General features: G+C 44.9%; 117 protein-coding genes and 1 pseudogene (1 of these 118 running past the window's edge). 88 read left to right on the top strand and 30 right to left on the bottom strand.

The features are described 5' to 3' along the window. Positions 1-739: the 3' portion of an ABC transporter ATP-binding protein gene (locus G6554_RS07445; protein WP_166240299.1), read on the top strand. The gene continues 41 nt to the left of window position 1, outside the view; the window shows 739 of its 780 coding nt (coding positions 42-780); the start codon falls outside the window, past its left edge; its stop codon occupies positions 737-739. Then, the gene (locus G6554_RS07440) at positions 739-1,446 is read left to right on the top strand and encodes an ABC transporter ATP-binding protein (RefSeq protein WP_166240297.1); all 708 of its coding nucleotides are present in this window, start codon (positions 739-741) and stop codon (positions 1,444-1,446) included. The genes G6554_RS07445 and G6554_RS07440 overlap by 1 nt, the downstream gene beginning before the upstream one ends. A gap of 286 nt (positions 1,447-1,732) precedes the next feature. Here G6554_RS07440 and G6554_RS07435 read toward each other — a convergent pair whose 3' ends face one another. Beyond that, on the bottom strand, positions 1,733-3,541 hold the full coding sequence (locus G6554_RS07435) for a TIGR04190 family B12-binding domain/radical SAM domain protein (protein ID WP_166240295.1): 1,809 nt from the start codon (positions 3,539-3,541) through the stop codon (positions 1,733-1,735). A 243-nt stretch (positions 3,542-3,784) separates the two neighbouring features. On the opposite strand from G6554_RS07435, the gene ybaK reads away from it, so the two are divergent. Then, complete coding sequence (gene ybaK / locus G6554_RS07430) at positions 3,785-4,261, top strand: Cys-tRNA(Pro) deacylase (RefSeq protein WP_166240370.1); 477 nt, start codon at positions 3,785-3,787, stop codon at positions 4,259-4,261. A gap of 93 nt (positions 4,262-4,354) precedes the next feature. Continuing rightward, entirely contained in the window at positions 4,355-5,455 is a 1,101-nt protein-coding gene (locus tag G6554_RS07425) for a PRK06851 family protein (protein WP_166240293.1), read from the top strand. An 89-nt stretch (positions 5,456-5,544) separates the two neighbouring features. Here G6554_RS07425 and G6554_RS07420 read toward each other — a convergent pair whose 3' ends face one another. Next, positions 5,545-5,688: a hypothetical protein gene (locus G6554_RS07420; RefSeq protein WP_166240291.1), complete on the bottom strand. Its 144-nt coding sequence runs from the start codon at positions 5,686-5,688 to the stop codon at positions 5,545-5,547. A 141-nt stretch (positions 5,689-5,829) separates the two neighbouring features. Between G6554_RS07420 and G6554_RS07415 the strand changes: the two genes are divergently transcribed. Both G6554_RS07415 and G6554_RS07410 read left to right on the top strand, forming a co-directional pair. After that, positions 5,830-6,486, top strand: coding sequence for a DNA alkylation repair protein (locus tag G6554_RS07415; RefSeq protein WP_242637701.1), 657 nt, complete (start codon positions 5,830-5,832; stop codon positions 6,484-6,486). 115 nt (positions 6,487-6,601) lie between these two features. Next, complete coding sequence (locus G6554_RS07410) at positions 6,602-7,456, top strand: Cof-type HAD-IIB family hydrolase (RefSeq protein ID WP_166240289.1); 855 nt, start codon at positions 6,602-6,604, stop codon at positions 7,454-7,456. 96 nt (positions 7,457-7,552) lie between these two features. Here G6554_RS07410 and G6554_RS07405 read toward each other — a convergent pair whose 3' ends face one another. The 7 genes from G6554_RS07405 to G6554_RS07375 form a co-directional block, all read right to left on the bottom strand. Continuing rightward, entirely contained in the window at positions 7,553-8,455 is a 903-nt protein-coding gene (locus G6554_RS07405; protein WP_166240287.1) for a FixH family protein, read from the bottom strand. Beyond that, complete coding sequence (locus G6554_RS07400) at positions 8,452-9,129, bottom strand: ABC transporter ATP-binding protein (RefSeq protein WP_166240285.1); 678 nt, start codon at positions 9,127-9,129, stop codon at positions 8,452-8,454. The genes G6554_RS07405 and G6554_RS07400 overlap by 4 nt, the downstream gene beginning before the upstream one ends. Further along, complete coding sequence (locus G6554_RS07395) at positions 9,126-9,923, bottom strand: ABC transporter permease (protein ID WP_166240283.1); 798 nt, start codon at positions 9,921-9,923, stop codon at positions 9,126-9,128. Before G6554_RS07395 ends, G6554_RS07400 begins: the two co-directional genes overlap by 4 nt. Further along, positions 9,887-11,227: a nitrous oxide reductase family maturation protein NosD gene (gene nosD / locus G6554_RS07390; RefSeq protein WP_166240281.1), complete on the bottom strand. Its 1,341-nt coding sequence runs from the start codon at positions 11,225-11,227 to the stop codon at positions 9,887-9,889. Before nosD ends, G6554_RS07395 begins: the two co-directional genes overlap by 37 nt. Then, entirely contained in the window at positions 11,224-11,808 is a 585-nt protein-coding gene (locus tag G6554_RS07385) for a hypothetical protein (RefSeq protein WP_166240279.1), read from the bottom strand. The genes nosD and G6554_RS07385 overlap by 4 nt, the downstream gene beginning before the upstream one ends. A gap of 213 nt (positions 11,809-12,021) precedes the next feature. Then, positions 12,022-13,890, bottom strand: a complete 1,869-nt coding sequence (nosZ, locus tag G6554_RS07380) for a Sec-dependent nitrous-oxide reductase (protein WP_166240277.1) — start codon at positions 13,888-13,890, stop codon at positions 12,022-12,024. A gap of 18 nt (positions 13,891-13,908) precedes the next feature. Then, complete coding sequence (locus tag G6554_RS07375; protein WP_166240275.1) at positions 13,909-14,361, bottom strand: cytochrome C; 453 nt, start codon at positions 14,359-14,361, stop codon at positions 13,909-13,911. Positions 14,362-14,626: 265 nt separating this feature from the next. On the opposite strand from G6554_RS07375, the gene G6554_RS07370 reads away from it, so the two are divergent. Beyond that, the gene (locus tag G6554_RS07370) at positions 14,627-15,370 is read left to right on the top strand and encodes a Crp/Fnr family transcriptional regulator (RefSeq protein WP_207627545.1); all 744 of its coding nucleotides are present in this window, start codon (positions 14,627-14,629) and stop codon (positions 15,368-15,370) included. A 394-nt stretch (positions 15,371-15,764) separates the two neighbouring features. Here G6554_RS07370 and bshB2 read toward each other — a convergent pair whose 3' ends face one another. From bshB2 to pdxK, 3 genes are all read right to left on the bottom strand, one after another. Then, entirely contained in the window at positions 15,765-16,436 is a 672-nt protein-coding gene (gene bshB2 / locus G6554_RS07365) for a bacillithiol biosynthesis deacetylase BshB2 (protein ID WP_166240273.1), read from the bottom strand. A gap of 24 nt (positions 16,437-16,460) precedes the next feature. Beyond that, positions 16,461-16,808, bottom strand: a complete 348-nt coding sequence (locus tag G6554_RS07360; RefSeq protein WP_166240271.1) for a YojF family protein — start codon at positions 16,806-16,808, stop codon at positions 16,461-16,463. A 213-nt stretch (positions 16,809-17,021) separates the two neighbouring features. Further along, entirely contained in the window at positions 17,022-17,864 is an 843-nt protein-coding gene (pdxK, locus tag G6554_RS07355; protein WP_166240269.1) for a pyridoxine/pyridoxal/pyridoxamine kinase, read from the bottom strand. A gap of 465 nt (positions 17,865-18,329) precedes the next feature. On the opposite strand from pdxK, the gene fdhD reads away from it, so the two are divergent. From fdhD to G6554_RS07300, 12 genes and pseudogenes are all read left to right on the top strand, one after another. Beyond that, the gene (fdhD, locus tag G6554_RS07350; RefSeq protein WP_166240267.1) at positions 18,330-19,109 is read left to right on the top strand and encodes a formate dehydrogenase accessory sulfurtransferase FdhD; all 780 of its coding nucleotides are present in this window, start codon (positions 18,330-18,332) and stop codon (positions 19,107-19,109) included. Between the two features lie 64 nt (positions 19,110-19,173). Beyond that, positions 19,174-19,746, top strand: a complete 573-nt coding sequence (locus G6554_RS26315) for a twin-arginine translocation signal domain-containing protein (RefSeq protein WP_207342937.1) — start codon at positions 19,174-19,176, stop codon at positions 19,744-19,746. A 12-nt stretch (positions 19,747-19,758) separates the two neighbouring features. Continuing rightward, positions 19,759-22,164, top strand: a pseudogene (gene fdnG / locus G6554_RS07345) (formate dehydrogenase-N subunit alpha); the annotation flags it as partial. Continuing rightward, positions 22,161-22,988 carry a 4Fe-4S dicluster domain-containing protein gene (locus tag G6554_RS07340; protein ID WP_166240265.1) on the top strand — a complete coding sequence of 276 codons (828 nt, stop codon included), beginning with the start codon at positions 22,161-22,163 and terminating at the stop codon, positions 22,986-22,988. The pseudogene fdnG and the gene G6554_RS07340, both read left to right, overlap by 4 nt. Then, on the top strand, positions 22,981-23,694 hold the full coding sequence (locus tag G6554_RS07335; protein ID WP_166240263.1) for a formate dehydrogenase subunit gamma: 714 nt from the start codon (positions 22,981-22,983) through the stop codon (positions 23,692-23,694). Before G6554_RS07340 ends, G6554_RS07335 begins: the two co-directional genes overlap by 8 nt. 248 nt (positions 23,695-23,942) lie before the next feature. After that, positions 23,943-24,752 carry a formate dehydrogenase accessory protein FdhE gene (locus G6554_RS07330; protein ID WP_166240261.1) on the top strand — a complete coding sequence of 270 codons (810 nt, stop codon included), beginning with the start codon at positions 23,943-23,945 and terminating at the stop codon, positions 24,750-24,752. Between the two features lie 16 nt (positions 24,753-24,768). After that, a complete protein-coding gene (mobA, locus tag G6554_RS07325; protein WP_166240259.1) occupies positions 24,769-25,365 on the top strand; it encodes a molybdenum cofactor guanylyltransferase in 597 nt (198 codons plus the stop codon). A gap of 26 nt (positions 25,366-25,391) precedes the next feature. Continuing rightward, on the top strand, positions 25,392-26,624 hold the full coding sequence (locus G6554_RS07320) for a molybdopterin molybdotransferase MoeA (RefSeq protein ID WP_166240257.1): 1,233 nt from the start codon (positions 25,392-25,394) through the stop codon (positions 26,622-26,624). Positions 26,625-26,639: 15 nt separating this feature from the next. Further along, positions 26,640-28,568 carry a molybdopterin biosynthesis protein gene (locus tag G6554_RS07315; RefSeq protein ID WP_166240254.1) on the top strand — a complete coding sequence of 643 codons (1,929 nt, stop codon included), beginning with the start codon at positions 26,640-26,642 and terminating at the stop codon, positions 28,566-28,568. Beyond that, entirely contained in the window at positions 28,569-29,036 is a 468-nt protein-coding gene (locus G6554_RS07310) for a molybdenum cofactor biosynthesis protein MoaE (protein WP_207342938.1), read from the top strand. Then, positions 29,029-29,262 carry a molybdopterin converting factor subunit 1 gene (gene moaD / locus G6554_RS07305; protein WP_166240252.1) on the top strand — a complete coding sequence of 78 codons (234 nt, stop codon included), beginning with the start codon at positions 29,029-29,031 and terminating at the stop codon, positions 29,260-29,262. Before G6554_RS07310 ends, moaD begins: the two co-directional genes overlap by 8 nt. A gap of 113 nt (positions 29,263-29,375) precedes the next feature. Beyond that, the gene (locus tag G6554_RS07300; protein ID WP_166240250.1) at positions 29,376-30,395 is read left to right on the top strand and encodes a thiazole biosynthesis adenylyltransferase ThiF; all 1,020 of its coding nucleotides are present in this window, start codon (positions 29,376-29,378) and stop codon (positions 30,393-30,395) included. A gap of 31 nt (positions 30,396-30,426) precedes the next feature. Here G6554_RS07300 and modB read toward each other — a convergent pair whose 3' ends face one another. Both modB and modA read right to left on the bottom strand, forming a co-directional pair. Further along, entirely contained in the window at positions 30,427-31,089 is a 663-nt protein-coding gene (gene modB / locus G6554_RS07295; protein ID WP_166240248.1) for a molybdate ABC transporter permease subunit, read from the bottom strand. A 9-nt stretch (positions 31,090-31,098) separates the two neighbouring features. Beyond that, positions 31,099-31,884, bottom strand: coding sequence for a molybdate ABC transporter substrate-binding protein (gene modA / locus G6554_RS07290; RefSeq protein ID WP_166240246.1), 786 nt, complete (start codon positions 31,882-31,884; stop codon positions 31,099-31,101). A gap of 220 nt (positions 31,885-32,104) precedes the next feature. On the opposite strand from modA, the gene G6554_RS07285 reads away from it, so the two are divergent. Both G6554_RS07285 and G6554_RS07280 read left to right on the top strand, forming a co-directional pair. Further along, positions 32,105-32,407, top strand: a complete 303-nt coding sequence (locus G6554_RS07285) for a YwdI family protein (RefSeq protein WP_166240244.1) — start codon at positions 32,105-32,107, stop codon at positions 32,405-32,407. A gap of 15 nt (positions 32,408-32,422) precedes the next feature. Then, positions 32,423-32,794, top strand: a complete 372-nt coding sequence (locus G6554_RS07280; RefSeq protein WP_166240242.1) for a DUF423 domain-containing protein — start codon at positions 32,423-32,425, stop codon at positions 32,792-32,794. Between the two features lie 107 nt (positions 32,795-32,901). On the opposite strand, the gene gerQ is transcribed toward G6554_RS07280, so the two are convergent. Together gerQ and hemQ are read right to left on the bottom strand one after the other, a co-directional pair. Next, positions 32,902-33,375 carry a spore coat protein GerQ gene (gene gerQ, locus G6554_RS07275; protein WP_166240360.1) on the bottom strand — a complete coding sequence of 158 codons (474 nt, stop codon included), beginning with the start codon at positions 33,373-33,375 and terminating at the stop codon, positions 32,902-32,904. A gap of 259 nt (positions 33,376-33,634) precedes the next feature. Further along, the gene (gene hemQ, locus G6554_RS07270; RefSeq protein ID WP_166240240.1) at positions 33,635-34,378 is read right to left on the bottom strand and encodes a hydrogen peroxide-dependent heme synthase; all 744 of its coding nucleotides are present in this window, start codon (positions 34,376-34,378) and stop codon (positions 33,635-33,637) included. A gap of 247 nt (positions 34,379-34,625) precedes the next feature. Here hemQ and pta point away from each other — a divergent pair, with 247 nt between their 5' ends. Both pta and lipL read left to right on the top strand, forming a co-directional pair. Beyond that, a complete protein-coding gene (gene pta / locus G6554_RS07265) occupies positions 34,626-35,597 on the top strand; it encodes a phosphate acetyltransferase (protein WP_166240358.1) in 972 nt (323 codons plus the stop codon). An 85-nt stretch (positions 35,598-35,682) separates the two neighbouring features. Continuing rightward, positions 35,683-36,516, top strand: a complete 834-nt coding sequence (lipL, locus tag G6554_RS07260; RefSeq protein WP_166240238.1) for an octanoyl-[GcvH]:protein N-octanoyltransferase — start codon at positions 35,683-35,685, stop codon at positions 36,514-36,516. A gap of 195 nt (positions 36,517-36,711) precedes the next feature. Here the strand turns inward: lipL and G6554_RS07255 are convergent, their stop codons facing one another. Continuing rightward, positions 36,712-37,512 (bottom strand): RsfA family transcriptional regulator, encoded by an 801-nt coding sequence (locus G6554_RS07255; protein ID WP_166240236.1) that lies wholly within the window; start codon positions 37,510-37,512, stop codon positions 36,712-36,714. Positions 37,513-37,847: 335 nt separating this feature from the next. Here G6554_RS07255 and G6554_RS07250 point away from each other — a divergent pair, with 335 nt between their 5' ends. The 4 genes from G6554_RS07250 (at position 37,848) to G6554_RS07235 (ending at position 40,615) form a co-directional block, all read left to right on the top strand. Continuing rightward, entirely contained in the window at positions 37,848-38,069 is a 222-nt protein-coding gene (locus tag G6554_RS07250) for a YuzB family protein (RefSeq protein WP_007087472.1), read from the top strand. A gap of 267 nt (positions 38,070-38,336) precedes the next feature. Then, entirely contained in the window at positions 38,337-39,635 is a 1,299-nt protein-coding gene (locus G6554_RS07245; RefSeq protein WP_166240234.1) for an HD domain-containing protein, read from the top strand. 109 nt (positions 39,636-39,744) lie between these two features. Further along, positions 39,745-40,248 (top strand): YwgA family protein, encoded by a 504-nt coding sequence (locus G6554_RS07240; protein WP_166240232.1) that lies wholly within the window; start codon positions 39,745-39,747, stop codon positions 40,246-40,248. A gap of 142 nt (positions 40,249-40,390) precedes the next feature. Continuing rightward, complete coding sequence (locus G6554_RS07235; RefSeq protein ID WP_166240230.1) at positions 40,391-40,615, top strand: hypothetical protein; 225 nt, start codon at positions 40,391-40,393, stop codon at positions 40,613-40,615. A 111-nt stretch (positions 40,616-40,726) separates the two neighbouring features. Here the strand turns inward: G6554_RS07235 and G6554_RS07230 are convergent, their stop codons facing one another. Beyond that, positions 40,727-40,912, bottom strand: coding sequence for a 2-hydroxymuconate tautomerase (locus G6554_RS07230; RefSeq protein ID WP_166240228.1), 186 nt, complete (start codon positions 40,910-40,912; stop codon positions 40,727-40,729). A gap of 166 nt (positions 40,913-41,078) precedes the next feature. Between G6554_RS07230 and G6554_RS07225 the strand changes: the two genes are divergently transcribed. Then, complete coding sequence (locus G6554_RS07225; protein ID WP_166240226.1) at positions 41,079-41,729, top strand: site-2 protease family protein; 651 nt, start codon at positions 41,079-41,081, stop codon at positions 41,727-41,729. 18 nt (positions 41,730-41,747) lie between these two features. Then, entirely contained in the window at positions 41,748-42,257 is a 510-nt protein-coding gene (locus G6554_RS07220) for a YwhD family protein (protein ID WP_166240224.1), read from the top strand. Between the two features lie 208 nt (positions 42,258-42,465). Here G6554_RS07220 and G6554_RS07215 read toward each other — a convergent pair whose 3' ends face one another. Next, a complete protein-coding gene (locus tag G6554_RS07215; RefSeq protein ID WP_166240356.1) occupies positions 42,466-44,532 on the bottom strand; it encodes a PBP1A family penicillin-binding protein in 2,067 nt (688 codons plus the stop codon). A 345-nt stretch (positions 44,533-44,877) separates the two neighbouring features. On the opposite strand from G6554_RS07215, the gene speE reads away from it, so the two are divergent. The 5 genes from speE to G6554_RS07190 all read left to right on the top strand — a co-directional run bounded on the left by speE (position 44,878) and on the right by G6554_RS07190 (position 49,274). Further along, the gene (gene speE / locus G6554_RS07210) at positions 44,878-45,705 is read left to right on the top strand and encodes a spermidine synthase (protein WP_166240222.1); all 828 of its coding nucleotides are present in this window, start codon (positions 44,878-44,880) and stop codon (positions 45,703-45,705) included. A gap of 110 nt (positions 45,706-45,815) precedes the next feature. Beyond that, positions 45,816-46,688, top strand: a complete 873-nt coding sequence (gene speB / locus G6554_RS07205; RefSeq protein WP_166240354.1) for an agmatinase — start codon at positions 45,816-45,818, stop codon at positions 46,686-46,688. Between the two features lie 183 nt (positions 46,689-46,871). Continuing rightward, positions 46,872-47,279, top strand: a complete 408-nt coding sequence (locus G6554_RS07200; RefSeq protein ID WP_207627543.1) for a YwiB family protein — start codon at positions 46,872-46,874, stop codon at positions 47,277-47,279. Continuing rightward, positions 47,276-48,949: an arginine--tRNA ligase gene (gene argS / locus G6554_RS07195; protein ID WP_166240220.1), complete on the top strand. Its 1,674-nt coding sequence runs from the start codon at positions 47,276-47,278 to the stop codon at positions 48,947-48,949. Before G6554_RS07200 ends, argS begins: the two co-directional genes overlap by 4 nt. A gap of 145 nt (positions 48,950-49,094) precedes the next feature. After that, positions 49,095-49,274 carry an H-type small acid-soluble spore protein gene (locus tag G6554_RS07190; RefSeq protein WP_166240218.1) on the top strand — a complete coding sequence of 60 codons (180 nt, stop codon included), beginning with the start codon at positions 49,095-49,097 and terminating at the stop codon, positions 49,272-49,274. A 123-nt stretch (positions 49,275-49,397) separates the two neighbouring features. Here G6554_RS07190 and cls read toward each other — a convergent pair whose 3' ends face one another. After that, positions 49,398-50,600 (bottom strand): cardiolipin synthase, encoded by a 1,203-nt coding sequence (gene cls, locus G6554_RS07185; RefSeq protein WP_166240216.1) that lies wholly within the window; start codon positions 50,598-50,600, stop codon positions 49,398-49,400. 197 nt (positions 50,601-50,797) lie between these two features. Between cls and G6554_RS07180 the strand changes: the two genes are divergently transcribed. From G6554_RS07180 to G6554_RS07135, 10 genes are all read left to right on the top strand, one after another. Continuing rightward, positions 50,798-52,912 carry a (Fe-S)-binding protein gene (locus tag G6554_RS07180; protein ID WP_166240214.1) on the top strand — a complete coding sequence of 705 codons (2,115 nt, stop codon included), beginning with the start codon at positions 50,798-50,800 and terminating at the stop codon, positions 52,910-52,912. A gap of 268 nt (positions 52,913-53,180) precedes the next feature. Further along, positions 53,181-54,368, top strand: a complete 1,188-nt coding sequence (locus G6554_RS07175) for an acetyl-CoA C-acetyltransferase (RefSeq protein WP_166240212.1) — start codon at positions 53,181-53,183, stop codon at positions 54,366-54,368. A gap of 96 nt (positions 54,369-54,464) precedes the next feature. Next, the gene (locus G6554_RS07170; protein ID WP_166240210.1) at positions 54,465-55,316 is read left to right on the top strand and encodes a 3-hydroxybutyryl-CoA dehydrogenase; all 852 of its coding nucleotides are present in this window, start codon (positions 54,465-54,467) and stop codon (positions 55,314-55,316) included. Between the two features lie 38 nt (positions 55,317-55,354). Beyond that, positions 55,355-56,485 (top strand): acyl-CoA dehydrogenase, encoded by a 1,131-nt coding sequence (locus G6554_RS07165; protein WP_166240208.1) that lies wholly within the window; start codon positions 55,355-55,357, stop codon positions 56,483-56,485. Positions 56,486-56,562: 77 nt separating this feature from the next. Beyond that, positions 56,563-57,702, top strand: coding sequence for an acyl-CoA dehydrogenase (locus G6554_RS07160; RefSeq protein WP_166240206.1), 1,140 nt, complete (start codon positions 56,563-56,565; stop codon positions 57,700-57,702). A 53-nt stretch (positions 57,703-57,755) separates the two neighbouring features. Further along, positions 57,756-58,412, top strand: a complete 657-nt coding sequence (locus G6554_RS07155) for a TetR/AcrR family transcriptional regulator (protein WP_166240204.1) — start codon at positions 57,756-57,758, stop codon at positions 58,410-58,412. Positions 58,413-58,460: 48 nt separating this feature from the next. Continuing rightward, entirely contained in the window at positions 58,461-61,712 is a 3,252-nt protein-coding gene (gene icmF, locus G6554_RS07150) for a fused isobutyryl-CoA mutase/GTPase IcmF (RefSeq protein WP_166240201.1), read from the top strand. Positions 61,713-61,905: 193 nt separating this feature from the next. Continuing rightward, positions 61,906-62,094, top strand: a complete 189-nt coding sequence (locus tag G6554_RS07145) for a hypothetical protein (protein WP_166240199.1) — start codon at positions 61,906-61,908, stop codon at positions 62,092-62,094. Positions 62,095-62,259: 165 nt separating this feature from the next. Beyond that, positions 62,260-62,838, top strand: coding sequence for a DNA-directed RNA polymerase subunit delta (gene rpoE, locus G6554_RS07140; protein WP_166240197.1), 579 nt, complete (start codon positions 62,260-62,262; stop codon positions 62,836-62,838). A gap of 267 nt (positions 62,839-63,105) precedes the next feature. Continuing rightward, complete coding sequence (locus G6554_RS07135) at positions 63,106-64,701, top strand: CTP synthase (RefSeq protein WP_166240195.1); 1,596 nt, start codon at positions 63,106-63,108, stop codon at positions 64,699-64,701. 78 nt (positions 64,702-64,779) lie between these two features. Here G6554_RS07135 and G6554_RS07130 read toward each other — a convergent pair whose 3' ends face one another. Beyond that, positions 64,780-65,313: a DUF2529 domain-containing protein gene (locus G6554_RS07130; RefSeq protein WP_166240193.1), complete on the bottom strand. Its 534-nt coding sequence runs from the start codon at positions 65,311-65,313 to the stop codon at positions 64,780-64,782. 184 nt (positions 65,314-65,497) lie between these two features. On the opposite strand from G6554_RS07130, the gene G6554_RS07125 reads away from it, so the two are divergent. From G6554_RS07125 to nuoN, 41 genes are all read left to right on the top strand, one after another. Continuing rightward, positions 65,498-65,869, top strand: coding sequence for a response regulator (locus G6554_RS07125; RefSeq protein ID WP_166240191.1), 372 nt, complete (start codon positions 65,498-65,500; stop codon positions 65,867-65,869). A gap of 257 nt (positions 65,870-66,126) precedes the next feature. Beyond that, positions 66,127-66,981 (top strand): class II fructose-bisphosphate aldolase, encoded by an 855-nt coding sequence (locus tag G6554_RS07120; protein WP_166240189.1) that lies wholly within the window; start codon positions 66,127-66,129, stop codon positions 66,979-66,981. A 99-nt stretch (positions 66,982-67,080) separates the two neighbouring features. After that, on the top strand, positions 67,081-67,749 hold the full coding sequence (fsa, locus tag G6554_RS07115) for a fructose-6-phosphate aldolase (RefSeq protein WP_166240187.1): 669 nt from the start codon (positions 67,081-67,083) through the stop codon (positions 67,747-67,749). Between the two features lie 259 nt (positions 67,750-68,008). Continuing rightward, on the top strand, positions 68,009-69,295 hold the full coding sequence (locus tag G6554_RS07110; RefSeq protein WP_166240185.1) for a UDP-N-acetylglucosamine 1-carboxyvinyltransferase: 1,287 nt from the start codon (positions 68,009-68,011) through the stop codon (positions 69,293-69,295). Positions 69,296-69,407: 112 nt separating this feature from the next. Then, on the top strand, positions 69,408-70,370 hold the full coding sequence (gene glpX / locus G6554_RS07105; RefSeq protein ID WP_166240183.1) for a class II fructose-bisphosphatase: 963 nt from the start codon (positions 69,408-69,410) through the stop codon (positions 70,368-70,370). A gap of 307 nt (positions 70,371-70,677) precedes the next feature. Continuing rightward, positions 70,678-71,940, top strand: a complete 1,263-nt coding sequence (gene rho, locus G6554_RS07100; RefSeq protein WP_166240181.1) for a transcription termination factor Rho — start codon at positions 70,678-70,680, stop codon at positions 71,938-71,940. A 206-nt stretch (positions 71,941-72,146) separates the two neighbouring features. Further along, positions 72,147-72,362: a 50S ribosomal protein L31 gene (rpmE, locus tag G6554_RS07095; protein WP_166240179.1), complete on the top strand. Its 216-nt coding sequence runs from the start codon at positions 72,147-72,149 to the stop codon at positions 72,360-72,362. 109 nt (positions 72,363-72,471) lie between these two features. Continuing rightward, positions 72,472-73,068 carry a thymidine kinase gene (locus tag G6554_RS07090; protein WP_166240177.1) on the top strand — a complete coding sequence of 199 codons (597 nt, stop codon included), beginning with the start codon at positions 72,472-72,474 and terminating at the stop codon, positions 73,066-73,068. Positions 73,069-73,358: 290 nt separating this feature from the next. After that, positions 73,359-73,877, top strand: a complete 519-nt coding sequence (locus G6554_RS07085) for a hypothetical protein (protein WP_166240175.1) — start codon at positions 73,359-73,361, stop codon at positions 73,875-73,877. A 167-nt stretch (positions 73,878-74,044) separates the two neighbouring features. Continuing rightward, on the top strand, positions 74,045-75,118 hold the full coding sequence (gene prfA / locus G6554_RS07080) for a peptide chain release factor 1 (protein WP_166240173.1): 1,074 nt from the start codon (positions 74,045-74,047) through the stop codon (positions 75,116-75,118). Then, a complete protein-coding gene (prmC, locus tag G6554_RS07075; RefSeq protein ID WP_166240171.1) occupies positions 75,111-76,040 on the top strand; it encodes a peptide chain release factor N(5)-glutamine methyltransferase in 930 nt (309 codons plus the stop codon). The genes prfA and prmC overlap by 8 nt, the downstream gene beginning before the upstream one ends. Before the next feature lie 148 nt (positions 76,041-76,188). Next, the gene (gene spoIIR, locus G6554_RS07070; protein WP_481747913.1) at positions 76,189-77,055 is read left to right on the top strand and encodes a stage II sporulation protein R; all 867 of its coding nucleotides are present in this window, start codon (positions 76,189-76,191) and stop codon (positions 77,053-77,055) included. A 196-nt stretch (positions 77,056-77,251) separates the two neighbouring features. Beyond that, complete coding sequence (locus G6554_RS07065; RefSeq protein WP_166240167.1) at positions 77,252-77,704, top strand: GNAT family N-acetyltransferase; 453 nt, start codon at positions 77,252-77,254, stop codon at positions 77,702-77,704. A 185-nt stretch (positions 77,705-77,889) separates the two neighbouring features. Then, positions 77,890-78,933, top strand: a complete 1,044-nt coding sequence (locus tag G6554_RS07060) for an L-threonylcarbamoyladenylate synthase (RefSeq protein ID WP_166240165.1) — start codon at positions 77,890-77,892, stop codon at positions 78,931-78,933. Between the two features lie 205 nt (positions 78,934-79,138). Then, positions 79,139-79,696, top strand: a complete 558-nt coding sequence (locus G6554_RS07055) for a manganese efflux pump MntP (protein WP_166240163.1) — start codon at positions 79,139-79,141, stop codon at positions 79,694-79,696. Positions 79,697-79,883: 187 nt separating this feature from the next. Then, complete coding sequence (locus G6554_RS07050) at positions 79,884-80,324, top strand: low molecular weight protein arginine phosphatase (protein WP_166240162.1); 441 nt, start codon at positions 79,884-79,886, stop codon at positions 80,322-80,324. Positions 80,325-80,448: 124 nt separating this feature from the next. Next, on the top strand, positions 80,449-80,895 hold the full coding sequence (gene rpiB / locus G6554_RS07045; protein WP_166240161.1) for a ribose 5-phosphate isomerase B: 447 nt from the start codon (positions 80,449-80,451) through the stop codon (positions 80,893-80,895). Positions 80,896-80,923: 28 nt separating this feature from the next. Next, a complete protein-coding gene (locus tag G6554_RS07040; RefSeq protein WP_166240350.1) occupies positions 80,924-81,490 on the top strand; it encodes a TIGR01440 family protein in 567 nt (188 codons plus the stop codon). Positions 81,491-81,644: 154 nt separating this feature from the next. After that, the gene (gene glyA, locus G6554_RS07035; RefSeq protein ID WP_166240160.1) at positions 81,645-82,886 is read left to right on the top strand and encodes a serine hydroxymethyltransferase; all 1,242 of its coding nucleotides are present in this window, start codon (positions 81,645-81,647) and stop codon (positions 82,884-82,886) included. Between the two features lie 299 nt (positions 82,887-83,185). Further along, positions 83,186-83,815 carry a uracil phosphoribosyltransferase gene (gene upp / locus G6554_RS07030; protein WP_166240159.1) on the top strand — a complete coding sequence of 210 codons (630 nt, stop codon included), beginning with the start codon at positions 83,186-83,188 and terminating at the stop codon, positions 83,813-83,815. Positions 83,816-83,956: 141 nt separating this feature from the next. Next, positions 83,957-86,176, top strand: coding sequence for a S8 family serine peptidase (locus G6554_RS07025; RefSeq protein ID WP_207342939.1), 2,220 nt, complete (start codon positions 83,957-83,959; stop codon positions 86,174-86,176). Positions 86,177-86,590: 414 nt separating this feature from the next. After that, the gene (locus G6554_RS07020; protein WP_166240157.1) at positions 86,591-86,965 is read left to right on the top strand and encodes an ATP synthase subunit I; all 375 of its coding nucleotides are present in this window, start codon (positions 86,591-86,593) and stop codon (positions 86,963-86,965) included. Positions 86,966-86,987: 22 nt separating this feature from the next. Beyond that, entirely contained in the window at positions 86,988-87,701 is a 714-nt protein-coding gene (gene atpB, locus G6554_RS07015; protein WP_166240155.1) for a F0F1 ATP synthase subunit A, read from the top strand. 69 nt (positions 87,702-87,770) lie between these two features. Beyond that, positions 87,771-87,983 carry a F0F1 ATP synthase subunit C gene (gene atpE / locus G6554_RS07010; protein ID WP_007086158.1) on the top strand — a complete coding sequence of 71 codons (213 nt, stop codon included), beginning with the start codon at positions 87,771-87,773 and terminating at the stop codon, positions 87,981-87,983. A gap of 161 nt (positions 87,984-88,144) precedes the next feature. Beyond that, positions 88,145-88,672, top strand: a complete 528-nt coding sequence (gene atpF, locus G6554_RS07005; RefSeq protein ID WP_166240153.1) for a F0F1 ATP synthase subunit B — start codon at positions 88,145-88,147, stop codon at positions 88,670-88,672. Next, positions 88,669-89,205 (top strand): F0F1 ATP synthase subunit delta, encoded by a 537-nt coding sequence (locus G6554_RS07000; RefSeq protein WP_166240151.1) that lies wholly within the window; start codon positions 88,669-88,671, stop codon positions 89,203-89,205. Before atpF ends, G6554_RS07000 begins: the two co-directional genes overlap by 4 nt. 106 nt (positions 89,206-89,311) lie before the next feature. Continuing rightward, positions 89,312-90,820 (top strand): F0F1 ATP synthase subunit alpha, encoded by a 1,509-nt coding sequence (gene atpA, locus G6554_RS06995; RefSeq protein ID WP_166240149.1) that lies wholly within the window; start codon positions 89,312-89,314, stop codon positions 90,818-90,820. Between the two features lie 120 nt (positions 90,821-90,940). Further along, a complete protein-coding gene (gene atpG, locus G6554_RS06990; RefSeq protein WP_166240147.1) occupies positions 90,941-91,798 on the top strand; it encodes an ATP synthase F1 subunit gamma in 858 nt (285 codons plus the stop codon). Between the two features lie 29 nt (positions 91,799-91,827). Next, positions 91,828-93,249 carry a F0F1 ATP synthase subunit beta gene (gene atpD / locus G6554_RS06985; RefSeq protein WP_166240346.1) on the top strand — a complete coding sequence of 474 codons (1,422 nt, stop codon included), beginning with the start codon at positions 91,828-91,830 and terminating at the stop codon, positions 93,247-93,249. Between the two features lie 21 nt (positions 93,250-93,270). Beyond that, positions 93,271-93,678, top strand: a complete 408-nt coding sequence (locus G6554_RS06980; protein ID WP_166240145.1) for a F0F1 ATP synthase subunit epsilon — start codon at positions 93,271-93,273, stop codon at positions 93,676-93,678. Positions 93,679-94,344: 666 nt separating this feature from the next. Beyond that, positions 94,345-94,719 carry an NADH-quinone oxidoreductase subunit A gene (locus G6554_RS06975; RefSeq protein WP_166240143.1) on the top strand — a complete coding sequence of 125 codons (375 nt, stop codon included), beginning with the start codon at positions 94,345-94,347 and terminating at the stop codon, positions 94,717-94,719. Continuing rightward, on the top strand, positions 94,710-95,222 hold the full coding sequence (locus G6554_RS06970) for a NuoB/complex I 20 kDa subunit family protein (protein ID WP_166240141.1): 513 nt from the start codon (positions 94,710-94,712) through the stop codon (positions 95,220-95,222). The genes G6554_RS06975 and G6554_RS06970 overlap by 10 nt, the downstream gene beginning before the upstream one ends. Positions 95,223-95,225: 3 nt before the next feature. Beyond that, positions 95,226-96,602: an NADH-quinone oxidoreductase subunit C gene (locus G6554_RS06965; RefSeq protein ID WP_166240138.1), complete on the top strand. Its 1,377-nt coding sequence runs from the start codon at positions 95,226-95,228 to the stop codon at positions 96,600-96,602. A 3-nt stretch (positions 96,603-96,605) separates the two neighbouring features. After that, positions 96,606-97,706, top strand: coding sequence for an NADH-quinone oxidoreductase subunit D (locus tag G6554_RS06960; RefSeq protein WP_166240136.1), 1,101 nt, complete (start codon positions 96,606-96,608; stop codon positions 97,704-97,706). Next, on the top strand, positions 97,706-98,710 hold the full coding sequence (nuoH, locus tag G6554_RS06955) for an NADH-quinone oxidoreductase subunit NuoH (protein WP_166240133.1): 1,005 nt from the start codon (positions 97,706-97,708) through the stop codon (positions 98,708-98,710). The genes G6554_RS06960 and nuoH overlap by 1 nt, the downstream gene beginning before the upstream one ends. Positions 98,711-98,812: 102 nt before the next feature. Next, entirely contained in the window at positions 98,813-99,232 is a 420-nt protein-coding gene (nuoI, locus tag G6554_RS06950; protein WP_007086146.1) for an NADH-quinone oxidoreductase subunit NuoI, read from the top strand. Then, positions 99,229-99,747 (top strand): NADH-quinone oxidoreductase subunit J, encoded by a 519-nt coding sequence (locus tag G6554_RS06945; protein WP_166240131.1) that lies wholly within the window; start codon positions 99,229-99,231, stop codon positions 99,745-99,747. The genes nuoI and G6554_RS06945 overlap by 4 nt, the downstream gene beginning before the upstream one ends. Continuing rightward, entirely contained in the window at positions 99,744-100,058 is a 315-nt protein-coding gene (gene nuoK, locus G6554_RS06940; RefSeq protein ID WP_166240129.1) for an NADH-quinone oxidoreductase subunit NuoK, read from the top strand. The genes G6554_RS06945 and nuoK overlap by 4 nt, the downstream gene beginning before the upstream one ends. A gap of 133 nt (positions 100,059-100,191) precedes the next feature. Next, complete coding sequence (gene nuoL / locus G6554_RS06935; RefSeq protein WP_166240344.1) at positions 100,192-102,060, top strand: NADH-quinone oxidoreductase subunit L; 1,869 nt, start codon at positions 100,192-100,194, stop codon at positions 102,058-102,060. Next, on the top strand, positions 102,057-103,565 hold the full coding sequence (locus G6554_RS06930; protein WP_166240127.1) for a complex I subunit 4 family protein: 1,509 nt from the start codon (positions 102,057-102,059) through the stop codon (positions 103,563-103,565). Before nuoL ends, G6554_RS06930 begins: the two co-directional genes overlap by 4 nt. 6 nt (positions 103,566-103,571) lie before the next feature. Next, positions 103,572-105,059, top strand: a complete 1,488-nt coding sequence (gene nuoN, locus G6554_RS06925; protein ID WP_166240125.1) for an NADH-quinone oxidoreductase subunit NuoN — start codon at positions 103,572-103,574, stop codon at positions 105,057-105,059. Between the two features lie 195 nt (positions 105,060-105,254). On the opposite strand, the gene G6554_RS06920 is transcribed toward nuoN, so the two are convergent. Then, a complete protein-coding gene (locus G6554_RS06920; RefSeq protein WP_166240123.1) occupies positions 105,255-105,422 on the bottom strand; it encodes a CsbD family protein in 168 nt (55 codons plus the stop codon). 325 nt (positions 105,423-105,747) lie between these two features. Then, on the bottom strand, positions 105,748-106,047 hold the full coding sequence (locus G6554_RS06915) for a hypothetical protein (RefSeq protein ID WP_166240103.1): 300 nt from the start codon (positions 106,045-106,047) through the stop codon (positions 105,748-105,750). A 136-nt stretch (positions 106,048-106,183) separates the two neighbouring features. On the opposite strand from G6554_RS06915, the gene G6554_RS06910 reads away from it, so the two are divergent. Both G6554_RS06910 and G6554_RS06905 read left to right on the top strand, forming a co-directional pair. After that, complete coding sequence (locus tag G6554_RS06910) at positions 106,184-107,674, top strand: mechanosensitive ion channel (RefSeq protein ID WP_166240121.1); 1,491 nt, start codon at positions 106,184-106,186, stop codon at positions 107,672-107,674. 105 nt (positions 107,675-107,779) lie between these two features. Then, positions 107,780-109,102, top strand: a complete 1,323-nt coding sequence (locus tag G6554_RS06905) for a hemolysin family protein (protein WP_166240119.1) — start codon at positions 107,780-107,782, stop codon at positions 109,100-109,102. Between the two features lie 184 nt (positions 109,103-109,286). Here the strand turns inward: G6554_RS06905 and G6554_RS06900 are convergent, their stop codons facing one another. The 3 genes from G6554_RS06900 to G6554_RS06895 all read right to left on the bottom strand — a co-directional run bounded on the left by G6554_RS06900 (position 109,287) and on the right by G6554_RS06895 (position 110,323). Then, on the bottom strand, positions 109,287-109,658 hold the full coding sequence (locus G6554_RS06900) for an iron chaperone (RefSeq protein ID WP_166240117.1): 372 nt from the start codon (positions 109,656-109,658) through the stop codon (positions 109,287-109,289). 179 nt (positions 109,659-109,837) lie between these two features. Continuing rightward, positions 109,838-109,972 carry a hypothetical protein gene (locus G6554_RS25965; RefSeq protein WP_278187229.1) on the bottom strand — a complete coding sequence of 45 codons (135 nt, stop codon included), beginning with the start codon at positions 109,970-109,972 and terminating at the stop codon, positions 109,838-109,840. An 81-nt stretch (positions 109,973-110,053) separates the two neighbouring features. Then, the gene (locus G6554_RS06895; RefSeq protein ID WP_166240115.1) at positions 110,054-110,323 is read right to left on the bottom strand and encodes a hypothetical protein; all 270 of its coding nucleotides are present in this window, start codon (positions 110,321-110,323) and stop codon (positions 110,054-110,056) included. A 114-nt stretch (positions 110,324-110,437) separates the two neighbouring features. On the opposite strand from G6554_RS06895, the gene G6554_RS06890 reads away from it, so the two are divergent. Continuing rightward, a complete protein-coding gene (locus tag G6554_RS06890) occupies positions 110,438-111,361 on the top strand; it encodes a magnesium transporter CorA family protein (protein WP_166240113.1) in 924 nt (307 codons plus the stop codon). 69 nt (positions 111,362-111,430) lie between these two features. Here G6554_RS06890 and G6554_RS06885 read toward each other — a convergent pair whose 3' ends face one another. The 4 genes from G6554_RS06885 to G6554_RS06870 all read right to left on the bottom strand — a co-directional run bounded on the left by G6554_RS06885 (position 111,431) and on the right by G6554_RS06870 (position 115,094). Further along, on the bottom strand, positions 111,431-111,808 hold the full coding sequence (locus tag G6554_RS06885) for a PH domain-containing protein (protein WP_166240111.1): 378 nt from the start codon (positions 111,806-111,808) through the stop codon (positions 111,431-111,433). Positions 111,809-111,813: 5 nt separating this feature from the next. After that, positions 111,814-113,247, bottom strand: coding sequence for a hypothetical protein (locus G6554_RS06880; RefSeq protein ID WP_166240109.1), 1,434 nt, complete (start codon positions 113,245-113,247; stop codon positions 111,814-111,816). Continuing rightward, complete coding sequence (locus G6554_RS06875) at positions 113,231-113,974, bottom strand: ABC transporter ATP-binding protein (protein WP_166240107.1); 744 nt, start codon at positions 113,972-113,974, stop codon at positions 113,231-113,233. Before G6554_RS06875 ends, G6554_RS06880 begins: the two co-directional genes overlap by 17 nt. Positions 113,975-114,035: 61 nt before the next feature. Beyond that, a complete protein-coding gene (locus tag G6554_RS06870; RefSeq protein WP_166240105.1) occupies positions 114,036-115,094 on the bottom strand; it encodes a site-2 protease family protein in 1,059 nt (352 codons plus the stop codon). Positions 115,095-115,343: the final 249 nt, after the last annotated feature.

Here is a 115,343-nt window from a genome sequence, read left to right as displayed (position 1 = left end):
TATCCGTTTCGGGGGATTAAAAGCCGTTTCAGATGTGAATGTCGAACTAAAACAAGGTGAACTTGTCGGTTTAATCGGTCCAAACGGCGCGGGAAAGACGACCTTTTTTAATCTGTTAACGGGTGTATATGTTCCTACTGAGGGCAGTATTTCCTTAGCCGGTGAAAAATTAAATGGTCAGGCCCCTTATAAGATTACCAAAAAGGGAATTAGCCGAACGTTTCAAAACATTCGCTTGTTCAGCGATTTATCGGTCCTGGATAATGTAAAGGTTGCCTATCATTCCCTTTCCAAGCATTCGATCCTAAGCTCAATTTTTCGTCTCCCTTCCCACTTTTCTGGTGAGAAGGAAATGGAAGAAAAGGCAATTGAGTTTTTAAAAATCTTTAAGCTTGATGATGTCATGCACGAGATGGCGAAGAATCTGCCGTATGGTCAGCAACGCCGCCTCGAAATTGCCCGGGCATTAGCGGCGGGTCCAAAACTGCTCTTGCTCGATGAACCGGCAGCAGGGATGAATCCGCAGGAAACGGAAGAATTAATGAATTTAATTTCTTTAATTCGCGAAAAATTTGATTTGACGATTCTTCTGATTGAACATGACATGCTCCTCGTTATGGGTGTGTGTGAACGTATTTATGTGCTTGACCATGGTCAATTAATTGCCGAAGGCACTCCGGAGCAAATCAGAAATAACCCGAAAGTCATCGAAGCGTACTTAGGCGAGGAGGTCTCGTAATGCTAAAAATAAATGATATCAACGTCTACTATGGAAACATTCATGCCTTGAAGGGCGTTTCCCTCGACATTCATCAAGGGGAAATTGTGACCCTGATTGGCGCGAACGGTGCCGGAAAAAGTACGCTATTAAAAACGATCTCCGGGTTGCTAAAGCCGAAAAACGGCGAAATTGTCTTCGAAAATGAACATGTTGCCGGTAAGGTAGCGCAGGCCATTGTAAAAAGGGGAATTTCCCAGGTTCCTGAAGGCCGCCGGGTATTTTCAAACATGTCGGTGGAGGAAAACCTCGAGTTAGGTGCGTACCTAAGGAAGGATAAAAAAGGGATTAAGGAAGACTTTGAAAAGGTATATCAGCTCTTCCCACGCCTTTATGAGCGGCGCAAGCAGTTGTCAGGAACGCTTTCGGGCGGTGAACAGCAGATGCTGGCAATGGGCCGGGCATTGATGGCGAGACCACGGTTATTGCTGCTAGACGAGCCTTCGATGGGTCTTGCTCCGTTATTAGTCAAAACCATCTTTAATATTATTGTAGAAATTAATAAAACGGGGACGACCATTCTGTTAGTCGAGCAAAATGCGAATATGGCGCTTTCCATTGCCGACCGTGCCTATGTTATTGAGACCGGCAAAATCGTCGCTGCCGGTACAGCGGAAGAATTGAGCCAAAGTGATCAAATACGAGCAGCCTACTTAGGTGGGCACTAAAAAGGTGTTGGGGAGCCCCCAATACCTTTCAATTTGACCCGTTTTAAGAAGTGAAATTTACCGATACGGTTGGAATTCTACACAATATTGAAGGAATTCTTCAATTGGGAAGATTTTTCTTCGAAATTTAAACTTATTCTACAAATTCCAGCATTAATTCAACAAAAATTGGAAATAAGCTTCCAATAATAGCGGAAAGGCGGGCTACGGCGGAAGAATTGACTCCGAGCCCTAGGCACTGTAACTAGACAAAAAAGGTGTTAGGATCGCCCCAACACCTTTCCTATTATATTTTCAATTTCCTTCGTTCAGGGTCAAGCTGGAATTGCTGCCGTTTTTGCGGGCTTAGGCGATGCTTGATTGTAATCATATAATCCTCATAAAGCTGCTCGATGCCAACTAAGGCAAGCGAAAAGAAGTTGGCATAATTCTTTTGGACCTCCCACTTTAATTCATTTTTACCGCAGATACTATATTCATTTACTTCCTTTATTTCCTTTTGGATCTTTGCGAGTTCGACCACTTGTTTATCCTTGGGTAAAGCAAGGACGTGATCAATTTTTTCAATATAGTCCCGCGATTTCACAATCTTTTCCTTAATTTCTTGATAACCCTCTTGGTCAATCAGATTATATTTTTGTTTAAAATCATTCAGTTTTTCAGCTGCTTCATAGGTAGAATTGACAATATCATCGCGCGTCATATCCTTCGTTTCATAGCTGAGCATATGCTTCCAAGACGGCTGGGTAATCGCTTTGCGGTGATCCTCAAGTGTATGGCAGTATTTTTTATAGCCATGGATCTCCGGATGTTCAAAGGCTGGACTAGCCGGGTCAAGGAACGGTGCCAGCGGTGCAACGAAGTAAAAGATTCTTGGGTCCTTGTTACAGGCAAGATGGATCGTTTCGCAAAAATCTATGTTTTCAACGGCGCTTTTATACGTCTGCCCCGGAATCCCGACCATGAAGAACAGGTCAATCTTTTTGCAGCCATTTTTCAAGGCGTAGCTGAGTGTATCGATTACCTTTTGGTTTGTACAGCTAAATTTTCCGTTGTAACGTCTAATATTCTCGTCATGGGTTTCAAGGGTAATTTCAATGCTGTATTTAGGGACACTGTCATTCATTTGTTTGAAAAATTCCTCGTCTGCATATTGAAATAATTCAAAGACTATTTCATTCTTAAGATTCAATTTTTTAAGCCGGCTGAAAAATTCACTCACATATTCACGCCCGCCCTGGCGAAGGTCATGGAGAATGAAAATCGGCGCCCGGCTGAAGCGGGATATGAATTGAATGTCTTCGACAAGTTTTTTGGGTGACCGCAATGCCAGTGAATGACGGTTGCAGTTCTGGTCATAGGCCTCTCTTGAACCGCCGCAGATCAGGCAGTTTTGTGTACAGCCGCGTGCGGTTAAAAGGGCCGTGTTCGGATAGTGCAACCAGCCGTTATATGGCAGCGGGTCAAGGAAGTTACGATATTTAAACACGGAGCGGATGGTGTACCGATACCCCGGCACATCAATATCATCCAAATCCTTTGGTACATACGTAAGCGGATTGTATCCTACTTCGCTGCCCTTTTTCCAAGTAAGGTTGGGAATATCGGCATAATGGGTGTTGCCCGCCTCAATTTTGTTCATCAGCAGGAGCATCAATTTTTCTGTGGAGTCGCCGCGCATGACGAAATCAATAAATGGGTATTCAATGAGTTCTTTATGATAATAGGTGGCGGACAGCCCACCGAAGATGATCGGTGTTTCCGAATGAAGTCTTTTTACGATTTTGGCAAGCTCAATACTGCCATGGGCATGCGGCAGCCAATGAAGATCAATCCCAAAGGCCTTCGTTTTGATTTTCTTTAATTTTTTTTCAACATCAAATTTCTCACTCATCAGCATACGGTTGGCGATATTGATAATTTTCACCCGCAGCCCATATCGCTCCAAATAGTCGGCGATACTTGTCAGCCCAATCGGATACATTTCAAACACGGGCGACGACGGGACAACATCGCTTATCGGCCCGGCGAGCAAGGAATTTTGTCGAAAGTCATATACACTTGGTGCATGCAACAGTACTAGGTCGTATTTCATTAACAATCACCTCAGGGAAATTGGATTATGGACTTTGTGATGCCTTTCACATTGTAGGATAGTTTGATAAAAGTACAGCCTTTATGTTTGTAAGTAGTTTAAGATAATTTTAGTTTACTATAATCATGGACTAAGAGAGTGACAAACGGGTGACAAATTTTGGGTGATTTTGTGTATGACCTTGGATCATCTGCTATGATAGTACTATCGAAGGATCATGTTGAAGATGGAGGGTTTGGAAAAGTGGCACAGGCGAAAACAAATGCAATGCGCATTCTTGATGCAAAAAAAGTCAGCTATGACATGCTTACATACGATAATAAAGATGGGAAAATTGATGGAGTTTCCGTTGCGGAGAAAATTGGCCGGGATCCGAAAGTGGTTTATAAAACGCTTGTTGCGCAGGGACACAGTAAGGCGATTTATGTCTTCGTTATTCCTGTGGCTGAAGAATTGGATTTGAAAAAGGCAGCTAAGGCAGCGGCTGAAAAGAATGTGGAAATGATTCCGGTGAAGGATATTCAAAAATGGACGGGATACATACGCGGCGGTTGCTCACCGATTGGCATGAAAAAGGAATATAAGACCTTCCTCGATGAAAGCTGTCGGCAAATTGATTCGATCATTGTCAGTGCCGGTAAAATTGGTGTACAAATCGTGCTCACCCCTGAGAACTTAAAGGAACTAACCAAAGCGGAAATGATCGATCTGGTGAAGTAAGAAATTTCAATAGGCACTCACCCATAAACAGCAAAAGCATACAATAAGGTGAAATGAACTTAGCGATTGTCATGTTAAAGGGAGTGTTGATAAGTGGCAGGGAAAGTGAAAAATTATTTTGCCGGCGGGAATACAGCAAGGGGCTTCCATAGTCTTTATGACTCCAATCTTCAAGGGTTAGACCGGTTATTTATTCTAAAGGGCGGCCCTGGAACAGGCAAATCATCACTGATGAAGAAAATTGGCCATGAGTGGATTGAACAAGGATACGATGTTGAGTTTCTTCATTGTGCCTCAGATAATAATTCAATAGATGGTGTTCTAATCCCAAGCCTGAAGGTGGGCATTGTCGATGGGACGGCACCGCATGTGATTGAACCGAAGGCCCCCGGAGCGGTTGAGGAATATATAAACCTTGGGGAGGCCTGGAATGCCCGTGCCCTGAGTGTTCAGAAAAAGGTAATTCAGAAGCTGACTGAACAGATTGGCGCCTCATTTCAAAAGGCGTATGCCACGTTTAAGGAAGCGCTAGAAATCCATGATGATTGGGAAAAAATTTATATTAATAGCATGGACTTTAAAAAGGCGGACCAATTGACGAACAAGTTAATTGAAACCTTTTTTGGAAAAATGAAATTGCATAAGACTTCGGATGTGCGCCATCGCTTCTTAGGAGCGGCGACGCCGATGGGAGCCGTTGACTTCGTTCCGAATTTGACCGAGGAGATTCCGAAACGCTATTTCGTAAAAGGGCGTCCAGGATCTGGGAAATCGACCATGTTGAAAAAACTGGCTGCGGCTGCTGAAGAGCGCGGCGTCGATATTGAAATCTATCATTGCGGCTTTGACCCGCATAGCCTTGATATGTTGATCTTACGGGAGCTCGGGATCGCCATTTTTGACAGTACAGCACCGCATGAGTATTTCCCGAGCCGTGATGGCGATGAGATCATTGATATGTATGAGATTTTGATTGAGCCCGGCACAGATGATCTGTTTGCTGAGATCATTAGTAAAATTGCCGCAAAATATAAAAGTAAAATGACCGAGGCGACTAGCTATCTTGCAAAGGCAAAGGATCTGCATGATGAGCTGGAAGAGATTTATGTGGCCGCAATGGACTTTACTGTAGTGGAAAAAATTCAAGGGCGGATAGCCGAGGAAATAAAAGAATGGGCGAGTACGAAGAGCTAATAAATGGGTGCCTTTTACAGGGCCTGACCCCTCAGATAAATGGTATGTACAGTAAATTACCATAAAGGGGCCAGACCCTTTTCGCTAATCTATTTCTTCCTTTTCTGTGTATGATTGGCTTTTTTTCCCTTGCTGTTATCGCCACTGACAAACTCCGTTGCAAATTCTGCCTCAGCATGTCCAGCTTGCGGGGAATTTTGATTGCGGCTTCCTTTATTCAATTTTTTCGTCATGTCTATCCCTCCTTTTTAAGCTATTGTTAGTGTGGCGTCGAGGCGCTCGTTTATGCGGCATAAATAAAGGAGAAAATGGAGGATAGTGGAACGAATAAATAAGGAACCAATTTGAAAGGATGAATGATGGTGACATCAAATATGGCGATAGTAACAAGACTGTTTACGGAAAACCGTAATGAATTATTGGCCGAACCGATGATGAATTATATGAAAGGCCATTTTCTATTTTTAGGAATCAAGTCGCCTTTACGTAAGGAATTAGAAAAGCAATTTTTTAAGGAAACCGGGGTTCTACGGGAGCCATTTAACAAGGAATTAGTAGAAGAGCTTTGGAGTGAAAAGGAAAGAGAATATCAATATACAGCCTTGACTTATTTGGAAAAAATAATGAACAAGCTGCAGAAGGACGATTTGTCTTTCATGGAGCAGCTTATTACGACGAAATCGTGGTGGGATACAGTTGACGCGCTTGCCCCAAAGCCTGTTGGAAAAATTGCCGAAATGTTTCCAGAAGTGGTGGAAGAAATGATTGATGGCTGGGCCATTCACGACAATATGTGGCTCAGGCGGGCAGCGATTCTTTTTCAATTAAAGTATAAACAAAAGACAAATGAAAAGAAGCTCTATCAATACATACGGCAAAATGCTGATAGTAAGGAATTTTTTATCCAAAAAGCAATTGGCTGGGCATTAAGGGAATACTCAAAAACAAATCCTCTTTCCGTGCAGAGGTTTATTGAGGGGCAGTCATTAGCACCATTAAGCATTCGTGAAGGCAGTAAGTACTTGGCCTAAGCGTCAAACTGATACTGTTAACCAGTTCCGTGTTAGAATGGCACTAACATGAAAGGCGGAGGCGCCCAGGCGCTTCTGTTTGACAGTTATCAAATTACATAAAAGGTGGATCAGCATGATTAAAATGATAGCATCAGATATGGATGGAACCTTATTAAATTCGGTTCAACAAATTAGTGAGGAAAATAGGCAGGCCATTTTAAAGGCGCAGGCCCAAGGGGTTGAATTTGTCGTTGCGACGGGCAGGTCGTATCAGGAGGCCACATATGTCTTAGGGGAGGCCGGCCTAAAATGCCCGATGATTTGTACGAATGGCGCAGAGGTTCGTTCGATAGAAGGAGAGATTCTTTCAGCCACCCCGATTCCGAAACAATTGGCACGTGAGATGGCAGCAAGGCTTACCGAACTTGATATGTATTTTGAGGTATACACGGACAAGGCTGCCTGCACGATCGATGCGGATAAAGCAGTATCGACGCTTGCCGATATTATCCTTAGCGCCAATCCTGAGGCTGACCGTGACGAGATTATGTATGCGGCCGGGGCAAGATTGCGTGATGGTTTGGTCATGGTTGTGGAGGATTATGAATCTCTTTTCGCCGACGAATCCGTGCAAATCTATAAGATGTTGGTATTTTCATTTGATGGTGGTAAACTAGCGGCCGCGGGAAATGCACTGGCTGAATTTCCGGAAATTGCTGTTTCTGCATCAGGTGATGAAAATCTGGAGGTTACCAACAAACAGGCTCAGAAAGGGATTGCACTTGAGACTTTTGCGAAGGTTAGCGGAATTGATATTTCAGAGACCATGGCGATTGGCGATAACTATAATGACGTGTCGATGTTTGAACGTGCCGGCAGATCGGTAGCGATGGGGAATGCCAACTATGAGATTCAGGCATTATGCGATGTGATTACGGATACGAATAACGAACACGGCGTGGCGAAGGCCATTTTAGAAGTGTTATAGGTTTTTGTTTAAGGTCGGTGAAGGACTAATCGAGGAGAAGAGGCAAAGGATTAGTCCATCACGAACGCGGATGTACCTGGAAAGCCAAGAGACTCCCTAAAGAATTTCTATCTTTAAGGAGTTTACTTGGGAGACGAGGAGTTCCTCGTATTTTTTTTGCGCCTGGAAGTAGACCTCCTGTTCAGCCATTGTTGGATTTTCCTTTTTTACTTGAGCAACTAAATCCTGTTGCACCTTTTGTGCGAGAACAATCATCTCGTATTGCTGTTTTTCCGTTGACCAGAACTTCTCTTCGCCATAGTCACGAATCAACTTTCCAGCGGATTCATACCCATTATATTGGTCGCGTACTTTCCCCAAGGCTGTATCCACTTCTCCAGCATCCGCTTTGTGACCCTTCTCCTCTGCCAGCATCGCCATCGAGCGCAGGCGGATAATCTGCGTGACTAATTGATTTTTATCATCGATGAGCTTTTCCTGGGACTCTAAATAGGCTAGTTCTTCCTCTAATTGCACACCACTGTATTTTTTCTGAGCCGTTTCCCGAGAAATTGCAAACTGCAGCTGATTAATCAACTTATAAAAAGAAACATCCTCATTCGTAATCCATTCACCGTTCAATTTGGCGACACCCTTGGCCTTCACGACGTTGATGTCAATGACTTCCTCGGATTTCTTCCCGTCCTTTTCCAATGTAAAGGCTACCTCATATTTACCGCTCATCGGCAGCGCCACCTCACCGGAGTAGGTCCCGCCAGCTCCTTCAGTTAATGTCAAATCGGTTGTACCGTGGTCCATATTGGCCATGGAGAATGCTGCGGAAACCTCAAGCCCTTTTACAGCCTTTTTCCCCTCGGTTACTTTTATTTCAAACGGCGCTGCAGCATCCTTTTGGTAAAAAAGTTCCTTCGTCACTTTCACTGTATAGTCAGGCCCGGACCCACAGCCGGCAAGCATTGCGATTACCAGCAGCAAGGTGAACATCAGTCGTTTCTTCATGATTCAATTCCCCCTAAATGATGTGTTTCTAAAAAGTCTTTCACTGTGAATTTTTCCATTTTCCCCTCATCTAAAAAGACAACGTGTGTGCAAATCTGCCGAATTTCATCGAGGTGGTGCGAGGAAAGCAGGATCGTTTTATCATGGAGCGACCGTAATACCTCAAGGATTTCCTTCCTTCCCAGCGGGTCAATCCCGCTTGTCGGTTCATCCAAAATCAAAATACTGGAATCCTGATATAGAGTAATGGCAAGCCCCAAACGCTGCAGCATCCCCTTTGAATACGACTTCACCTGCACACCGCGATCATCCCAGAGGCTGACCGACCTCAATACCTGTTCAATCCGCGCTAAATCTGACGTACCAGAAACAGCCTCCGCAAAAAAAGTCATATTCTCTAAGCCGGTGAGCATCGGATAAAGCATAAATTTTTCCGGCAAATAGGCAATCGCCTTTTTCCATTCATTATTTTTCTTGGAAACTTCTATGCCGTTAATGGCAATTGCTCCTTGCTTCACTGGCAATAAGCCTAAGAGACTATTAATAAATGTCGATTTACCGGCACCATTGCGGCCGACAAGTGCGCAAATTTCATGGCGCCCAATTTCAACCGTGACCCCGTCCAGGACTGTTTTTTTCCCAAAGGATTGGTTTAAGCCCGTCACTTTAATCATTCGTATCCCTCCTTACGGTTGAAGACAATCGCTGTGCCAAAGGAAACCGCAAGCCAGATCAACAGATTTCCCAGTAAAAAGAATACAGGCTTCGTCCACATGAACTTTTCTAGCAGTCTAGACATATGACCGAAGGAATACACGCCCATGCCGGTTTCTAAAAACATTCGGACGGCCTGGAGCGGGTTTAAAAAGTAGGCTGATGAAAAGAACCTAACATTTTCGTGGGTGATGTCCGGTAAAAAGGATAGCAAAATAAAATCATGTAAAAAGAAAAAGTAAAACCAGACAAAAATCGTGTAGCCAATAATCTGCATCCGTGAGCGGCTAAAGCTGCCAATCGCGGCCCCCATTTGCAGGAAGACCATGCTCAAACAAACAATCGCTGCTACAAAGATCATATAACCTTTGAAATCTATCCCAAAATTGAATTTTAACAATAATAGATACAAGAAGAACCAAATCAGCAGCGGAATGAGAACGACGATATAGAGCCCAGCACTTTTTCGCACTAAAAAACTAGCATAATTGTCCTTTTTCGTTAACAGCATAATGAGTGTCTTTTGTTCTTTTTCCTGAAAGATGGAGAAGGCGCCGATAAACAGGCACAGGATCGGGATAAAATAAATAATCGTATCAAATAAATTGATTAAGAGCACATAAAAGCCTTTATCAAATGAAAGGACAGAGGAACGAAACAAAATGCTGATTGAAATCAGAACAATGATGCTTAACGACAGCCAAAGTCCTTTTCCTCTTATGTTTTCCTTCCATTCCTTCCAAATGTAATGCATAGTTGATGTCTCCCTTTTAGTAAAATCAAGCCCGCGATGAGCCCAAGGACCGCGAGTAGAATCCCAGTGTGTCTCTTTTTGGCCGCTGCCAGCGGGTGTGGGTCTTTAAACATGACTTCATCGTTTGTAAGTGTCGCATTTATTTTTTCATAGATCGTGACGGCCGGACTTTTTAAAAAAAGGCTTGTTAATTCTTGATCCTCAATCAACTGATGAAGGGAAGAATGATAGGCAACCGGGAAGTCACCGATGCCGTTTTGATTTAAGTCGGTCAGCGGGAACGAGGCGCCCCAGTCATTGCCCATGCCATCCTGGCTCCAGGCGTTGCGTTCCCCCTTACCGCCGAGGGTAACGGCTGGAATCGTATTTTCAGAAATCTTATTTAATGTAAACGTTTGGTCATTGGAGCTCGCCCACAGCTCTACGCCGATTTGGTTTTGGACAATGCGATTATCTTTAATCATGTTTCTTGTAGCCTGGTCGATGTAGAGACCGCGCTGGTTCATGTAAAACGTGTTATTCGCTATATAATTATCGTTGGCCTGCAGAAGCAGTAAGCCAAACGATTGATTTCCGTAGTTAATGATAAATTGGTTGTTCTCTAGTTTCAGATGGTTCGAGTTCATGACGGCGGCACCGCCCGTGTTCATGGTAAAGACATTTCGTTTAAAAATATTTTTGTCGGAGTACATGTAATGCAGGCCATATCTAGTATTAGTGATGTTATTATCATAGCTTTTATTCCGATTGGCATAGTCAAAGAACATGCCGTCCCGTGTGCCTTCAACGGTGTTATGGGACAATAAATTATCATTGGCGTAAAAAACATGAATCCCATTGCCTTGTGCGGCAATTTCCCCTTTTCCAAGTCCTTTAATATCGTTATAGCGAATGATATTTTTGTGAGCCTGGCTTAAATAAATACCGTGAAAGGAATGGCGGATCCTAATGTGTTCGATTGTATTGTTGTTGGTATAAATCTTGATAGCAGCATACTCCTCAGAAGAGTTCCGGTTCATGCTGCTATGCGTCACGGTCAACCGGCTTAGCTTCACATTTGGCGCTTTAACAGAAATTACGTTTCCGCTGCCGTCCCCTTTAATCACGGTTTTATCTGAGCCAATAATCGTCAGTGGTTTGGTAATGACGATATTGCCCTCGTACGTTTTATTCTCAAGCTTTATTACCGCTCCCTCTTTCATGGAGTCGATCATCGCTTGCAGGTTTTCGGCTGCCATCATTTTTTCAGGTATTATCAGAATAAGAAGTGAAAAAATCAAAGATAGGAGCGTTAATTTTTTCATTTTACTTTTCGATCCTTCCATAACGGAATAAATAGGAGAATAAAGGCGGCAATCACGAAATAGATACCTGTGCCAAGTAAACTATGGGTGATAAAGTTAGCCACTGTATTTTCCCCAACAATCGGTGGAACAAATGGGTCAATTTTAATGGGTGCCTTTGGGTCTAAATTAGAGCCGTATTTTTGCAGGGCAAAATGTAAATCTAGTATTCCTGCTAAACCACCAAGGGCAATCACGCTAATTAAGCCATAAAGCACTTTCTTATTGCGGAGGATGGCTGTTACGAGTGCCAAAACAGCTAATCCAGCGATTAGGTAAACAAGGTAGGCTAATTCAGGAAAATTTTCTTCACCGAAGTTAGACATCCCGATATAGTGATTAAGTCCATTAATAATATCGATTTCCCCGGCAAGCTTGTTTGGATAAACAATGATATTCAATCCTTCCGGATATTGCGGGGCATAAAAGACCATTTTCCACCAAGGGAAGAAGATGGAGGCGCCAATGAGTATGGCCGCAAGCCCGATCAGCACGGAAGAGGTAATCGATAATTTATTCTTTTTCCTACTACTATCATTCAAGTTAACCACTCCTTTTATAGTGTAAACTGAGGGTAATAGAGAGGGGTACCAATTATTTTTAATTGATACCCACCACAGATAGGTCCTGTCTAGCTGCAGCGCCTAGGGGCTCGGGGTCATAAGCAAATCCGTCAAGAAGGTTAAAAAGAGCAACCTTCTCGCCGGCTCGTCTTATGCCTGTCGCCCCTGAGCAAGGCGCTTCCGCTTTTCTTATTAATTCTTCGGTTTTACTAGGAAGTAGCCATTCATTTCCTGATGCAGCGCAGAGCAGAAGTTTGTGCAATAGAGCGGGAAGGTTCCGGCTTTATCGGCGATAAACTCCATTGTATTTGTTTGCCCCGGCTGTACTTCCATGTTTAAGTCATAGCTATTGATGGCAAAACCGTGGGTAATATCCTCGTCGAAGTCAATATTGGTTAAATGGATAAAGACATGATCGCCTTGGTTAACCTCAATCTCGTCCGGACGTTTTGCTTTTGAATCAAAGATGAATCTTGAGCGCATCGCAATTCCGTAAACGTGAACCTCGTTGCCTTTACGGACAATTTTTGTATCACCTTGTTTGTAAACAGCGTCTTTATTCTCTGGATCCTTAGGATATACTTCAATTGTTTTAATCTTATCGGCCTTGATCATTTGTGCGTAGTGCGGTTCCGGATCAACTGGTGCCGATTGAACGACCTTCATCTTTTTGCCGCTAAGATCAATTAATTGCATGGACTCTGGGTGTGATGGCCCAACAGATAAGTAGCTGTCTTTGGCAATTTTGTTCAGCGCAATAATCCATTTTCCATCAGGTGCTACCGTATCGCCTTCAGCAGCAACAGAGTGACCTGGTGAATATTGAACAGGAACACGGTCTAATGTTTTACCAGTCTTAGGATCCCATTTCACAATTTCCGAAGAAATGAACATCGTTGTGTAGGCCATGCCTTTGTCGTCAAATTGGGTATGAAGCGGTCCAAGGGCATTTTCAGGGTTTACTTCTCTTTCCATGACGGACTTGTATTTAAGAATAGGAATCCCGTTGCGTTCGCCGGCAAATTCCTTGTTTTCAACAGCTTTAAATGCCTTCTCAAATGAGAATACGGTCATCGCTGGGGCCAATTTACCAGAAGCAATAAAGTACTTACCATCCGGTGTAACGTCGACACCATGCGGCGATTTCGCTACAGGCACTAAATAAATACCGCCTTTTTGTTTTTCAGGATAAATGACTTTTTGGCCATCCACTTCTTCGTATTTGCCTTCTTTGACCATTTTCTCAAGCTCTTTCCAGTTAAACAGAACAATGTAGTCGCGGTCCGCCTGTGAGGCATTGACTTCCATTGTGGTTGTGGCTTCTTCTGTATTATAGGTCGTCATGACAGCCCAATCGGCAGAGCCTTTTTTACCGGCATCGGAAAGGTCATAGGACCATGGTGGAAGAGCAACCTGGTAAGCGATATTTAATTTCACGTTCTTCTCGTCAAAGGTAACGGCTGACATAACACCGCGGTATTTTTGACTGTAGTCATCAAGTGATTCATATTTTTGTCCAAGCGGCACGGCGAAACGAGTCGGCAGGAACATATACTCGGTATTTTCGGTTACGAATGCGGCACAGTGCGGGCCTGCTGTGTTTGGAACCTTGATAATGTCTTTTGTGGTAAAGGTTTTTAGATCAACGACGGCAGCGCGGCTGTTGCCGACATCAGTCGCAAACATCCATTTTCCGTCATAATCACCTTTTGTTTCTGAGAAGGCTGGATGGTGAAGATCACCCCATGTATAGCCGCCCATTAATTTTTTTGAATGCTCATCAAAACCATAACCTGTTGCTGAATCCTGTGAGAAGACCGGAATGGTTCGAATTTTACGCATCGATGGCACACCATAGATAAACATTTGACCAGAGTGGCCGCCGGATGCGAATAAATAGTAATCATCTTTTTGTCCAAAAGGAACATATACCTTTTCAGCATCGCTCTTTGTGCTTGCTGCCGCTTCCGTATTCGTCTTTGCGGAAAAATCAGCGAATGTAATTGTTGCCGCAACGAAGCCGGCAAGCAAACCGGTAGCGATCGGAATCCATTTTTTCATTCAATTTACACCACCTTTTTATTTTGCTTCAGATGCTTGCTTCAACAGGTCTAGAACTTGCTGACGCTGGTCATCTGTTAATGGGTTGCCGCCAATGACGCCTGACATAACAGCCGATGTAGGTTGTTTTAGGAATTCCTCAATCGGTTTGCCGTGCTTTCCTTCTACATTTTCATATGCTTTGGAAAGATCAGGACCTGTTACCCCGCCTTTTAGGTTAAGCGCTTCAACACTATGGCAGCCAAGGCATCCGCGTTTATTAAGGATATTGTCATCACTGACAGAAGCTGTTGTTGCTGCTGTCTCTTTAGAATCCGTGCTTTCTTCCTTAGCCTGATTGGTATCTGTGTTTTCGGTTTGTGCCACTTGGGGCTCGTTACCGGAATCCCCCATTACAACGTCAAACACGAGATAGCCTATACCAAAGCCAAGTAAGGCGCTGATCACAAAGCTAATAATGATCTTTTGCAATTTTGTCCCCCTCCTTTTTATCTGATGAACAATCTCATCCTAAACTCTCCTAAGTGTTAAAAATGTGATGTTTGGCACACTTTAATTTCAGTTTTTGAACGTTCTGTGAAGGGGGTTGCCGAAGGCAGGAAACTAGAGGACTTTTAAAAAATGAACGTTTTGTGAATCTCATCACTTCATCAACGAAAGAGGTTGTTTACAATAGATGGTAACGATCATGCAAGGTTCGACGGTGGAATGAAAATTTGGGATTGAGGTGGGGAATATGAATCCGGCAGATTGTCTAAATGATCCGCACTTTTCTGTCTATAAAGGGGGAAAGCATGCGGATTTACTAAGAAAGATTGTTATATTCAAGGATTTATCAGATAAGTCGCTGCGAGTGATTGAAAAGCGCATTAAAACATTTACATTCAAAAAAGGGAAGCAAATGATTGCAGAGGATGAGGCAGCTAATGGGGTTTACTTCGTTGTTTCCGGGGCAGTCAAACTGACCAAACAGGATGAAAATGGGAATGAAATCATTGTCTGCATCAAGCAAAAAGGGGATATCTTTGCGGAGGCATGCTTGTTTACCCGAAAGACAGAGTTCTATCCGGCAACAGCGACGATGCTCGAAGACGGAGAAATTCTCTTTTTGGATAAGCATGAATTGGAACAGGATTTATACAATTATCCGGAACTCGCCATGCAATTGATCAGCTATATGAGTGATACCCTAAGGGAAATGACCTCACAGCTGCGGGATGTCGCCTTGCTGGATGTCTATGCAAAAACGGTGAAAACGCTCGAACGGCTGGGGAATAAATTTAATACAGGCCAAAACAGATGGGAAATTGAGATTCCGTTGACGGTGCAGGAATTTGCCACGGTTGTCGGCACAACCCGGGAAAGTGTCAGCCGCGTTTTTTCGAAATTGAAAAAGGACGGAATCATTGATATGAAGTCGAGAAAGATCATCATCCGCGACTGGTGCAGTTTGTGCACGCTGCTGCATAAGGAATACTAATGTAAAAAGAGGTTCAAATGGCCCTTAAGACGGGAAGCCGTTCATGAGGACAGCGAGGTTAGGGGCGATTAGAGATTCATTAGGAAGTAAAATAAACGGAGATTTTTCGGTTAAATGCAGAATGGGGCTCGTTTCGGGGTAAATAAGGGGAGGTTTTCCGACTATACAAAGTAAAATCTCCCATTTTCGCATTTTTCGAGTAAATAGGCGGAATCTCTCCGCCTATTTAGGCCCTTTTTAATAAAAATAACCTATTAGGCGGAATTTTTCCGTCTATTGATCAGCTCGAGTGCTTAACCTGAGAAAATTTAATAAAAAAAGAATAAGACGTATGCCAATTCATACGTCAATTCTTGCGTCTTTTAATAAGAATGCACCCAAAAGTGGGGGGCTTTTAATTTGTAAACTTATACGTCCAAAAACGTTCGTTATTGATCCACACCATTGTTTGCGGGTCTTGATTTTTCAACTTCTCTTCCATGCCTGCTAGCATTTGCTCGGTCTGCGAGCGGTGGGCACGCATGGCGGCGAGCTTTTTATCAGCAACAGGGGTGATATCGTTGATAATATCTGCTTCTCCAAGCTCCTCGATACAATTATTCGAGAAAGCGACACAGTGTAAGGTTGGCCGTGCGGCGGCAGGAAGCTTCCCGACAGCCCTTACGACTGCCGCACCGGTGGCGTCATGGTCAGGGTGAACTGAATAGCCCGGATAAAAGGTTATCACGAGGGAAGGGTTTACCTCCTCAAGGATTGCGAGCATGGTGTTCGTCATATAATCCTCATCTTCAAATTCAATCGTTTTATCACGGAAACCAAGCATGCGCAGATCCTGAATTCCTATAGCACTAGCGGCCGCCTTTAATTCTTCCTTTCTAATCTTCGGCAGGTTTTCCCGATTGGTAAACGGGGGATTCCCCATATTGCGGCCCATTTCTCCTAAGGTTAAACAAGCATAGGTGACGGGAGTTCCGTTCTGTACATGGGTCGCAAGGGTTCCGGAGACACCAAAGGCCTCGTCATCCGGATGCGGGAAAACGACTAAAACATGGCGTTCTTTTTCCATTAGGTATTCTCCTTTCTATGAACGTTATTCAAATGGAGTGGTGCTGATCTCTAAGGCAACGGCAAGCTTGCCACTATGGTCGTGACCCGCCATTAATAGATGATTTTCTTCGTCAATTTCAAAGTGGGTAATCCCCTCAGCGTAAATCCAGCCAAGATTTAGTTTAAGTCCCACGCGATGTGGTCCATTTCCGGTGATTTTCCCCAACTCATATCGAACAAGTGCATTGCGGATATAAGCCCCCGCGGAAAAGAATTCTTGATTATGGTGCGATGCATAGGCACCGTTTGTGGTTTCAAGGTGAATGTAGACATCCTTATTAGCAAAGTCATTAATCGCTTTCTGGACACGTTCCAACTCAACAATCTGCAAACCTAACAACTCCTTCCCCTAAAGGGTCTGACCCTTTTATTAAATCTATAAACTATTCTTATTTAATAATGTAACTATCATACTAAAATCACTAAAAAAATGCTAAATTCATGCTCGAAATGTGAGAAACGGTGTCAGGCACCACGAACGAGGCACCACGAATGACACCACGAAAAGAAGAGCCAATCTGGTGATTGGCTCTTCTGTTATTCTTTATTCGTTACAATCTTCGCAGTACTCAGTGATACTGCTGCCGCCGCGGTAAGCGCCATGCCATGTCGGTCCGACAAAGTCATTCAAGCGGAAGCCTTGCTGGATCGCCGCTGAAACAAACTCCTTGGATACTTCTACTGCATCGTAAACCGACTTTCCTTTTGCCAATTCGGCAGCGATGGCAGCCGAATTGGTGCAGCCCGCCCCATGTGTAAAGGAAGTTTCGATTTTTTCTGATTCGTACACCCTAAACTCTTTTCCATCATAGAGAAGGTCAAGCGACTTTTCCTCTGTTTGCAGCTTGCTGCCGCCTTTGATGAGGACATTTTTTGCGCCTAATTCATGAATTTTCACGGCAGCTTGTCGCATCTCTTCCAATGTGTGCGGTGTCTTCATACCGGCAAGCTGTCCTGCCTCAAAGAGGTTCGGGGTAACAACGAAGGCGCGCGGTACAAGAAGTTCCCTCATCGCATCGGCAGTCTCCGGATTTAGGACCTCATCTTCCCCTTTGCATACCATGACAGGGTCAATCACAACGCGCTCTAATTTATGCTCATCGATTTTTCTTGCGACTAACTCGATAATTTCAACTGTTCCCAGCATACCGGTTTTCATGCCGTCAATTCCGACAGAAAGAATCGTTTCCAGTTGTTTTTCTAAAATATCGACATCAATGGGAAATACATTGTGGTGCCAATTGTCTTTTGGATCCATTGTTACGATACAAGTGAGAGCATTCATCCCGTAAACACCAAGTTCCTGGAATGTCTTTAAATCTGCCTGAAGCCCCGCGCCGCCACTTGTATCGGAACCAGCGATGGTCATTACTTTTTTGATAGTCATTATGTATTCCTCCTTTTAAAACCTACTTATTATTATAAAACATTTTTCAAAAATTAACAGAAAACAGTCATTATTATCACCTAGTAATCTACTCGAACAAATGTTGACAGAGTAATGACAAATCGACCATTTGTACTATTTACAAGCATTTTCCGTGATAAATATTACTTTCAAAAAACAAAGAAAAAAGTACGATAGATGCAAAAGATCATCCGTTTCAAATAATGAAACCGTTTACCTACTGCTGCCCAAATGTGTACTGCTGAAATTGTAGAAAATTTGTCACAATTACGATATCCGTTTTTATTGGTTCATTCTTTGTTAAGTGAATGTGTTTAATGGTAATTAAAATCGAATGATGGTTGTGACCGTTGTTTAGCAAAGTGACAAATGTCGCTGAGCATCGTTGCTACTATTTTTACAATGAATAAATACGGAAAGATTTCCTGGGGGGAAGTGAAAACAATGAACCGCAAAGGGTGTCCTGATGAATATCCCATTTCGTTACTGATCAACGGGTATGAAATGGCTGTATTTCAGCTGACAAAATTCGACCTGGAGGACTGGACATACGGATATTTGTTTTCTGAAGGATTTATCGAGGACGCAAGTGATATCGCGTCCATCCTAATCAACGAAGAAATGGGAAGCATCCATGTTTCATTAAGCTCTCATTTTGACGAGGAACAAGTATTTTCCAAGAAGAAGCATTATACAGCAGGTTGTGGCAGGGGTGTCACCTTCTTTTCAATGACAGATGTGAAAAATTTTGACAAAGTGACTTCGGGTCAAACCTTCAAATTAAGCTATCTTTTAAAAAAGAGAAGTGAATTTGCCCAAAACTCACGTTTCTACCTTGAAACAGGCGGAATGCACGGGGCCTGTATAATTGAAGAAGACGGATCCATTACTATCAGGGAAGATATTGGCCGCCATAATGCCGTCGATAAAATTATTGGTCATGCACTTAAAAATCGTTTACAGCCCGAAAGGTTAATCTTACTGACAACCGGCCGGGTTTCATATGAAATGCTCTCAAAGGCTGCGAAATTCGGCTTTCCTGTCATTGGCTCACGCACGGCCGCTACCAAGCAGGCTGTGCAGCTGGCAAAATACTTAAATATCGAGGTCATTGGCTATTTACGAGGGAAAATGGCTACTGTATATACCTCAGCAGGCAGAGTTGAAAACGATCTAAATATCGAGCTAGCCGCCCGAGATGCAGTGAAGGGGGGAATCAATTAAACTTGCAGATTTAGATAGAGAAAAAGGGATGTTCTAATCTATATTCTTGGGAAGGAGAATAGTGATGGTTGAAATGAACTTAAATCGCCGGCAATTTTTAAAACTATCGGGCGCTACTGCCGCAACGCTTGCAGTTGTCGAACTTGGTTTTAACGAGAAAAAGGCCTATGCGAAAACAAAAGAATTTAAAATTGCCAAATCTACTGTAACACCAACCATTTGCTGCTACTGTGGTGTCGGATGTGGAATCCTTGTCCACACCAAAGACAATACCGTGGTTTATACGGAAGGGGATCCGGATAATCCAATTAACGAAGGAAAGCTATGCAGTAAGGGTACAACACTAAGACAGTTGTACACCTCAGAAAAACGCTTAACAAAACCGCTTTACCGTGCTCCTGGAAGCAATAAGTGGGAGGAAAAGGATTGGGAATGGATGCTTGATACCATTGCCAAGCGTACAAAAGAAACACGTGACAAATCATTTGTTGAAGTAGAAAACGGCATTACCGTTAATAAAACAGAGAGAATTGCCAGCTTAGGCGGCGCAGCACTTGATAATGAAGAAACGTATTTGCTCGCGAAACTAATGAGAGGGATTGGTGTCACCTACTTAGAGCACCAGGCACGAATATGACATAGTTCAACGGTTGCCGGTCTGGCACCTACATTTGGTCGTGGAGCAATGACTAACCATTGGAATGATCTGCAGCATACCGATTGTGCGTTGATAATCGGCGCAAACCCTGCGGAAAACCATCCAATCAGCTTTAGATGGTTGACAAAAGCAAGGGAAAACGGCGGCAAAATTGTGTCCGTTGACCCGCGGTTTACTAGAACATCTGCACAAGCTGACGTTTACGCAGCACTCCGCTCCGGTACGGACATCCCATTTATCGGCGGAATGATCCATTATGCGCTTGAAAACAATCTCATCCACAAGGAGTATGTGGCTAAATATACAAACGCTTCCTTTATTGTGAAAGAAGGCTATGACTTTAATGATGGCCTTTTCTCAGGCTATGACGAAGCGAAACGAGCATACGATAAAACAAAATGGGCGCTTGAAACAACGGAAGATGGCAAGCCTGTCGTCGATGAATCCTTGGAGCATCCGCGTTCCGTGTTCCAATTAATGAAAAAGCACTATTCCCGTTATGATGTAAAAACAGTTACCACGGTGACTGGAACAGCACAGGAAGACTATCTAAAGGTTTGTAAAACATTCTGTGAAACAGGTAAGGTTGGAAAGTCCGGTACAATCATGTATGCAATGGGAACAACCCAGCATACAGTCGGTTCCCAAAACGTCCGTATTTATGCCATCCTGCAGCTATTGTTAGGAAATATCGGAATCCCTGGCGGCGGCATCAATGCCATGCGTGGTGAATCCAATGTGCAAGGCTCAACAGATTTTGGCTTATTATTCGATAACCTAACAGGCTACCTGGGTGCACCAAAAGCTACGGTTCCGGAGCATGCCACCCTTAAAGGCTATTTGGAAAAAGAAACACCAAAAACAGGGTATTGGAGCAATAAACCAAAATTCGTTGTCAGCTTGCTGAAATCTTGGTATGGCGCAAATGCTACAGCCGAAAATGAATTTGGCTATCAATTTTTACCAAAGGGAAATAAAAACTATTCCCATATCAATCTCTTTAAAGCGATGTACGATGGTGGGCTTGATGGCACCTTCCTGTTTGGAACAAACCCGGTTGTCGGAGGTCCGAACGCTGGTAAGGAAAAAGAGGCTCTTGGAAAACTGAAATGGATGGTAGCGATTGATCTTTGGGAGACAGAAACATCGGCATTCTGGCAAAAAGAAGCCGGCAGTGATCCAGCAAAGATTAATACGGAAGTATTCCTACTGCCAGCGAGCGCTTCTTTTGAAAAGGAAGGCAGTATTTCCAACAGCTCACGCTGGATGCAATATCGCTGGAAGGCAATTGATTCCAGAGGCGAAGCAAGACCCGATCTCGATATCATCCATGAACTTGCCTTAAAACTGAAAAAACTATACGCCAACAGTCCAAAATCAGCGGATCGACCATTCTTAGCGCTTGATTGGAATTACGGTACCGGAGCAGAACCGGATATTGATCTTGTGGCCAAAGAAATCAATGGCTACGATTTGAAAACAGGTAAACTAATCTCCGGTTTTGGGGCCCTATTAGATGACGGTTCGACGTCAAGCGGTAACTGGATTTATTCTGGTTTCTATCCTGAAGAAGGCAAAAATAAATCGAAGAACCGTGATAACAAGGATCTAGGCGGCGAGCATTATTTGAACTGGTCCTATGCATGGCCAATGAACCGCCGCATTCTTTATAACCGTGCCTCTGCCGATCCAAGCGGCAAGCCATGGAGCAAGGATAAGGCTGTTATTTGGTGGGATGATGCCCAGAAGAAATGGGTCGGTAATGATGTCCCAGACTTTAAGGCCGTAACTGCACCAACTGAACCGGGAGGTACGGGTGCCTTTATGATGAATAAAGACGGTGTGGCATTATTGTTTGCACCAACTTTAAACGACGGACCGTTCCCAGAACACTATGAACCATTTGAAAGCCCTGTTCCAAATGCTTTCTCTGGACAGGAAATGAACCCGGCAACTGTGATTATGGAAGGCGACTTTAATAAAAAGGGCTTCAAGGTGGACTATCCGATCGTGGCCACAACCTACCGTTTAAGTGAACACTGGCAGTCCGGCTCGATGACAAGAAACCAAGAATGGCTTTCAGAGCTTGCTGGTCATATGTTTGTGGAATTAAGTGAAGATCTCGCAAAAGAAAAAGGCATCAAGAATAAAGACAAAATCATTGTCAGCTCGGCACGCGGCGAAATCAAGGCCTATGCAATGGTCACGAAACGCTATAAGCCATTTACAGTAAGAGGCAAAAAAGTGCACCAAATCGGAATGCCATGGCATTTTGGCTATAAAGGCTTTGCCACTGGGGATACAGCCAACCGTCTGACTCCGCATATTGGGGATGCGAATACGATGATTCCTGAATATAAAGCATTCCTCTGTAACGTTAGGAGGGCTGACGTATGAGTAAGTATGTAAAATATGTCGATGTAACAAAGTGCGATGGCTGCCGCGCGTGTATGGTCGCCTGTAAAAACTGGAATGATCTCCCGGCAGAGCCGACAGATTTCCTTGGCAGTGTCCAATCACATGCGAAAACAACAGCGGATACATGGAATGTTCTTCAGTTTATTGAACACGAGAATGGAAAAGGTGATTTAGAATACCTTTTCCGCCATTCCTCCTGCTTCCATTGTACAGATGCCGCCTGTGAAAAGGTGTGTCCGGAAAATGCCATCAGCTATACGAAGTATGGAACGGTTGTCATTGATCAAGATACCTGCGTAGGCTGCGGCTATTGCGTGCAGAACTGTCCGTTTGAGGTAATTTCCTTGAAGGAATATAAGGATAAGAACGGAAAAGAGTATCGCAAGGCGCATAAGTGCACCATGTGTACCGACCGAATCGACGAGGGCTTACAGCCGGCCTGCGTAACGACTTGTCATACTGGCGCAATGGAGTTTGGCGACCAAGATGCGATGATCAAAAAGGCAGAACAGCGTGTGAAGGAAATCAAGGGCCGTTATCCAAATGCTCAAGTGTATAATCCGCAAGGTGTTGGCGGTACACATACAATTTATGTATTAGCAGAGCGGCCATCTGTATATGGTTTGCCTGAAAACCCTAAAGTACCAACATCAGCCGTTGTCTGGAAAGACTATGCCCAGCCAATCGGCAAGGCCATGATTGGGGCAACCACCATGGCAGTTGTCGGCGCATTTGTTGCCAATAAGTTTTTTAGTAAAAAAGCGAATGACGAGGACGAAAATGGAGGTGGCAGCCATGAGTAATAAGCAAACCCACCCGCAAGCGGAAGTAAAGATACAACGTTTTCCAAAGGCGTTTGTTTGGGCGCATGCAATCAATGGAATTGCCTTCTTTGCCCTATACATCACGGCCCTGCCGATGTATACGGAGTTCTTTGACTGGCTGTATCCGGTTTTTGGCGGCCCGGCGATGGCCCGGCTCCTGCACCGAATTTTTGCGGTAGCATTCATAACGCCTACCTTCATATTATTGATCTTTAGTCCGAAGTTTTTTATTCACTGGATGAAGGAATTAATCACTTGGAAGAAGCGCGACCTTGAATTCTTCAGTGAATTCGTGAAAGAATTATTCGGCTTCAAGTTTAAGCATGTCAGACAAACCTTCTTTAACGCTGGTGAAAAAATCAACTCCATTCTTCAGATCTTCTGTGCTATCTTGGTTATTGTTTCAGGCTTCACGATGTGGTTCCCTGAGTACTTCCCAAGAGCACTTGTACAATGGGGCTACGTCCTTCATAACATTGGGTTCGGACTAGGAATTGCTGTGATCGTCGGACATATTTACCTTTCTGTAGTCCATAAACATTCGAGACCAGGCTACTCCGGCGTTGTAACCGGAAAAGTTCCTGCCTGGTGGGCAAAAGGCCACTATGCCGACTGGTATGACGAAGAAGTGAAAAAGGGAAACTTCCCTGACCTCGATGATCCAAAGCATAAAAAAGGCGCATAAACCATTCGTTTTCAATTTTATAATCAAAAGGAATGGCTGTCATAGTTTACGACAGCCTTTTCCTTTAAAAATCGGTCTTTTTTTACGACACAATTGGGTGCTGATCATGAATTTTGGGGTCAATGAGCGAATTTTAAGCTTCAATGAGCGAATTTAGGCAGTCAATGAGCGAATAAATAGTTTCAATGAGCGAATTTAAGCAGTCAATGAGCGAATCAAAAAATATCAAAAAATGAGGTGTAACAACGATGATCAAATCCGTTGTTTCAAAAGAATATCAAGACCTGCAAAAAGGAATCATCAAGCTTCAAGAACAGTGGAAGCTTCAGATAGATCCGGAAACCATTAGACCAAACCTTGATAAGGCTGCGATGCAAGCAGGAGTGCCGGCTGCCGCGTTATCGGCTATTGATTTTGACATTTCCCTATTCTTACAGTGGATAGACGAAATAAATACCACACTAGTAACACTCATTCCCGATCTCGAGGCGAAATTGTCTTGTATTGCGAGCCTTCTTAACGAGGAAACAGCGATCCGCTGGATTGACGAAGCCTTTTCGTTTAACGAAGTGTATTTTACCAGTTTTGCCGAAGAGCACGGCCTCGAAGAATGGATCCCGCAATTCCTGGCAGAGACCGCCCTTCGCCCATACTTACAATTAACGGCTGAAAAGGTTCAGCCGATGATTAACCATGCCGTTCCGGGGGCTGGCTGCCCTGTTTGCGGCGAGCCTGCACGGTTGGCCACGCTTGAAGAAGAGGGGAAAAAAGCCATTCATTGTCCTCGCTGCCATGCTAATTGGCATGCCAAGCGCTTGGAATGTTCTCATTGCGGCAATGAAGACCATAAGACGATCCAGTTTTTAACCGTTGAAGGCGATGCCACCTCGCAAATTCAAGTTTGCGAAGAATGTAAGGGCTATATTAAAATTATAGATACGAGACAATATATCTCGAAACCGTCAGTAGCATTACTAGATTTAAATTCCATCCACCTTGATTTTGTAGCACAGGAAAACGGTTATAACTCGCTAGGTGAAAAAAAACAGACAAATTAAGAAGGTGTTTTTTTACATGAAAGCTGCAGCGATTATTTTAGCAGGCGGAAAATCAAGCCGAATGGGCACGAATAAGGCGCTGCTAAAAATAAATGAGAAAACGAACATCGAAAGAATAGCAGATGCACTTAAACTGCTATTTGATGATATAATTCTAGTAACGAATGATTCTGAACAATATGAATTTTTGGGATTAAGGATGGTTGCGGATCAGTTTCCGGGGATGGGGCCGCTGGCAGGGGTGCATGCAGGCCTCCTGGCATCTGATTATGATGTAAACTTTATTGTTGCCTGTGATATGCCGTTTGTTTCAACAGAGCTTGCCGAAGCACTTGTTCATAACTGTGGTCACTATGATGCGGTTATTCCCGTTATAAATGGAAAACAACATCCGTTATTTGCTGTTTTTCAAAAGAAGACGGTCGAAGAGGTTGTTTCTAGTATTGAGGCAGGGCGGCTGCGCATGAAGCATTTGCTTGACCAATTAAACGTCTTGTATGTAACCGAAACAGAACTACAGACTTATAGTCATCTTGATATCGAACGAGTCTTTTTTAATATGAATCACCCGAATGAATATGAAGAGGCAAAGAAGTGGGCCGAGGCAGATTGATTTTTTAAAGGGGGAAAAAGGGAACCATGCAATTTTTCAAAGTGAAAACAGTTGAAGAAACATTTGCCTTAATCGAGGAAAACATACCGGTGATTGGACAAACAGTGGGTAGAGAGCTTGGCGAGGCATTAAACGATATTTTAGCTTCGCCTGTAGTAGCGAAGGAAAATGTGCCTAGTTTTGATCGCTCAACTGTCGACGGGTATGCTGTTCGCGCGAAGGATACGTATGGTTCCTCTGAATCCATGCCCGGCTTTTTAACCGTAGCTGGAGAAGTAAAAATGGGCGAAGTCCCTGATGCTGTTGTTAGCCACGGCACCGCGGTATATGTACCGACAGGCGGAATGATGCCAAAGGGCAGTGACAGTGTGCTGATGATTGAACACTGTGAGGACGTAGAGGGCCTCTTAAATACATATAAGCAAGTTGCGCCCGGTGAAAATGTGATTCGTGCCGGGGAGGATATTAAAGAAGGGGAAATTCTCCTAAAGGCCGGAACGAGGCTGCGGCCGCAGGAATTAGGGGCCTTAGCGTCTTTGGGGATTGCAGAGGTGCTAGTTTTTCGGAAATTGAAGGTCGGTTACCTTTCATCAGGCGATGAAATCGTCCCCTATCAAACAAAAACACTTATAGAAGGGCAAATTCGCGACATTAACTATTTAACGATTGCCGGCCTTGCGAACGAATGGAATGTCGATGTCGTGTACGGCGGTATTGTCCGTGATGATTTTGAAGAATTTCGCGCGCGCGCGCGCGAGCTCTATGACGAGGTGGATTGTTTAATCCTCTCCGGTGGCAGCTCAGTCGGGGCAAAGGATTATACCACAGAAGTGATTCAATCTTTGGGGGATCCAGGCGTTTTTGTCCACGGCATCTCGATTAAACCAGGGAAACCAACGATTTTAGCGGTGGCAAATGGCAAACCTGTCATTGGCCTGCCAGGACATCCTGCGAGTGCGATGATTATCTTCAAGCTGTTCGGTGAACGGATTTTACGAAAGCTTAAGGGTGAAAAAATCGAGCACAAACCGGAGCGGATGTTTGCCAAGATCACGAAGAATATTCCCTCGTCAATGGGACGAGCAGATTATATCCGTGTACGCTTATTTGAAAAAGAGGGCGAATGGTGGGCGGAGCCGATTATCGGAAAATCCGGTTTGATTACCACATTGGTCAAAAGCGACGGCATTGTCGAGATTAGTTCAGAAAAAGAAGGGGTTTCACAGGGTGACTATGTTCCTGTGATTCCCTCAAGGTAGGGGGCAGCGAGAAGCATGGAACAGTATAAACGCAAAATTTACTTAGAAGATAAACCCCGAGCGGAAGCAAGAGAACAAATCCTGGCGGCCTGTGAGCTGACACCCGATATTGATTATCTCGGGACGGTTGACGCTTTGGGGCGTGTGACCGCTGAACCGATTTTTGCGAAGGTCTCGATGCCGCACTACCACGCCTCAGCAATGGACGGAATTGCCGTTGTTGCCGAAAGCACCTATCAAGCGCATGAGCAACATCCACTTTTTCTAAAGAAAGAGTCGGAATTTTGCTTTGTTGATACCGGGAATGCCATCCCTTCCCCGTTCAACGCCGTTATTATGATTGAGCATGTCCATGTGGTGGATGAGGATACGATTGAAATCATTGAACCAGCCACACCATGGCAGCATATTCGCCCAATTGGCGAGGATATCGTCCAAGAGGAAATGCTGTTCCCGCAAGGACATACGCTGCGGCCGGCGGATTTAGGTGTGCTGCTCGCTGCCCAGCAGCTGGTGATACCTGTTGTCAAAAAACCGGTGGTCACGATTATCCCGACAGGCAACGAGCTCGTCGAAGCGGCTTCTGAGTTAGCTTCCGGAAAAATAATTGAATTCAATGGCACAGTGTTTTCTGGATTTATCAAGGAGTGGGGCGGTGAGCCGAAACTCCATTCAATCGTCAAGGACGAGCCGGAGAAAATTAAGGAAGTGCTGCTAGAAGCAGCTGAAACTTCTGATATTATCGTCATCAATGCCGGCTCATCAGCAGGCAGGAAGGACTTCACGGTCCACATCATTGCAGAAATCGGCGAGGTCTATACCCATGGGGTCGCCGCACGGCCTGGGAAACCAACCGTCTTGGGAAAAATAAACGGGAAAATCGTCGTCGGTGTGCCAGGCTATCCTGTATCTGCCTATTTAGCGCTTGAGTGGTTTGTGCGTCCACTTGTTTGCCAATACTTGGGGATTCCAGAACCCGAGCGGCAAACGGTTACGGTCAAACTTGGGCGCCGCATTGTTTCCTCAATGGGTGCCGAAGACTTCGTGCGCATGAATATCGGCTACGTAGATGGCCAGTTTGTCGCCAATCCGTTGACACGAGCGGCAGGGGTCACGATGTCCTATGTCAGAGCAGACGGTTTGCTAATTGTACCGCCAAATGTGATTGGCTATGAGCAAGGGGAAACGGCAGAAGTAGAACTGCTGCGCCCACTTGAGGAGATTAAACATGCCATTGTCTTTTGCGGCAGCCATGATTTGACGATTGACCTGTTATCTTCACAGCTGAAACGTGTCCGAACAGAGCGGAAAATTGTCTCCTCCCATGTCGGCAGCATGGCCGGCATCATGGCGATTCGGAAGGGCGAGGCCCATGTAGCAGGCATTCATTTGCTTGACCCAAGCACAAAGCAATATAATAGTTCATATGTCCGAAAAATGTTAGCCGGGCAAGACGTGGTTCTTTACCCCTTTTTAAAAAGGAAGCAAGGCTGGATTCTGCCAAAAGGGAATCCCCTTGAAATTGCTGCGGTCACAGATTTAGTCCGGACGGGGGCGAACTTTGTCAATCGTCAAAAAGGAGCCGGAACCCGCATCCTGTTTGATTTGCTGCTGGAAGAGGCTGGGTTGGAGCCGGAAGTGATTACTGGTTATGACCGGGAAATGTTCTCCCATTTAGCGGTGGCGGCGGAAGTGAACGGGGATGCCAATGGTGCCGGGCTCGGGATTTATCCGGCAGCAAAGGCGATGGGCTTGGACTTTGTTCCTGTTGCCGATGAAGAATATGATTTAGTGATGACGCGCAGCTTTTATGAAAGTGAAAGCGGCAGACAGCTTCTGGCCATTATTCAATCAGCTGCCTTCCGGGAGCAGGTTGATCAAATTGGCGGGTATCAGGTGGTTGAGAATCCGGTCTTGAAATGCTTGGCCGAAGAGGTGAAATAAATGAAGATGTATGAAATTTCTAAAGAACCGATTGATATTCAAGCGGTGATTGATAAAGTGGTCCAGCGTGAGGCGGGTGCGATTACAACCTTTATTGGAACCGTCCGCGAATTAACCCATGGCAAGAAAACATTGTTTTTGATTTATGAAGCATATGAAGCGATGGCAGTGAAAAAGCTTGAGCAGATTGGTGCCGAAATTGAAGAGCGCTGGGCAGGCTCTTGTGTGGCGATTACACATCGAGTCGGGCGCCTAGATATTACCGATGTTGCAGTGGTGATTGCCGTTTCGACGCCGCACCGCGCCGACGCCTATGAAGCGAACCGCTATGCGATTGAACGGATCAAGGAAATTGTCCCCATTTGGAAAAAAGAGCATTGGGAAGACGGCGAATCGTGGATGGGGGATCAGCTTGAAAAGGTCGCATATCCAAGCGGTAAGCCTGAGGAAGGTGATTTAGATGAATAAAGTATTGTTTTTCGCTCATTTACGTGATGCAGTAGGCTCGGAGTTTTTGTCGCTAGAAGCCGGCGGGAAAACGGTGGCTGAATTGAAGGCTGAGTTATCGATGCAGTATGATTTGCCGCGGTTGGAAACCGTGATGACCGCAATTAATGAAGAGTTTGCTTCAAACGATGAGGTAATTCGCGACGGTGACGAGATTGCGTTTATTCCGCCGGTTAGTGGCGGCTGATGCTGCGATAGTAGGTTCAGACTACCCGAGTGAGGGAAAATGGAAGAGGTCACAAAAAATACCCTAAAGGCTCGCCAATCGGCGGGCTTTCTTTCGAAAGGGGTCACATATAGATGAACGAACGATATTCAAGGCAAATTCTCTTTCCGGGAATCGGCAGAGAGGGCCAAGAAAAGATAAGGAGAAAGCACGTCCTCATTATTGGTGCCGGTGCACTCGGCTCAGGGAGCGCCGAGATTCTGACCCGTGCTGGAGTCGGCAAAATCACCATTGTTGATCGTGATTACGTGGAAGCAAGCAATCTCCAGCGTCAGCAACTTTACACAGAAGAAGATGTGACTGAAAAGCTTCCGAAGGCGGCAGCAGCGGAAAAACGGCTCCGTGCCATTAATTCTGATGTAGACATTCGCGGGATCATTGGCGATGCCACCGCGGAGATGATGGAAGATCTAGTGCCCGGTGTCGATTTGATGCTGGATGCTACCGATAATTTTGAAACTAGAATGCTCATGAATGATATTTCGCAAAAATACAAGATTCCGTGGATTTACGGAGCTTGTGTCGGCAGCTTCGGGATGAGTTTTTCGATCATTCCCGGGAAGACCCCTTGCTTAAATTGCTTACTAAGGACCATCCCGCTTCAAGGAATGACTTGTGATACGGGCGGGATCATTTCGCCAACCGTGCAAATGGTGATTGCCCATCAGACGACGGAGGCGCTAAAAATGTTAGTCGAGGATTGGGAGGCAGTGCGCACCACCTTCACAAGCTTTGATATGTGGCGGAACCAATATACTAGTTTAAAAATGTCGAAGGCAAAGTTCACTGGCTGCTTGTCTTGTGGGGAAGAGCGGACATATCCCTATTTGGATCTTGAGAATAGGACGAAGACAACGGTGCTGTGCGGCCGTGATACGGTGCAAATCCGTCCGTCTTCAAAAGGGGAAATTTCGCTAGAGCAGCTTTCCGGACAGCTTAGCAGACTTGGATACACCGTAAAAGGCAATCCCTATTTATTATCGGTTGAGATCGGCGCGGAACGGATGGTTATTTTTCAAGATGGCCGTGCCCTCATCCACGGGACGAAGGATTTAACACATGCCAAATCGCTGTATCAGCGGATTTTGGGATAAAATGTAACCCGTACCCAATGCCGGTACGGGTTTAACTTTTTCCCTTTGAAAGCTGAACGAGAGAGAGCATCAAGAAGGAAATCCCAATCATGCATAATACCCATAGCCAGGCCAGCTTCATGTTGCCGGAGTCAATGGCAACATAGATGGCGGTAGGAATCGTTTGGGTTTTCCCGGGAATATTGCCCGCGAACATGAGTGTCGCGCCAAATTCACCTAACGCACGAGCAAAACTTAAGATGCCCCCCGAAATTATCGACCGGAGTGCAAGCGGGACGGAAACCAACAAAAATAGTTGCAGGTGGTTTGCCCCGTCTACGCGGGCAGCGTCTTCAACATCACGGTCTACCCCTTCAAACCCAGCCTTCGCCGATTGATACATAAGTGGAAAGGCGACAACCAAAGCAGCCACCACAGCTGCCCACCACGTGAAAATGAGTGGCTGGTGGAAAAACCACTCGATGAATTGGCCAACAGGACTTTTTTTTCCAAAGACCACTAGTAACAAAAAACCGACCACGGTTGGTGGTAGCACTAATGGTAAAAGGAAGAGGGTTTCCATCATAGCCTTCCCTTTGAAGCTTGCCTTTGCCATCCAATGCCCAATAAATAATCCTAAAACTAGTACAATGCATCCTGAAACAACCGCGACCTCGAGCGATAGTTTGACAGGATCCCAAAAATGGTCTGTCATGTTTGTTTTTTACATTCCCTTAAATCCGTATTTTTCAAACACCTTCATGGCTTCTTTCGTTTGCAGATATTCATAGAATAACATGGCTTCTTTCAGATGGCTACTTGCCTTGACGATGCCCACGGGATAAACAATTGGCGTATGTGTATCTTCAGCAGCAGTCGATACAATCACTACCTTATCTGATGTGAGTGCATCGGTTTTATACACGATCCCCGCATCCACATTTCCGGTTTCTACATATGTAAGGACTTGGCGGACGTCTTTTGCATAAACAATTTTTCCTTCCATGGCACTCCAAAGCTTCAGCTTTTCTAATACCTCTTTTCCATAAGCACCTGCTGGAACAGATTCAGGTGTGCCGATGGAGAGTTTATCTGCCTTTGTGAGGTCTTCAAATGCTTGAATACCTTTAGCGGATTCCTTGGAAGCGACGAGCACAAGTTCATTTCTAACAAGATCGGTGCCATTTTTCTCCTCAATCAGTCCATCAGTGACTAATTGATCAAATTTGTCTTCTGCGGCAGAGAAAAAAAGGTCAACGGGTGCGCCTTGTGAAATTTGTTGCTGCAGAGCGCCGGAAGCACCAAAGTTATAATTGATTTTAATGGAATCATGGTCTTGGTTGAAATTTGTGGTAATTTCATGTAAAGCATCCTGCAGACTTGCTGCGGCGGAAATCGTTAGCTCAACGTCTTTTTCGGGGGCACTCTGCAGGGGATCATCCTGCTCAGCAGAACAACCTGTAAAAACTAACAAAATGACAGTTAAAAAAAATAGATACGTTTTTTTCAAATGATCTCGCCCCTTTCACCTCATTATAACGAGGGATAGTACGATATGGAATGAAAAACCTCACAATATGCTTTTTAAATGGTTATGAGATACAATAGGATGTAGCAAACTGAAAAGACAAATAGTAAGTATTTGACAAATATTGACTTGTTTCACGTGGAACATTCGAAAATTGTCGAAGATCCAGGTGAAATAAGAGAAATGGAAGGGAACTGTCGAAGTGAATATATCCATCCAAACATTACTTGCAAAAATAGACGAAGAATTGAAGCTGGCGAAAAGTAGTGCGAAGCCAGAAGGCTTGCGGGAAAAAGTGTACTCTATTAAAATATTATGCGAATTAATTTTAGATGAAAAACCAGAAGTGCCCATGAAACAGCAACCAGCACCTGTTATCACACAGCCGGTGTTTCAACAGCCCGTAATGGCACAGCAAGTTTTTCAGCAGCCGGCATCACTGCCGCAGGCGAAAAAAATAGAGATGGACGATGAAGCCAATGGCGATTCGTTATTTGATTTTTAAAGGGAGGATTTTTAAGTGAAAACATTTATTATTGTCGGCGCCATTAATGCTTTTTTGGCTGTCGCCCTTGGTGCCTTTGGTGCACACGGATTAAAGGACAGGCTCGATGCCCATTACTTGGAGATCTGGAAAACGGGTGTAACCTATCAAATGTTCCATGCAACCGGGATCTTAATCATAGGGATTCTGCTGGGGAAGGTCGGGGTAAGCTCGTTATTCAGCTGGTCAGGCTGGTTAATGCTTGCCGGAATTATTTTGTTCAGCGGCAGCTTGTACCTGTTAAGCTTAACAAAGGTAGGCGTGTTAGGTGCGATTACCCCGATTGGCGGCGTTTGCTTCTTAGCGGCATGGATATTGATCATGGTTGGAGCGGTGAAGAACTTTTAAAAGTGCATATGTAGATTTTTTTCAAAAAATAAACACCAATTGGCAGCCAATTGGTGTTTGCTTTTAGTGCTTCGATAATTGTTCAGCGCCAAGGCGCTTCCGCCTTTCTATCTTGGCGGGTAAGTACCTAATGACGGGGCGCCTCCAAATGAAGGTTCATACTCAATCTCTTCTGAAAAGGTAATGTAGTCGACCGCGACCATCGGGATGAGGAAACGCGTACCTTGTTGCGGGTCACTTAAAATCACATGATCTCTTCCTGCTGCTTCAATGATTCCTTTAAATTCCTTCGCATTCCACTGATTGTTCCCTTCAAAGGTGGCAAAGACCGTGACAAGCTTCCCTTTATTCAAACGCAGAATGTTTTCGATGTATGATTGTTCAATTGGCAGCATACCTGGTGTCTGCCCGCCACCTACAGGCGGCCTTGGAACCCCTCCAGTGCCGGCAGGCGGAAATTGCGGAAAGGTTTGCTGCGGGGGCATAAAACCTTGCCCGCCGCCTGCGATTGGCTGAGCGCCCTGCTGTCCGGCTGCACCAGTATAGGGCTGAAACCCTTGTTGATTATAATATTGGCTCATCATTTTCCCTCCTAAAATGAATAATTACGAATGGCCCAACATTCTATTCATACTCCCCAAAACCCAAAAAGGTGACTGCATCCTAGAATAAAAGTCCTTTCAGTTAAAGGGGGTAAACCTTGAGACTCGCTGTTTTATTACTATGAGGGAAAGTCCGAATATAGAAGTCGAAAACGTAAAAAAAGCTCCCAGCACTGACTGGAAGCTTTTGAATGGTCTAGCGGAAGCACCTGACCTAAGGTACTTCCGCTTTTCATCATTAGACGTGAAGAAACTTGGCTACTCGTTCTTCTTCTAAAAGATTACCAACAAAGAAAGCCCCAAATTCGCCGTAGCGGGCACTCACTTCGTCAAAACGCATTTCATAAATAAGTTTTTTAAATTGAAGGGCATCTTCGGCGAACAGGGTAACGCCCCATTCGTAATCATCAAAGCCAACGGATCCGGTAATGATCTGTTTTACTTTTCCTGCATATGTACGGCCGATCATTCCATGACTGCGCATCATACTGCGACGCTCCTCCATCGGCAGCATGTACCAGTTATCATTGCCCTCGCGGCGCTTGTCCATTGGATAGAAGCAAACATGCTTGGTTTTTGGCAGTGCAGGGTAAAGACGTGCTAAGATTTGTGGATTTTGGTATGGATCCTCACCCGCTGGCAGGTAATTGCTGAGCTCAACCACTGATACATAAGAATGAGCAGGAATCGTGAATTCAGCTAATTTTGTTTTGTTGAATTCGGTTTCAATTTCGTTTAGCTCTTCCATCGTTGGACGAAGGATCATCATCATAAAATCAGCCTTTTGACCAACAATTGTATATAGGGCATGGCTGCCTTCTTTACGTTCCTGTGTCTGATTCCATTTTTCAACGAGACTTAAAAACTCGTGAATGGCGGTTTGGCGTTCGTCGCTGGAAAGCATTTTCCATGTTGTCCAATCAACGGTCCGGAAATCATGAAGGCAATACCAGCCCTCAAGCGTTTGTGCTGCTTCACTCATTAGTATCACTCCTAAATAATCATTCACCCATAACTATAACATAGTTTGGCCAAGCGACGCCTTTCTAAACACTCGACTTAGGGCAAGTGGATAGTTTGTAAGAAAACGGGTAATAGTAAAAGTGTGAGTGTAATTTTTTGAAAAGAAAAACATTTAACTGAAAACGCTATCTACGCAGTGTGCGGCTTGAATTTTTATCACGGTAAAGTATGCTTGTAGAGGAAGCTTTTTAAGGGAGGAAATAATGGTGAGTGATTTATTTGAAGGGTTAAAACAGAAAATTTCCGGACGTGATGTAAGAATTGTTTTTCCAGAAGGATTGGACGAGCGAATTGTCCGTGCGGCAGGCCGCTTGGCTGCGGAAAGATTAATCACGCCGATTTTGATTGGTAATATTGAAAAAGTACAGGCGAAAGCTGCGGAGGTTGGTGTTTCCCTGGAAGCAGCGGAAATCTATGATCCTGCCAGTTATGCTGGAATGGATGAAATGGTTGCAGCGTTTGTTGAGCGCCGTAAAGGGAAGGCAACGGAAGAGGATGCCCGCAAAATCTTGCTTGACGAAAACTATTTTGGCACGATGCTTGTGTATTTAAATAAAGCAAATGGTTTGGTGAGCGGCGCAGCCCATTCAACGGCTGATACGGTTCGCCCAGCCTTGCAAATTATTAAAACTAAAGCTGGCGTGAAGAAAACGTCCGGCGTCTTTATCATGGTTCGTGAGGATGAAAAATATGTGTTTGCCGACTGTGCCATCAATATTGCACCAGACAGCAATGATTTAGCGGAAATCGCGATTGAAAGTGCGAAGACTGCAGAGATGTTTGATATTGAGCCGCGGATCGCGATGTTGAGTTTTTCCACGAAGGGGTCAGCAAAATCACCTGAGACGGAAAGAGTCGTTGAAGCGGTGGCGGAGGCAAAACGCCGTGATGCTTCGCTTGTATTGGACGGTGAATTCCAATTCGACGCTGCATTTGTTCCATCGGTGGCAAAAAGTAAGGCACCGGGTTCTGTACTGCAAGGCGATGCAAACGTGTTTATTTTCCCAAGCCTTGAAGCCGGCAACATCGGGTATAAAATTGCCCAGCGCTTAGGTGGATTTGAGGCAGTGGGCCCGATTTTACAAGGGTTGAACGCACCGGTGAACGATCTGTCCCGTGGCTGTAATGAAGAAGATGTGTACAAGCTTGCGTTAATTACCGCAGCGCAAGGGTTATAAGTTGGAGTTGGAGCTAGTCCTGTGTGTGGGGCTGGCTTCTTTTTTTATGATAAAATGAGATTATTATGCTTAAGGGGTTTTCAATATGGAAGGTTTATTGCGGCAGCCGGAGTGGCGGATTATGGACCAATCCGCACTCGGCGTTCATTTTCAGGCATTACAATCATTTGGAACCGATGATACCTTATGTGCCTCGGTCGGAGCGGGTGAAGCACCGGCGACAGCGCGGACGTGGGTGCACCATAATACGATTGTCCTCGGGATCCAGGATACGAGACTGCCATTTGTGCGGGCAGGCGTTCAATTTTTACAAAAGGAGGGCTATCAGGTAATTGTCCGAAATTCTGGCGGGTTAGCGGTTGTCCTAGATGAAGGCGTCCTGAATATCTCGCTGATTTTTCCAGAGGCGGAAAAAGGGATCGATATCAATCGCGGCTATGAGGTGATGTGGCAGTTGATCCAACAGATGTTTGCTGACTTTCCGGAACAGCCAATCGAGGCCCGGGAAATCGTCGGTTCTTATTGCCCGGGAAGCTATGATCTTAGTATTAAGGGGAAAAAGTTCGCCGGTATTTCCCAACGCCGTCTTAAAAGAGGCGTGGCCGTTCAGATATACCTTTGTGTGAATGGCAGCGGACGGGATCGTGCCGCGTTAGTGCGGCAATTTTACAAGCTGGCGAAAAGGGATGAACAGACAAAATTTGTTTTTCCAGAAATAGTTCCGGAAGTAATGGCCTCCCTGTCAGAATTGCTTGGGACACCCTTATCGATTGCTGATGTGATGCTGCGGTTATTAAAGCAGTTAAAGGCGAATAGTGACGTTTTGGCTGCAGGGCAGCTGAACGGGTACGAGCTTGAATTATTTCCCGGATATGTTCAACGGGTCATTGACCGGAATGAGAAACTTGCTGAGATGTAAAAAGGCCGTGAACCAATGAAAGTGGTTCACGGCTTTTCTATAGAAAGATGCTGCTCCTATCTCTCTTCTCCCAATGCCATTTTTTTTAAAAGTAAAAAATATCTACTTCGAGAAATGTCCAGCGTAAGCACCCTAGCGGCTAGCGCCCTTCATGCTCCAGGCTATAGGCCGCTGACCAGGGCGCATCCGCTTTCTTTATTCCGCTACTTTTTCTAAATTCCCGTTGCGATCCATTTTGAATTTTGTAGCAGGTCTTTCTTCTTCTTCAAATAACACAAGCTTGCGGGCGCGGTTCATAATTTTCATTAAGGTCTCGTAATCTTCTTGAATCGTTTCGGAATTCTGCTCGAGTCCGGCGATTTTTGCCGCCATTTCCTCGTTTTGTTTCCGTAACTCTGCCATTTCTCTTTTCAATCTTTCATTCTCACTTTTTAATGCTTCATTTTGCAGATTGGCATGATGAAAGTTTTGTAAGTAAGAGATAACAGAATCCAGGGAAAGCGCTCCAGTGGCCGATGATCTGTATGATTGAACTTGGGTCTGCACTTGCGCCTGTACCTGTGCCTGGGATTGGAATTGGCCGGCTGGTTTCACATAGGTTTCAGCGGCTATTTCGGTTGTCATGTCAGGCATTGCAACCGGTGATTCTACTTCTACAGGCATTTCCATTTCCATTTGCAGCTGCGGCAGTGCTTCGAATTCCGTTGAACCTGTAACGGGTGGATTGTATAGCAGCTTTTTCTTGCCGCCTTGATCCTTTCCTAACACTCTTTGTCTTTGTTTTCGCTGTTTTTTGGCTAATTGTAATGCTTTTTCATAGGTATGGCGGACAACAGCGTTCCATCTGAATCCACAGGCTGCGGAGGTGCGGTTAAGCTTATCTCCTACCTCTTCGAAGGCGTTCAGCTGGGTGCTGCCTTCTCTCACATGCCTAAGGACAGTTTCAGCCAAAAGCAAATCATTCTCATCTGTCCATGCATCTTGACGTACTTTCATATGGTTCAACTCCCTAAAATAATGTGCGTTTAATTTGCCAGGCATATTTCTGGCGATTGTTTAAAAGCTCTAGTCATAGGATGGACAAGTTTTTCAGGCTTTATACCAAAATGATTGAAAGGATAGTAGATTTTTTAACTAAAAGATTTAGTTGCGGTGGCGGGTGTTTGACAACTGTTGCTAAAGATTGCAACTTGCATTGGGAAAAAAGAAAATGTAAAATACCAATGGAGTTAAATCGTTGAAATAACAGTTGTTTTTCCAAAATCCCACATTGTGGTTTGGGATAAAATGACTACTATATACTAGATTGACCGTAGAAAGGGTTGTATAGGATGTCCAATGAATTTCGTGTTTGCGACGATTGTCAGGCCGTGAATTTAAAGACATTGATCCCTCGTTTGAAAGAAATCGATCCGGATGCCGAAATCAAAATCGGCTGCCAGTCTTATTGCGGCCCCGGCCGGAAAAAGACCTTCGCCTTCGTAAACAATCGCCCGGTGGCGGCATTAACGGAAGAGGAATTAATGGAAAAAGTGAATAAAAAGATTAAATAAGCGGAAGCGACCGTTTAGCGACGTACACTAGTCGCTGGGAGCTAGAGCTAGACAGGAATCGAATTTAATAGACCATTACTAATATTATTAATAATCACCTTTGCTACCATACGTAAGGTGATTTTTCACTTTAGATTGTAAATGGTGCCTGTCACCCTTTCTCATCCATAGATAGTGGGAATGGTGTCAGGCACCGCTGCAGAATTTTGCTGAAAACTGGTTGATTTTGGGATATAATAGTAGGAAATACTAGGAAGAGGGAAATCGATGCATTATTCGGCGGAAAAGTTAACGGAAGAAAAAGTGTTTAAAGATCCTGTCCACCGCTATGTCCATGTACGTGACCTGGCGATTTGGGATTTAATTGGAACGAAGGAATTCCAGCGGCTGCGCCGAATCAAGCAGCTCGGAACCACCTTTTTGACTTTCCACGGCGCTGAACACAGCCGTTTTAACCATTCTCTAGGTGTCTATGAAATTGTCCGTCGCATCATCGATGATGTGTTTGCGGGAAGACCGGAATGGAGCGACGATGAACGCCTGCTGACGCTCTGTGCCGCCCTTCTCCATGATCTCGGGCACGGCCCGTTCTCCCATTCGTTTGAAAAAGTGTTTGATTTTGATCACGAAGACTTAACACGTGCGATTATTTTAGGAGATACCGAAGTGAATAAGGTGCTTTTGAAGGTAAGTCCAGATTTTCCTTCGCAAGTTGCCGAAGTGATTGCGAAAACATCAGAGAAAAAGCTGGTTGTCAGCTTGATTTCCAGTCAAATTGATGCCGATCGAATGGATTATCTGCAGCGAGATGCGTATTTTACAGGTGTCAGCTACGGCCAATTTGATATGGAGCGAATTCTCCGTGTGATGCGCCCGCGCGAAGACCAGGTGGTTATCAAAAAAAGCGGGATGCATGCGGTGGAGGATTATATTATGAGCCGATATCAGATGTATTGGCAGGTCTATTTCCATCCTGTCTCCCGAAGTGCCGAAGTGATTTTGACAAAAATTCTCCATCGCGCGAAGCAGTTATTTAAAGAAAACTATGCATTTAAATATGAACCCATCCACTTTACGTCCCTCTTTCGTGAACAGGTGACATTAGAAGACTATTTAAAATTGGATGAATCCGTTATTTTATTTTACTTTCAAAGCTGGCAGGAAGAAGCCGATCCTATTATAAGTGACCTTTGCCGCCGATTTGTTAATCGCAATCTTTTTAAATATGCCGAATTTGATCCTGCGAAGGAATACAAGAAGCTGGCGGAATTGACGACGCTGTTCGAAAAGGCAGGGATTGACCCTGAGTATTACTTGGTTGTCGATTCATCGTCAGATTTACCATACGATTTTTACCGCCCTGGTGAGGAAGAGGAAAGGCTGCCGATTCATTTACTAATGAAAAATGGAGAATTGCGCGAGCTTTCTCGTGAATCGGAAATAGTCGATGCGATATCGGGAAAGAGAAGAACCGACCATAAACTCTACTATCCCGCCGATTTCCTTGAAAATGAATCAACTGAAAAGGAAATAAAACAACAAATACGTGCCCTATTAGAGATATAAAACAGATATAGATCAGATGGAAATAGTACTATTGGTGCCTGACACCCTTTCTAACATAAACGATGCCCTTATAGGACACCCAATGCAATGGAGTAGGAGATGACGAACGTTGTTAAAAGATCATGCGAAGCTGATGAAGGCGATTCTTGTTTCCGGTGAGATTACCGGGAGAAAGAAGCTGCAAAAGATGATATATATTGCAAAAAAGATTGAGTTTCCTTTTCACGAGCGGTTTCAGTTTCATTTTTACGGGCCTTATTCGGAGGAATTGACCACAAGAGTGGAAGAATTGTGTAATATGGGCTTTTTGAATGAAGTGAAAGAGAAAAAGGGCGGATACTTCCAATATCGCTACACGCTGACAGAGCCAGGGAAAGAGTTTTTGAGCTTGAATGAGGTGGATATGCCACATTTGACGGATTGCTTAACCGACATGAATGGGCAAAATGCTAGATTCCTTGAGCTTGTTTCGACGGTCTTATATTTTGATAATCTTTCAATAGAAGAAGTCACGAACAAGGTATTTACCTTGAAAAGCAGCCAGCGCTATACAGAAGCGGAAATCTATGAGGCGTACCAATATATAGAAACCTTGAAAACAAAAATTCAATAGATTTTAAAAACCGTTTGGGCATGACCGGGAACCCAAACGGTTTTTATTTGGTAATTTTCTGAAAAATTCCGTACTCATTTAATTGCCTATTTGTTATGATTTGGATAAGGAGTAAAAAATTAACCGTATAGGGGTGCTCGCCATGACCGGAACCATTGTGGTTATTTTACTATTTGGCGTTATTCCAGTCACCGGGATTATAACCAGCCATTTTCAAAGCCAGTCGAAAATAAAGGCAAAAATGCTGAAAGACGAGGTGGCACTTGAAAAACTAAAACATGAAAACTTCTTAATTGAAACAGAAAAAATGAAACTCGAACTAGAAAAAATAAAGATCGACCAGCCAAAAGATGAAATTAGATTCTAACACGGAAAACGTAAAAACGGTGACAGGCACCATGTGAAAACATGGTGCCTGTCACCGTTATCGAGGGTAAACACAGTGAAAACTGTATTACCAGGTATGTCTTAAAAAAACTTATTTGTCGCTGGCGCGGACGCCGCCTACGGCATAGTGGTTTTTGCTCATTTCTTCGATGAAGACGGTGATGTTTCCAGTTGGTGCTCCTGTTGTTTCGCTGACGGCAGCGGTTACTTTCTCCACTAATGCACGCTTTTGTTCTTCAGAGCGTCCTTCAAGCATTTTTACTGTAACATATGGCATATTCTGTTCCTCCTTTTACTCATCACTACTTGTTAGTGTTCCATAAACAGCTAAAATGTGCAACATCCACCCCGAACACATTTGATTTTCTTTTTCCAACTGGTTTCATGTATACTAGAAGGAAATAGAGATCGGTGAAGAGTCGTTTTTGAGAGGAGAACTGCCATTGGAACAATTTCTTGCCTATCCGCTTAGGATGATTCCCTATGTAGCCATCACGCTGATTTTTGCGTTTACGTTTCACGAGTTTGCCCATGCCTATGTTGCCTATAAATTCGGCGATGATACAGCGAAGAAACAAGGTCGGCTGACGTTAAATCCGATCAAGCATTTAGATCCGTTCGGAACCATTTTAATTCTCATCGCCGGTTTTGGCTGGGCCCGTCCGGTTCCGGTTAATCGCTTCTTTTTTAAAAAGCCGCGCTTAGCCGGGGTCCTCGTTTCCGTTGCCGGGCCGTTGAGCAATCTGATTTTGTCCGTCATCGGCTTCAGTGTCGCCTACGGATTAACTCGTTTTGGTGTAGAGGCATCAGACAATTTTTACGACTTTCTTGAAGTATTTATCCAGCTCAACATAGTGTTGTTTATTTTTAACCTGCTTCCGCTCCCGCCGCTTGACGGCTACCGGATCGTTGAAGATTTGGCCCCTCATCATCTTCGGGCAAAAATGACACAATTTGAACAGTATGGGACGTTAATCTTTCTGATTATAGTCATCACACCATTAAGTCGCTTCACCATCCAGCCGATGTTCCAGGTTATTATCCCCTGGATTTGGAAAGTGGTGGGTAATTTCGTCTATGGTTTATTTTTTTAAAGGAGGTCTGCACCATCAATGGAAGGAAATAAGAAAAAACTTGGTTTTAATATCATAAAAAGTGACCCGACCGATGGCCACAAGGGCTATGGCAAAGGAGTCCTCAGCCTTGATAATGTATCTCCGGTGATTATCGATGTCGAAGCAGGAGAAGCGGAAATCGATGTTGGGGCGATGCACGCCCGCAGCGTCGTCGAAAAGGGAATTAAATTTTTAAAAACGAAGGAAGAAGTTCCGAACGGCAAGGAGTATTGGCTGGTGTGGGTAACGATTGACCGCAAGCCGGAAGGTCCGTATTATGCCGGCGTGACTGCCTGTTACATGACGGTTGACCGTGAAATCCGCCGTGGATACAAATCGCTGCCCGAGCACGTTAACCGCATGGATAAGTCACTGAAGCGCCATATTATCGTCGAGGACATGGATGCAAAGTCGAAAAAGGTGCTAGCTGATTTCTTACGCGGGCATAATGAAACACTCTGGAATAATTCCACCGATGAACTGAGAAAGGGCTTATTGGCGGAGTAAAATAAACCGTCTTCCGAACCAATAAAGTTTTTTTGAAAAAATAAAGTTCAGAATCTCTTGTAGTTTTTTTGAAAAATAGGTAGTATTATAATCAGTGTGAGAACACTGTAAAACTAGGACAGGAAAAAGCTCTGGGGCCATCCCGGAGCTTTTTCCATTTTTGAAGTTTTGACGTTGAGAATTGTCTAGCTCCGACGCTTACGCTTTTCTAGCTCCACGGCATCATTTTTTTATACCAAGGGACTTTTTTAGACTCCCGGTGCTTTGCCGGGGATGGATTGGTATTCATTAAGTGGTCGGTGCAATATTCGGTTGGTTCAGTGCCGGCGACATAATAGGTATAGCGGCGGACGGGGCAGTCTTTTGTTGCCAATTTGCCATTTGCCGGATTCACGTAAACACCGACAACACCGTCTTTCGGCGGTTTAAACGCCTTGACGGGTTTCCCCTGCAGGGCCTCCTCCATAAAGCCCGCCCACACATTTTTCGCGTAGGTTTTTTCCGCTGTCACTTCAAGTGGTTTTCCAATATCATAGCCCGCCCAGACTGCGGTTACCAGCTGCGGCGAATAGCCAATCATCCAGCTGTCCGTTTCCGTGGAGCCTGATTTTCCGGCATATGGCCGGGTAAGGTCCTTGCTTACCGTGCTCCCGGTCACCTTGGCATAGCCATTTAACTTCGAGTCGAAGACCCCTGTCAGCATTTGCGTCATCACAAACGCCTTCGCCGGGTCCAACACTTTTTTCATGGCATTTTCTTTTTCAAAAATAACATTCCCATTATAGTCTTCCACTCTGGTAATCAATGTCGGGTTGACCTGTTTCCCGCCGTTAGCGAGTAAGCTGTAGGCACCCGCCATTTCAATCACGCGCACACCGGAAGTGCCGAGTGCCAGAGAAGGAACCTTGGCCATTTTGGTAGAAAGACCAAATCGCTTCGCTGTATCGATTAACGCTTCTTCCCCTAAAAATAAATGTGTCTTGACGGCAAAAATATTGTCAGAAACGGCAAGTGCTTGGGCAAGAGTCACCTCGCCATCCGCATATTTGTTGTTAAAGTTATGCGGTGTATAATCGGCCTGGCCATCGTCAAAGTGGAAGGTCGTAAACTCGCTTCGCATTGTCGATGACGGTGTAAAGCCTTGCTCCAGGGCAGCGTAATACAGCAAGGGTTTGATGGTTGAGCCCGGCTGCCTGATGGCCTGAACGGAGCGGTTAAATGGGCTTTTATCATAATCGCGGCCGCCCACCATGGCTTTCACGTAGCCATTTTTTGGATCCATCGCTACCAGGCCGACCTGAATTTCCGAGGAGTCGTCCACATAGTTGTGAACCTGGCTTTCAGCGGCCTCCTGCTGTTTTAAGTTCAGGGTTGTAAAGACTTTTAAACCGCCGAGGGCAATCGTGCGGTCATCCAAATGCAATTGATTTTTCAGGGCATTTTTAACAGCATCTTGAAAGTACGGTGCTACTCTTACCTTTTGTGTCGTATGAACACCTACTAACGTGAGCGGCTTTTCGACAGCGGTTTGCGCCGCCTTTTTGCTAATATAGCCGTTTTTTACCATACTAGTTAAAATAATGGCCTGACGGGTTTTGGCCTTTTCCATTGAAGCAAGTGGTGAATAAATGCCCGGTCCCTTGGGAATCCCTGCGAGCATACTGGCCTCAGCGAGGGTTAAGTCCGCTGCTTTTTTTCCAAAATAGTATTGGCTTGCCGCCTCAACACCATAGGCACCTTTTCCATAGTAAATAGTATTTATATAACCTTCGAGAATTTCCTGTTTCGAATAGCTCATTTCAAGGCGGATGGTATAAAACGCCTCTGTCAGCTTTCGTTTCCATGTTTTATCATGTTCGAGAAACAGGTTTCGGGCGTATTGCTGGGTGATGGTACTTGCCCCTTGCACCTTGGCGAGGGCCTTCACATCGGCAAGGACCGCTCCGGCAATGCGTTTATAATCAAACCCGTTATGCTCGTAAAAATTTTTATCCTCAATCGAGACGGTCGCATTCACTAAATCTGGTGAAATGTCCTTAAGTCCAACCCAATAGCGCTTTTGCCCGCTATTACTTTCGCCCATCAAGGTGCCATCATCGGCGAAAAATAGGGTCGATTGCGGGACCGCAAGCGGCGGCGCGCCTAGGATTTTGGCATAGCCAAGGATGCCAAGAAAAAGGATGAGCATACAAATCATGCCTATCAAACTGATGATAATTATCGCACGTAAATATTTTGCCGTTTTCCGGAACCCTTGATCAGTCATGATTTCCACTATATTCACCACGCTTTTTTCCAGTTTTTAAAAAAATAGATAGTAATAGTATTGAAAAAATAGAGTATTTTTAAACGTAATTAAAAAATTTTGCTAGACTTTTTTTTCTGGTTGTATTTCAATAGGTTGGGTAGTATAAAAATGAAAAGCGGAAGCGACCGTTTAGTGACGTATGGATTGGATCCGCTCCGACTGAGATAAAGGAAACACGAAGAGCGTAAGCGATTCGATGTTGACTTATCGTAGGGAGGAGAGGGCCAATACACTAGTCGCTGGGAGCTGGAGCCAGACAGTAGTCAAAGTTCAGTGAAATGAAAATGATATAAAATGGAAGGAAGATGCACGATGACAATTTGGTTTACAGAAAAACAAACCGAAAATTTTGGAATTACCATGAAAGTAAATAAAACCTTACATACAGAGCAAACGGAATTTCAAAAACTGGATATGATTGAGACGGAAGAGTGGGGCAACATGCTTTTACTAGATGACATGGTAATGACGTCTGTTAAGGATGAGTTCGTTTACCATGAAATGGTGGCACACGTACCGCTATTCACGCACCCAAATCCGGAGAATGTTCTTGTTGTCGGCGGCGGCGACGGAGGGGTAATTCGTGAGGTGTTGAAGCACCCAAGTGTGAAAAAAGCGACGCTTGTGGATATTGACGGGAAAGTAATCGAGTATTCAAAGAAATTTTTGCCTGAGATTGCTGGCTGGCTTGAGGATGAGCGTGTTGAAGTGCAAGTGGGCGATGGCTTCATGCATATCGCGGAAAGCGATAATCAGTATGATGTGATTATGGTTGATTCAACGGAGCCGGTTGGACCTGCGGTTAATCTTTTTACAAAAGGCTTTTATGCGGGGATTTCTAAAGCATTGAAAGAGGACGGCATTTTCGTGGCCCAGTCTGACAATCCGTGGTTTAAAGCAGATTTAATTCGTAATGTGCAGCGTGATGTGAAGGAAATCTTTCCAATTACCCGTTTGTATGTAGCCAATATTCCAACCTATCCAAGCGGATTATGGGCATTCACAATCGGTTCGAAAAAATACGATCCATTAGCGGTTGCGGATGACCGTTTCCATGAAATTGAAACAAAGTATTACACCAAAGAACTTCATAATGCGGCGTTTGTATTACCGAAGTTTGTTGGGGATTTAGTGAAGTAAACTAGGTACACGTAAGATTAATTGTGCCGGGAGTTAGGTGGAATCGGCGAAACCGGTCACAATGATGCGATTTTGAAAAGGGTAATAGAGAGAATGTGAGGGATGCAATGATGCGTTTTGATGAGGCCTATTCGGGGAATGTGTTTATTAAGAGCCACCCGAATTTTGAAGAAAGTCAGGTTGTGTTGTACGGAATGCCGATGGATTGGACGGTAAGCTACCGTCCGGGCTCACGTTTCGGTCCTGCGCGGATCCGCGAGGTATCGATTGGTCTTGAGGAATACAGTGCCTACCTTGACCGCGAACTGGAAGAGGTAAAATACTTTGATGCCGGCGATATACCGCTGCCGTTTGGAAATGCGCAGCGCAGCCTTGATTTGATTGAGGAGTTTGTCGATCAAATTCTTGCGGCTGGTAAGTTTCCGCTTGGGATGGGCGGGGAGCATCTCGTATCCTGGCCAGTTATGAAAGCTGTTTTTAAAAAATATCCGGATTTAGCGATTATTCACTTTGATGCGCATACCGACCTGCGTGAAAATTATGAAGGCGAGCCGTTGTCACACTCGACACCGATTCGTAAAATTGCTGAGCACATTGGTCCGAAAAATGTCTATTCCTTCGGGATTCGTTCCGGAATGAAGGAAGAATTCCAGTGGGCCAAAGAAAATGGCATGCATATTTCAAAATTTGAAGTGTTGGAGCCATTAAAGGAAATCCTGCCAACACTCGCCGGCCGTCCGGTATATGTCACGATTGATATCGACGTCCTTGACCCGGCGCATGCTCCAGGAACAGGTACAGTTGATTGCGGTGGCATCACGTCGAAAGAGCTGCTCGCCTCAATCCATGCGATTGCCCGTTCCGAAGTAAACGTAGTCGGCGGCGACCTCGTCGAAGTAGCACCAATCTACGATCCGTCCGAACAAACAGCCAACACCGCAAGCAAACTACTACGTGAAATGCTGTTGGGCTGGGTAAAGTAGGAAATTGGTGCCTGACACCCTTTGTAATATTACTATTATAGGTATGTTGAAATGCCTGTCCCATTGAGGGGCGGGCATTTTTTGATTTGCACCGAGACTATGTTTATAATAAGAAAAGTATGTGTTAGCGCATGATCGTTTAAGGGTTTCTTTATATAAGGAAAAAAGGAAGTGCAGTAACGTTTGGCAAACCATGAAATACCGGTGAAAATTAACGTAAAGACAACGATAAATGATGAGGAGACATTTGAACTCGTCGTATTTGGTCGATACCATCAAAAGAATCAAGCTTCGTTTCTTCAATATGAGGAGGCACTCGAGGAAGGAACGGTTCGCACGATTGTGAAGGCCTCCAAAGAGGAGGCACTGATCTTACGAGGCGGTGCAGTGAAGATGCGGCTGCCGTTCCGTTTACATAAAAAAACAAGAGGCAGCTATGAGATGCCGTTTGGCACGTTTGAAACAATCACACATGCGCATCGGATCACACAGTCGGAGGGACTGATAGATATTCTTTACGACTTTACGATGAAGGGCTCACCCGGCGGTACCTATCATTTAGAAATTAGTTTCCAGGAGGATCATAAATGAATATAGTCGAACAGGTTCAAAATAAAATAAAAGAAGAAATCCGCGCGGCGGTTTTAAGGGCGGGGCTTGCAGCTGAGGAGCAGATTCCCGATGTTATCTTAGAGACCCCGAAAGAGAAGGCGCACGGCGATTACTCCACAAATATGGCGATGCAGCTGGCACGGGTGGCAAAGAAGGCACCGCGGATGATCGCAGAAGCATTGGTAGAAAACTTTGATCGCTCCAAAGCATCAATAGAAAAGATTGAGCTGGCCGGGCCGGGGTTCATTAATTTTTATATGAATAATAGTTATTTAACAGACTTGATTCCGACGATCTTGGAGGCTGGGGATCAGTATGGCTCGACAACCGTTGGCGGCGGTGAGAAGATTCAGGTTGAGTTTGTATCAGCCAATCCAACGGGTGACCTGCATCTAGGACATGCCCGCGGTGCGGCGGTCGGCGATTCGCTCTGCAATATTTTAGCGAAGGCGGGCTATGATGTTTCCCGCGAGTATTACATTAATGATGCCGGGAATCAGATTAATAACCTAGCGTTGTCGGTTGAGGCCCGTTATTTCCAAGCTTTAGGGCTTGAAAAAGACATGCCGGAAGACGGCTATCATGGGGCAGATATTATCGGCATCGGAAAAACATTGGCCGAGGAGTTTGGCGATAAGTATGTCGCAGTGCCGGCCGCGGAGCGCTTTGAATTTTTCCGAGAGTACGGCTTGAAAGTTGAAATGGAGAAATTAAAGCAGGATCTTGCAGATTTCCGCGTCGGCTTCGATGTCTGGTATTCGGAAACCTCGCTTTATAAAAATGGGAAAATTGATGCGGGGCTTGCGGCATTAAAAGAAAGCGGATATGTGTATGAGTTGGACGGGGCGACGTGGCTGCGTTCGACGGATTTCGGTGACGATAAAGATCGAGTTTTGATTAAACAAGATGGCTCGTATACGTATTTGACGCCGGATATTGCCTACCATAAGGACAAGCTTGAGCGTGGCTTTGAAAAATTGATTAATATTTGGGGCGCGGATCATCACGGGTATATCCCAAGGATGAAGGCGGCGATTCAAGCCCTTGGATATGACCGCGAGGCGCTCGAGGTAGAGATTATCCAGCTTGTCCATCTTTATAAAAATGGTGAGAAGATGAAGATGAGTAAACGGACTGGAAAAGCTGTCACCATGCGGGATTTGGTTGATGAGGTCGGCCTCGATGCGACGCGTTATTTCTTCGCGATGCGTTCATCCGATACGCATATGGACTTTGATTTGGATTTAGCGGTGTCAGAATCGAATGAGAATCCGGTTTATTATGCGCAGTACGCTCATGCCCGGATTTGCAGCATTTTGCGTGCCGGTGAAGAGCAAGGGTTAATGGTAGATGCCGGTGCTGATTTTTCATTAGTGGCATTGTCTGAAAAGGAAATTGATTTATTGAAAAAACTGGGTGAATTCCCGTCTGCGGTGGGTGAGGCTGCCGTCAAGCGAGTACCGCACCGGATTACCAATTATATCTTTGAATTGGCCTCAACCTTCCACAGTTTTTACAATGCGGAAAAGGTGCTGGATCCTGAGCAGCCGGAAAGGACAAAGGCGCGTCTTGGGTTAGTGAAAACAGTGCAGATTTCATTAAAGAACGCGTTGGCGTTGATTGGTGTTTCTGCTCCGGAAAAAATGTAACATTGGTATTGCCCCCTTTTATGAAAAGGGGGTTTTCTGGTTTGGGTGGGTATCTATTTTTACAGAAACAGTCCTTAAAAATGAATATCTCCCAAAAAAATACAAATATTAAAAATAGATGGTTAGTGAGGAGTGAGCCGAACATATGAATATCGGAAGAGCAAAGGAAATCGTCGAATCCGCAGAGGTTATTAATGTGTCGTATGAAGGGGCCCCTGTCATTATTCAACACGTGGATGAAACTACAAAAATGGCACGGATATATGCAAGGAAGGACCCGGACCATGAACAAGAAGTTCCCGTCCTTAATTTAATTGAAGAATAAAAAAGAGTCTCCGAAAAGGTTCGGGGACTCTTTTCCATTGGGTGTCAGGGACCATGTGAAAATTTCACATGGTGCCTGACACCCTTTGTGGACACTGTCCTTTCCGGGTGGACATTGAAGCGTTTATAGGAAATAGGAGATGATTTGGGCGGTCTGTTCTTTTAGTGATCTTTTTAGGTTTGGTTTGTTAAGAATTTCTAATGTTAATGGCTCGGAGTCAAGAATATCTTTTTCGATGATGGCCCTTAGCCGTTGAATGAAGTTGGGATCATAAATATAGCAATTGATTTCTTTGTTTAAATAGAGGCTGCGTTGATCGAAATTGGCGGTGCCGATATCGCAGATTTTGTTATCAATTACGATGGTTTTCGCATGATAAAAGCCATTTTTATATTGATAAACCTCCGCACCCGCCTCAAGGAGCTGCCGTAAATAGCGGAATGAAGCCTCTTGAACCAGGAGATGATCCGCTGTAAAAGGGACAATCACAGTGAGGCTGACACCACGCTGCCGAGCAGCCAGTAGTTCCGCGAAAACAGCCACACTTGGAATAAAATAAGGGGTGCCAATTAGGATTGAATATTCCGCCTTCCGGATGAGTCTAATAAAATAATCCTCAAGCTGACCTGCCTCTGTTGGAATAAATTGTTGACGAACCGCACCCTTTGGCAATGTCGGAAAATAAGCCGGCCGCCCCGCCAACACCTCCCCGGCATATTCCTCCCAGTCAATCAAAAACTCACTCTGCAAAAAATTTACGCTTTCACCGGTTATTCTTAAATGATAATCACGCCACGGACTCAGCAACGGATCCTCATCGATGTACTCCTTACCAATATTAAATCCGCCTAGATAGCCAATTTCCCCGTCAATAATTGAAATTTTGCGGTGATTGCGTACCTGTGAGGAATAGAAGGGAAATGGAAGCTTAATCCGATTACTAAAGGCAAATTGGACACCCGATTCTCTTAATGCTGCCACCGCCTGCTTCTTTATCTTCCAGCTGCCGAGCCGGTCAAGCAGCAGCCTGACTTCAATCCCTTCCCGCGCCTTTTCTTTTAAAATAGCGAAAAATTCCTGACTAATCGCGTCATCTTTCACAATATAAAAGAGCACATGTATCTGTCGCTTTGCCGCAAGGATGGTGCCGAAATAATCATGGAATAATTCCTTACCATGTGTGAAAATTTCAAAATGGCCGTGGAGGATGGGGGTTTCCAGGTTGACCGCCACTGAAAGATGCTTCTTTCGTCCTAATCTAAAATCCATCACAAGCCATATAATGATGAGAAGGACAAGTCCGCCCATTATGAGTATCAAGTTCATCGACAATCTTTCCCCCCATTCAGTTTTGTTAGTGTTTCCGAGTCCCGCTATTTCTATAAGTCGAACGAATCTTATAAAAAACTAGTTGACTGAATGCTCATTCATAATATAATAGAGATAAGTATAAGTTCAGAAAATTAATTATTTTCTATACCTATGAAAAAAGGATAGGAGAACAGGGAAGGGGCGATTTTTAAATGAATGGTCTTTTATGGGTTAACCTCATTGCGTTCTTGGCTGTAACCGCTTACGCAGTCAGTCTGTTTGTGTATGTGGTGAAAACACGAATCCAATTTATCAAGCTCGGGAAAAAGACTGATTTTGATAACAATGTAAAAGAACGACTGGGAAAAATTTGGGTCATGGTATTTGGACAAAAAAAGCTGTTAAAGGATAAAAAGAGTGGCGCGATTCACGTGATGTTTTTTTATGGCTTCCTGCTCGTCCAATTTGGTGCCATTGATTTTATTATTAAGGGGATTAAACCAGGGGCACACTTGCCGCTTGGACCGTTGTATCCAGCGTTTACTTTTTTCCAAGAGATTGTCACCTTAACCATTTTAGTTGCAGTAGTTTGGGCGTTCTATCGCCGTTACATCGAAAAACTTGTCCGCTTAAAGCGCGGCTTTAAATCCGGCCTTGTGTTGATCTTTATCGGCGGCTTAATGGTTTCCGTCCTTTTAGGAAATGGCATGGGCATCATCTGGCACGGCGAGGATCCAACCTGGTCAGAGCCAGTGGCATCTGTAATTTCACTCGCCTTTTCATGGATAAATGAAACCGCCTCCATTGTGGTGTTCTACATCGCGTGGTGGATGCACTTAGTATTCTTGCTGTCTTTCTTAGTGTATGTACCGCAAGGAAAGCACGCCCACTTAATTGCCGGTCCGGCGAATGTTTACTTAAACCGTTTGGAAAAGCCGGGCAAATTGAGCAAAATCGATTTCGAAGATGAATCTCAGGAATCCTTTGGGGTTGGAAAAATTGAAGACTTTACCCAGCTGCAAATGGTTGATTTTTATGCCTGTGTGGAATGTGGACGTTGTACTAACATGTGTCCGGCCTCCGGAACAGGCAAAATGCTGTCACCGATGGATCTAATTGTAAAAATGCGTGACCATCTGACCCATTACGGTGCTTCAGTCACTTCGAAACAGCCATGGGTGCCGACCTTTGCGTTTGCGAATACAAAAGGAAATCAACTTGCTTTGGCTGCTGCAGGTCAGGGTGCGCAAGAATCTGCTGCTGCGTCAGCGTATAGCCCAAGCCTAATCGGCGACGTCATTACCGAAGAAGAAATATGGGCTTGTACCACATGTCGGAATTGTGAAGACCAATGTCCGGTGATGAACGAGCACGTCGAGAAAATCATCGACCTGCGCCGTTATCTTGTGTTAACCGAAGGAAAAATGAATCCGGATGCACAGCGGGCGATGACCAATATCGAACGCCAGGGCAATCCTTGGGGCCTAAACCGCAAAGAGCGTGAAAATTGGCGCGAGCTTCGTGAGGATGTTCATGTACCAACTGTAAAAGAACTGAACAAAGCGGGCGAGGAGTTCGACTACTTATTCTGGGTGGGTGCGATGGGCTCTTACGACAACCGCAGCCAGAAGATTGCTCTTTCTTTTGCAAAATTATTGAACGAAGCCGGTGTGAAATTCGCTATCCTTGGCAACAAGGAAAAGAACTCTGGCGATACGGCGCGTCGTCTCGGAAATGAATTCCTGTTCCAGGACTTAGCAGTGAAAAATATTGAGGAATTTGAAAAGGCCGGTGTGAAGAAAATTATCACGACTGACCCGCATGCCTACAATATTTTCAAAAATGAATATCCTGATTTCGGCTTGGAGGGTGTCGAAGTCTATCACCATACTGAAATTCTGTTTGAACTGGTTCGTGATGGTAAGCTTGTTCCAAAGCATGCGGTTAACGAAACGATTACCTTCCATGATTCTTGTTACTTAGGCCGTTACAATGACGTCTACGATCCACCGCGTGAGATTTTAAAAGCGATCCCTGGTGTGAAGCTTGTGGAAATGGAGCGGAACCGTGAGAAGGCGATGTGCTGTGGTGCCGGCGGCGGTTTGATGTGGATGGAAGAGGACACCGGCTCGCGGATCAATGTCGCCCGTACAGAGCAGGCGCTTGAAACAAACTCAACAATTATCAGTTCGGCATGTCCGTATTGCTTAACGATGCTGTCAGACGGAACCAAGGCAAAAGAAGTGGAAGAAAAGGTTTCAACCTATGATGTGGCGGAACTGCTAGAAAAGGCCGTTTGCGGCGTTCCAGAGGTTGTTGCTTCTTAAAATCACGTAGCTTAGAAAAATTCACAATAGCGGAGGTTGGAACTTTTCATAAAATTTTAAAATTTTGTGTAAAACATTTCAACTTCTGCTATTTTTTATGTAAAATAGAATAGAGGAAATAAAACGCTTACATTTATCCTTTTGTTTAAAGGGCGTTGGCAAGGAGCTGGCGTTTCATTTTTCGTTAAATATTGAGCGAGCGTTCAGTCGGGCTCGAAAAATTTTTAAAAAGACATGACTGAATATTAGGAAAAGGGGAGTGTTTCGGATGGGGAAAACGGTTATTTTAAGCGGGGTCAGAACGCCATTTGGAAAATTAGGCGGGGCTTTAAGCAGCTTTACCGCTTCACAGCTTGGGGGAATTGCTGCAAAAGAGGCGTTGGTACGAGCGGGTGTAAAGCCTGAAGAGGTAGGGGAAGTCATCCTTGGCACGGTTCTCCAAGGGGGTCAAGGACAAATTCCATCCCGCCAAGCAGCACGCCATGCCGGACTGCCGTGGGAAGTCAAAACAGAAACGGTTAATAAGGTGTGCGCCTCCGGGATGCGCAGCGTGACGTTAGCCGACCAAATTATCCGTGCTGGCGATGAAGAAGTGATTGTTGCAGGCGGCATGGAATCGATGAGCAATGCCCCGTATATTTTACCAAAAGCAAGATGGGGCTTCCGAATGGGCGATTCTTCCGTGAAGGATTTATTGATCCATGACGGCTTAAGCTGTAGCTTCACCGGTGTTCACATGGGCACATACGGCAACTCCACAGCTGAGGAAATGGATATTTCTCGAGAGGCACAGGATGAATGGGCATTGCGCAGCCATGTCCGGGCGATTGCCGCGATGGAGAGCGGGAAATTTGCCGAAGAGATTGTTTCTGTCGAAGTGCCACAGCGAAAAGGCGCTCCAATCGTAGTCTCAGCAGACGAGGGTCCACGGAAGGATACCTCTTTAGAACGGTTAGCGAAACTGGCACCTGTCTTCAATTCCACGGGAACGATCACAGCAGGTAACGCTCCTGGAGTCAATGACGGTGCGGCCGCCCTTGTGTTGATGAGTGAAGAGCGTGCAGTTCGTGAGGGGCGTGATGTTGGGGCTGTCATTCTTGGCCATGCCGCAATTGCTGTAGAAGCGAAGGATTTCCCGCAAACGCCGGGATTGGTCATTAATGAGCTTTTACGAAAAACGGGCCGGAACCTGGATGAAATTGATTTGTTTGAAATTAATGAAGCTTTTGCTGCCGTTGCCTTGGCGAGTGGGAAAATTGCCGGATTGGATGCGGAGAAGGTCAATGTCAATGGCGGTGCAGTTGCATTAGGGCACCCTATCGGCGCAAGCGGGGCACGGATTATCATCACGTTGATGAATGAATTAAAGCGCCGCGGTGGCGGAATCGGGATTGCAGCCATTTGCTCAGGCGGCGGTCAAGGCGATGCCGTGATGATTGAGGTGCCGCGGGGGTAAGAGGGCTTAAAGGCGGAGTTTGCTGTCGGATAGGGTGGCGAAACTGTCGCATAGCACTTTTTTAGAAAAAAGGGTAGAAAAATCGGAGGGGAAAATATGCAAGTTTCAACTGTAATGGTAATTGGAGCCGGGCAAATGGGGTCAGGAATTGCTCAGGTTTGTGCCCAAGCGGGATATCAGGTTTTATTAAACGATTTAAAACCAGAATTCGTCGAGCGTGGCTTAAACGGCATCAGTAAGAACTTATCGCGCAATGTCGATAAAGGTCGGATGACCGAGGAACAAAAGCAAGAGGTTTTGGCAAGGCTGACCGCGTCGACCGACTTGAACGATGCGAGCGGTGTAGACCTTGTCATTGAGGCAGCCGTTGAAAATATGGAGATTAAGGCAAAGATCTTCGCCCAGTTAGATGAAATCGCGCCTGAACATGCCATTTTAGCAAGCAATACCTCATCGCTGCCCATCACTGAAATTGCGGCGGCAACAAAGCGTCCGGAAAAGGTTATCGGCATGCACTTTATGAACCCGGTGCCAGTCATGAAGCTTGTGGAAATCATCCGTGGTTTGGCGACCGCCGATGAGGTGTACCAAGTGATTGAGGATATGACGAAAACATTGAGCAAGGTACCTGTCGAAGTCAATGACTACCCTGGATTCGTATCGAACCGTGTGCTGATGCCCATGATCAATGAAGCGATTTTTACCCTGTATGAGGGCGTTGCCACGAAGGAAGCGATTGACGATGTGATGAAGCTTGGGATGAACCACCCGATGGGGCCATTAACGTTGGCTGATTTTATCGGTTTGGATACATGCCTGTACATTATGGAAACGCTTCACGAGGGCTTTGGCGATGATAAATACCGCCCATGTCCGTTGCTCCGCAAATATGTAAAAGCCGGCTGGCTAGGGAAGAAGACGGGGCGCGGGTTTTACACGTACGAATAATTTTTTTAGAAAAGGATCCTCGGAAAGGGGAAATCATCGTGAAGCTTACATTTACGGAAGAACAAGAAATGATGCGGAAAATGGTACGCGATTTTGCCGAGAACGAAATGGCCCCATTTATTGAAAATATGGAAAAGGGGGAGTTCCCGCGCGAAATCCTCCGCAAAATGGGCGAGCTGGGCCTGATGGGGATTCCGGTCCCCGAGAAATACGGCGGAGCCGAAATGGATTTCACCTCTTATATTATTGCCATTAACGAGATATCTAGGGTGAGTGCAACGCTTGGTGTCATCCTTTCCGTGCATACCTCGGTTGGTACTAACCCGATTGTTTATTTTGGCACAGAGGAGCAGAAGCAGAAGTACGTGCCGAAGCTTGCCTCTGGGGAGTATTTGGGGGCCTTTTGTTTAACTGAGCCAAGCTCAGGGTCGGATGCCGCGAGCTTGAAGACCCGCGCAGTCAAGAAGGGTGACCAGTATATCCTTAACGGTTCAAAAATGTTTATTACCAACGGCGGCGAGGCCGATATTTATATTGTTTTTGCCAACACGGACCAGAGATTAGGCACAAAGGGGATTGCTGCCTTTATTGTGGAAAAAGATACCCCGGGTCTTATCATCGGTAAGGATGAGAAGAAAATGGGCTTGCACGGCTCGCGAACGGTTCAGCTGACGTTTGAAGACATGCATGTTCCGGTGGAAAATCTTCTTGGGAATGAAAGTGAAGGCTTTAAAATTGCGATGGCCAACCTGGATGTCGGCCGCATCGGGATTGCCACCCAGGCACTTGGCATTGCGGAGGCCGCACTGTCGGCCGCAACGGCCTATGCGAAGGAGCGTCAGCAATTTGGCAAGCCGATTGCCGCTCAGCAAGGGATTGCTTTTAAGCTTGCAGACATGGCGACAAGTGTTGAGGCAGCCAAACTATTAGTCTATCGCGCCGCGGATTTGCGCAGCCAGGGGTTGAAATGCGGCCTGGAAGCCTCGATGGCGAAGCTGTTTGCGACCAGGACGGCGGTTGAGGTCACAACAGAAGCCATTCAAGTATTTGGCGGCTACGGTTATACGGAAGATTACCCGGTTGAGCGTTATTTCCGAGATGCAAAGGTAACAGAGATTTACGAAGGAACGAGCGAGATTCAGCGGATAGTGATTAGTAAGTATTTGTAAATTGTTGAAGAGTGATTTGTTCATATATTCCGAATGTTTGTTGAAACACTCAAGTTTAATCCTAGGAGGACGTTAAAATGCAATTTAAATTATCAGAAGAGCATGAAATGATTCGAAAAATGGTACGTGACTTTGCACGGAATGAAGTGGCACCGACGGCGGCTGAGCGGGACGAGGAAGAGCGCTTTGACCGTGAGATTTTTGACAAAATGGCGGAGCTGGGCTTAACGGGGATTCCGTGGCCGGAAGAATACGGCGGCATTGGCAGCGACTATCTTGCTTATTGTATTGCTGTTGAAGAGCTGTCCCGCGTGGATGCATCTACAGGTGTAATGCTTTCTGCTCATACGTCTCTAGCAGGCTGGCCAATTTACAAATTTGGCAATGAAGAGCAAAAACAAACATACCTGCGCCCCATGGCGGAAGGCAAGAAAATTGGCGCCTATGGCTTAACGGAGCCTGGCAGCGGTTCGGATGCCGGTGGAATGAGAACAACAGCACGTCTCGAGGGCGATCATTACGTCCTGAACGGTTCAAAGATTTTCATCACCAATGGCGGCGAGGCTGAAATTTACGTTGTCTTTGCTGTAACAGATCCAACCAGCAAGCATAAAGGAACGACTGCGTTTATCGTCGAGAGTGATTTCCCAGGTTTCTCTGTTGGGAAAAAAGAAAAGAAACTCGGGATTCGTTCATCGCCGACAACAGAAATTATTTTTGAAGATTGCAAGGTCCCTGTTGCCAACCGACTTGGTGAAGAGGGCGATGGCTTTAAGGTGGCGATGATGACCCTTGATGGCGGCCGTAACGGTATCGCGGCGCAGGCAGTGGGGATCGCCCAAGGGGCACTTGATGCTGCAGTTGACTATGCGAAGGAGCGCCATCAGTTTGGAAAACCGATTGCGGCAAACCAAGGCATCAGCTTTAAACTAGCTGATATGGCGACGAATATTGAGGCTTCAAGACTATTAACCTATCAAGCGGCGTGGTTGGAATCAAACGGCTTACCATATGGTAAAGAATCGGCGATGTCGAAATTATTTGCCGGCGACACGGCGATGAAAGTGACAACGGAAGCCGTTCAAGTATTTGGGGGCTATGGCTATACGAAGGATTATCCGGTCGAGCGTTTCATGCGTGATGCGAAAATCACCCAGATTTATGAGGGGACACAGGAAATTCAGCGCCTCGTTATTTCAAGAATGTTAACCAAATAACTAGAAAGGCGGCAAGTATGGATCGCCCAAATTGAACAAAGGCGGTTAGAGGGATGACGAAACGGGAAGTACAGGCATCGGTCAAGGATGAGCGTCTCGTGCAAAAACGACGTGACCAAATGATTAAAGGGGCCGTTGCGCTTTTTAAACAAAAGGGGTTTCACCGGACGACGACAAGGGAAATTGCCAAAGCAGCCGGTTTTAGCATCGGGACGCTGTATGAATACATTCGTACGAAGGAAGACGTGCTCTATCTAGTTTGCGACAGTATATATGACCATGTCAGCGAGCGTCTGCAGCAGGATCTTGCTTTGAAAAAAGGGACGTTGGAGAGCTTAAAGATCGGAATCGCCAACTTCTTTCAGGTGATGGACGAGATGCAAGCGGAAGTGCTTGTGATGTACCAAGAAGTGAAGTCGCTGTCAAAGGATGCGCTGCCATATGTCTTGAAAAAAGAGATGGAAATGGTCGGCATGTTTGAAAACCTGCTATCAAGATGTGTGGAAAACGGGGAGCTGCAGCTGTCAGAGAAACAAGTGGAGATGATTGCCCATAACATTTTTGTCCAAGGGCAGATGTGGGGCTTTCGCCGCTGGGCGTTGCGGAAGTTATTTACGCTCGAGGAATACATTGAGTTGCAGACGGAGCTCTTATTATCGGGGATTGGTGCAGAGTTCTCGGCAACTGACACGGTTCCGAAAAACGAATAAATGTGGCTAGCGTTGAACTAGGTTCATTTTTACAAGAGGGGGAGCACGATGGGTACTTATCAGCCAAAGCATCATATCCGCTTTGTGACGGCGTCGAGTTTGTTTGACGGTCATGATGCTTCGATTAATATTATGCGCCGGATTCTTCAGGCGAGCGGGGCGGAGGTCATCCACCTTGGTCACAATCGTTCGGTGGAGGAGGTTGTGAATGCCGCGATTCAGGAGGATGTGCAGGGGATTGCGATTTCATCCTATCAAGGCGGGCACGTTGAATACTTTAAATATATGTATGACTTGTTGAAGGAAAAAGGGGCGCCACATATTCGCCTGTATGGCGGCGGTGGCGGTGTGATTATTCCCCGCGAAATCGATGAATTGCACCAGTATGGGATTGCCCGGATTTTTTCACCGGATGATGGCCGGGAGCTCGGACTGCAAGGGATGATTGACCAGATGATTCGGGAATGTGATTTTTCCACAGTGACAACAGATGTCAGTGAGCATATTGAAAAATTGCCGTCCGGCGATGTTAACAGTATTGCCAAGCTGATTACGTTAGCTGAGCTTCATGTCGATAAAAGCAATGAGGCGGCGGCAACAGCGGAGCAGGTGCTCGAACAGGTAAAGTCGCTTGAAAAGGGGATTCCGGTCGTTGGTATCACGGGAACGGGCGGAGCCGGAAAAAGTTCGCTAACAGACGAACTGATCCGTCGTTTTATCAATGAATTTCCGGAAAAACGGGTCGCGATTCTTTCGGTTGACCCAACGAAGCAAAAAACGGGCGGGGCACTACTTGGCGACCGGATTCGGATGAACGCGATTTTCTCACCGAATGTGTATATGCGCAGTCTGGCGACACGGCGTTCGAAAAATGAGCTGTCGCTTGCGATTAAGGATGCAGTGGCAGTAACGAAGGCGGCCGGGTTTGACTTGGTCATCGTGGAAACGAGCGGGATCGGCCAAGGGGATGCGGAAATCACGGAAATCTGTGATGTCTCGATGTATGTGATGACGAGTGAGTTCGGGGCGCCGTCACAACTTGAAAAGATTGATATGCTTGACTTTGCAGACCTGATTGTCATCAATAAATTCGAGCGTAAAGGTTCGGAGGATGCGAAGCGTCAGGTGCAAAAGCAGTATCAGCGGAATCATATGCTGTTTGAAAAGGAAATAGATGAAATGCCGGTGTACGGCACGATTGCCAGCCAGTTCCATGACCCGGGTACGAATGCTTTGTTTGCGGCGTTAGTGGAAAAAGTTAATCTTGTTATGGCGACGGATTGGGTGACGTCTTTTAGTAAGAATGGCGTGGTGGTGGAAAAGCAAAACATGATTATTCCAACCGACCGCCGTTATTATTTACGCGAAATTTCGGAAACAGTGCGCGGGTATCATCGGAAGGCGGAAGAACAGGCGAATATTGCCCGGAAATGTTTCCAGCTTGAAGGGGCTTTGCTAGCATGTGCTGGGCAGCCATCAGTTGTGGCGGCTCTTGAAGTGGTGAAGAAGGAAACGGAAGAGAAGTTGACGCCGGAATCACGGAAAATCCTTTCTACGTGGGCGGAGACGAAAGCTGCTTACGCTGGTGAAAAATTCATCACACGTATTCGTGATAAAGAGATTATCACGGTGTTAAAATCAAAAAGCTTATCTGGGCTTGATATACCGAAAGTGGTATTACCGCGTTATAAGGATTACGGGGAAATTCTCCGCTGGGTGTACCAGGAAAACGTGCCTGGTTCGTTCCCGTATACGGCCGGAGTATTTCCGTTTAAGCGTGAAGGAGAAGATCCGAAACGTCAATTTGCCGGTGAAGGAACGCCGGAACGGACAAATCGCCGCTTCCATTATCTATCGAAGGACGATGACGCGAAGCGCTTAAGTACGGCCTTTGATTCGGTGACCCTTTACGGAGAAGACCCGGATTACCGTCCCGATATTTACGGGAAGGTCGGTGAGAGCGGTGTGAGCATTTGTACGTTGGATGATATGAAAAAGCTCTATGATGGCTTTGATTTGTGTCACCCGTCAACATCGGTTTCGATGACGATTAACGGTCCGGCGCCGATTATTTTAGCGATGTTCATGAACACGGCGATTGATCAGCAGGTACAGAAGAAGGAAGCGGAGCTTGGCCGTGTGTTAACAGTTGAAGAGTTTGCAAAAGTGCGCGCGTATACACTTCGAACGGTACGTGGTACGGTACAGGCCGATATTTTAAAAGAGGACCAAGGCCAGAATACATGTATTTTTTCAACAGAATTTGCCCTAAGGATGATGGGCGATATCCAGCAATATTTCATCGACCATCAAGTGCGCAATTACTATTCGGTGTCAATTTCTGGCTATCATATTGCCGAGGCAGGTGCCAATCCGATTTCGCAGCTTGCGTTCACACTCTCAAATGGATTTACCTATGTCGAGTATTATTTGAGCCGCGGAATGAACATTGATGATTTCGCACCGAACCTATCATTTTTCTTTAGTAATGGTTTGGATCCGGAGTATACAGTCATTGGCCGAGTGGCGCGTCGGATTTGGGCAACGGTGATGCGCGATAAATATGGTGCGAACGAGCGCAGCCAAAAGTTAAAATACCATGTGCAAACATCGGGACGTTCCCTCCATGCGCAGGAAATTGATTTCAATGATATCCGCACAACCTTGCAGGCGTTAATGGCGTTGCAGGATAATTGTAATTCGCTGCACACGAATGCCTATGATGAAGCGATTACGACACCGACTGAAGAATCGGTGCGCCGGGCGATGGCGATTCAGATGATTATCACGAAAGAGCAGGGGCTCTCGAAAAATGAGAATCCGCTCCAGGGATCGTTCGTAGTCGAAGAGCTGACAGAGCTTGTCGAGGAAGCGGTGCTGCAGGAGTTCGAACGGTTGAATGACCGCGGCGGGGTTCTGGGAGCGATGGAGACGCAGTATCAGCGCGGTAAAATCCAGGATGAGTCGATGCACTATGAAATGTTAAAGCATACAGGTGAATTGCCGATAATCGGGGTCAATACGTATTTGAATCCGAATCCTCCTTCCGTGGAGGACGTGAATAATATGGAACTGGCTCGAGCGACAACTGAGGAAAAGGAATGGCAAATTCAACATTTACGTGCTTTCCAGGAAGCGCATGCCGGGGAGTCAGCCGATGCCTTGAAACGTTTAAAAGAAGTAGCCGTTAGCGGCGGCAATATCTTTGCTGCTCTCATGGAAACCGTCCAAGTCGCAAGCCTCGGCCAAATCACTCGCGCATTATACGAAGTCGGCGGGCAGTATCGAAGAAATATGTAAGAGGGAAAGCGGAAGCGACCGAAATGGTGGCAGGCACCACTTTCCAATATATGTAACTACAATGGCTGTTTTTTAAGCCATTGTATTTTTTTAGTAAATTTATGATTCGAGGAGATATTAAATTAAACATTTATCTTATATAATCAATTAGAGCATTCAAAACTTCTTAGAGCGTATGGGCAGGTGTATACTGATGAAGGGTAGTCACATAATTATTATTTTACTCATTTTTGCCTGGCCATTATACTATCTCTATCAACGTCAATTAGGTGCCATTTCCTTTCTATTACTAGCGATCTTTTTCCTGGTTATTTCCATAAAGGAGATGAAAAAGCTGAGGGAAGAGGATAGGGATGAACCGCCGAATGAAAAAATCAAGTGATTGTCCAACTAGAACTAGCATAAACGGGAAGAATTTGTTTATAATGAAGAATATGTATTTTTATAGAAAGGCTAAAGGCGCCTAGGCGCTCCAAGCCGAACATGGTAGAAATGCCCTTAACTACTCGACTAACAGAGTGTTAAATAGAGAAAGGAAGTGCCAATAGTGAGTTTAGCACAATACTCAAAAGAGGAATTGCAAGAATTATCCCTCCTCGAAATGGCTTACGAATTTTTAAAAAATAGCAAACAGCCAATCTCCTTTCATGAAATAGTGAAAGAGATTCAGTCAGCTGCAGGAATTTCCAACGATGAAATCAAATCCCGTCTGGCGCAGTTTTATACGGATATTAACATTGATGGCCGGTTTCGCTCCTTAGGAGATAACCGTTGGGGACTTCGCGTTTGGTATCCTGTTGATACAGCGGAGGAAGAAGTAGTGACCGTCGTTAAGCCGAAGAAGAAAAAGGCGAAGAAGGTCGTTGATGAAGAGGAACTCGATGATTTCGATGAAGTCGAGGATGAAGATTATGATGATCTAGATGATTTCACCGATGAAGATGATCTTCTTGATGAAGAAGATGAGATCGATCTTGATGAAGTGGATGAATTTGACGAAGATGACGATGAGGATGTCCTTGAGGACGATGAAGAATTCGAGCTGGATGAAGAAGAAGACCTTGAGGATGAGGATGAGCTCGATGAAGAGGAAGAGTTTGAGGACGACGAGGAAAAAGAAGACTAGTTTCGGCATGGTCTTTTCAAACGAAACAGCTTGACTTTTTATTCCCGCCCTTGTAATATCTTTTTTGGGCTCCTTAAAAAAGGACGAATGAGTATTTACGAATATGCGCTCCCTTGCAATCGCGAGATGGAGCGCTTTTTATTTTTAAAAAAACTCCCTACTAAGCTGGAGTTTTTTCGTTTTGTTGGAGCAATAGGGACATATTTTTTCAGGAAAATCCTTAAACTACCTGAATAATGCACACACTGTAATGAAGGGGGAATTTGTATGACAAAGTATATTTTTGTAACCGGTGGGGTTGTATCCTCACTTGGAAAAGGGATTACCGCTGCCTCACTAGGCCGCTTATTGAAAAATCGGGGACTGAGTGTCACGATTCAAAAATTTGACCCGTACATTAACGTCGACCCAGGAACCATGAGTCCATACCAGCATGGTGAAGTGTTTGTAACCGGTGACGGCGCGGAAACGGATCTAGACCTTGGCCACTATGAGCGTTTTATTGATATCAATTTAAACAAGTATTCAAACGTAACAACAGGAAAAATCTATTCAACCGTGTTACGTAAAGAGCGCCGCGGCGATTATTTGGGTGCAACGGTACAGGTTATTCCGCACATTACCAACGAAATTAAGGAACGCTGCTTCCGCGCCGGCAATGAAACCAATGCTGACGTCGTCATCACTGAAATCGGCGGTACGGTTGGGGATATCGAATCGTTGCCATTTTTAGAAGCGATCCGTCAAATGAAAAGCGATATTGGCAGCGAAAATGTTATGTACATTCACTGTACGCTGATTCCGTACATAAAAGCGGCTGGTGAAATGAAGACGAAACCGACACAGCACAGTGTAAAAGAGCTTCGCAGCCTTGGAATTCAGCCAAATATTATCGTTGTTCGGACGGAAATGCCTGTTTCACAGGATATGAAGGATAAAATTGCCCTGTTTTGTGATATTGATGCGAAAGCGGTCATCGAATGTCAGGATGCTGATACCCTTTATTCGATTCCACTGGCACTTCAAGAGCAAAATATGGATCAAATTGTTTGCGATCATTTGAAATTAAAAACGAATAAAGCAGAGATGACGGAATGGAAGGCGTTAGTGGACCGCGTGATGAACCTTTCCAATAAAACGCGTATCGGTCTTGTCGGTAAATATGTGGAGCTTCAGGATGCCTATATTTCTGTTGTTGAAGCCATGAAGCATGCCGGTTATGCGTTTGATACCGATGTGGAAATTAAGTGGATCAATTCCGAAGAAGTAACAAGAGAAAATGTTGCGGAACTGCTTGACGATGTGGATGGAGTGCTTGTCCCTGGCGGCTTTGGTGACCGCGGGATTGAAGGGAAAATTGAAGCAACCCGCTATGCACGTGAAACGAAAAAGCCATTCCTTGGTATTTGTTTAGGGATGCAGCTGGCAACGATTGAGTTTGCCCGTAATGTGCTTGGCTATTCAGATGCCCACTCAGCGGAATTTCTACCAACGACAGCACATCCAATTATTGATTTACTTCCAGAGCAGAAGGATGTCGAGGATTTGGGCGGGACCTTGCGCTTAGGGTTATACCCTTGCCGTTTGATTGAAGGAACAAAAGCATTTGCTGCCTATGATGATGAAGTGGTGTACGAGCGTCACCGTCATCGTTATGAATTTAACAATCACTATCGTCAAGAAATGGAAGCCCGCGGATTTATTTTCTCCGGGACAAGCCCTGACGGTCGTTTGGTTGAAATTATCGAGCTTGCGGACCACCCATGGTTCGTCGCTTCCCAGTTCCATCCGGAATTTGTCTCAAGACCAACGCGTCCACAGCCGTTATTCCGAGATTTCATTCAAGCTTCGCTTCAAAAATAAATACGTGCGTTATGGCCAGTTCTCCGTTTGGGGGGACTGGTCTTTTTTAAAAAAAAAGCGACCCAAAAAGGGCCGCTTTTACTCCTCATATTCCGCCAACATCTCATCAATCGTAAATTTTAAACCATAATAAACGAACAATGCCGCCACCCCGGAGGGATATCCATAGCGATTTCCCATCTCGTCGGGAAGTATGCCTTTGGTCAGCCGTAAATCAATATGGACATCGGCTAGTTCCGCCAAATTGCCTTCAGCTTCGGGATCCATCACGGTCGAAACCGCTACAAAGGGAATCTCGTTTTCGCGGAGCTGTTTTCCCAGTGCAACAGCTTCCACATCAGCGGAAGTCCGCGTGAAAATCACGACACGATCAGCGTCGGTAAGTTGCTCTACACTCGTCGCAGACAACGGCTTCGCTCCCGTAAAGGGCTCAGCGCCTTCCAGCGCCTCATATTCGACCGCTTTCATTTCTTTTGCGCCAAAAAGATAGATAGATCCGTCCCCGACAGGAGCTTGAGCAAGCAAACGTGCCCCATCCTCGAATGAAAATTCCTCTTTTTCATCTATTTTTTTGAAAATTCCTGTTAATTGGGTCGTAAACATTTTTAACATAAAAACCCTCCTTCTCACCACCTTATTATAAGCTTTTTCACAAAAAGACAAAAATAAAAGCCAATTTCCACAAAATAACACTATTGTGGAAGAAAAACAGGCAGGAAAGTTCCCACACAAAGTAGAATTATTACAAGTGATAGAAATTCATCCATTTAAAAATCAAAAGGAAGAGGTGGAGTTAATGAAGGAAAAGATTTTAATTGTCGACGATCAATTTGGCATTCGCATTTTGCTAAATGAGGTGTTCCAAAAAGAAGGATATCAAACGTTCCAAGCAGCAAATGGAGTTCAGGCACTGGATATTGTGACAAAGCATAATCCCGATCTTGTGCTGCTTGATATGAAAATACCGGGAATGGACGGAATTGAAATTTTAAAACGAATGAAAGTCATTGATCAGGATATTCGTGTCATTATCATGACTGCCTATGGTGAATTGGATATGATTCAGGAAGCCAAAGACCTTGGTGCGATTACCCATTTCGCCAAACCTTTTGATATTGATGATATCAGGGCAGCTGTGCGCAAACATATTCCTCAAAAGGCGAATTAAATAGGGGAAGTTTGCCTTTTTCCAGGTGGTTTTTTTTGAAAAAAGATGTGTTGGTCAATGGGTGCGCTTTCATTATGACAGTTTAAAAAACTGGGTTGGATTTATGGTATTTCCTCCGTTGATTTGTTATGATACATATGAACTTTTACAGGCTGACATTCATTTCGATTTATACATAATCGTCAATTCAGAGGGAAAACCTGTTAGGGAAGACCCTGTTTCGAAATGAGAGCAACCTAATTTAAGGAGGAAGAGAAATGCCTTTAGTATCCATGAAAGACATGCTTAATAAAGCGAAGGCGGAAGGCTACGCTGTTGGGCAATTTAACATTAATAACTTAGAATTTACACAAGCAATTCTTCAAGCGGCTCAAGAAGAAAATTCACCAGTAATTCTTGGTGTTTCTGAAGGGGCAGGCCGTTATATCGGCGGATTCAAAACGGTTGTAAAAATGGTTGAAGGCTTACTTGAAGATTATAAAATTACTGTTCCAGTGGCAATTCACCTTGACCACGGTTCAAGCTTTGACAAATGTAAAGAGGCGATTGATGCCGGCTTCACATCTGTTATGATCGATGCTTCTCATCACCCATTTGAAGAAAACATTGAAATTACTTCTAAAGTAGTTGAATATGCGCATTCAAAAGGTGTTTCTGTTGAAGCAGAATTGGGAACTGTCGGCGGGCAAGAAGACGATGTTTCTGGAAGCATTATCTATGCAGACGCTAATGAGTGTGTTGAACTAGTGAAGCGCACAGGCATCGATTGCCTTGCACCTGCATTAGGTTCTGTTCACGGTCCTTACAAAGGCGAACCAAAACTTGGTTTTGCTGAAATGGAGGAAATTGGTAAACTTACTGATATGCCATTAGTGCTTCATGGCGGTACTGGAATCCCAACGAAGGATATCCAAAAATCTGTTTCACTTGGAACAGCTAAAATCAACGTAAATACAGAAAACCAAATTGCTTCTGCAAAAGCAGTGCGCGAAACATTAGCAGCAAAACCAAACGAATATGATCCACGTAAATACTTAGGCCCAGCTCGCGACGCTATCAAAGCAACAGTTATCGGCAAAATGCGCGAATTCGGTTCATCAAACAGAGCGTAACCAAAAGACTTTTTTTATTGATAACCGCCCTTGGCAAGAGGGCGGTTTCAGTGTGTAAATGGAAAACTGAAAATTTAGTCGAAATTTGGAGGGAAAACGATGAAATTTTTTATTGATACTGCAAACTTAGTTGATATTAAAAAGGCTTATAAAATGGGTGTTTTATCCGGTGTGACAACAAATCCATCGTTAGTTGCTAAAGAAGGCGTGAAATTTGAAGATCGAATCGAGGAAATTTTACAAGCTGTCCCTGAAGTAGAATCAGTATCTGCAGAGGTTTCTCCATATGCGGAAACAGCGGAACAAATGATGGCAGAAGCAGATGAACTGATCAAAATTAATGGCGGCGATGAAAAAGTTACCATCAAGGTTCCTATGACAGTGGCTGGCTTAGAGACGACTCGTTATCTTGCCAAAAAAGGCGTTAAAGTCAACGTGACATTGATCTTCACTGTGAACCAGGCACTTTTGGCAGCTCGCGCAGGTGCAAGCTACGTTTCTCCATTCTTAGGCCGTCTTGATGATATTTCGGAAGATGGTGTACTATTAGTAGCGAAGATTGCAGAATTATTCCGTATTCATAACTTGGATGCACAAATCATTGCGGCATCTGTTCGCCATCCGGACCATGTAACGCGTGTAGCGATGGCAGGTGCTCATATTGCCACAATTCCTTACAAAGTCATTGAACAGTTAACGAAGCATCCATTGACCGACAAAGGAATGGAAGGCTTCCTGAAGGATTGGAATACTCACACAAACGCGTAAGTTTCCACGGTTTTTCCATTTCGATGTAAATTTTTTTAATTTCGATACATGAAAATAGAATTTTCGTGTAAACTAAAGAATAGACAAGCTGTCGGAATTTGACTTTTATTGTTGGAAAAATATACCTGAAGCCAAGTTTGGGACTCGGGGTCTTTTTTAAAAGGCAAAAGCGCAGTTAAAAATAGGTGCTTTCCCGCTAAAAAGGCCCCCCATTCCAGCATACGGTCATGACTTACATAGGCTTAGAAGGGAGTCGAAAATGGAAAAACTTAAAATTGCGGGCGGATATCCGTTAAAGGGGACGGTTCGCATCAGTGGAGCAAAGAATAGTGCTGTTGCCTTAATTCCAGCGACTATTTTAGCAGAATCACCAGTAACAATCGAAGGTTTACCACATATTTCAGATGTCGAAATCTTGAAAGACCTGCTTGAGGAAATTGGCGGGAAAGTGGAAATGACAGATGAGGAAATGACAGTCGACCCTTCTGAGATGATTTCTATGCCGCTGCCAAACGGTAAAGTGAAAAAGCTGCGTGCCTCTTATTATTTAATGGGTGCCATGCTTGGTCGTTTTAAAAAGGCTGTTATCGGTCTTCCGGGTGGCTGCCATCTGGGGCCAAGGCCGATTGATCAGCATATAAAGGGGTTTGAGGCACTTGGGGCCCAAATCACGAATGAGCAGGGCGCGATTTATTTACGTGCAGATGAACTGCGCGGTGCCCGCATTTACCTTGATGTTGTCAGCGTTGGTGCAACGATTAATATCATGCTTGCGGCCGTACGGGCCAAAGGCCGTACTGTCATTGAAAATGCCGCGAAAGAGCCTGAAATTATCGATGTTGCCACATTGTTAACCAATATGGGAGCAAAAATTAAAGGCGCCGGAACGGACGTTATTCGGATTGATGGTGTGGATACACTGCACGGCTGCCGCCACACGATTATTCCGGACCGGATTGAAGCGGGGACGTATATGATTTTAGGTGCCGCTGTGGGTGAAGGGGTATTGATTGATAATGTTATCCCGCAGCATTTAGAATCGTTGATTGCCAAGCTCCGAGAGATGGGTGTGCACGTTGAATCTGGTGATGACCAGGTATTTGTTGACGGTTCAGCTAAATTGAAAGCGGTTGATATTAAAACGCTGGTGTATCCAGGATTCCCAACGGATTTGCAGCAGCCGTTTACGACCCTTTTAACAAAAGCCACAGGTTCCAGCGTTGTCACCGATACAATTTATGGTGCCCGTTTTAAACATATTGATGAATTGAGAAGAATGAATGCAAATATTAAGGTGGAAGGACGTTCCGCTATCATTAATGGCCCGATTCAGCTTCAGGGCGCTAAAGTGAAAGCAAGCGACCTAAGAGCAGGGGCGGCGCTCGTTATTGCCGGGCTGATGGCCGAGGGTGTTACCGAAGTCACAGGGCTTGAGCATATCGACCGCGGCTATAGTAATCTCGTTGAAAAATTAAACGGCCTTGGTGCCACGGCTTGGCGGGAAGCCTTAACAAAGGAAGAGCTAGAACACCTTAAAAACACGTAAGGTGTGGCCGATTGTGAAGATAGTTCTTTCAAGTGTAGAAACACCTAGCAAACACGTAAGCTTTAATTGACTCTGCGTAGATAGACAAAAGAGGAAATGGGAGATGGAACTGATGGAAAGAAGTTTAACGATGGAACTTGTTCGTGTAACAGAAGGAGCTGCTCTTGCTTGTGCCCGCTGGATGGGCCGTGGGCTGAAGGATGAGGCCGATGGTGCTGCAACATCAGCGATGCGTGATGTATTTGATACAGTTCCAATGAAAGGAACGGTTGTCATTGGTGAAGGGGAAATGGACGAGGCACCAATGCTCTATATCGGGGAAAAACTTGGTACAGGGTACGGCCCGCGTGTGGATGTTGCCGTTGACCCGTTAGAAGGAACGAATATTTTAGCATCGGGCGGCTGGAATGCCTTAGCCGTTCTTGCAGTTGCCGACCATGGTAATTTGCTGCATGCACCGGATATGTACATGGAAAAAATTGCTGTTGGCCCTGAAGCCGTTGGCTGCGTTGATATTAATGCTTCTGTTTTGGACAACCTGAAAGCTGTGGCGAAGGCGAAAAACAAGGATATTCAGGATGTGGTGGCAACGGTCTTGAATCGTCCGCGTCATGAACATATCATCGCCCAGCTTCGTGATGCGGGAGCGCGGATTAAATTGATCAATGACGGCGATGTAGCCGGCGCCATCAATACCGCTTTCGATAACACCGGTGTCGATATACTGTTCGGCTCTGGCGGTGCACCGGAGGGTGTCCTTTCGGCAGTTGCACTTAAATGTCTTGGTGGCGAAATCATGGGAAAATTATTGCCGCAAAGTGATGCGGAGCTTGAGCGCTGCATCAAAATGGGCTTGGATGTGAACCGCGTATTACGAATGGAAGACCTAGTTAAAGGCGATGATGCGATCTTTGCTGCGACAGGTGTCACAGACGGTGAACTATTACGCGGCGTGCAATTCAAAGGCTCATACGGCTCCACGCACTCCGTCGTCATGCGCGCTAAATCAGGCACCGTCCGCTTCATCGAAGGACGCCACAGCCTCAAGAAAAAACCAAACCTAGTCATTAAATAACACGAAAAGCGGAAAAATGGTGCCTGACACCAATAACTGCACGGAGATAGTGCAAAGGGTGTCAGGCACCAATTCATTCATAGGAAAAATTTCCAACTTAAAAAATATGTAAATGTAGTTGATTAATTTTTCGTACAGAGGGTAAAATAGTAATTGTTTTTAGTGTGCATAATTTCTGCCATTCTATTCATTTCTTTATCTACTTCCCATTCAATTCCTCTAACTCTTAATTTTTATTTTACTTACAATCTCCCGCTGTCTAAAAAATAAGCGGTTTGATGGAAAAATTTTAAAGTGTGGTGCACAAATGGACTTAACAATATCTAGTTTAGAAAATATGAAGCTGAAGGAACTTTATGAGCTTGCACGCGAATATAAGGTGACCTATTACAGCAAATTAACAAAAAAAGAATTAATTTTTGCGATTTTAAAATCCCGTGCTGAACAGCAGGGGTATTTCTTCATGGAAGGTGTCCTTGAAATCATCCAATCGGAAGGTTTCGGATTCTTGCGCCCGATTAATTATTCGCCGAGTTCCGAGGATATTTATATCTCAGCGTCGCAAATCCGTCGTTTCGATCTTCGGAATGGGGACAAGGTCTCTGGTAAGGTTCGTCCGCCAAAGGAAAATGAGCGCTATTACGGCTTGTTGCACGTTGAGGCGGTAAACGGAGAAGATCCGGAATCGGCGAAAGAGCGTGTCTATTTCCCTGCGTTAACCGCTTTATATCCAAATCGGAAGATCACGCTTGAGACAACGCAAAAACATCTTTCAACAAGGATCATGGATGTCATCACACCGGTCGGTTTTGGACAAAGGGGATTAATTGTGGCGCCGCCAAAAGCGGGTAAAACGATGTTGCTAAAAGAAATAGCCAACAGCATCACGACAAACCATCCTGATGTTGAGTTGATCGTGTTGTTAATCGATGAACGTCCGGAAGAGGTTACTGACATTGAACGTTCCGTTGCTGGTGATGTTGTCAGCTCGACTTTTGATGAAGTGCCTGAAAACCATATTAAAGTGGCCGAGCTTGTGCTTGACCGGGCTATGCGTCTTGTCGAACACAAACGCGATGTGGTTATTTTAATGGACAGCATTACACGTCTTGCAAGGGCCTATAACCTTGTGATTCCGCCAAGCGGCCGGACACTTTCCGGGGGGATTGACCCGGCGGCGTTCCACCGTCCGAAACGTTTCTTCGGGGCGGCTCGTAATATTGAAGAGGGCGGCAGCTTGACGATTCTCGCAACGGCATTGGTCGATACCGGTTCCCGGATGGACGATGTTATTTATGAAGAATTTAAAGGGACAGGTAATATGGAGCTGCATCTTGACCGTCAGCTTGCTGAGCGCCGGATTTTCCCTGCGCTTGATATTCGCCGTTCCGGTACACGTAAGGAAGAATTGTTGATTCCAAAGGATCATTTGGATAAGTTATGGGCCATTCGGAAGTCAATGTCAGACTCACCAGACTTTGCCGAGCGTTTCCTGAAAAAATTACGTCAAACGAAGTCGAATGAAGAATTTTTCGCTCAGCTTGGGGAAGAGTTAAAATCTAGGCGCTAGAAGAAAATGACTCCTAGGTCTTGCCTAGTTGGGGAGCAAAGTTAGGTTCCTTTTTCAAAAAAAACCAGCAAATCCCAACTTGCCAAAATAAGTTGACCTTGTTATAATGGTTGCAGTGTGTTTTTAGTATATTGCTGCTTGTTTTTTTGACAAGCATTTACCATAACTCTGTTTCGAATGATTCAGGGCGGAAGGAGATGAAAAGAATGAAAGCAGGAATTCATCCAAATTATAAAATGGTACAGGTGACTTGTGCATGCGGAAATACTTTTGAAACTGGTTCAGTGAAGAATGAAATCCGTGTTGAAACTTGTTCAGAATGTCATCCATTCTATACTGGTCGTCAAAAATTCGCTGAAGCTGGCGGACGTGTAGACCGTTTCAACAAAAAATACGGCATTAAGACTCCACAGCAACAATAATCGTGAAACGTACAGGCAAGAAGTAAGTCGCTTGCCTGTTTTTTATTTACTAAATTTAAAAATTTTATTATAGATCTATAAGGGTTTGCTAGGAAGGAGACACCGTTTTATGTACTTAATGAAGCAAAGCGGATGGGTTGAGGTTATCTGCGGCAGTATGTTTTCTGGAAAATCGGAAGAATTGATTCGCCGCGTCAGACGAGCACAATTTGCGAAACAAAAAATAGCTGTTTTTAAGCCGAAAATTGATAATCGCTACAGTGAGCAGTCTGTAGTTTCCCATAATGGATCTTCCTTTCATGCGAGGCCCATTTCCCATTCAATTGAGATTCTTCATCATGTTGAGGCGGATATGGATATTATTGCGATTGATGAAATTCAGTTTTTTGATGAGGGGATTGTCCGGGTGGTTCAACAGTTGGCCGATAGCGGTCATCGTGTGGTTTGTGCCGGCCTCGATATGGATTTCCGCGGTGAGCCGTTTGGGCAGATGCCGAAGTTGATGGCGATTGCGGAATCGGTGACGAAGCTGCAGGCAGTTTGCACGGTTTGTGGATCACCATCAAGCAGGACCCAGCGGTTAATTGACGGCCGTCCCGCATCCTATCATGACCCGGTCATACTAGTCGGAGCATCGGAGGCCTACGAGCCCCGCTGTCGCCATCACCACGAAGTCCCAAAAACCGCACCCGCTACCGTACGATAGTGTACGTTGTTAATGGTGCCTGACACCAATAATGGTATAAACACTGTACAAAAGCAGTTTATGGTGCCTGACACCGTTAATAATGTAAACACTGTCTTGGAGTTGGTTCTCTGGGGCAGTTTTTTTGTGAGGAAAATGGGGCTTGGCGGAATTGTGGTGTAAGTTGGCGGAATAATAACCGGGTTTGCGGAATCAATCCAAATGCCGGCGGAATCACCCTCCCGTCTTGGAAATATTTCCCTCGGCAAGCTTGGCCTCCTGGCGGGCATGATAGTGATAGGGGGTGTAATATGCTGAAAAGGTGGATGTTTCTCTCGCTCATCTCGCTCTCCGTCCTAACAGCTAGTGGATGCCAAAATAATAATCGCAGTGCGGATGAGGAAGCCTACGACCTGCGTTCCGACCGCACAGCTCCTAATTACATGTCCAATCGCGGGAATGACCAGGATATACCAGAAAATGTGTCCAATCGCAATCGAGGTAAGAACGAACAGCATTTAGTCGAAGATGATATCACCAACCAAAATCCGAACTTCCTTGATCTAAAGCATACGGGAAGCGGAAGTGAAGCCAGTGCCGGGAATCATGGCACGGATATCAACAAGGCCAAGCAAGTGATAGCTGACACGAAGGAATATGTCACGGATTCTGTTTGGATCAATGGTGACCGGATGTGGGTGTCTGTTTATAAGAAGGGCATGCTTTCTGACCAAGGGAAAGTTGCCGCCGAAGCACGCCTCCATAAGAAACTAATCCAGGCCTTGCCAAGATACAATATTGAAGTGCGAGTGAAGGAAGACCGCAGATAACATGCTCTGATTTTTAGAGCATGTTTTTCAATGGCAGCGGGATTTTTTCCAAAAATAAGCCCTCCAATATCTCCCATAAAAAATTTCTCCCGCAATTTGGTTTTGACGCTGGTTTTCACCTATACTATAATTAGAATGTTATGGACTAAAACTTGAGGTGAATGACTGTGTTTGATCGTCTACAATCAGTGGAGGATCGCTACGAAAGGTTAAACGAACTTTTGAGCGACCCCGAAATTATTAATGATTCAAAAAAACTTCGTGAATTTTCAAAAGAACAATCTGATATACAAGAAACGGTGCAAACGTATCGCCAATATAAAGAGGCGAAGGAGCAGCACAAAGATGCAAGGGCAATGCTCGATGAAAAGTTAGATGCAGAAATGCGCGAAATGGTAAAAGAAGAGGTTCATGATCTAGAGACGCAAATTGCGGAGTTGGAAGAAAAGATGAAAATTCTTCTCGTTCCAAAGGATCCGAATGATGATAAGAACGTTATCTTTGAAATCCGCGGTGCGGCCGGCGGTGATGAGGCGGCTTTATTTGCTGGTTCCCTCTATCGGATGTATAGCCGATATGCGGAAGCACAGGGCTGGAAGACAGATTTGATCGATGCGAGCCCTACTGGTCTTGGCGGCTACAAGGAAATTAGTTTTATGATTAATGGCGCTGGTGCCTACTCAAAATTGAAATTTGAGAACGGGGCACACCGGGTGCAACGTGTTCCGGAAACGGAATCTGGCGGGCGAATTCATACCTCGACAGCTACAGTTGTTTGTTTACCGGAAGCAGAAGAATTTGAATATGAGATTCATGATAAAGATATCCGTTTTGATACGTTTGCTTCAAGCGGTGCGGGCGGGCAATCCGTTAATACGACGATGTCGGCCGTTCGTTTGACACACCTTCCAACAGGTATTATGGTATCGATTCAGGATGAAAAATCCCAGCATAAAAACAGGGATAAGGCGATGAAGGTATTGCGTGCGCGTGTGTATGACAAGTTCCAGCAGGAAGCGCAGGCCGAATATGATCAGGTTCGTAAATCAGCAGTCGGTACCGGTGACCGATCTGAACGGATTCGCACGTACAACTTCCCGCAAAATCGGGTGACGGATCACCGCATTGGCCTGACCATTCAAAAACTAGACCAAATCATCGAAGGCAAGCTGGATGAAATCATTGATGCGTTAGTGATGGATGACCAGGCAAGAAGACTTGAAGAGGCATCAAATGAGTAAAAAAGTATTCGAAGCTCTGAAATGGGCTTCTTCTTTTTTATTGGAATCGAATCGGGAAGAGAATGCGGGGGAATTGTTACTACGGCATTTTACTGGATGGTCGAGGGCGCAGCTGTTTTCTGAGATGCGTGAGGAGTTACCGCCCGCGGTTTGGGCTGATTTTGAGCAGGCTGTAAGGGAGCACGGAAATGGCGTGCCCGTACAATATCTCATCGGCTCGGAGGAGTTTTACGGCCGGACGTTTATGGTTAATGAAGAGGTGCTAATTCCGAGGCCGGAAACAGAAGAACTTGTTTACGGGGCTTTAAGAAGGATGGAGCGGATTTTCACTGGCTGCGACCGGGAAATCAGGCTCGTCGACATCGGCACAGGCAGCGGCGCCATTGCCATCAGTTTAAAACTCGAATGGGAAACAAGACCGGTGCCTGACACCAATACCACTATGAAGGCAGTAGAAAGGGTGTCAGGCACCAACACATTGACGGTGTTTGCCTCTGATATTGCTGCAGAATCTTTAGAGGTGGCGCGGGAAAATGCCCGCCGCCTTCAGGCTGAGGTGGAATTTGTTCAGGGGGATTTATTAACGCCGTTTATTGGCGGGGCGTTCGATGTGGTCATTTCCAATCCGCCGTATATTCCGGTTGGAGATCAAACGACGATGTCCGAGGTGGTGACAGAGCATGAGCCGCATCGAGCTTTGTTTGCGGGCGAGGATGGACTGGATTTTTACCGCCGATTCATGGTGGAGCTGCCGCAAGTACTCGCACCGTGCGCGCTGGTATGTTTTGAAATCGGGGCCGGTCAGGGCGAAGCGGTAGCGGAGCTTTTTCAAAAGGAATTTACGAATGTAAAGGTAGAAGTCGTGAAGGATATTAATGGCAAGGATCGCATGGTGTTTGCGGAGATTGGCTTCGGGGTGTAAGAATCCCGAGGCTTTTTTGTAGTAGTGCCGCTTTTTGCAAAAATATTAAAATTTACTAGTTTAGGATTCTGGCATTTTGTCCACAATGTTGATAGCGAAGGGACGGTGCTGGAGCATGAGAAGCAAATTGATAGTTTGGGGATATTTAGTGGTTTTATCATTGGGAACAATGTTGAGTTTATATATGCCGAAGACGGAAGCGGCGGCGAAGGAGTCGATCGTGATTCCGGGGGAAGCGATTCGCTTGAGGATTCTGGCAAATAGTGACTTTGAAAAAGATCAAGCGATTAAACGGAAAGTGCGTGATGCGGTGAATGCGCAAATTACCCTTTGGGTGCAGGATTTAACCTCGATGCAGGAAGCGAAAAAGCTCATGACCTCGAGACTTCCTGAGATTCAGGCCATTGCGGAAAAAGTCGTGCACGAACAGGGCTCGGATCAATCGGTGAAGGTTGAGTTCGGTAAAGTACAGTTTCCAACAAAATTATATGGCCAGTTTTTATATCCGGCAGGCGAGTATCAAGCGATTTTGATTACATTGGGGAGCGGGGAAGGCGCGAACTGGTGGTGCGTTCTTTATCCGCCATTATGCTTTCTTGACTTTTCAAATGGAGTGGCGGTAAGTGACGGGTTTGAAGAGGAAAAGCAGGTGGCGAAGGCGGAGACGGTAAGTGAGCAGGCAGCCCCTGAGCAAAAGGTAAAGGAAAAGGAAAAGGTTGTAGTTCCTGTTAATGAGAGCGTAAAACCAGAGAAGAAGGAAATGGAGCCTGTGAAAGAAGATATGGAGCAGGAGAAGGGGGAAGAAAAGGAAGTGGCGTCTACTCCTAATAAAAAGGTGGTAGAGGTTGATAACAGCTTGGACAATGACAAGCAGAAAGCAGTAAGGAAAGACAAGGAAGTGAAAAAGTCGAAAAAGCATACAAAAAAGACGGCTCCCGTGTATACGGCCGAAGATGAAGAGCCGGTGAAGGTGAAATTTTTTGTGGCTGAGATGTGGGAGAAAATGTTTAATTAACAACCAGTTCCTTTTTGGGGGGCTGGTTTTTCTTTACAGATAAGAAAGTATAAATTTCAACTTTGAGAAATGTCCAGCTCCAGCGCCCTAGCGTTTTTCTTTTTGAAAAAATTTTACTAGATTCCTGGATCACCCTGTTCTATTTTTTCTAGTTTTTCATAGTAATAGAGTAGAATCTTAAAAAGAGGTGGATGGGATGCAGGCAATGATTCGCAAGGCGAATAAACAGGATTTGGGCAGTTTACGAGAGTTTCTATCACGGGCAAACCTTGGGACAGATGGACTAAATGATGAAACGGTTGACTATTTTCTGCTGCTAGAGAATGAAGACGGTACATTAAGGGGGTCGCTTGGCATGGAGGCATTTGCGGAAAATGGGCTCTTGCGTTCCCTAGTCGTTTCTCCTGGACAGGCTGATAAGGAGATCTTCTTGCTGTTTGATCAAATGGTGCAATTGGCAAAAGAAAAAGGGATGAAACGTTTATATTTAGCCACCAATAAAAGTGTGGCACTACCGTTCTTCGAATTGATGGGCTTCCAGCAGTTGGACCGGGAGCAGGAGGAATTACCCGCGGACTTTTACCACTCAGAGCATATTCGACACGTTTTTAATGTGGATAACTCGTTATTTTTAAAATTTTCCCTCTAGTTGTGGGTATATCCACAAAGTTATCCACTTTTTCACTGATCTTATGCACAATTTGTGGATAAAACTTGTTTTTATCCCCACCTTCTTTTATACTTTCAAACGTACTCAGTGAAAAAGTATGGGTCTTTCAGTCTAAATTCGCCAAATTTCGATAAAAGATTCATGTAGGATAAAGGTGGATAACTATGAACACAAGAGTGTGGAAAGTGGATAAGTATGTGGATAATCTTGAAAGTAATCCACAAGTTGTGGATGCAGCGGACGTATTACGAAAAAATGATGTGGTCGCATTGCCGACAGAGACGGTTTACGGTCTTGGCGGCAATGCTGAAAGTGACGTGGCGGTGGCGAAGATTTTTGCGGCAAAGGGACGTCCTGGGGATAATCCGTTAATTATTCACATTGCAGAACGGAAGCAGCTTACTAGATTTGTCACTGACATTCCTGTGGTGGCTGAAATATTAATGGACGCATTTTGGCCGGGTCCGCTGACGATTATTTTTAAAAGGAAGGAAGGCGTCCTGTCGGAAAAGGCGACAGCAGGACTTGCAACGGTGGCGGTGCGGATGCCAGATCATCCGGTGGCACTGGCGCTGTTGAAAACCTGTGGATTGCCGATTGCGGCGCCTAGTGCGAATAGTTCGGGGAAACCCAGCCCTACGACAGCCGCTCATGTGCTGGACGATTTGGAGGGCAAAATTGCTGGGGTGGTTGACGGGGGCGCAACAGGGGTTGGTGTGGAATCAACCGTTGTGGATTGCACGGGAGCGATTCCGGTCATCTTAAGACCTGGCGGCGTGACAAAAGAACAGCTAGAGGCTGTGGTCGGAGAAGTTAGTGTGGATGCTGCGTTAACGGACGAAAATGCCCGACCAAAAGCCCCGGGTATGAAATACCGCCATTATGCACCAAATGCTCCGCTCTTTATGGTGTCAGGGAGTGTGGAGTATCTCCAAGGTTTAATAGAAGAAAAGCGGGCGGAAGGACTCAAAGTCGGGGTGCTGACGACGGAAGAGAATGTGTCCGGGTATAAGGCCGATCTTGTGCTGGCGTGCGGTCGTCGCGCGGAGCTTGAGACAGTTGCCGCCGCCCTTTACGACACGTTACGAAGATTTAATCAGGAAAACGTCGATGTCATCTTCAGCGAAATGTTCCCCGAAACCGGCGTCGGATCCGCCATCATGAACCGCCTGCAAAAAGCGGCAGGAAACAAACTCATAACACAATAACAATGGTGCCTGACACCCTTTTTCAGCTATCTACTGTAGATAAATGATTAACGGTGACAGGCACCATTTTTACTTTCTCTACCATACTAAGGTGATTAACCGTAGAAGGCGCGATTTTTCATGGTATTCCGTTTCGCCTATGTGACTTCTAAATCAGATTGGACGTGCATATGCTTAGGTTAGTTAGTCCAAGGGGGCGGGGTTGATGTCTGAAGTGGTTGGTGAAGTGGTTACACTAGTAATAATGGCATTTGCGCTGGGGATGGATGCCTTCTCGGTCGGGCTCGGCATGGGGATGTACGAGCTGCGTTTAAGGAAAATTTTCAATATCGGCCTTACAATTGGCCTTTTCCACGTATGGATGCCGCTTGTAGGCTTAATAGCAGGCAAATTTTTATCAGAGCAGTTTGGGGTCTTTGCCACGGTGATTGGCGGTTTGCTCTTGATTGTACTCGGCGTGCAAATGATTTGGTCTACTATGAAAAAGGGAGAGGAAAAGGTTATTTCGCCAGTTGGCTTTGGCCTACTATTATTTGCCTTGAGTGTGAGTCTTGACAGTTTTTCCGTTGGACTGACATTAGGGATATACGGGGCAAAAACCATTATGGTGATTTTATGCTTTGGTATAATGGCAACCGTGCAAACATGGGCCGGGCTGCTGCTTGGAAGAAAGGTACAAGGCTGGCTTGGGAGGTATAGTGAGGCACTTGGCGGCACCATTTTACTGGCGTTTGGGATAAAGCTGCTCGCCTTAATAGGGTAAAAGGCAACCGGAATCTCCAAATAGGGCCACCGATAATGAAATATGATAAAATGGAAATATAGTGGAATGTTTGAAGGTGCCCCTGGGTTCCTCGGTGAATAGGCTGGGGTAGAATGTACATAGGCAAGGATTAGCTGTGTTCGGATCTAATCTATCTGGCATAATAGAACGAAAGGGGGTTAACATATTGCAGCACATTTTGTTTGTTTGCACGGGAAATACCTGTCGGAGTCCGATGGCAGAGGCCATTTTGAAAAATAAACACCTCGATGGCGTAGAAGTAAAGTCAGCAGGGATCTATGCCGCAAGCGGAAGTGAGGCATCACCACATGCACAGAGGGTGCTCGATGACAACAGGATTTCGCACAATCATCGCTCCAATTTGTTAACGGGTACCGAAGTGGAATGGGCTGACCTGATTTTAACGATGACCACGTCCCACAAGTTTGCGATACAGCAGCAATTCCCCGACGCTCACGTCAAAGTGTTTACCTTAAAGGAATACAGCGGCGAACCATTTAATCATGATGTTGTCGATCCGTACGGCGGAAATCTGGGAATGTATGAAACCACTTTTCGTGAATTAAATGAATTAATTAATAAGGCGATTGAAAAACTAAAACCGTAGTTGAAATGGATGCTCTCTTGATATGGGGAGCTATTTTTTTTGCTTGGATATTTCCCTTTATCTTTTTTTCACAGTGTGTCAAAATGAAAGCAGAATTATGGAAATAGGAATAGGAGGATTTTACATGAAAGTAGCCCTAGCATCAGACCATGGCGGGATTCATATTCGTAAGGAAATCGCCAATTTATTAGATGAATTAAAGATTGAATATGTCGATTTCGGTTGTGAATGTGAAACATCGGTCGATTATCCGGATTATGCGCTGCCTGTTGCTGAAAAGGTGGCGAGCGGCGAGTTCGACCGTGGGATTTTGATTTGTGGAACGGGCATCGGCATGAGTATTTCTGCCAACAAAGTAAAAGGGATCCGCTGTGCCCTTGTCCACGATACATTTAGCGCGAAAGCAACGCGTGCCCATAACGATTCGAATATGCTGGCTATGGGTGAGCGCGTCATTGGCCCGGGACTCGCCCGTGACATCGTAGAAATTTGGTTGACTGAGGAATTCGAAGGCGGCCGTCATGCAGATCGTGTCGGGAAAATTACGGAATACGAAAATAAGCATCTCTGATATCTGTATTGAAAGAAGGGCTAAGCTTATGATTCAAGATTGGGAAAAAGAGCTTGAGGCAATTTTAGCGGACTTCAAAGAGGCAGCCGAATTGAAGCCTGGGCAATTGCTAGTCGTCGGCTGCAGTACAAGTGAAGTTGTTGGCGAGCGAATCGGCACGTCCGGTACCCTTGAAGTGGCGGAGATGATCTTTCGGCAGATGCAAAAGCTTCAAGCGTCAACCGGTATTCAGTTGGCCTTCCAATGCTGCGAACATTTAAACCGGGCGTTGGTCGTCGAACGCTCCGTTGCCTTGGGACATGGTTTCGACGAGGTATCGGTCGTTCCTGTCCGAAAAGCAGGCGGGGCGATGGCCACACATGCTTTTGCGAATATGGAGGATGCCGTCGTGGTGGAATTCGTAAAGGCGGACGCCGGGATCGACATTGGCCACACGTTAATCGGCATGCACCTGAAACACGTCGCCGTACCGATTCGCGTCAAACAAAAAACTGTCGGCCAAGCCTACGTCACCTTAGCAAAAGTCCGTCCAAAATTAATCGGCGGCGCCAGAGCCGTCTATGAAAAAGAACCAGACAATCTAAGCTGTACGTAGTAGAAAGGGTGACAGGCACCATTTCTACTACTGTTGGATTAGTAATGGTGTCAGGCACCATTCTTTTTCCTTCACTTCGGGGAAAAACGTGGTATGATATAGAGGGAATTTTCTAATTGTTTGTGATTTTCATACATATGAGGGGGATTTAAGGATGAAGCATTTGTCTCAAGCGGACGAGCAGGTTTTTCAAGCAATTCAGAAGGAATTAGGACGTCAGCGCTCAAAAATCGAACTAATTGCCTCAGAAAACTTTGTGAGTGAAGCGGTCATGGAAGCACAGGGGTCTGTTTTAACCAATAAGTATGCAGAAGGCTATCCGGGACGTCGTTACTATGGCGGCTGTGAATATGTCGATGTCGTTGAGGATCTCGCCCGCGACCGCGCAAAGGAAATTTTCGGTGCAGAATATGTGAACGTGCAGCCACATTCCGGGGCACAAGCCAACATGGCCGTCTATTTCACAATTCTTGAGCAAGGTGATACCGTTCTCGGGATGAACCTTTCCCATGGCGGCCACTTAACACACGGCAGCCCAGTCAACTTCAGCGGTATTCAATATAACTTCGTTGAATATGGTGTCGATGAAACAACGCACCGCATCAATTATGATGATGTTCGTGAAAAAGCGCAGACACACAAGCCAAAGCTAATTGTGGCCGGTGCCAGTGCATACCCGCGTGAAATCGACTTTGCTAAATTCCGCGAAATCGCAGATGAAGTGGGTGCCTACTTAATGGTGGATATGGCCCACATCGCCGGACTTGTGGCTGCAGGCTTGCACCAAAACCCAGTGCAATACGCTGATTTTGTTACGACAACTACCCATAAAACCTTACGAGGCCCTCGCGGCGGGATGATCCTCTGCAAAGAGGAATTTGGCAAGAAAATTGATAAATCGATCTTCCCTGGCATTCAAGGCGGCCCGCTTATGCACGTGATTGCAGCGAAAGCCGTTGCGTTTGGTGAAGCCTTACAGCCGAGCTTTAAAGAATATGCCGGTCACATCATCGACAACGCCAAGCGTTTAGCGGAAAGCCTGCAAAAAGAAGACTTAAAGCTTGTTTCGGGCGGGACAGACAATCACTTATTGCTAGTAGATGTAACGGCACTTGACCTAACAGGGAAAGTAGCTGAAAAGGTACTTGATGAAGTCGGCATTACGGTGAATAAAAATACGATTCCTTACGAAACACTAAGCCCGTTTGTTACAAGTGGTATCCGCATTGGAACGGCAGCAGTTACGAGCCGTGGCTTTGGTTTAGAAGAAATGGACGAGATCGCCGCCATCATCGCTTTCACCTTGAAAAATCATGAAGACGAAGCGAAGCTTGAAGAGGCACGTGAACGTGTAGAAGCATTAACCAATAAATTTACCCTTTATCCAGAATACTAATTTCCAGCAAATCGACCTCCCATTAAGGAAGGTCGATTTTTTAAAAGGAAAAATAATTTTGACTTTGGGAATTGTCCAGCTCCAGGCGTCATCGGCTAGTGTACTTCGCTCTTCTCCCTACGATAAGTCAACATCGGATCACTTCGTTCCCCGTGTTTCCTTTATCTCAGTCGAAGTCCTCCAGGCCATACGCCGATAAACGGACGCCTTCCACTTTTCGCTTTTGATTTGCTCAACAGCCATTTTTTCTGTAAAATGAGACGAATGCATGATTACTTTTAAAAAAAGGGGCGATTATTGTGGCAAAGGTATACGTCTTCGACCATCCACTTATCCAACACAAGCTGACTTACATACGTGATATAAATACAGGAACAAAGGAGTTCCGCGAGCTCGTCGACGAAGTGGCAACATTGATGGCGTTTGAAATCACAAGGGATATGCCACTTGAAGATATCGAGATTGAAACACCGGTGTGCAAGACAAAATCAAAAGTTCTTTCTGGGAAAAAATTAGGCCTGGTGCCGATTTTACGGGCAGGAATTGGTATGGTTGACGGGATGTTGAAATGTATTCCGGCAGCAAAGGTAGGCCATGTCGGCTTATATCGCGATCCGGAAACATTAAAGCCGGTGGAATACTATGTGAAGCTTCCAAGTGATGTCGAGGAGCGCGATTTCATCGTTGTTGACCCAATGCTGGCAACAGGCGGTTCCGCAATTGACGCCATCCATGCCTTGAAAAAGCGCGGCGCCAAACATATCAAATTCATGTGCCTGATTGCCGCACCAGAAGGCGTGGAAGCAGTGAAGACTGAACATCCGGACGTCGATATTTATATCGCTGCTTTGGATGAAAAATTAAACGATCATGGCTACATCGTGCCTGGCCTAGGCGATGCCGGTGACCGGTTGTTTGGAACGAAGTAAGTGGTTGGAAAAAGTCGAGCGGATGCCGCTCGGCTTTTTTTAGTTGGTGGGAGCAGAACGAACGACAACTCGGCTCCTCTTAAAAACTTGTATACTTTCCCCCTTCAAAGAAAACGCTATGAAAAAAGGGGAATTCATCCAATGAAATGGCTGCTAGCGATCCTTCTCACGATTCAAACTTCCGAAATACTCATTCATCCGCCCATTCCGAAACCAAATCAAGATACCATTGCGATAGTTCTTCTGGAACAGCCCAAATCCGAGCCGGAAATCAAACAGTTCCTCCGTCCGTATAAAGAGGTGAAACTGCGCCGTGTTTTTCGGGAAGCGATTGACGGCTTTTCAATTGAAGGCAGCCGTACGGCTATTGCAAAAATTTCACAGCAAAAAAATATCCTAAATGTGTCCCCTGTTACCCAATACCAGGCCCAAACAGAGGAAAGTGTGAAAATAATTGGCGGCGACGATGTGCGCAGTTATTTTGATCAGAAAGATGAACGGCTCACCGGAAAGGGAATAACTGTTGGAGTCATTGACACCGGCGTCGATTATACCCACCCGGACCTCAAGCGGAATTATGCAGGCGGACACGACCTTGTCGACAATGATCGCGACCCGATGGAAACGCTCGCGCAAGGAAAAGCGACCATTCACGGGACCCATGTGGCCGGAATCATTGCAGCAAATGGAAAAATAAAGGGCGTGGCCCCAGAAGCGAAAATTGTGGCTTACCGTGCCCTCGGTCCGGGCGGCGGGGGGACAACGGAGCAGGTGATTGCAGCGATTGAGCAGGCGATCAAGGACAAAGTCGATATCGTCAATCTCTCGCTTGGAAATGATATCAACGGTCCGGACCTGCCTATCAGCCTGGCGCTCAATCGTGCCGTGGATAAAGGGATTGTCGCGGTGGCCGCAAACGGAAATTCCGGACCGGATATTTGGAGTGTCGGCTCGCCGGGAACAGCGTCGAAGGCTATCTCGGTCGGAGCCTCGACCCCAACGATGGAGATTCCATCCCTAATAATAGAAGGAAGGCAGGAAAGAGTGCGCCTCCAGCCGATGGAAGGCTCGGGCAAATGGACGCTGGATCGCTCATTAGAGGTGGTCGATGGGGGAATTGGCAGAAAAAGTGAGTTAAAGAATGTGCAAGGGAAAATAGCCTTACTTAAAAGAGGAACACTTACTTTTACTGAAAAAGCAAACAATGCTCTTGAAGCGGGTGCTAAAGCGGTTCTGATTTACAACAATATGAGCGGCAACTTCATGGGGAATCTCGATACTCAGCTGACCCTCCCGGTTGGCTCCCTCTCGAGGAGTGACGGAGTTATTTTACAAAAAGAATTGAAAAAGCGAAGTGTGACGGTGCGAGTCTTGGTGAATGAAGAGCGGGACAGGCTCGCGGATTTTAGTTCGAGGGGGCCGGTGACGGGAACGTGGGAAATCAAGCCGGACATTGTGGCACCGGGGGTGGCGATAAATTCAACCATTCCGGGGGGATATTTGAGTCTGCAAGGGACAAGCATGGCGGCGCCGCATGTGGCGGGGGCATGCGCGTTAATCAAGCAGGCTCATCCGGATTGGTCGCCGGCGCAAATTAAGGCAGCGTTGATGAATACGGCGAAACCGCTGGCGAGGCAGGGGGAATCAGTGAACATGGACAGGGCTGCGACTGAATCTCCCTATTACCGCACCTACGAACAGGGAGCCGGCAGAATTCAGGTGGATGAAGCGATCAAGGCAGCATCGCTCGTGACCCCGGGCAGTATCCGCTTTGGAAAGTTTGCCGGGGAGAATGATAGCCATAATGCTCGTTTGCGTGTTGAAAATACAAGTAAAAACGTGCAACGGTATGCCTTTGTGATTCCGAAAAAAGTGGAGGGGCTGGCATGGCGGTTTCCGCTGTCGTTTACCTTAGAGCCAGGGCAGTCTAGGGAGGTTGCGGTGGAGTTAATGGTGGATCAAAGCGTATTTAAAGGGAAGATCCACGATGGCTTCTTGCAGTTGCAGGCGGGGGCAAAGACGATTCAGATTCCGTATTTGTATGTGTTAGAGGAGCCGGGATATCCGAGGGTGATGGGGTTTGGTTTCGCGGAAGGGGACAGACCAGGGGAGTACCGCTATGAAGTGTATTTGCCTGGAGGGGCGGAGGAGTTTGGGATTGCTTTGTTTAACCCGGAGGATTATCGATTCGTTGGATTCTTAGATACAATAACAAATGTGAAAAAGGGTCAGATTCACCGGAATCTTACCACCGAAATGCTGCCGGCTGCTGGCACCTATCTAGTTAAAATCTTTGCGAAAAAGGAAGGGAAGGAGGATTTTATCGAAAGGATGATTGTCATTAATGAAAAGGGTGAGTAGGGGCCAATCCGAGCCCCACCTCGCCCCAATTTTGGGAAATATCTAACAAAGTTCACAAAATGGACACAAAATGGACCAAAAACGTTCAAAATTTACACTACAATGAAAGTGTAAATAAAAAATCCAAAATGGAAGAAATTACGGGGAATTGTATGTGGATTAATTCACGTAAATTCATTGACATTGACAGGTGCCTATTGTATGCTAACAAAGGGTATGAATGATAGGGTTTTCATTATTTTCATATAGAATTATTTAGATAAATAATGCGTCTATCTATTTCAAAATACCTGAAGTCCGTTACGGAGTACAGAACCAATTTTCTTAATAATCGGATTGTTCTTGGGGTTAACGGCAGGTATTTGTTCCATGTTCACTTCGATCCGTCATTTCTTTTCAGGAGATTAGCCAACCATGCCGGAACTTCAATTAATGTTTTCAAGACAGCGAAAATGGATGTTTACTTTATTATCTATTTATGTACTCGGCTGGGGGTTCACGTCTTATCAATCTATCTTTCTGGGATTGGTTGTTGGGACAAGTTTGAGCCTTTTTAATTTGTGGTTAATGGTCCGCAAGATGAATCAGTTTGGTAATGCGGTGACACAAGGGAAAAAGGTACGGTCACTCGGATCTTTTTCACGGTTTGCAAGTGCAGCCTTGGCTGTGATTGTTGCAATGAGGTTTCCAGAGCATCTTCACCTCATTAGTGTGGTTATAGGGTTAATGACATCCTATATTGTCATTATGATAGATTTTTTTATACGATCTTTGCAAATACATAACTAGCGCGGAAGCGAGGTGAATATTGTTGGAACACAGTGCTCATATGGTAAAATTTATGGGGCTCTATTTTAACATGGGAAACGTTTTGATGATAACCGTTGCCTCTGTTGTTGTCTTTTTAATTGCAGTCCTGTCCACCCGAAAGCTCGCAATGAAGCCGACAGGCGTGCAGAACTTTATGGAATGGGTCATGGATTTCGTTAAAAATATCATTAATAGCACAATGGATTGGAAAGACGGCGGACGATTCCATGTTCTTGGAATTACCATGATCATGTATGTTTTTGTAGCGAATATGCTAGGATTGCCATTCTCAGTCTCCATTAACGGTGAACTTTGGTGGAAATCGCCAACAGCCGATCCGGCTGTCACATTAACACTTGCCGTATTAGTTGTAGGTTTATCACATTTTTACGGTGTAAAAATGCGAGGAATGTCTACTTACGGGAAGGAATTCTTTAAACCATTTTGGTTTATGTTCCCAATTAAAGTAATTGAAGAGTTTGCTAACACGCTTACTCTTGGTCTGCGTCTTTACGGGAATATCTATGCGGGTGAAATTCTGTTAGGATTACTCGCAGGAGGGTTAGCACAATCAGGAAACTTTGGTTGGCTTGCCGCAGCTGTACCGATGCTCGCATGGCAGGGCTTCTCAGTCTTTGTCGGTGCCATCCAGGCTTTTATCTTCACTATGTTAACGATGGTTTATTTGTCTCACAAAGTGAGCAGCGACCATTAATATAATAACCGTTCAAATTTTTGAACAAAAAATAAAAACTTTTATACATTCCAAGGAGGAAAATTACAAATGGGTCTTTTAGCAGCAGCAATTGCAATCGGTTTAGCAGCACTAGGTGCTGGTATCGGTAACGGTCTTATCGTATCTCGTACAGTTGAAGGAATCGCTCGTCAACCAGAAGCTCGTGGTATGCTTCAAACTACAATGTTCATCGGGGTTGCGTTAGTTGAGGCGATTCCTATCATCGCGGTTGTTATCGCGTTCATGGTTCAAGGTAAATAATAGTAAGAGTAACCAATAGACGGTCAAAAAATGGCGAAGATCATTTCATGAGAACCTTCGCCATTCGTTTATGTCTATTTATGCTGTAACAATAGTAAAAAGGGTGTCAGGCACCATTGATATATCTGTTTTGAATGACTCTTGAAGGGAGTGAACCTGAGGTGTTAACAAGCAGTCTTGTATTAGGCACAGCAACTGAACATCAGTTTATTAATACTGGTGATATCATATTCCAATTAATCATGTTTATCATCTTGATGGCCTTGCTGAAGAAGTTCGCATGGGGTCCGTTAATGGGCATTATGAAAGAACGTGAAGCACATGTGGCTAATGAAATTACGGCAGCAGAAAATAGCCGTCAAGAAGCGAAAAAACTATTAGAAGAACAACGTACTCTATTAAAAGAGGCTCGTACCGATGCACAAGGATTGATTGAATCAGCGAAGAAGCAAGGTGACTTGCAGCGCGAGGAAATCATTATGACGGCACGCAGTGAAGCTGAGCGCATTAAAGAATCAGCCAAGCTTGAAATCGAGCAGCAAAAAGAAAAAGCGGTTACCGCTATTCGCGAACAAGTTGCCCAGCTTTCTGTCTTAATTGCCTCTAAAGTAATTGAGAAAGAACTAAGTGCAGCGGATCAAGAAAAACTCATTAATGACTATATTCAAGAGGCAGGAGAAGGCCGATGAGTAGCTCTATGGTAGCAAAACGCTACGCGCTGTCTCTTCTGCAAATTGCGAAAGAACAACAGCTTCTTGAAGTAATAGAGGAAGAACTTCGTGTGGTGAAGGAAGTTGTACAATACAACCCAGAGTTAATGGCTGTTTTAAAATCTTCAAAGCTTTCCATTGAGAAGAAAAAAGAGATGCTAACGCAGGCTTTTGGGACCTTTAATGTATATGTACGCAATACACTGTTGATCTTAATTGAACGTCACCGCCAAGACGAAATCGTCAACGTGGCGAATGAATTTATAGAGCTGGCAAATGAAGAAACGGGGATTGCAGAAGCTGAAGTTACGAGCACACGTGCCTTAACAGAGGCGGAGCGCGCTGCCATCTCGACTGTATTTGCAGCGAAAATTGGTAAGAAGTCGCTAAAAATTGAAAATATCGTTGATTCCAATTTGCTCGGAGGCGTTAAGCTCCGTATTGGAAACCGTATATATGACGGCAGCTTGCGCGGCAAGCTCGATCGTTTAGAACGTAAATTGTTAAGCTAAAAGAAAAGCGGAAGAGACCGTTTAGCGACGTATGGAGCTGGACAATTATGGAAGCCGCTTGTTGCGAACATTAAATGTAAAGTATTGTAGAATAGGGGTGAAACTCATGAGCATCAAAGCTGAAGAAATCAGTGCCCTGATTAAAAAGCAAATTGAAAACTATCAGGCAGAAATTCAAGTAACTGATGTCGGTACAGTTATCTCCGTAGGTGACGGTATCGCTCGTGTTCATGGCCTCGACAATGTCATGGCTGGTGAACTTGTTGAATTTGCAAACGGCGTTATGGGTATGGCACAAAACCTTGAAGAAAATAACGTTGGTATTATCATCCTTGGACCTTTCACTGAAATTCGTGAAGGCGATGAGGTTCGCCGTACAGGCCGCATCATGGAGGTTCCTGTTGGTGAAGAATTAATCGGACGCGTCGTGAACTCATTGGGACAGCCAGTTGATGGCATGGGACCAATCAACACAACGAAAACACGCCCAGTTGAAGCCATTGCACCTGGGGTAATGGCTCGTAAATCCGTTCATGAACCATTACAAACAGGTATTAAAGCGATTGATGCATTGGTGCCAATCGGCCGCGGACAACGTGAGTTAATCATCGGTGACCGTCAAACGGGTAAAACCTCTGTTGCGATTGACACGATTTTGAACCAAAAAGGTCAAGACATGATCTGTATCTATGTAGCTATTGGTCAGAAGGAATCAACAGTACGTGCTGCAGTTGAATCTCTTCGTAAATATGGCGCATTAGACTATACGATCGTTGTTACAGCTTCGGCATCACAACCAGCTCCATTGCTATTCTTAGCACCATATACGGGCGTTTCGATGGCTGAGGAATTTATGTACAATGGCAAACATGTACTAATTGTATATGATGATTTATCAAAACAAGCGGCCGCATACCGTGAACTTTCCTTATTACTTCGTCGTCCTCCAGGTCGTGAAGCATATCCAGGGGATGTTTTCTACTTACACAGCCGTTTGCTAGAACGTGCATGTAAAATTAATGATACGCTTGGTGCTGGTTCCATTACAGCATTACCATTTATTGAAACACAGGCGGGTGACGTTTCCGCTTATATTCCAACAAACGTTATCTCCATCACAGATGGACAAATTTTCTTACAATCTGACCTCTTCTTCTCAGGTGTACGTCCGGCGATCAACGCAGGTCTTTCCGTATCCCGTGTAGGTGGTTCGGCGCAAATCAAAGCAATGAAAAAAGTTGCTGGTACACTAAGACTTGACCTTGCATCCTACCGTGAATTAGAGGCATTCTCACAGTTCGGTTCTGACCTTGACAAGGCGACACAGGCAAAACTTGCCCGTGGTGCCCGTACGGTTGAAGTGTTAAAACAAGATCTTCACAAACCGCTTACTGTTGAAAAGCAAGTAGTAATCCTTTACGCATTAACACGCGGATTCCTTGATGATATTCCATTACAGGATATCCGACGTTTTGAATCAGATTTCCATAATTGGTTAGACCACAACCGCAAAGAGTTGTTAGACCATATTACAAAAACGAAGGATCTTCCTTCTGATGAGGATATGGCTTCTGCAATCAACGACTTCAAAAAGACGTTTGCAGTTAGCGAATAATAGGGTCTGACATTAACTAAAGGGGTCTGACCCCACCTCCAACATTCAATGATTATTGAGTATAGGTTGTGGGGGCAGAGCCCTCAAAGAACATTCTTTGAATGAGGGTGGTGAGAACCTATGGCATCATTACGCGAGATAAAAAATCGTATTACTTCAACGAAAAAAACGAGTCAAATCACAAAAGCAATGGAAATGACCTCCGCAGCTAAATGGAACCGTGCCGTGTTGAATGCAAAAGCATTTGTACCCTACATGGAAAAAATCCAAGAGGTAACGGCATCGATTGCCATCGGCGCAGGTGGAGCGATTCATCCAATGCTTACATCCCGTCCAGTGAAAAAGACGGGTTATATTGTGATGACATCTGACTCAGGACTTGCGGGTGCGTTCAACAGTAACGTTATTCGTAAAGTCCATCAAACAATCAATAGTCGTCATAAATCGAATGATGAGTTTGCTATTATTGCACTTGGACGCATGGCTCGTGATTATTTTTCGAAACGGGGCATGAACGTGGCTCTTGAGATGACCGGACTTCCGGCGCAGCCAAACTTTGCGGACATTCAGGATGTTACCCGCAGTACAGTTGGGATGTTTGCAGACGGCACATTCGATGAATTATATGTCTTTTACAATCATTATCAAAGTGCGATTTCACAGGAAGTTACCGAGAAAAAGCTGCTTCCATTATCGGATTTATCCACTTCTCATAAGCTCATTTCCTATGAGTTTGAGCCATCGGCAGAAGAAATTTTGGAAGTTCTCCTGCCGCAATATGCAGAGAGCTTAATTTACGGAGCACTGCTCGACAGTAAAGCGAGTGAGCATGCTGCCCGGATGACAGCAATGAGAAACGCAACGGATAACGCAAAAGAATTAATTAATCACTATACATTAGTCTTCAACCGCGCACGTCAAGCAGCGATTACTCAAGAAATCACAGAAATCGTCGGCGGCGCCGCAGCGTTAGAATAGGAACAAAGAGTAAGTAAGGAGGGAACATGATGAACAAAGGACGCGTTCTTCAGATTATGGGTCCGGTTGTTGACGTGAAGTTTGATAACGGTCAACTGCCTGAGATCTATAACGCATTGAAAATAGTAACTAAAGCGCGTACTGGATCAGAAGTTGAGATCAACTTAACCCTTGAAGTAGCCCTTCATTTAGGTGATGATACAGTTCGTACGATCGCAATGTCTTCTACTGACGGGTTAACCCGCGGTATAGAAGTAGAAGATACTGGTGCGCCGATTTCGGTACCGGTTGGTGACGTAACACTTGGCCGTGTATTTAACGTATTAGGTGAAGCCATTGACTTGAAAGATGATGTGCCTGTAAGTGCCCGCCGTGATTCCATTCACCGCGAAGCACCAACATTTGAACAACTATCCACTGAGGTAGAAATTCTTGAAACAGGTATTAAAGTAGTTGACCTTCTTGCCCCTTATATTAAAGGTGGAAAAATCGGCCTCTTCGGTGGTGCCGGTGTAGGTAAAACAGTTTTAATCCAAGAATTAATCAATAACATCGCCCAAGAGCACAGCGGTATCTCCGTTTTCGCGGGTGTTGGTGAGCGTACTCGTGAAGGAAACGACCTTTACCACGAAATGACGGATTCCGGCGTTATCAAGCAAACGGCGATGGTATTCGGACAAATGAACGAGCCGCCAGGTGCGCGTATGCGTGTTGCACTGACTGGTTTAACAATGGCTGAATATTTCCGTGATGAGCAAGGCCAAGACGTGTTATTGTTCATTGATAATATCTTCCGTTTCACACAAGCAGGTTCTGAGGTTTCTGCCCTACTAGGCCGTATGCCTTCTGCGGTAGGTTACCAGCCGACACTTGCTACTGAAATGGGTAAATTAGAAGAGCGGATTACATCTACGAATAAAGGTTCTGTAACATCTATCCAAGCGATTTACGTACCAGCCGATGACTATACAGACCCGGCTCCGGCAACAACTTTCGCTCACTTAGATGCGACAACAAACCTTGAGCGTAAGCTTTCTGAGATGGGGATCTACCCAGCGGTTGACCCGCTTGCTTCGACTTCTCGTGCCTTGTCACCTGATATCGTTGGCGAAGAGCACTATGAAGTAGCACGTCAAGTACAATCAACATTACAAAAATATCGTGAATTACAGGATATCATTGCGATTCTTGGTATGGATGAACTTTCTGATGATGATAAGTTAGTCGTGCTTCGTGCGCGTCGTATCCAAAACTTCTTGTCACAGAACTTCCACGTGGCTGAGCAGTTTACTGGCCAGCCAGGTTCCTATGTACCTGTTAAAGAAACGGTTAAAGGGTTCAAAGAACTCCTTGATGGTAAATATGATCACCTTCCAGAAGATGCGTTCCGCCTTGTTGGACGTATTGAAGAGGTTGTCGAGGCCGCAAAACGCATGGGCGTAGAAGCCTAAGGGCGCCGGGGAGGGTAAAAAATGAAGACGATTAAAGTCAGTGTTGTTACTCCCGATGGCCCGGTGTATGAATCAGATGTGGAAATGGTTAGTACGAAGGCTCAAAGTGGTGAGCTGGGAATTTTACCTGGACACATTCCGATGGTGGCTCCGCTTGAAATTGGTGCTGTCCGCCTGAAGAAGGGCGGCAATACAGAATTTGTTGCCGTCAGCGGCGGGTTTTTAGAAGTTCGTCCTGATCAAGTGACAATTTTGGCCCAATCGGCAGAGAAAGCATCTGAAATTGATGTGGAACGTGCCCAAAGAGCGAAGGAACGTGCAGAGCAGCGTTTGAAAGAGCAGAAGCTTGAGCATGTCGATTTCAGACGTGCCGAGCTTGCAATGCGCCGCGCCATCAATCGCCTCGCCGTATCGGAACATAGATTTTAAAAAGAAAAGCGGAAAGCGCGTGATTATCGGCGCTTGGAGCTGGACATTTCTCTTAGTCCAAATTACAAAAAATAAGACCCCTCGTGGCCGTACAATTCTTGTGCTGGCCCCGAGGGGTTTTTGTGTTCGTTGCCAGGTGTGTTCAAGCCGTTGATAAGAAAGTGTAGGTTGGAAGGAAACTGAAACGACGCATATCAGTTGTTTTGATGGGTCAGTCTTTCGTGATCTGAAGGGGCTAGTTTCGCTGTAAAGGGCATGATATGGACAATTATGCATATGATGGTAGGGGAAACTAGTGGGCAGAGGTTGATTCCGTATTTAGGCCTTTTATTTTTTCAAAAAAGAGGTTTGAATGAATGACAAACCTCACTGACATGGTTTAGCTTTTGTTATTAAATAGGGGTTGTTGTCGAATTTCGTGAGCATTTTGGGCTTTTACAAATCCTGTTCCAGCGCCTTCGCTGACGCTGCGGCTTGAAAAAGTTCTCCATTTTAAGTCTCTTTTGAGAGCGAGCTCTCAAGAGACTTAAAATAGAGAATTTCCGCGGTGTTGGAATTCCAATTTAGATTAAAATGGCTTGTCGACAGGGGTTTGTAACAATGCTATAATGAATTCGGTTACAATATTCACAAGTATGAAAATTTACAACATTGGAGGGGATGGACATGGATCTTCTAAATGTATATCAGAATAATTACCTGATCGTTTTTGTGTTTCTATGTCTCGGGGTGCTGCTGCCAGTGGTGGCGTTATATTTGGGGAAACTTCTGCGTCCGTTTAAACCGAGCGAAGCGAAGTATACCACATATGAGAGCGGTATTGAGCCATTTCACGATTCCCGTGTACAGTTCAATGTCCGCTATTATATTTTTGCCCTAATGTTTGTTATCTTTGATGTAGAAACGGTGTTTTTATATCCATGGGCAGTCGCTTATGATAAACTAGGCATTTTTGCGCTTGTTGAAATGTTAATTTTCGTGGTGATGCTATTAATCGGCTTAGTGTATGCTTGGAAAAAGAAGGTGCTACGATGGACTTAAAACTAGAAGACTTATCGCCTCAGGAAATGAAAGAGTTAGAACGAAATGTATTTTTCGCGACGCTGGAGCAAATTAAGGGTTGGGCACGGAGTAATTCCTTGTGGCCAATGACATTTGGTCTGGCTTGTTGTGCGATTGAAATGATGGGAACAGGTGGAGCAAACTATGACCTTGACCGTCAAGGGACAATTTTTCGGACATCTCCACGGCAATCGGATTGTATGATTGTTTCTGGAACAGTGACGAAAAAGATGGCGCCGATCTTACGCCGTTTATATGATCAAATGCCAGAGCCAAAATGGGTAATCGCGATGGGATCTTGTGCAACTGCCGGCGGCCCATATGTCAAATCATATGCCGTTGTGAAGGGTGTCGATCAAATCGTACCTGTGGATGTATATATTCCTGGATGCCCGCCAAACCCGGCCGCATTAATTTATGGGATTAATAAATTAAAAGGGAAAATTCGTTATGAAGCGAAGACTGGGAAGAAGGTGATTTAACAAATGAGCGGGGAAAAAGATCTCGATCAATTAAAGAGAGAAGCCGCTGAAAAGGCTAAAGCTGCGGCATTAGCAAAGCGAAAGGCGAAGGAAGCGGGGGTTGCAGAGCCGAAACCGGAAGCACCGAAACCAGAGGTTGGATCGGAAAAGGCTGAAACACCGGCAGCAGCCACATCGCAAGCCCCAGTTGGAGCAGATGATGCTGATTTAGCGAAGAAAAAAGCAGCAGCGGCAGCAAAAGCGAAAGCAGCTGCACTGGCGAAGAAGAAACGGGAAGGGTCCGCAGATGAGACTGCCTTGGCGGCAGAATCAACGCCGCCGGTAGAAACGGCAACGCCAGTAGAGGAAACACCAGTGGCAAACGATGCCGATGATCTAGCAAAGAAAAAGGCAGCAGCGGTAGCAAAGGCAAAAGCAGCGGCGGCGGCCAAGCGGAAGGCGATGGAACTGGCTGGAGGCAATGGTCCAGTGAGTGAAGAGGCCCCGGCCGTAGAACCAGAAACACCAGCGGCAAACGATGCCGATGATCTAGCGAAGAAAAAAGCAGCAGCGGTAGCAAAGGCAAAAGCAGCGGCGGCGGCGAAACGTAAAGCAACGGAACAAGCGGGCGGCACTGTCGAAGATGCTGCAACAGGTGACGATGCGAAGGCAAAAGCGGCGGCAGCAGCGAAAGCCAAGGCAGTAGCGGTAGCGAAGGCGAAAGCAGCAGCAGCGGCAAAAGCCAAAGCAGCCGGTGCAGGAGCTGGATCAGACGCGTCAGCAGCAGGTGGCGATGATGAGAAAGCGAAAGCCATCGCAGCGGCAAAGGCAAAAGCCAAAGCAGCGGCGGCAGCAAAAGCCAAGGCAGCAGCGGGTGGAAAAGCTGGCGATGCAGCGACCCCGGCAGCCGAAGCGAAACCATCACCAAATCAGCCGTACTTAGATAAGTATGTGAAGGTGATTGCCGAAAACTTAGGTTCTGATGTTTTAGAAGATTCTTATATTAATAAACTATCCAAAGATGTTCCGACACTTGTGGCAAAGCATGATACATATTTTAAAGTGGCTCAATTTTTAAAATATAATGAGCTGCTTGGGTTTGATTATCTATCTGAGCTGCATGGATCGGATTTCGAAACACATATGGAAGTCTATGTTCACTTGTACTCATACAAAAACCGGCAAACGGTGGCGTTAAAAGTGAAGATTGACCGCGATGAACCAACAATCGAGTCCTTGCAGCCAATTTGGGCCGGAGCGAACTGGCCTGAATGTGAAGCATTTGATTTACTTGGAATTAAGTTTAAAGGACATCCGAATTTACATCGGATCCTGCTTGGGGAAGATTGGGTTGGCCATCCACTGCGTAAAGATTATGAACAGTATGATGTGGAGGTATAACCAATGATTAGAACAGAAGAAATGTTACTTAACGTCGGTCCTCAGCATCCTAGTACGCACGGAGTATTCCGGCTTGTGATTAAAATTGATGGGGAAATCATTACGGAAGCTACGCCTGTCATCGGTTACTTACACCGCGGAACGGAAAAATTAGCAGAAAATCTGCAGTATACACAGATTATTCCTTATACCGACCGGATGGACTATCTGTCAGCGATGACCAACAACTATGTGATTTGTCATGCGGTCGAAACGATGATGGGGACTCAAGTGCCGGAACGTGCGGAATATCTGCGTGTGATTGCCATGGAGCTTGGGCGTATCGCCAGCCACCTTGTTGCTTGGGGCACCTACATCCTTGACCTTGGGGCGACGAGCCCATTCATCTATGCCTTCCGTGACCGCGAGATGATTATCAATATGCTGAACGAGTTATCCGGTGCACGTTTAACGTTCAACTATATGCGTGTGGGCGGTGTGAAGTGGGATGCGCCTGAAGGCTGGATTGACAGGCTGAGAGACTTTATCCCCTATATGCGTGAGCAGCTTGTCGGCTATCATTCGCTTGTCAGCGGCAATGAAATCTTTTTAGACAGGGTAAAAGGAATTGGCCGCTATACGAAAGAAGAGGCCATCCACTATTCCCTCAGCGGCCCGAATTTGCGCTGTACCGGGGTGAAATGGGATCTTCGCAAAGATGAGCCGTATTCGATTTACGACCGTTTTGATTTTGATGTTCCGACATTAGAGGATGGCGACTGTTTGGCACGGTATAATCTTCGTCTTATCGAGATTGAACAATCGCTCAGAATACTTGAGCAGGCCGTTGAACAATTTCCGGCTGAAGGTGAGATTCTTGCTAAGGTGCCGAAAATCATCAAGGCGCCAAAAGGGGAAGCCTTTGTCCGAATCGAATCGCCGCGCGGCGAAATTGGCTGCTATATTGCCAGTGATGGAAAAAAAGAGCCGTATCGCTTGAAGTTTAGAAGACCATCATTCTATAATCTGCAAATTCTCCCGAAACTATTAGTAGGCGAAAATATTGCAAATCTGATTGCTATTTTAGGGGCAATTGATATTGTCCTTGGGGAGGTGGACGGCTAATGATGGAAGATTTGCTCCATTCAAGTCCCGGCTGGGCCAATTTCGGGATCTTCTTTTTACTCGGTGCGGTCTTGCTTTTAGTCGTATTAGGCTTCGTTACTTACGGGATTTTAGCAGAACGGAAAGTAATGGGGTACATGCAGCTGCGTCACGGTCCAAACCAACTGGGTGGACGCTTTGGGTTGCTGCAAACGGTCGCTGACGTTTTGAAGCTGTTACTAAAAGAGGATATCATTCCGAAAGCAGCTGACAGGCCATTATTTATTCTGGCGCCGGTAATTGCGTTTGCGCCATCATTTTTGGTCCTGGCAACATTGCCGTTTACCGATAAGTTTCAATTTGCCGATATTAATGTCGGGTTACTGTATTATATTGCCGTTTCCGGTTTAACCGTCTTTGGGATGGTATTGGGCGGCTGGGCATCGAATAATAAGTATGCACTCTTAGGAGGCATGCGGGCTGCGGCACAGATGATTTCGTATGAAATTCCATTGGTCATGGCGGTCCTTGGCGTTATTTTACTCTCTGGAAGCTTAAATTTAAATGACATTGTAATGCAGCAAAAGCATGGTTGGTTTATTCTCTTGCAGCCGATTGGCTTTATCGTCTTTTTTATCGCATCGATTGCCGAATTAAACCGGACGCCATTTGACTTGCCGGAGTCGGAGAATGAACTTGTTGCCGGTTACTTCGTTGAGTATGCCGGATTCCGCTGGGCGTTCTTCATGCTTTCCGAGTATGTGTATGTCTTCGGAATGTCGACATTGATTACGGTCGTGTTCCTTGGTGGATGGTTGGCGCCATTTGCGTTCCTTAGCTTTATCCCGGGCGCAGTCTGGTTTGCCCTTAAGTTTTGTATGGTTGTCTTTGTTTACTTCTGGATTCGCAGCACATTGCCACGATTCCGTGCCGACAGACTCATGGAATTTGGTTGGAAAGTATTATTGCCAATCGCCTTGGCAAACATCTTCCTAACCGCTTTACTTAAATCATTATTTTTCTAATCGATGGTGCCTGACACCTATAACTGCATTTACACTGTATAAGTGCGCGAAACGGTTTCTTACACCAATAACAATTTTTAGACTGTAAAAGGGGTGAAAAACGTGCTTGGAGTATTTAAAGGCTTGAAATATACCCTTAAACAATTATCACGCGAGAAGGTTACGTATGATTATCCAAACGAGCCGCTTCCGCTGCCAGACCGCTTCCGCGGGATTCAAAAGTTTTATCCGGAGAAGTGTATTGTTTGTAATCAATGTGCGCAGATCTGCCCGACGGATTGTATTCAATTGACGGGTAAGAAGCATCCGGATCCAACGAAAAAGGGAAAAATTATCGACACATATGATATTAACTTCGAGATTTGCATCCTTTGTGACTTATGTACGGAGGTTTGCCCAACTGAAGCGATTATCATGACCAATAACTTTGAGCTCGCTGAATACAGCCGCGACATGTTATTTAAAAACCTGGAATGGTTAGATGAAAACGACGAAAACATACGGCAGGTGAATAAAGCATGACATTTTCAGGCGAATTCCTCGCTTTTATGGGACTCGCACTTGTTGCGATTATCGGCGGCGTGCTTCTATTGAACCTAAACAAAGTCGTTCATATGGTCGTTGCCCTTATCTTCACTTTCGTCGCCATTGCCGGTATCTATGTACTGCTTTCCGCGGAATTCGTGGCCGCTGTACAAATCTTGATTTATTCCGGTGCCATCACGATTATCATGCTGTTTGGTATCATGTTAACAAAGCATGATGACGAAAGTGAGCCAAAAACGGGTAAATGGAGAAAGCTGCTTTTGTTTTTAGGGATTCTTGGCTTTGCCTTTGCTGTCTACATTGGGATTTACAATTTCAATATCGACCAAGTGCCGACGAAGCTTCATGAAAACAATACGATGCAAATTGGGGAAGCACTTTACTCGAAATATATTATTCCGTTTGAATTAACATCTGTTTTACTTTTAGCGGCCTTAGTTGGTGCGATTATTTTGGCAAAAACCGAGAAGAAGGAGGCGGATAAGGAATGAGTTCAATTCCCGCTTCAGCCTTCCTGGCGCTTGCACTGATCTTATTCTGCATCGGACTATACGGTGCATTAACGAAAAAAAATACGGTTATCGTGTTGATTTCGATTGAATTGATGCTAAATGCCGTCAATATTAACCTGGTGACCTTTAGCAAATATGGATTAAATCCATCCATTACAGGCCAAATCTTCGCCCTGTTTGCCATCTGTGTGGCAGCAGCCGAAGCCGCTGTCGGACTCGCGATCCTAATATCGCTCTACCGCAGCAAGAAAACCGTCAACATCGACGAAATTGACACAATGAAAAACTAGACAGACAACTTTGGGTGCCTGACACCATTTCTCCTATGTGAGAGTGGTTAAGGGTGACAGGCACCATAATCGACAAAATTCGGGTTGTGACAGGCACCGCCGTGTCACCGCCCGAATAAAGGGGATAGTGATAATGATGGAAAATGCATGGCTCATACCGCTTTTCCCGCTATTATCGTTTTTGATCCTTCTTCTATTCGGTAAGCGACTGAAGGAGGCGAGCGCATATGTGGGGATTCTCTTCACATTGGCCTCGCTTATCTATTCGATTTTGGTGTTATTTGAGCGCTTTTCAGAGCCAACCTACGAACATAAGTTTGACTGGCTCACGATAGGAGATCTGCATCTAACAGCGGGCTTTGAAGTGAATCAATTAAATGCATTGATGCTGTTTATCGTATCGCTCGTCAGTTTCTTAGTACATACCTACTCCAAAGGGTACATGCATGGAGATGAGCGGTTCCCAGTATTCTATGCCTATTTAGGATTATTTACGTTTGCCATGCTCGGTCTGGTTATTTCGCCAAACCTGCTGCAAACCTATATTTTCTGGGAGCTTGTTGGTGTTGGTTCCTTCCTATTAATCGGTTTTTATTATTACAAAGAAGAAGCAAAGGCCGCTGCCAAAAAGGCGTTCATCATGACCCGGATCGGGGACGTTGGTCTCTTCATCGGCATGATCCTGCTCTTCTGGGAAACGAAATCATTTGAATACAGCGACATTTTCGCGGCGATCGATGCCGGTGCTGTATCACAAACGATGATTACTTTAACAGCGATCTTAATTTTTATCGGAGCAGTCGGAAAATCAGGCCAATTCCCGCTCCACACATGGCTTCCAGATGCGATGGAAGGTCCGACACCTGTTTCGGCCTTAATCCACGCCGCAACAATGGTTGCTGCCGGTGTCTATTTAGTCGCTGCTCTATTCCCACTGTTCGCTGCAAGCAAAACAGCGCTGCTCACCATTGCTACCATTGGTGCGTTCACTGCCATTTTTGCCGCAAGCATCGGGCTTGTGCAAACCGATATCAAAAGAGTACTCGCTTATTCAACTGTCTCACAGCTCGGCTACATGATGCTCGCACTTGGTTCGGCCGGCTATGTGGCGGGTGTGTTCCACTTGATGACACATGCATTTTTCAAGGCGCTTCTCTTCCTTGCTGCCGGTTCCGTGATTCACGCGGTTCACACGCAGAATATCGAGGAAATGGGCGGACTTTGGAAAAAGTTAAAACTGACCGGACCGTTATTCCTAATCGGGACACTCGCCATCAGCGGTGTACCGGGGCTATCTGGATTCTTCAGTAAAGATGAAATTTTAATTGCGGCATGGGAAGGCGGACATCCAGTTCTCTTTTTGCTTGCGTTAATCGCAGCATTCATGACCGCATTTTATATGTTCCGCTTGTTCTTCATGGTCTTCACCGGTGAGGCGCGCGGCCATCAAAAAAATGTGCACGAATCACCAAGCAACATGACGTACCCGATGATTCTGCTCGGCGTTTTAGCCATCATTGCCGGTTATGTGAACACACCATGGTTCGGCTCGTTCCTTGGCGACTGGCTCGTCGACGGAAACCCAGCCCTTGGTCACGGTCACATGGAAGGTCCTGTGTGGATCATGATCGCGGCAACCATTGTTTCCTTAGCGGGAATCTACCTTGCATACTTGATGTACGGCAAACGCAGCATCGCCCGCAACTGGTTAAGTGGCACGGGTGACGCCCTGCATACGATTTTACTGAACAAATACTATGTGGATGAGTTTTATAAAATGACCATCATGGCTGCGACAACAGCCTTCAGCTACCTGCTCAAATTCATTGATGTCTTCATCGTTGAAGGACTTGTCAAAGGGGTGGTCGGGATTGTCCAAGGAATTGGCGGTGCCGGTTCGAAAATGCAGTCCGGCCAGGTTCAAACATATGGCGCAGTCGCCTTTATCGGACTTGCACTGCTCGCCGTCATCTTTGCGTTAACAGGGGGGTACTTACGATGAATTTGCATTCTGTTCTATCATTCCTAGTATTCTCCCCTTTACTAGGAATCATCGTTTTAGCATTTTTGCCAAAAACGTCAGAAAAACTAATCAAACTAGTTGGCTTTCTTGCGACATTGCCGGCATTATTGCTGGCCATAGCCGCCTATCTCCATTTTCAATGGGGCAAGGATCTCGCCGACTTTTCGGTCTCAAAAGCGTGGATTCAATTCCGCGGCATGAACGTCCAAGAGCCAATCTATTCGGTGTATTATGAACTAGGCCTCAGCGGCTTTCAGCTCTTGCTCGTGGTTCTCACCGCGATCGTCGCAACACTATCAGCGATTGCTGCTGCGCGGTTTGTAAAAAAAGAATGGAAAGGCTACTTTATGCTCTTCCTTCTTTTAGAAATCGGCATGCTCGGCGTCTTTACCGCTGAAAACTTAATCCTGTTCTTTATCTTTTTTGAAGTCACGCTCATTCCGACGTTCTTCTTAATCGGAAAATGGGGCTATTTTGAAAAAGAAAAAGCAGCTTACAGCTTCTTAATCTATAACGGTCTAGGTTCTGCCGTGCTCCTGATCGTAATTATGATTCTATTTGCAAAAACAGGGACAACAAATATTGATTTATTAACACAAATCATGGCAGACCCAAGTGCACCGCTGTCTAGCGATCTAAAACTTGGACTGTTAATCAGTCTATTAATTGCATTCGGTGTGAAATTACCGATTTTCCCATTGCACAGCTGGATGTTGAAGGTGCACGTTCAAGCACCGCCATCTGTAGTGATGATTCACTCTGGGATTCTATTAAAAATAGGTGCGTACGGCTTAATCCGATTTGGAATGGGGATTTTTCCCGAGCAGTTTGAAACGCTTGCGACCATTATCGCAGTCCTTGGCGTGATTAACCTCCTCTACGGGGCATTCCTAGCATTCATTCAAACAGATTTTAAAATGGTTTTGGCCTATTCATCCATTTCCCACATGGGAATCGTTTTAATTGGACTTGCGGCACTAAACGAAGCAGGGGTCCAAGGGGCGATTTTTCAAGTGGTATCACACGGATTGATTTCTGCGTTATTGTTCTTCTTGGTTGGCATCATTTACGAGCGGACAGATACGTCGCTCATGGAAAACCTTGGCGGCATGGCGAAGGGGATGCCGATTGCCGCAGGCTTCTTGCTAGCCGGCGGGATGGCGTCACTTGGGCTTCCAGGTATGTCCGGTTTTGTCAGTGAATTTATGGCCTTCCTTGGCTTGTTCAAAGAATTGCCATGGATTGCGGCTGTCGGGACGATTGGAATTATCATGACGGCTGCATACTTGCTCCGCGCAGTACTCGGTATCACCTACGGCAAGTCACACCGCGAATTTACCGGTGTCCTTGACTTAAAAGGGGTCGAATTCGTGCCAGTCGTTGTTTTAATGGGTCTAATCGTGTTAATCGGGGTTTACCCAAGTGTTCTAAGCTCTCCGCTGCAAACTACACTTGAAACGATCATGATAGGGTTAGGAGGGTGATGAAGGATGGATATAGAGACATTGAAATCATTTAACTGGAGTGTCATGACGCCTGAGTTCATCATCCTTGGCGTCATCGCACTATTGACATTGTTGGATTTATTTTTACCGAAAAGACAAGATCGCCGCATCCTCGGCTGGATCGGGATCGCCGGGGTAGTAGCGGCTATCATCGCGGTTGCCAGCCTGCTTGGCACGGAGGCGACTTCAATTTTAGACGATTCCTTCACACTTGATGTATTCGGAAAAGCGTTCAAACTCATCCTGCTCGTCGGAGGGGCACTTGTGCTCTTTTTAGCGATCAGCTATGAGGCAAAAGAAGGCCTTGAAGACTATCGCGGCGAATTTTATTACTTATTCTTAGCAGCTTTGCTTGGTGCGATGATTATGACATCAAGCGGTGACTTAATCACGTTATTTATTGGGTTAGAATTGTTATCGATTCCTTCCTATATCTTAGCTGGCATCAAGAAGCACAACAGGCAATCGAATGAATCGGCGATGAAATACGTCATCAATGGCGGTATTTCCACCTCGATCACGTTGTTTGGGATGAGCTATGTGTACGGCTTGACCGGATCAACCAATCTTTTTGAAATTGCCACGACAGTATCGGCGATTTCTGATGGTCAGCAGGCCTATCTGCTCGGACTTGCGTTTTTAATGATTCTTGTCGGATTATCGTTCAAACTGGCAGCGGCACCGTTCCATATGTGGGCACCAGATGTGTATCAGGGTGCGCCGACACCAGTTACGGCCTTCTTAAGCGTCATTTCGAAGACTGCCGGCTTCGTCATCGTTATCCGGATTCTAATTGCGGTATTCTACAATGCCGCGCCAACGGGTGCCAATGGTGAAAGTATCTTGTTTAAAATGCATGACTACCTTGCCGTTATTGCCGCAGTCACGATGATTGTCGGTAACGTCGTTGCCTTGAAACAATCGAATATTAAACGGATGTTTGCCTATTCCAGTATCGCCCATGCCGGTTATATCCTGGTGGCACTAACGACACTGAGCACGAATATGATTTATTCGATTTGGTTCTACTTGCTTGCATACATGTTAATGAACCTTGGCGCGTTTGCGGTCATCCAAGTAGTGACCGAAAAGTCCGGCAGCACGCAGATTGCCGACTTTGCCGGCCTTTACCGCCGCTCACCTGTACTAGCCGTCCTAATGGGAATTTTACTCGTTTCCCTGGCAGGCTTCCCGGGCACTGCCGGCTTCATCGGCAAATTAAACATTTTTGTCGGCGCCTTCGCCGGTACACCGCATTATGTACTGGCAGCGATTATGATTGCGACAACCGTTGTTTCGTACTTCTATTATTTCGGTGTCATGACACAAATGTTCTTCCGCCCGGCAACTGACGATCGCAAGCTGAACATTCCATTCGGTATCGTCGTCGTCTTGCTCGTCGCCGTCGTCGGATCTGTACTGTTTGGGATCATGCCAAACATCGCGCTCGACTTTTTGAATAATTTGAAGTAGTGAAGCAGGGGACGGTTCTTGCGCTTCATTTTTTGGGGGAACTGAAGCAGGGGACGGTTCCTGTGCTTCATCCTTTGGTCGGCTTCTTTGGGGAAGGGAGCCGTGGTCAAATTAAAGGGGTATTGATAGAAAACAAAAAGAGAGGCGGGGTCCCATTAATGGGAATCCCCGCCTCTTCTTTTTGCCTCTTCTGCATTAGTCCAGTTTATCCTTCACTTTGCCAACGCCTTCGCGCAATTTACCCTTCGCTTTATCCAGCTTTCCATCCGCTTCGGTCGAACGGTCATCGGTTAATTTACCCCATTGCTCTTTGGCTTCACCTTTTACTTGATCTAGGCTGCCTTTTAATTTATCTTTGTTCATGTTCGTTTCCTCCTTTATATGATCTAGATTTAGTAATCAGAGTTTTCATTTCTATTATTCTATTTACCCTATTAAAATAGAAATAAACTATCTATATTTTTCTTATAGATGGTTGCTTTCTTGGATTCGCCGATAGAATGGCAAAATTCGCTGATAGAACCCTGAGATTCGCTGATAGAATTCAAATTTTCGCCGATAGAATGGTTATGCCATTAATGTTATCTTGGAAATCAATTGAGTTGGTGTGAATTTACACCAAAAGGGAGTCGCTTAAATGTTTGGCTTCAACATTTTCGCCGAATCAGCTCTATTTTTTACCCTTCTATTAAGGTATATCAGGCGCATCCTTCTTTTCGCCATCACTAATGCCGTTATCCTGATCGACGCCGTCACCGATGCCTTCTTCTTTTAGTTCATCCTCGATAGTATTCTTGGCGTCTTCAATATTATCCTTCGCTTCCTTATACGTTTCGTTCGCTTCCTTTTTAGTATCCCCATCAATCTGATCCTTTTGCTCGCCATCACTGATACCATTATCCTGGTCGACCCCGTCGCCGCAGCCGGCCAACCCGCCAAATGTCAACATGGCCGCCATTCCGCCTGTTAGAAGTGTTTTTTTATTCATGTTAACTCCTCCTTTATTTTCGAACTGGTGATTGTATTCCCAGGAAATCAGGTGATGAAACATTATATTGAAAATGTTTGAAACCAACCAAACAGGGTATTACATCTAGCAAATGACAAAAAAGGAGAGATGGTAGATGACATTACCCAATATGATGGCCGGCTGGTACATATATACAGACCGAATTCCCCACGTACTATTAGCGCTTCTCATGTTAATCATTGGCTGGCTGGTGGCGAAGGCGATGGGCAAAGCAGTCGAAAAGGCCTTAACGAAAACAAATCTCGATAACAAGCTGTTCGCTAATGTTGGAAAAAGGAAATACGCATCAGAAGTGATAATCGGAAAAATGGTTTACTATCTGTTAGTAGTTGTCGTCCTAATATTCTTCTTCAACATGCTTCACCTCAGCATGATGGCCGAACCGCTTGTAAAAATGGTGTCGACATTGACCTCGGCAATTCCGAATCTACTAAAAGCAGCTCTTATTCTCCTATTGGCTTGGGTCGTAGCCTATTTTGCCCGAATGCTGGTTAAAAAAGGAGCGACGATGCTTCATGTTGAAAGCTGGCTTGCAAAATGGAACATATCCAATAGTAAGGGGAATACAGCAAGCACGATAAACGGCATCGCGCAAACGATCTTTTATCTTGTGCTCCTGCTGTTTTTACCAGCAGTGCTAGGGGCCTTGCAGCTCGAAGGAATTTCAGAGCCATTCACACATACGTTATCCACCATGCTAGGCTTGATTCCAAAGCTATTTGCCGCCGCGTTAATTGTCTTCATCGGCTGGCTGATTGCGAAAATCGTCCGCGATATTGTAACCAATTTTTTAAAAAGCATCGGAATGGACCGACTCGGTGAACGGGTGGGATTAGCGAAGGCGGATCTTTCAACGATGATGGGGAATCTTGTGTTCATCCTCATTTTAATCCCAACCATTATAACCGCTTTAGAAAAATTAGACTTAAAAGGAATCTCGGAGCCGGCGATTGCGATGCTTCATCAGATTATGACACTAATTCCAAACATTGCCGCAGCGATCCTCTTGATTTTAGCAGGAATAGGGCTTGGAAAATGGATTGAAAAAATGGTCGCGCAAATGCTTTGGCGCTTACGTTTCGACAATATTCTCCATCATATGGGAATCGGTTCTTTAACACCGGAACAATCGACATACACACTATCACAGCTGGTAGGATTGCTAGCAAAAATCGGCGTGATCCTGTTATTTACCTCAGAGGCCATGCAGATTGTTCATTTAGACTTCTTAGTTACTTTGGCAACAGGAGTACTCGCCTACCTACCAATGGTGTTAGCGGCACTCGTCATCTTGGGCGTTGGTTTATATTTAGGCCATTTAGTGGAACGCGTGTTACAAAACGTCTTAAAACAGCGCTATTCCCGGACGTTGGCGCGGATTGCGAAGTATACTATTTTTACAATCACGCTGTTTATGGCATTAGACCAATTGGGTGTCGCCCACTCGATTGTCAATGCGGCCTTTATTCTTGTCCTGGGCGGATTGGCCTTGGCATTTGGTCTAGCATTCGGCCTCGGTGGCAAAGAGTTCGCTGCCAAATATTTAGGGAAATTGGATGAAAAAATAGAAGGGGAAAATGGATAGATTTTAGCTATCCGATATTGATTGGATAAGGAACATTAATAAACAAAACAATCCGGAATCCTCAATCGATTTCGGATTGTTATTTTTAGAAGGGAGGCTGTTGGTTTGCTGCTGATCCATTTATTGATGATTGTGGGGCTCATTGTGTTAACCAGTTTCTTTGTGGCGATTGAATTTGCGATTGTGAAGGTGCGGACATCGCGGATTGACCAGCTGATTGCGGAGGGAAAGAAGAACGCCATTGCGGCAAAACAGGTGGTAACACATCTCGATGAATATTTATCCGCAACCCAGCTCGGCATCACGGTGACCGCGCTGGGACTCGGTTGGCTTGGGGAACCGACGGTCGAAAGGCTGTTTCATCCATTCTTGACAGTACTGGGAATGAATGATGCTGTGACGCAAATTGTCTCTTTTGTCCTTGCCTTCGCCCTTGTTACCTTTATCCATGTAGTCGCAGGGGAATTGGCGCCGAAAACCGTGGCGATTCAAAAAGCAGAAACCATCACGCTGCTGTTTGCGAAACCGATCATTCTTTTTTATAAAATCATGTATCCGTTTATTTGGGCCTTAAATAATACAGCCCGTATGCTCGTTGGCCTATTTGGATTAAAGTCGGCGTCCGAAAATGAATTGGCGCACTCGGAGGAGGAGCTGCGAATTCTGCTGTCAGAAAGCCTTCATAGCGGGGAAATTAACCAAAATGAATGGAAATATGTCAACAATATTTTTGAATTTGATGAGCGGGTCGCAAAGGAAATTATGGTACCGCGTACAGAAATGGTATGTCTCTCGGTTGAAGATTCGGTAGGTGATGTCGTGGAAACGATGAGGACGGAAAAGTTTACACGCTATCCGGTGATGGAGAGCGATAAGGATCATATTATTGGTGTAATGAACGTGAAAATGTTTTTTACCTCCAAACTGATGAATAAGGGTATCTATAAAAATTGGAAAATAAAATCCTATGTCCAGCCCGTTATTCGTGTGATGGAAACGATTCCGATTCATGACTTGTTGATTCGGATGCAAATGGAGCGGACCCATATGGCCATTCTGCTTGATGAATATGGCGGCACATCTGGGTTAGTAACGGTCGAAGATATTTTAGAAGAAATCGTGGGCGAGGTGCGCGATGAATTTGATGCTGATGAGGTTCCCGAGATTCGCAAGGTTTCCGTGAATGGATCTGGGACTGGAGCAGCGGGAAATCACTATATTGTAGATGCTAAAGTGCCTATTTCAGAGGTAAATCAACTGCTCGGAACGAACTTGAGCGCGGAAGATGTCGATACGATTGGCGGCTGGTACTTGACGCAAAATAATGAGACCGAGCTGTGTGTAGCGGTGGATGCAGAGGGGTATTCGTTCCATGTCCATGAGGCGGATGGCTATCATATTATGTATTTGGAGATTAGCAAGAATTGAGACAAGCTTGGGATGAGGCTTGTTTCTAAGCAGGAAAGGGGTGGTGGTTGCTAGAAGGTGAAAAGTGGTCGATAAATAGTGAAAGTAGTCGATATCCCAGAGAAAGTGGTCGAAGCTGGTGGTACCTTATCAGAAAACGCATAACCACTTTCGTGTCATGCGTTTCTTGATAAGGCGTCACGGATTATTTCCGCCAAAAGTTCGTAAATTCTGCTTTATCCTGAATATTAAATTCAATCATGTTCTCTAGCAATTCGTAATTTACCGGCTTGTTCCACGGAATTCGAAACAAGCCTTTGGTAGCGCTGTAGCCAGCTTGTGCAATGTCGTCGGCAAAGTGCGTAATGCCTGCTTCTTCGGGTGAAACGCTCAAATGCTGCTTCGCTGTGGAAAAACCGATAATAAATGTGCCATGATCAGAAAACATCGGGGTATTCCACTTAATTTGAGGTTCCAAATTTGGGAATTTACTAGCAACCCACGCCAAAATTTCCTCTGTTCGATTGCGGTGATCAGGGTTATCGATACCGGCTACATATTTCGCGAAAACTTCCATGTCTTCCTCCTTTGGTATAATGCAATGATCGCCAAAAATTTAAATTATCAGCTTTATCTTGATAGTAAAGGAAATGATCCACTCAAGCAATCTGTAAATATATTTTGCAAGGCGCCAGTTTTTTTCACACCACAACTACAGTTTTTCCTCCATCAGCCGAATATCGTGTGCAAACAATTCTAAAATGGCCTTTTCCGCACCAAACAACAATAGCTGATCGCCTTTACTTTAAGGCCAGTTAACCGAAAGAGAATCACAAAGATTTCGATAACAGCCCGAACAATCACCGAATAAATCACTAAAAAGAGCAGCATCGTTCACCTCTTACCAAAAATAGCTGGGGCATGAGCACCCCAACCATCACTGAACTTTACCTTATTAAAAGAGTCACACTATCACTGCATTTTCTCATTATAAAATTGAACGGAATAGCCCGCGCCCTCACTGACCATGTTGTTATCCTCTAAATCATGCGGGTGGGGATGGCCGCCTTTTTTAATCGGAAGCTCCTCGCTTTTTTCAAAAACGGTCGGTTTTACTTTGCGTTTTATGTCCCGTAGAAAACTTTCCGCCTTGATGCGATTCGGTTTATTGGACAACCACATGGCTGCCGATGCGCCAACTCCTACAGCAAGTAAGGTGCTTGTATTTAAAACTCGTTTCATCACAATCCCTCCTTATCACCATAAATACCCCAGTGACCCTATCATCAAACCTATTTTTTTATGTTTGATATCTGCTGATTTCGGGAATGTACAGGGTAAAAAGGGGAGAATTAATTGGAACAATTAATCGGTGAAAACAAATGGAAATTCTTGCAGTTGCACCAGAATGAAATGGATCGCATCAAACAAGCGATTGAGCAGGATGATTGTACGAACGGCTGGCTGGAGCAGGTTCAGGAGAATAAAACCAATTATCTGCGGGTGGGCTGCTTAGAGAATGGGGAAAAGGTTATTAAAGGGTCGCTTATTTATAAACAACATTTTGCCAGGGAGCGGGATTTTAAAATATTCCATTTTTATCTGACGACGGATATGCTGGTGACGATTAATCTTAAGATGGATTCGGAAGAGCCTTTATGGCAATTAGAGAGGGCGAAAAATGCCGTAGACGGCTTTTTAATGCTTCTTGGCGAGCTGATGAATGAGATGTTAGTGGAAATTGATCAGTTTGAGAAGGCGCTGAAAACACTGATTTGGAGTGTGCGCAAGCGCAATGAAACGAGGATCCTTGAGCTTGTCTATACCCGCAGGCATGAACTTTTGGTGTGCAAGAATCTCCTGATTCCAATCAATGAAGTCAAAATGGCAATTGAGGAAGTCAATCTTCATGAGGGCGGCAGCGAGGGTTACTTTTTCTGTACTTCCAAGCGGATTGAGCGGGCGATGGTGCTGCTGAATGAATATGAACATGAGCTCGATTCGATTATTAATTTAGAGGAGGTTATTTCCTCCCATCGCGGAAATGAAATTATGAAAACCTTGACGGTGATTACAACGATTTTTACCCCAGTTATGGCCTTCGGGGCGTTATGGGGCATGAATTTTAAACATATGCCGGAGCTCGAATGGCGGCACGGCTATGGTTGGTCGATTCTTCTCATTATCATCTCCACACTTTTGCTTTATGGCTATTTAAAAATCAAAGGCTGGACAGGAGACCTGCTAAAAGGGAAAAAGAAAGGGTCGTTCTTTAAATAGATGAAGCGCAAGAACCGTCCCCTGTTTCACCGGGAAAAATCCCATTTTTCCCACCAGCATTGCTGCAGATCAAGATAAGGATTGGCTAATCATTGGAATAATCTGCGCCACTTGCTCCTTCTTAAACACGAACTTAAGCTTTTTATTATTGCGCAGCTGGATCAGGATCCCGCCATTTAACAAACCATTACTCTCCTCGCAGGAGGCCACATCTTTTAATTGAATTGATTCAAGAAGATCAATAGATGAATTGAGATGAAGTTTATAAACTAGTAATCGTTTATTCGTGATCCCCAGTACTGCCGGCGTATTGGATGTGGTTAGCCAGGATGCTTCATTAAAGACTTGCCAAAATAAACCTGCCGGAGCGGTTCGGCCTGAATAAGCGCCTAATAGGTTTTCATCACTACCCAGTTGCTTTTTTATTTCACCTTCAAATTGTGCCATTTTGTTCATCCCCTTGAAAAAAGTAATTTCGTGATTATCTTCCTTTCTTTATCGTTCAACTTTTTTACCACTTTATCTAAAGATTTTAGATAGAAGAGGTAGCCTAATCCAGTTGATGCGATAAGAAAGGGAATAAATAGTTGGTTCTTATAGAAGTAGGCTAATACGGTAAAAACGGTTAGGACAAGGATTGAAATAACGGTATAGATGATAATGCTTTTAAAATTAATCGTGGCAAATAACGCGCCGCCACTGTCGGTTTCTTTAAGTGGAAACGTGACAGAAAGGTAGTTACAGAGAGGAAGTAGGAAAAATAACGCCGGTATCATAAACAAAAACAGTTTACCAGCATTGAAAAGCGTGGTACCTCCCATGATGAAAAAGATGGTTGAAAATATGATATATAAAAGAATAATCAATAAGCCACTCACGATATTTTTGGCCAGAAAAACATCCCTTCTATTCACATTGGTCTGGAAAATAGAAATCACACCCTTTTGATCAAGCGAAAAACTATTAATACAAACCTGTACAGGGAATGCGATCAATAAGTTGTAAAAGATTGAATTCTCCGCACCAACGTCGTTTGAGAAAAAGGTCAAAGATAAAAGAAAACAATAGAAGAAAACATGCTTTTTTGTTCGTAACATGAGGATGAAATCCTTGGCAATTAAGTACCGTAAGGGTTTATCAATAAAGACCAACCGTTTTATCAGAAATTCAAAGACGAAGGAAAAGTTCAGACTGAAGCCTTTGCATGATTTTAATCGGAAATCCATCGAATAGACAAGTTTGTATACCCCCGTTAATAGCAACGCTGTTCCAATTAGGCCAAGGGTGTGACCATAGCTTGGATGTTGTAAGCTATAGAGTAAATAGTTCGGTAAAAATAACCTGAAGTAGGCAAAGGCTAGAATCAGAGTTAAAAATAGGCTAATAAAAAGGATGTATAGGTTTTTGTTTATATACAGCTTGGTTCCCGCGGCATTCAAGATTTCCGTTACTATCTGAATACAAAGGATATAGACTAGAAAATTAGCTAGTAAGGAAAAGGTCATCGCAAATTTCATGGAAAGAATAATGAGACCAATAATATGGCAGGCAATGCTAGTAATATCAAGATTTCTATAAACTAATCGTAATAGCAACGCCTCATGTGACTTTACAGGAAATCTATTAATATAGTAGTAATTGAACTCATTTTTGACAAAATGACTTATGTATTGTGTGATGCTAAGGAAGAAGAGAAGGATGTAGAAGTAAAGCTCCTCTCCACTCATCCAAGGGATGTTGGGCATAAAAGATAAAATGGCGATTCCTGTGATAAATAAAAGAAGGATAACGCAGCGTAAAAGTAACTTTACGATTGCGCCCGTTCTGATTTCATAGGAGATATTTACCCGATAATATAATTTCATTACTTCAAGTAGCTTTCGCATCAGCAACCTCCTGATTACTGATGATGTCCACAAAGTATTGTTCTAGATTATGGCCATTCAGTTCATTGACATTCGATTTCAGAAGGACTTTCCCCTTATCAATAATGATAAAGTCATCACAGATTTCCTCAATAATTTGGAGAATATGGCTGGCAATCAGAATCGTACCGCCTTCTTCAATATAGGAACGAATCAGCTCTTTAATATTATGTGTGACGATGGCATCTACTGATTCAAATGGTTCATCTAAAAGCAACAAATCAGGAGAATGGATAATGGCGGCTGCAAAGGCAATCTTCTTTTTCATTCCTGTTGAATATTTTTCGATTAAGGTCTTATTGCTTAAATCTAATTGCAAGATATGAGCGATATACCGAATCCGTTCTTCTACCTTTTCTTCGGGCAGGTTGTACATGACACCAAGAAACGTTAAAAATTCACGGGCCGTTAACTTCTCGTAGATCCCAATTTCATTAAAAAGGATCCCGATTTTTCCATGTTTTAATTGGGCATCATGGGAAATGCTTTCCCCGTTAATAGATATTTCTCCTTCATTCTTATCCAATATCCCGGAAATGATTGAAAATAAGGTGGTTTTACCGGCACCATTTGGCCCTAAAACACCAAAGCATTTTCCTTTTTCAACAGTGAAGGATATGGATTTGAGAACATCAAAATCGTCGTACCTTTTTGATAGATTTGTAATCTCTAAAATGACCTGGTTCATACGTTTAAAGCTTCCTTCCTAACTAGAGGTCCCATGACTTAGCTCTCGATTGTGCTTTGTCCTAATAGTAACTGTTCCAGAAATAATATAAAAAAAGGAATTGTGAGAAAACTAGAATGGTGTATAAAATGCCATATCCCCATCTAATCTTTTGGGGAATTCCATCTTTTGGGATATCGGCAATCCCTTCTTCCCCGCTTAATGTAAGTACTAATTGCTCGCTGCTTTGCACCGTTTCAATTAACGACAATCTCTTAATGTCCAATTTTCCAGCCTCAATTCTTCCAATCATCCCTACTTGAGGAAAGAATACTTGAACCATCGTCATTTTATACCCCCCATTTTTTTCAGGTGTGAATTGAAGTTCTAGCTTCTTCCTCTTTTTGGGGATTGGAACGTCATTATTTAAAAACAATGACTTATTCACAATCAATTTTCTCGTAAAAAATTTCCCCACTGTTTCATCATTTCTATTGAGCCAGGTTTCGATGAGCAGTAGTAAATAGATAATACAAATTGTCATATTTTTAAAATAAATCCCTACGCCAAAGCCACAAAGAATAAAGAGTCTAAATAGGATTCCCTGAATTTTTGGGCTGCGATATGTAATTGCCTTAAGGATCCAAAAACCATCCATTGGGTAAAATGGAAATGAATTGACTAAATTCACCAGTAAAAACAAGAGAGCTGCTGAGCAAAGCCAGTCTGCTGCCACTTGTTGTCCAAATAGGAAGAAAATAATCCCGCTAATCCCTCCAATAATGGGTCCCCCTATACTTATAAAAGCTCTTTTCTCCAGTGAAGTATTGGTATTTTTAGTTATAACAAAAGCTCCTAAAAAAGGAATAAAAGTAGGTGCGGTAACTTGCAGACCTCTGTATTTGGCTGCCAGTACATGCCCTATTTCATGAATAAAAATGAGTAGAATAAGTGTGGAAGAAAACTTCCAGGGATAAAGTAGGGTATAAGACCAAAAAGAAATAAACATCGTTGTAACGGTAGCCCCGATTTTCCCCCATTTAAGCCAAATTAGGAAGGGCTTTGATTTAACAAATAAACTTACCATTGTGGCAATTACAGCTAGATATAGGGTATAAATCTTTCTTTTAGTTAATCCCACGTCCTAACTCCTTTTATTTTATTTAAAAACTTATCTAAATAATAATGCGATCTCCATGAAGTACGTGGGGATTGTTTTATGCTTACTGAAAAAAGACCCAAAGGGCCTTTAAAAGAAAAAACATTGTCACAATTAAAAGGATTTAAAAATGAATAGGAAAAGTTTTTGAGAAATTAAAAGAAAAATATTTGCCGAGATTATACCTACGTTGAAATATAGTATGTCTTTAATTTTTAACCCCATTAGAAC

Source organism: Bacillus sp. MM2020_4 (genome assembly GCF_011250555.1).
Taxonomy (GTDB): Bacteria; Bacillota; Bacilli; order Bacillales; family Cytobacillaceae; genus Neobacillus.
Note: the sequence above shows the minus strand (reverse complement) of the source record. Positions and strands in the feature narration are given on the sequence as shown.

Bases quoted from the DNA above. Each gene is read 5' to 3' on its own strand.
- G6554_RS07440 (WP_166240297.1), top strand. From the start codon at position 739: ATGCTAAAAATAAATGATATCAACGTCTACTATGGAAACATTCATGCC.
- G6554_RS07435 (WP_166240295.1), bottom strand. From the start codon at position 3,541: ATGAAATACGACCTAGTACTGTTGCATGCACCAAGTGTATATGACTTT.
- G6554_RS07420 (WP_166240291.1), bottom strand. From the start codon at position 5,688: ATGACGAAAAAATTGAATAAAGGAAGCCGCAATCAAAATTCCCCGCAA.
- G6554_RS07415 (WP_242637701.1), top strand. From the start codon at position 5,830: ATGGCGATAGTAACAAGACTGTTTACGGAAAACCGTAATGAATTATTG.
- G6554_RS07410 (WP_166240289.1), top strand. From the start codon at position 6,602: ATGATTAAAATGATAGCATCAGATATGGATGGAACCTTATTAAATTCG.
- G6554_RS07405 (WP_166240287.1), bottom strand. From the start codon at position 8,455: ATGAAGAAACGACTGATGTTCACCTTGCTGCTGGTAATCGCAATGCTT.
- G6554_RS07400 (WP_166240285.1), bottom strand. From the start codon at position 9,129: ATGATTAAAGTGACGGGCTTAAACCAATCCTTTGGGAAAAAAACAGTC.
- G6554_RS07395 (WP_166240283.1), bottom strand. From the start codon at position 9,923: ATGCATTACATTTGGAAGGAATGGAAGGAAAACATAAGAGGAAAAGGA.
- nosD (WP_166240281.1), bottom strand. From the start codon at position 11,227: ATGAAAAAATTAACGCTCCTATCTTTGATTTTTTCACTTCTTATTCTG.
- nosZ (WP_166240277.1), bottom strand. From the start codon at position 13,890: ATGAAAAAATGGATTCCGATCGCTACCGGTTTGCTTGCCGGCTTCGTT.
- G6554_RS07370 (WP_207627545.1), top strand. From the start codon at position 14,627: ATGAATCCGGCAGATTGTCTAAATGATCCGCACTTTTCTGTCTATAAA.
- bshB2 (WP_166240273.1), bottom strand. From the start codon at position 16,436: ATGGAAAAAGAACGCCATGTTTTAGTCGTTTTCCCGCATCCGGATGAC.
- pdxK (WP_166240269.1), bottom strand. From the start codon at position 17,864: ATGACTATCAAAAAAGTAATGACCATCGCTGGTTCCGATACAAGTGGC.
- fdhD (WP_166240267.1), top strand. From the start codon at position 18,330: ATGAACCGCAAAGGGTGTCCTGATGAATATCCCATTTCGTTACTGATC.
- G6554_RS26315 (WP_207342937.1), top strand. From the start codon at position 19,174: ATGGTTGAAATGAACTTAAATCGCCGGCAATTTTTAAAACTATCGGGC.
- G6554_RS07340 (WP_166240265.1), top strand. From the start codon at position 22,161: ATGAGTAAGTATGTAAAATATGTCGATGTAACAAAGTGCGATGGCTGC.
- G6554_RS07335 (WP_166240263.1), top strand. From the start codon at position 22,981: ATGAGTAATAAGCAAACCCACCCGCAAGCGGAAGTAAAGATACAACGT.
- G6554_RS07330 (WP_166240261.1), top strand. From the start codon at position 23,943: ATGATCAAATCCGTTGTTTCAAAAGAATATCAAGACCTGCAAAAAGGA.
- mobA (WP_166240259.1), top strand. From the start codon at position 24,769: ATGAAAGCTGCAGCGATTATTTTAGCAGGCGGAAAATCAAGCCGAATG.
- G6554_RS07320 (WP_166240257.1), top strand. From the start codon at position 25,392: ATGCAATTTTTCAAAGTGAAAACAGTTGAAGAAACATTTGCCTTAATC.
- G6554_RS07315 (WP_166240254.1), top strand. From the start codon at position 26,640: ATGGAACAGTATAAACGCAAAATTTACTTAGAAGATAAACCCCGAGCG.
- G6554_RS07310 (WP_207342938.1), top strand. From the start codon at position 28,569: ATGAAGATGTATGAAATTTCTAAAGAACCGATTGATATTCAAGCGGTG.
- moaD (WP_166240252.1), top strand. From the start codon at position 29,029: ATGAATAAAGTATTGTTTTTCGCTCATTTACGTGATGCAGTAGGCTCG.
- G6554_RS07300 (WP_166240250.1), top strand. From the start codon at position 29,376: ATGAACGAACGATATTCAAGGCAAATTCTCTTTCCGGGAATCGGCAGA.
- modB (WP_166240248.1), bottom strand. From the start codon at position 31,089: ATGACAGACCATTTTTGGGATCCTGTCAAACTATCGCTCGAGGTCGCG.
- gerQ (WP_166240360.1), bottom strand. From the start codon at position 33,375: ATGAGCCAATATTATAATCAACAAGGGTTTCAGCCCTATACTGGTGCA.
- hemQ (WP_166240240.1), bottom strand. From the start codon at position 34,378: ATGAGTGAAGCAGCACAAACGCTTGAGGGCTGGTATTGCCTTCATGAT.
- lipL (WP_166240238.1), top strand. From the start codon at position 35,683: ATGGAAGGTTTATTGCGGCAGCCGGAGTGGCGGATTATGGACCAATCC.
- G6554_RS07255 (WP_166240236.1), bottom strand. From the start codon at position 37,512: ATGAAAGTACGTCAAGATGCATGGACAGATGAGAATGATTTGCTTTTG.
- G6554_RS07250 (WP_007087472.1), top strand. From the start codon at position 37,848: ATGTCCAATGAATTTCGTGTTTGCGACGATTGTCAGGCCGTGAATTTA.
- G6554_RS07245 (WP_166240234.1), top strand. From the start codon at position 38,337: ATGCATTATTCGGCGGAAAAGTTAACGGAAGAAAAAGTGTTTAAAGAT.
- G6554_RS07235 (WP_166240230.1), top strand. From the start codon at position 40,391: ATGACCGGAACCATTGTGGTTATTTTACTATTTGGCGTTATTCCAGTC.
- G6554_RS07230 (WP_166240228.1), bottom strand. From the start codon at position 40,912: ATGCCATATGTTACAGTAAAAATGCTTGAAGGACGCTCTGAAGAACAA.
- G6554_RS07220 (WP_166240224.1), top strand. From the start codon at position 41,748: ATGGAAGGAAATAAGAAAAAACTTGGTTTTAATATCATAAAAAGTGAC.
- speE (WP_166240222.1), top strand. From the start codon at position 44,878: ATGACAATTTGGTTTACAGAAAAACAAACCGAAAATTTTGGAATTACC.
- speB (WP_166240354.1), top strand. From the start codon at position 45,816: ATGCGTTTTGATGAGGCCTATTCGGGGAATGTGTTTATTAAGAGCCAC.
- argS (WP_166240220.1), top strand. From the start codon at position 47,276: ATGAATATAGTCGAACAGGTTCAAAATAAAATAAAAGAAGAAATCCGC.
- G6554_RS07190 (WP_166240218.1), top strand. From the start codon at position 49,095: ATGAATATCGGAAGAGCAAAGGAAATCGTCGAATCCGCAGAGGTTATT.
- cls (WP_166240216.1), bottom strand. From the start codon at position 50,600: ATGAACTTGATACTCATAATGGGCGGACTTGTCCTTCTCATCATTATA.
- G6554_RS07180 (WP_166240214.1), top strand. From the start codon at position 50,798: ATGAATGGTCTTTTATGGGTTAACCTCATTGCGTTCTTGGCTGTAACC.
- G6554_RS07175 (WP_166240212.1), top strand. From the start codon at position 53,181: ATGGGGAAAACGGTTATTTTAAGCGGGGTCAGAACGCCATTTGGAAAA.
- G6554_RS07170 (WP_166240210.1), top strand. From the start codon at position 54,465: ATGCAAGTTTCAACTGTAATGGTAATTGGAGCCGGGCAAATGGGGTCA.
- G6554_RS07160 (WP_166240206.1), top strand. From the start codon at position 56,563: ATGCAATTTAAATTATCAGAAGAGCATGAAATGATTCGAAAAATGGTA.
- G6554_RS07155 (WP_166240204.1), top strand. From the start codon at position 57,756: ATGACGAAACGGGAAGTACAGGCATCGGTCAAGGATGAGCGTCTCGTG.
- icmF (WP_166240201.1), top strand. From the start codon at position 58,461: ATGGGTACTTATCAGCCAAAGCATCATATCCGCTTTGTGACGGCGTCG.
- G6554_RS07145 (WP_166240199.1), top strand. From the start codon at position 61,906: ATGAAGGGTAGTCACATAATTATTATTTTACTCATTTTTGCCTGGCCA.
- G6554_RS07135 (WP_166240195.1), top strand. From the start codon at position 63,106: ATGACAAAGTATATTTTTGTAACCGGTGGGGTTGTATCCTCACTTGGA.
- G6554_RS07130 (WP_166240193.1), bottom strand. From the start codon at position 65,313: ATGTTAAAAATGTTTACGACCCAATTAACAGGAATTTTCAAAAAAATA.
- G6554_RS07125 (WP_166240191.1), top strand. From the start codon at position 65,498: ATGAAGGAAAAGATTTTAATTGTCGACGATCAATTTGGCATTCGCATT.
- G6554_RS07120 (WP_166240189.1), top strand. From the start codon at position 66,127: ATGCCTTTAGTATCCATGAAAGACATGCTTAATAAAGCGAAGGCGGAA.
- fsa (WP_166240187.1), top strand. From the start codon at position 67,081: ATGAAATTTTTTATTGATACTGCAAACTTAGTTGATATTAAAAAGGCT.
- G6554_RS07110 (WP_166240185.1), top strand. From the start codon at position 68,009: ATGGAAAAACTTAAAATTGCGGGCGGATATCCGTTAAAGGGGACGGTT.
- glpX (WP_166240183.1), top strand. From the start codon at position 69,408: ATGGAAAGAAGTTTAACGATGGAACTTGTTCGTGTAACAGAAGGAGCT.
- rho (WP_166240181.1), top strand. From the start codon at position 70,678: ATGGACTTAACAATATCTAGTTTAGAAAATATGAAGCTGAAGGAACTT.
- rpmE (WP_166240179.1), top strand. From the start codon at position 72,147: ATGAAAGCAGGAATTCATCCAAATTATAAAATGGTACAGGTGACTTGT.
- G6554_RS07090 (WP_166240177.1), top strand. From the start codon at position 72,472: ATGTACTTAATGAAGCAAAGCGGATGGGTTGAGGTTATCTGCGGCAGT.
- G6554_RS07085 (WP_166240175.1), top strand. From the start codon at position 73,359: ATGCTGAAAAGGTGGATGTTTCTCTCGCTCATCTCGCTCTCCGTCCTA.
- prmC (WP_166240171.1), top strand. From the start codon at position 75,111: ATGAGTAAAAAAGTATTCGAAGCTCTGAAATGGGCTTCTTCTTTTTTA.
- G6554_RS07065 (WP_166240167.1), top strand. From the start codon at position 77,252: ATGCAGGCAATGATTCGCAAGGCGAATAAACAGGATTTGGGCAGTTTA.
- G6554_RS07060 (WP_166240165.1), top strand. From the start codon at position 77,890: ATGAACACAAGAGTGTGGAAAGTGGATAAGTATGTGGATAATCTTGAA.
- G6554_RS07055 (WP_166240163.1), top strand. From the start codon at position 79,139: ATGTCTGAAGTGGTTGGTGAAGTGGTTACACTAGTAATAATGGCATTT.
- rpiB (WP_166240161.1), top strand. From the start codon at position 80,449: ATGAAAGTAGCCCTAGCATCAGACCATGGCGGGATTCATATTCGTAAG.
- G6554_RS07040 (WP_166240350.1), top strand. From the start codon at position 80,924: ATGATTCAAGATTGGGAAAAAGAGCTTGAGGCAATTTTAGCGGACTTC.
- glyA (WP_166240160.1), top strand. From the start codon at position 81,645: ATGAAGCATTTGTCTCAAGCGGACGAGCAGGTTTTTCAAGCAATTCAG.
- G6554_RS07025 (WP_207342939.1), top strand. From the start codon at position 83,957: ATGAAATGGCTGCTAGCGATCCTTCTCACGATTCAAACTTCCGAAATA.
- G6554_RS07020 (WP_166240157.1), top strand. From the start codon at position 86,591: ATGCCGGAACTTCAATTAATGTTTTCAAGACAGCGAAAATGGATGTTT.
- atpE (WP_007086158.1), top strand. From the start codon at position 87,771: ATGGGTCTTTTAGCAGCAGCAATTGCAATCGGTTTAGCAGCACTAGGT.
- G6554_RS07000 (WP_166240151.1), top strand. From the start codon at position 88,669: ATGAGTAGCTCTATGGTAGCAAAACGCTACGCGCTGTCTCTTCTGCAA.
- atpA (WP_166240149.1), top strand. From the start codon at position 89,312: ATGAGCATCAAAGCTGAAGAAATCAGTGCCCTGATTAAAAAGCAAATT.
- atpG (WP_166240147.1), top strand. From the start codon at position 90,941: ATGGCATCATTACGCGAGATAAAAAATCGTATTACTTCAACGAAAAAA.
- atpD (WP_166240346.1), top strand. From the start codon at position 91,828: ATGAACAAAGGACGCGTTCTTCAGATTATGGGTCCGGTTGTTGACGTG.
- G6554_RS06980 (WP_166240145.1), top strand. From the start codon at position 93,271: ATGAAGACGATTAAAGTCAGTGTTGTTACTCCCGATGGCCCGGTGTAT.
- G6554_RS06975 (WP_166240143.1), top strand. From the start codon at position 94,345: ATGGATCTTCTAAATGTATATCAGAATAATTACCTGATCGTTTTTGTG.
- G6554_RS06970 (WP_166240141.1), top strand. From the start codon at position 94,710: ATGGACTTAAAACTAGAAGACTTATCGCCTCAGGAAATGAAAGAGTTA.
- G6554_RS06965 (WP_166240138.1), top strand. From the start codon at position 95,226: ATGAGCGGGGAAAAAGATCTCGATCAATTAAAGAGAGAAGCCGCTGAA.
- G6554_RS06960 (WP_166240136.1), top strand. From the start codon at position 96,606: ATGATTAGAACAGAAGAAATGTTACTTAACGTCGGTCCTCAGCATCCT.
- nuoH (WP_166240133.1), top strand. From the start codon at position 97,706: ATGATGGAAGATTTGCTCCATTCAAGTCCCGGCTGGGCCAATTTCGGG.
- G6554_RS06945 (WP_166240131.1), top strand. From the start codon at position 99,229: ATGACATTTTCAGGCGAATTCCTCGCTTTTATGGGACTCGCACTTGTT.
- nuoK (WP_166240129.1), top strand. From the start codon at position 99,744: ATGAGTTCAATTCCCGCTTCAGCCTTCCTGGCGCTTGCACTGATCTTA.
- nuoL (WP_166240344.1), top strand. From the start codon at position 100,192: ATGATGGAAAATGCATGGCTCATACCGCTTTTCCCGCTATTATCGTTT.
- G6554_RS06930 (WP_166240127.1), top strand. From the start codon at position 102,057: ATGAATTTGCATTCTGTTCTATCATTCCTAGTATTCTCCCCTTTACTA.
- nuoN (WP_166240125.1), top strand. From the start codon at position 103,572: ATGGATATAGAGACATTGAAATCATTTAACTGGAGTGTCATGACGCCT.
- G6554_RS06920 (WP_166240123.1), bottom strand. From the start codon at position 105,422: ATGAACAAAGATAAATTAAAAGGCAGCCTAGATCAAGTAAAAGGTGAA.
- G6554_RS06915 (WP_166240103.1), bottom strand. From the start codon at position 106,047: ATGAATAAAAAAACACTTCTAACAGGCGGAATGGCGGCCATGTTGACA.
- G6554_RS06910 (WP_166240121.1), top strand. From the start codon at position 106,184: ATGACATTACCCAATATGATGGCCGGCTGGTACATATATACAGACCGA.
- G6554_RS06900 (WP_166240117.1), bottom strand. From the start codon at position 109,658: ATGGAAGTTTTCGCGAAATATGTAGCCGGTATCGATAACCCTGATCAC.
- G6554_RS25965 (WP_278187229.1), bottom strand. From the start codon at position 109,972: ATGCTGCTCTTTTTAGTGATTTATTCGGTGATTGTTCGGGCTGTTATC.
- G6554_RS06895 (WP_166240115.1), bottom strand. From the start codon at position 110,323: ATGAAACGAGTTTTAAATACAAGCACCTTACTTGCTGTAGGAGTTGGC.
- G6554_RS06885 (WP_166240111.1), bottom strand. From the start codon at position 111,808: ATGGCACAATTTGAAGGTGAAATAAAAAAGCAACTGGGTAGTGATGAA.
- G6554_RS06880 (WP_166240109.1), bottom strand. From the start codon at position 113,247: ATGCGAAAGCTACTTGAAGTAATGAAATTATATTATCGGGTAAATATC.
- G6554_RS06875 (WP_166240107.1), bottom strand. From the start codon at position 113,974: ATGAACCAGGTCATTTTAGAGATTACAAATCTATCAAAAAGGTACGAC.